The 95,845-nt window shown below is 61.4% G+C and carries 87 protein-coding genes, 3 tRNA genes, 3 CRISPR repeat arrays and 1 riboswitch; of the genes, 39 read left to right on the top strand and 51 right to left on the bottom strand.

The features are described 5' to 3' along the window. The first annotated feature begins 264 nt into the window (after window positions 1-264). On the top strand, window positions 265-720 hold the full coding sequence (locus Mhypo_RS02485) for a methyltransferase family protein (RefSeq protein WP_119339776.1): 456 nt from the start codon (window positions 265-267) through the stop codon (window positions 718-720). On the opposite strand, the gene Mhypo_RS02480 is transcribed toward Mhypo_RS02485, so the two are convergent. From Mhypo_RS02480 to Mhypo_RS02465, 4 genes are all read right to left on the bottom strand, one after another. Then, the gene (locus Mhypo_RS02480) at window positions 717-1,379 is read right to left on the bottom strand and encodes an HAD family hydrolase (protein WP_119339775.1); all 663 of its coding nucleotides are present in this window, start codon (window positions 1,377-1,379) and stop codon (window positions 717-719) included. The two genes, Mhypo_RS02485 and Mhypo_RS02480, sit on opposite strands and share 4 nt — an antisense overlap. Beyond that, on the bottom strand, window positions 1,354-2,454 hold the full coding sequence (locus Mhypo_RS02475; RefSeq protein ID WP_119339774.1) for an MFS transporter: 1,101 nt from the start codon (window positions 2,452-2,454) through the stop codon (window positions 1,354-1,356). The genes Mhypo_RS02480 and Mhypo_RS02475 overlap by 26 nt, the downstream gene beginning before the upstream one ends. 77 nt (window positions 2,455-2,531) lie before the next feature. Beyond that, window positions 2,532-2,606 (bottom strand) — tRNA-Glu (locus Mhypo_RS02470). 74 nt (window positions 2,607-2,680) lie between these two features. Then, window positions 2,681-2,754, bottom strand: a tRNA-Gln gene (locus tag Mhypo_RS02465). 127 nt (window positions 2,755-2,881) lie between these two features. Here Mhypo_RS02465 and Mhypo_RS02460 point away from each other — a divergent pair. Together Mhypo_RS02460 and Mhypo_RS02455 are read left to right on the top strand one after the other, a co-directional pair. Then, on the top strand, window positions 2,882-3,517 hold the full coding sequence (locus tag Mhypo_RS02460; RefSeq protein ID WP_119339773.1) for a roadblock/LC7 domain-containing protein: 636 nt from the start codon (window positions 2,882-2,884) through the stop codon (window positions 3,515-3,517). A 15-nt stretch (window positions 3,518-3,532) separates the two neighbouring features. Then, complete coding sequence (locus tag Mhypo_RS02455; RefSeq protein WP_119339772.1) at window positions 3,533-5,416, top strand: hypothetical protein; 1,884 nt, start codon at window positions 3,533-3,535, stop codon at window positions 5,414-5,416. Window positions 5,417-5,471: 55 nt separating this feature from the next. Then, a CRISPR array of direct repeats spans window positions 5,472-6,029; the repeat unit is 35 nt; unit sequence GTTGCAATCCCCTTTCGGGGCTAAGGTTTTGCGAC. Window positions 6,030-6,407: 378 nt separating this feature from the next. Here the strand turns inward: Mhypo_RS02455 and cas2 are convergent. The 11 genes from cas2 to cas10 all read right to left on the bottom strand — a co-directional run bounded on the left by cas2 (window position 6,408) and on the right by cas10 (window position 16,115). Next, on the bottom strand, window positions 6,408-6,686 hold the full coding sequence (gene cas2 / locus Mhypo_RS02450) for a CRISPR-associated endonuclease Cas2 (RefSeq protein WP_119339771.1): 279 nt from the start codon (window positions 6,684-6,686) through the stop codon (window positions 6,408-6,410). Between the two features lie 129 nt (window positions 6,687-6,815). Then, on the bottom strand, window positions 6,816-7,787 hold the full coding sequence (cas1, locus tag Mhypo_RS02445; RefSeq protein ID WP_119339770.1) for a CRISPR-associated endonuclease Cas1: 972 nt from the start codon (window positions 7,785-7,787) through the stop codon (window positions 6,816-6,818). Beyond that, on the bottom strand, window positions 7,784-9,247 hold the full coding sequence (locus Mhypo_RS02440; protein WP_119339769.1) for a TIGR02710 family CRISPR-associated CARF protein: 1,464 nt from the start codon (window positions 9,245-9,247) through the stop codon (window positions 7,784-7,786). The genes cas1 and Mhypo_RS02440 overlap by 4 nt, the downstream gene beginning before the upstream one ends. After that, window positions 9,201-9,989: a CRISPR-associated endoribonuclease Cas6 gene (cas6, locus tag Mhypo_RS02435; RefSeq protein ID WP_119339768.1), complete on the bottom strand. Its 789-nt coding sequence runs from the start codon at window positions 9,987-9,989 to the stop codon at window positions 9,201-9,203. The genes Mhypo_RS02440 and cas6 overlap by 47 nt, the downstream gene beginning before the upstream one ends. Next, window positions 9,986-10,357 (bottom strand): type II toxin-antitoxin system VapC family toxin, encoded by a 372-nt coding sequence (locus Mhypo_RS02430; RefSeq protein WP_119339767.1) that lies wholly within the window; start codon window positions 10,355-10,357, stop codon window positions 9,986-9,988. Before Mhypo_RS02430 ends, cas6 begins: the two co-directional genes overlap by 4 nt. Before the next feature lie 2 nt (window positions 10,358-10,359). Next, window positions 10,360-10,485, bottom strand: coding sequence for a hypothetical protein (locus tag Mhypo_RS18715; protein WP_276309734.1), 126 nt, complete (start codon window positions 10,483-10,485; stop codon window positions 10,360-10,362). Between the two features lie 31 nt (window positions 10,486-10,516). Continuing rightward, window positions 10,517-11,662, bottom strand: coding sequence for a type III-A CRISPR-associated RAMP protein Csm5 (gene csm5, locus Mhypo_RS02425; protein ID WP_119339766.1), 1,146 nt, complete (start codon window positions 11,660-11,662; stop codon window positions 10,517-10,519). Next, window positions 11,659-12,534: a type III-A CRISPR-associated RAMP protein Csm4 gene (gene csm4, locus Mhypo_RS02420; protein WP_119339765.1), complete on the bottom strand. Its 876-nt coding sequence runs from the start codon at window positions 12,532-12,534 to the stop codon at window positions 11,659-11,661. Before csm4 ends, csm5 begins: the two co-directional genes overlap by 4 nt. Beyond that, on the bottom strand, window positions 12,531-13,208 hold the full coding sequence (gene csm3 / locus Mhypo_RS02415; protein ID WP_119339764.1) for a type III-A CRISPR-associated RAMP protein Csm3: 678 nt from the start codon (window positions 13,206-13,208) through the stop codon (window positions 12,531-12,533). The genes csm4 and csm3 overlap by 4 nt, the downstream gene beginning before the upstream one ends. Further along, complete coding sequence (gene csm2, locus Mhypo_RS02410; protein WP_119339763.1) at window positions 13,209-13,691, bottom strand: type III-A CRISPR-associated protein Csm2; 483 nt, start codon at window positions 13,689-13,691, stop codon at window positions 13,209-13,211. Between the two features lie 9 nt (window positions 13,692-13,700). After that, window positions 13,701-16,115, bottom strand: coding sequence for a type III-A CRISPR-associated protein Cas10/Csm1 (gene cas10, locus Mhypo_RS02405; RefSeq protein ID WP_119339762.1), 2,415 nt, complete (start codon window positions 16,113-16,115; stop codon window positions 13,701-13,703). Between the two features lie 275 nt (window positions 16,116-16,390). Continuing rightward, window positions 16,391-18,923: direct repeats of the CRISPR family, unit length 35 nt; unit sequence GTTGCAATCCCCTTTCGGGGCTAAGGTTTTGCGAC. 539 nt (window positions 18,924-19,462) lie between these two features. Between cas10 and Mhypo_RS02400 the strand changes: the two genes are divergently transcribed. The 8 genes from Mhypo_RS02400 (at window position 19,463) to Mhypo_RS02365 (ending at window position 26,188) form a co-directional block, all read left to right on the top strand. Then, window positions 19,463-20,230: a sugar phosphate isomerase/epimerase family protein gene (locus tag Mhypo_RS02400; RefSeq protein ID WP_119339761.1), complete on the top strand. Its 768-nt coding sequence runs from the start codon at window positions 19,463-19,465 to the stop codon at window positions 20,228-20,230. A gap of 199 nt (window positions 20,231-20,429) precedes the next feature. Then, window positions 20,430-21,182 carry a c-type cytochrome gene (locus tag Mhypo_RS02395; protein WP_119339760.1) on the top strand — a complete coding sequence of 251 codons (753 nt, stop codon included), beginning with the start codon at window positions 20,430-20,432 and terminating at the stop codon, window positions 21,180-21,182. Window positions 21,183-21,196: 14 nt separating this feature from the next. Continuing rightward, complete coding sequence (locus Mhypo_RS02390; protein WP_119339759.1) at window positions 21,197-21,688, top strand: cytochrome C; 492 nt, start codon at window positions 21,197-21,199, stop codon at window positions 21,686-21,688. 49 nt (window positions 21,689-21,737) lie between these two features. Then, the gene (locus Mhypo_RS02385; RefSeq protein WP_119339758.1) at window positions 21,738-22,382 is read left to right on the top strand and encodes a Rieske (2Fe-2S) protein; all 645 of its coding nucleotides are present in this window, start codon (window positions 21,738-21,740) and stop codon (window positions 22,380-22,382) included. 9 nt (window positions 22,383-22,391) lie between these two features. Continuing rightward, window positions 22,392-23,681, top strand: a complete 1,290-nt coding sequence (locus tag Mhypo_RS02380) for a cytochrome b (RefSeq protein ID WP_119339757.1) — start codon at window positions 22,392-22,394, stop codon at window positions 23,679-23,681. Between the two features lie 182 nt (window positions 23,682-23,863). Further along, window positions 23,864-24,367, top strand: a complete 504-nt coding sequence (locus Mhypo_RS02375; protein WP_119339756.1) for a hypothetical protein — start codon at window positions 23,864-23,866, stop codon at window positions 24,365-24,367. A gap of 507 nt (window positions 24,368-24,874) precedes the next feature. After that, entirely contained in the window at window positions 24,875-25,417 is a 543-nt protein-coding gene (locus Mhypo_RS02370) for an FAD-dependent oxidoreductase (protein ID WP_119339755.1), read from the top strand. Continuing rightward, entirely contained in the window at window positions 25,418-26,188 is a 771-nt protein-coding gene (locus Mhypo_RS02365) for an FAD-dependent oxidoreductase (protein ID WP_119339754.1), read from the top strand. Window positions 26,189-26,266: 78 nt separating this feature from the next. Here Mhypo_RS02365 and Mhypo_RS02360 read toward each other — a convergent pair whose 3' ends face one another. The 11 genes from Mhypo_RS02360 to Mhypo_RS02310 form a co-directional block, all read right to left on the bottom strand. Next, on the bottom strand, window positions 26,267-26,965 hold the full coding sequence (locus Mhypo_RS02360) for an adenosylcobinamide-GDP ribazoletransferase (RefSeq protein ID WP_119339753.1): 699 nt from the start codon (window positions 26,963-26,965) through the stop codon (window positions 26,267-26,269). Window position 26,966: 1 nt separating this feature from the next. Beyond that, window positions 26,967-27,200 carry a C1orf53 family protein gene (locus Mhypo_RS02355; RefSeq protein WP_119339752.1) on the bottom strand — a complete coding sequence of 78 codons (234 nt, stop codon included), beginning with the start codon at window positions 27,198-27,200 and terminating at the stop codon, window positions 26,967-26,969. A gap of 183 nt (window positions 27,201-27,383) precedes the next feature. Then, window positions 27,384-28,439, bottom strand: coding sequence for a nicotinate-nucleotide--dimethylbenzimidazole phosphoribosyltransferase (gene cobT, locus Mhypo_RS02350; RefSeq protein WP_119339751.1), 1,056 nt, complete (start codon window positions 28,437-28,439; stop codon window positions 27,384-27,386). Window positions 28,440-28,454: 15 nt separating this feature from the next. Continuing rightward, a complete protein-coding gene (cobU, locus tag Mhypo_RS02345) occupies window positions 28,455-28,967 on the bottom strand; it encodes a bifunctional adenosylcobinamide kinase/adenosylcobinamide-phosphate guanylyltransferase (protein ID WP_119339750.1) in 513 nt (170 codons plus the stop codon). Next, a complete protein-coding gene (locus tag Mhypo_RS02340; RefSeq protein ID WP_119339749.1) occupies window positions 28,957-29,505 on the bottom strand; it encodes a histidine phosphatase family protein in 549 nt (182 codons plus the stop codon). The genes cobU and Mhypo_RS02340 overlap by 11 nt, the downstream gene beginning before the upstream one ends. Further along, on the bottom strand, window positions 29,502-29,834 hold the full coding sequence (locus tag Mhypo_RS02335) for a hypothetical protein (protein ID WP_119339748.1): 333 nt from the start codon (window positions 29,832-29,834) through the stop codon (window positions 29,502-29,504). The genes Mhypo_RS02340 and Mhypo_RS02335 overlap by 4 nt, the downstream gene beginning before the upstream one ends. Continuing rightward, window positions 29,835-30,650, bottom strand: a complete 816-nt coding sequence (locus Mhypo_RS02330; protein ID WP_119339747.1) for an ABC transporter ATP-binding protein — start codon at window positions 30,648-30,650, stop codon at window positions 29,835-29,837. It lies immediately after the preceding gene. Then, complete coding sequence (locus tag Mhypo_RS02325; RefSeq protein ID WP_119339746.1) at window positions 30,647-31,696, bottom strand: FecCD family ABC transporter permease; 1,050 nt, start codon at window positions 31,694-31,696, stop codon at window positions 30,647-30,649. Before Mhypo_RS02325 ends, Mhypo_RS02330 begins: the two co-directional genes overlap by 4 nt. A 6-nt stretch (window positions 31,697-31,702) precedes the next feature. Next, complete coding sequence (locus tag Mhypo_RS02320; RefSeq protein WP_119339745.1) at window positions 31,703-32,347, bottom strand: hypothetical protein; 645 nt, start codon at window positions 32,345-32,347, stop codon at window positions 31,703-31,705. A 35-nt stretch (window positions 32,348-32,382) separates the two neighbouring features. Beyond that, window positions 32,383-33,255: an ABC transporter substrate-binding protein gene (locus Mhypo_RS02315; protein ID WP_119339744.1), complete on the bottom strand. Its 873-nt coding sequence runs from the start codon at window positions 33,253-33,255 to the stop codon at window positions 32,383-32,385. A gap of 146 nt (window positions 33,256-33,401) precedes the next feature. Then, window positions 33,402-33,560, bottom strand: a riboswitch (cobalamin riboswitch). Between the two features lie 60 nt (window positions 33,561-33,620). Further along, on the bottom strand, window positions 33,621-34,847 hold the full coding sequence (locus tag Mhypo_RS02310) for a TIGR02710 family CRISPR-associated CARF protein (protein ID WP_119339743.1): 1,227 nt from the start codon (window positions 34,845-34,847) through the stop codon (window positions 33,621-33,623). Between the two features lie 94 nt (window positions 34,848-34,941). Then, a CRISPR array of direct repeats spans window positions 34,942-35,774; the repeat unit is 35 nt; unit sequence GTTGCAATCCCCTTTCGGGGCTAAGGTTTTGCGAC. 487 nt (window positions 35,775-36,261) lie between these two features. Between Mhypo_RS02310 and Mhypo_RS02305 the strand changes: the two genes are divergently transcribed. Beyond that, window positions 36,262-36,348: transfer RNA gene (locus tag Mhypo_RS02305), tRNA-Leu, on the top strand. A gap of 8 nt (window positions 36,349-36,356) precedes the next feature. On the opposite strand, the gene Mhypo_RS02300 is transcribed toward Mhypo_RS02305, so the two are convergent. The 3 genes from Mhypo_RS02300 to Mhypo_RS02290 are packed head-to-tail and all read right to left on the bottom strand — an operon-like array spanning window position 36,357 to window position 38,793. After that, a complete protein-coding gene (locus tag Mhypo_RS02300; RefSeq protein WP_119339785.1) occupies window positions 36,357-36,899 on the bottom strand; it encodes a DUF4256 domain-containing protein in 543 nt (180 codons plus the stop codon). 44 nt (window positions 36,900-36,943) lie between these two features. Then, on the bottom strand, window positions 36,944-37,654 hold the full coding sequence (locus Mhypo_RS02295) for an ABC transporter ATP-binding protein (protein ID WP_119339742.1): 711 nt from the start codon (window positions 37,652-37,654) through the stop codon (window positions 36,944-36,946). Further along, window positions 37,654-38,793, bottom strand: a complete 1,140-nt coding sequence (locus Mhypo_RS02290; RefSeq protein WP_170148189.1) for an ABC transporter permease — start codon at window positions 38,791-38,793, stop codon at window positions 37,654-37,656. Before Mhypo_RS02290 ends, Mhypo_RS02295 begins: the two co-directional genes overlap by 1 nt. A gap of 103 nt (window positions 38,794-38,896) precedes the next feature. Here Mhypo_RS02290 and Mhypo_RS02285 point away from each other — a divergent pair, with 103 nt between their 5' ends. Next, window positions 38,897-39,370, top strand: coding sequence for a DinB family protein (locus tag Mhypo_RS02285; protein ID WP_119339740.1), 474 nt, complete (start codon window positions 38,897-38,899; stop codon window positions 39,368-39,370). Continuing rightward, window positions 39,367-39,645 (top strand): YkgJ family cysteine cluster protein, encoded by a 279-nt coding sequence (locus Mhypo_RS02280; RefSeq protein WP_119339739.1) that lies wholly within the window; start codon window positions 39,367-39,369, stop codon window positions 39,643-39,645. Before Mhypo_RS02285 ends, Mhypo_RS02280 begins: the two co-directional genes overlap by 4 nt. On the opposite strand, the gene Mhypo_RS02275 is transcribed toward Mhypo_RS02280, so the two are convergent. Next, window positions 39,646-40,758 (bottom strand): IMP dehydrogenase, encoded by a 1,113-nt coding sequence (locus Mhypo_RS02275; RefSeq protein WP_119339784.1) that lies wholly within the window; start codon window positions 40,756-40,758, stop codon window positions 39,646-39,648. It lies immediately after the preceding gene. A gap of 265 nt (window positions 40,759-41,023) precedes the next feature. Between Mhypo_RS02275 and alaS the strand changes: the two genes are divergently transcribed. Continuing rightward, window positions 41,024-43,675, top strand: coding sequence for an alanine--tRNA ligase (gene alaS / locus Mhypo_RS02270; protein WP_119339738.1), 2,652 nt, complete (start codon window positions 41,024-41,026; stop codon window positions 43,673-43,675). Window positions 43,676-43,689: 14 nt separating this feature from the next. Here the strand turns inward: alaS and Mhypo_RS02265 are convergent, their stop codons facing one another. Next, window positions 43,690-44,343 (bottom strand): DUF4388 domain-containing protein, encoded by a 654-nt coding sequence (locus Mhypo_RS02265; protein WP_119339737.1) that lies wholly within the window; start codon window positions 44,341-44,343, stop codon window positions 43,690-43,692. A 353-nt stretch (window positions 44,344-44,696) separates the two neighbouring features. Between Mhypo_RS02265 and ruvX the strand changes: the two genes are divergently transcribed. Together ruvX and mltG are read left to right on the top strand one after the other, a co-directional pair. Next, window positions 44,697-45,101, top strand: a complete 405-nt coding sequence (gene ruvX, locus Mhypo_RS02260; protein WP_119339736.1) for a Holliday junction resolvase RuvX — start codon at window positions 44,697-44,699, stop codon at window positions 45,099-45,101. Window positions 45,102-45,125: 24 nt separating this feature from the next. After that, on the top strand, window positions 45,126-46,202 hold the full coding sequence (gene mltG, locus Mhypo_RS02255; protein WP_119339735.1) for an endolytic transglycosylase MltG: 1,077 nt from the start codon (window positions 45,126-45,128) through the stop codon (window positions 46,200-46,202). A gap of 141 nt (window positions 46,203-46,343) precedes the next feature. Here mltG and rlmB read toward each other — a convergent pair whose 3' ends face one another. From rlmB to Mhypo_RS02240, 3 genes are all read right to left on the bottom strand, one after another. Next, complete coding sequence (gene rlmB / locus Mhypo_RS02250; protein ID WP_119339734.1) at window positions 46,344-47,054, bottom strand: 23S rRNA (guanosine(2251)-2'-O)-methyltransferase RlmB; 711 nt, start codon at window positions 47,052-47,054, stop codon at window positions 46,344-46,346. A gap of 24 nt (window positions 47,055-47,078) precedes the next feature. Next, window positions 47,079-49,163, bottom strand: a complete 2,085-nt coding sequence (locus Mhypo_RS02245) for a hypothetical protein (protein ID WP_119339733.1) — start codon at window positions 49,161-49,163, stop codon at window positions 47,079-47,081. A 424-nt stretch (window positions 49,164-49,587) separates the two neighbouring features. Beyond that, window positions 49,588-50,700, bottom strand: coding sequence for a type IV pilus twitching motility protein PilT (locus tag Mhypo_RS02240; RefSeq protein WP_119339732.1), 1,113 nt, complete (start codon window positions 50,698-50,700; stop codon window positions 49,588-49,590). A 249-nt stretch (window positions 50,701-50,949) separates the two neighbouring features. Here Mhypo_RS02240 and Mhypo_RS02235 point away from each other — a divergent pair, with 249 nt between their 5' ends. From Mhypo_RS02235 to Mhypo_RS02180, 13 genes are all read left to right on the top strand, one after another. Then, window positions 50,950-51,384 carry a universal stress protein gene (locus Mhypo_RS02235; protein WP_119339731.1) on the top strand — a complete coding sequence of 145 codons (435 nt, stop codon included), beginning with the start codon at window positions 50,950-50,952 and terminating at the stop codon, window positions 51,382-51,384. Between the two features lie 28 nt (window positions 51,385-51,412). Continuing rightward, entirely contained in the window at window positions 51,413-52,198 is a 786-nt protein-coding gene (locus Mhypo_RS02230; RefSeq protein WP_119339730.1) for an ABC transporter permease, read from the top strand. A 71-nt stretch (window positions 52,199-52,269) separates the two neighbouring features. Continuing rightward, window positions 52,270-55,773, top strand: a complete 3,504-nt coding sequence (locus tag Mhypo_RS02225; protein ID WP_119339729.1) for an ATP-binding protein — start codon at window positions 52,270-52,272, stop codon at window positions 55,771-55,773. A 649-nt stretch (window positions 55,774-56,422) separates the two neighbouring features. Further along, window positions 56,423-56,593 (top strand): hypothetical protein, encoded by a 171-nt coding sequence (locus Mhypo_RS18010; RefSeq protein WP_170148188.1) that lies wholly within the window; start codon window positions 56,423-56,425, stop codon window positions 56,591-56,593. A gap of 14 nt (window positions 56,594-56,607) precedes the next feature. Next, on the top strand, window positions 56,608-59,016 hold the full coding sequence (locus tag Mhypo_RS02220; protein ID WP_119339728.1) for a C1 family peptidase: 2,409 nt from the start codon (window positions 56,608-56,610) through the stop codon (window positions 59,014-59,016). Window positions 59,017-59,032: 16 nt separating this feature from the next. After that, window positions 59,033-59,569, top strand: a complete 537-nt coding sequence (locus Mhypo_RS18305) for a hypothetical protein (RefSeq protein ID WP_186814636.1) — start codon at window positions 59,033-59,035, stop codon at window positions 59,567-59,569. Between the two features lie 9 nt (window positions 59,570-59,578). Next, window positions 59,579-60,262, top strand: a complete 684-nt coding sequence (locus Mhypo_RS02210) for a hypothetical protein (RefSeq protein ID WP_119339727.1) — start codon at window positions 59,579-59,581, stop codon at window positions 60,260-60,262. A 466-nt stretch (window positions 60,263-60,728) separates the two neighbouring features. After that, entirely contained in the window at window positions 60,729-63,803 is a 3,075-nt protein-coding gene (locus tag Mhypo_RS02205) for an ATP-binding protein (RefSeq protein ID WP_170148187.1), read from the top strand. Between the two features lie 367 nt (window positions 63,804-64,170). Next, a complete protein-coding gene (locus Mhypo_RS02200) occupies window positions 64,171-64,887 on the top strand; it encodes a hypothetical protein (RefSeq protein ID WP_206074885.1) in 717 nt (238 codons plus the stop codon). A 7-nt stretch (window positions 64,888-64,894) separates the two neighbouring features. Continuing rightward, window positions 64,895-65,137, top strand: coding sequence for a double zinc ribbon domain-containing protein (locus Mhypo_RS18830; protein ID WP_119339725.1), 243 nt, complete (start codon window positions 64,895-64,897; stop codon window positions 65,135-65,137). Next, on the top strand, window positions 65,138-67,768 hold the full coding sequence (locus tag Mhypo_RS02190) for a C1 family peptidase (protein ID WP_119339724.1): 2,631 nt from the start codon (window positions 65,138-65,140) through the stop codon (window positions 67,766-67,768). 219 nt (window positions 67,769-67,987) lie between these two features. After that, window positions 67,988-69,316 (top strand): TolC family protein, encoded by a 1,329-nt coding sequence (locus tag Mhypo_RS02185; RefSeq protein WP_240637081.1) that lies wholly within the window; start codon window positions 67,988-67,990, stop codon window positions 69,314-69,316. Continuing rightward, entirely contained in the window at window positions 69,313-70,386 is a 1,074-nt protein-coding gene (locus Mhypo_RS02180; RefSeq protein ID WP_119339722.1) for a TolC family protein, read from the top strand. Before Mhypo_RS02185 ends, Mhypo_RS02180 begins: the two co-directional genes overlap by 4 nt. Window positions 70,387-70,742: 356 nt before the next feature. Here Mhypo_RS02180 and Mhypo_RS02175 read toward each other — a convergent pair whose 3' ends face one another. From Mhypo_RS02175 to Mhypo_RS02165, 3 genes are read right to left on the bottom strand one after another with little or no spacing between them, the layout of a single operon-like run. After that, window positions 70,743-72,083 carry a hypothetical protein gene (locus Mhypo_RS02175; protein WP_119339721.1) on the bottom strand — a complete coding sequence of 447 codons (1,341 nt, stop codon included), beginning with the start codon at window positions 72,081-72,083 and terminating at the stop codon, window positions 70,743-70,745. Between the two features lie 9 nt (window positions 72,084-72,092). Then, the gene (locus Mhypo_RS02170; RefSeq protein ID WP_119339720.1) at window positions 72,093-74,099 is read right to left on the bottom strand and encodes an ATP-binding protein; all 2,007 of its coding nucleotides are present in this window, start codon (window positions 74,097-74,099) and stop codon (window positions 72,093-72,095) included. Then, window positions 74,096-74,929, bottom strand: coding sequence for a DNA adenine methylase (locus Mhypo_RS02165; protein WP_119339719.1), 834 nt, complete (start codon window positions 74,927-74,929; stop codon window positions 74,096-74,098). Before Mhypo_RS02165 ends, Mhypo_RS02170 begins: the two co-directional genes overlap by 4 nt. Before the next feature lie 336 nt (window positions 74,930-75,265). On the opposite strand from Mhypo_RS02165, the gene Mhypo_RS02160 reads away from it, so the two are divergent. The 5 genes from Mhypo_RS02160 to Mhypo_RS02140 all read left to right on the top strand — a co-directional run bounded on the left by Mhypo_RS02160 (window position 75,266) and on the right by Mhypo_RS02140 (window position 79,850). After that, window positions 75,266-76,615 (top strand): efflux RND transporter periplasmic adaptor subunit, encoded by a 1,350-nt coding sequence (locus Mhypo_RS02160; RefSeq protein ID WP_119339718.1) that lies wholly within the window; start codon window positions 75,266-75,268, stop codon window positions 76,613-76,615. Beyond that, window positions 76,612-77,325: an ABC transporter ATP-binding protein gene (locus tag Mhypo_RS02155; RefSeq protein ID WP_119339717.1), complete on the top strand. Its 714-nt coding sequence runs from the start codon at window positions 76,612-76,614 to the stop codon at window positions 77,323-77,325. The genes Mhypo_RS02160 and Mhypo_RS02155 overlap by 4 nt, the downstream gene beginning before the upstream one ends. Then, the gene (locus tag Mhypo_RS02150; protein WP_240637080.1) at window positions 77,322-78,614 is read left to right on the top strand and encodes an ABC transporter permease; all 1,293 of its coding nucleotides are present in this window, start codon (window positions 77,322-77,324) and stop codon (window positions 78,612-78,614) included. Before Mhypo_RS02155 ends, Mhypo_RS02150 begins: the two co-directional genes overlap by 4 nt. 100 nt (window positions 78,615-78,714) lie before the next feature. Continuing rightward, complete coding sequence (locus tag Mhypo_RS02145; protein ID WP_119339716.1) at window positions 78,715-79,254, top strand: hypothetical protein; 540 nt, start codon at window positions 78,715-78,717, stop codon at window positions 79,252-79,254. Between the two features lie 8 nt (window positions 79,255-79,262). Further along, entirely contained in the window at window positions 79,263-79,850 is a 588-nt protein-coding gene (locus Mhypo_RS02140; RefSeq protein ID WP_119339715.1) for a YceI family protein, read from the top strand. Here Mhypo_RS02140 and Mhypo_RS02135 read toward each other — a convergent pair. From Mhypo_RS02135 to Mhypo_RS02115, 5 genes are all read right to left on the bottom strand, one after another. Beyond that, window positions 79,825-80,370 carry an LOG family protein gene (locus tag Mhypo_RS02135; RefSeq protein ID WP_119339714.1) on the bottom strand — a complete coding sequence of 182 codons (546 nt, stop codon included), beginning with the start codon at window positions 80,368-80,370 and terminating at the stop codon, window positions 79,825-79,827. The genes Mhypo_RS02140 and Mhypo_RS02135 overlap by 26 nt on opposite strands. A gap of 207 nt (window positions 80,371-80,577) precedes the next feature. Further along, on the bottom strand, window positions 80,578-80,796 hold the full coding sequence (locus Mhypo_RS02130; protein ID WP_119339713.1) for a hypothetical protein: 219 nt from the start codon (window positions 80,794-80,796) through the stop codon (window positions 80,578-80,580). A 375-nt stretch (window positions 80,797-81,171) separates the two neighbouring features. Next, on the bottom strand, window positions 81,172-81,669 hold the full coding sequence (locus tag Mhypo_RS02125) for a DUF402 domain-containing protein (protein ID WP_119339712.1): 498 nt from the start codon (window positions 81,667-81,669) through the stop codon (window positions 81,172-81,174). Window positions 81,670-81,745: 76 nt separating this feature from the next. Next, window positions 81,746-82,705 (bottom strand): branched-chain amino acid transaminase, encoded by a 960-nt coding sequence (locus Mhypo_RS02120; protein ID WP_119339711.1) that lies wholly within the window; start codon window positions 82,703-82,705, stop codon window positions 81,746-81,748. An 88-nt stretch (window positions 82,706-82,793) separates the two neighbouring features. Then, window positions 82,794-83,594: a DciA family protein gene (locus Mhypo_RS02115; RefSeq protein WP_119339710.1), complete on the bottom strand. Its 801-nt coding sequence runs from the start codon at window positions 83,592-83,594 to the stop codon at window positions 82,794-82,796. Window positions 83,595-83,662: 68 nt separating this feature from the next. Between Mhypo_RS02115 and Mhypo_RS02110 the strand changes: the two genes are divergently transcribed. Further along, on the top strand, window positions 83,663-84,415 hold the full coding sequence (locus Mhypo_RS02110; protein ID WP_240637079.1) for a sulfite exporter TauE/SafE family protein: 753 nt from the start codon (window positions 83,663-83,665) through the stop codon (window positions 84,413-84,415). Window positions 84,416-84,777: 362 nt separating this feature from the next. Here the strand turns inward: Mhypo_RS02110 and Mhypo_RS02105 are convergent, their stop codons facing one another. Genes Mhypo_RS02105 through Mhypo_RS02095 form a run of 3 tightly spaced genes read right to left on the bottom strand, consistent with a single transcriptional unit; the run spans window position 84,778 to window position 86,570 of the window. Further along, window positions 84,778-85,167, bottom strand: a complete 390-nt coding sequence (locus tag Mhypo_RS02105; RefSeq protein ID WP_240637078.1) for a hypothetical protein — start codon at window positions 85,165-85,167, stop codon at window positions 84,778-84,780. Then, window positions 85,158-86,228 carry a DNA replication/repair protein RecF gene (recF, locus tag Mhypo_RS02100; protein ID WP_119339778.1) on the bottom strand — a complete coding sequence of 357 codons (1,071 nt, stop codon included), beginning with the start codon at window positions 86,226-86,228 and terminating at the stop codon, window positions 85,158-85,160. The genes Mhypo_RS02105 and recF overlap by 10 nt, the downstream gene beginning before the upstream one ends. A gap of 48 nt (window positions 86,229-86,276) precedes the next feature. Then, window positions 86,277-86,570 carry a hypothetical protein gene (locus tag Mhypo_RS02095; protein WP_119339709.1) on the bottom strand — a complete coding sequence of 98 codons (294 nt, stop codon included), beginning with the start codon at window positions 86,568-86,570 and terminating at the stop codon, window positions 86,277-86,279. A 48-nt stretch (window positions 86,571-86,618) separates the two neighbouring features. On the opposite strand from Mhypo_RS02095, the gene Mhypo_RS02090 reads away from it, so the two are divergent. Further along, the gene (locus Mhypo_RS02090; protein ID WP_119339708.1) at window positions 86,619-88,610 is read left to right on the top strand and encodes a tetratricopeptide repeat protein; all 1,992 of its coding nucleotides are present in this window, start codon (window positions 86,619-86,621) and stop codon (window positions 88,608-88,610) included. A 17-nt stretch (window positions 88,611-88,627) separates the two neighbouring features. Then, on the top strand, window positions 88,628-89,467 hold the full coding sequence (locus Mhypo_RS02085; protein WP_119339707.1) for a DMT family transporter: 840 nt from the start codon (window positions 88,628-88,630) through the stop codon (window positions 89,465-89,467). 50 nt (window positions 89,468-89,517) lie between these two features. Here the strand turns inward: Mhypo_RS02085 and Mhypo_RS02080 are convergent, their stop codons facing one another. The 6 genes from Mhypo_RS02080 to Mhypo_RS02055 form a co-directional block, all read right to left on the bottom strand. Then, window positions 89,518-90,114 (bottom strand): GNAT family N-acetyltransferase, encoded by a 597-nt coding sequence (locus Mhypo_RS02080; protein ID WP_119339706.1) that lies wholly within the window; start codon window positions 90,112-90,114, stop codon window positions 89,518-89,520. Window positions 90,115-90,131: 17 nt separating this feature from the next. Next, complete coding sequence (locus tag Mhypo_RS02075; RefSeq protein WP_119339705.1) at window positions 90,132-90,458, bottom strand: hypothetical protein; 327 nt, start codon at window positions 90,456-90,458, stop codon at window positions 90,132-90,134. A 118-nt stretch (window positions 90,459-90,576) separates the two neighbouring features. Continuing rightward, a complete protein-coding gene (locus tag Mhypo_RS02070; protein WP_119339704.1) occupies window positions 90,577-90,909 on the bottom strand; it encodes a hypothetical protein in 333 nt (110 codons plus the stop codon). Between the two features lie 21 nt (window positions 90,910-90,930). Beyond that, entirely contained in the window at window positions 90,931-91,824 is an 894-nt protein-coding gene (locus Mhypo_RS17880; protein WP_147075418.1) for a hypothetical protein, read from the bottom strand. A gap of 32 nt (window positions 91,825-91,856) precedes the next feature. After that, window positions 91,857-94,025 carry a primosomal protein N' family DNA-binding protein gene (locus Mhypo_RS02060; protein ID WP_119339702.1) on the bottom strand — a complete coding sequence of 723 codons (2,169 nt, stop codon included), beginning with the start codon at window positions 94,023-94,025 and terminating at the stop codon, window positions 91,857-91,859. Window positions 94,026-94,366: 341 nt separating this feature from the next. Beyond that, the gene (locus Mhypo_RS02055; RefSeq protein ID WP_119339701.1) at window positions 94,367-95,302 is read right to left on the bottom strand and encodes a GGDEF domain-containing protein; all 936 of its coding nucleotides are present in this window, start codon (window positions 95,300-95,302) and stop codon (window positions 94,367-94,369) included. A gap of 74 nt (window positions 95,303-95,376) precedes the next feature. Between Mhypo_RS02055 and Mhypo_RS02050 the strand changes: the two genes are divergently transcribed. Next, window positions 95,377-95,845: MFS transporter (locus Mhypo_RS02050; protein WP_420845991.1), on the top strand; the 469-nt coding region annotated here is incomplete at its 3' end.

The following is a 95,845-nucleotide window of genomic DNA, read 5'->3' as shown; positions in this document are numbered from 1 at the left end:
AAGGGAGACGCTTTCTTCGCCGACCGACAGTGAAGGGCCATCGGCCCCCGGCTAGCGCCGGTACTCAAGGGAGGGGTGTGCTCTAGGATTCAAAAAGACAACCTATGGGTTTTTTGGTTTTGTGAACTGTCTTTTTGAATCCGGTATCGGGTAGCGCTGGCGCTCGAGGGGGTTGGTCAGCAGGTTGGGCGCTACTACCAGCGTGTCCAGGTCAATCTCCAGGCTGAAGTCGCCCCAGCAAGGTAATCCCGGTATCCTATCCCCATGCGCTTCGGCGAGCGGGGTGAATGGTACGTGGTGGGACAGTTTGGCCTGCTGGGCCTGCTGGGGCTGGCTTTGTGGTTCACACCTTCTTTTAGCCCGCCCTGGCTTACCGGGTTGGGGCAGGGGCTGGCCTGGGGGGGGCTCCTGGTGCTGCTCCTGGCGGCGTGGCAACTCGGGCGCAACCTGACCGCCCTGCCCAAGCCCAGGCCCGAGGGCTACCTGGTACAAACAGGGCTCTACCGGGTGGTGCGGCACCCCATCTACTGCGGGGTGCTGCTGTGGGCCATTGGGAGCAGCCTGACGCACCTTAACCCCTGGACGCTGCTGTTGAGCGGGCTTTTGTTCGGTTTGCTCGACCGCAAGGCAGGCCTCGAGGAGCGCTTTCTGGAAGAGCGCTACCCCGACTACCAAAGCTACCGGGGCCGGGTCAAAAAGCTAATCCCCTGGATTTACTAGGGCGCGGTTGGGTGGTGGTTTTGCAGCCAGCCCCAAAGGCGCGGGTCGGTGAAATTGGCGATGCTGAGGAAGGCCCCGGCCTGCTCCAGGGCCTCGGGCCGGTGTCCGGTAGTCAGGGCCACGGCGCGGATACCGGCCCCCACGGCAGACCGCACGCCCGAGGGGGAGTCCTCGAAGGCCAGGGCCTCGTCCGGGCTTAGCCCGAGTAGCTCGAGCGCCCTGCGGTACGGCAGCGGGTCGGGCTTACCGGCGGGCAGCTCTTCCGACAGCACCACGCAGTCGAAACTGAGCTCGAGCCGCTCGAGCATAAACAGGGCATTCACCCTGGGCGCGTTGCTCACCAGCGCCCGCCGTAAACCCCGGTTCTGGGCCCAGTTCCATAGCTCACGCAACCCCGGCAGCGGCCTAACCCCCGCGGCCAGCTCGCGGAAGCGGGCCTCCTTTTGCGTCAAAAAGGTCTCGCCCTCGGCCTCGGAGAGCTGGGGCAGTATGCGCCGCACAATCTCGGGGTTCAGGCCCCCGCTGATCTGGGTCTGGTAGTAGTGGTGGTCGGCCTGGATGCCGTAGCGGGCCAGGCCCTCGAGCCAGGCCTGCTCGTGCAGGCGGTCGGTGTCGGCCAGGGTGCCGTCCAGGTCAAATAACAGGGCTTTGAGTTTCACTCTTTCTCCAGAGCAGGTAGGTCATGGCGGCCATCCAGCCCACCACCAGCAGCATACCCGGGGCCAGGGCCTCCCGGGGCAGCAGGGCAAAAGCCGCCGGAACCAGGTTGCTTCCCACTGCCGCGGCGTAGAACAAAAAAGCCAGCCCCCCGTAGCCAATGGTGCGCTCGGTAAAGGCATACAGGGTGGGAAAGGTGGGGGCTACCCAGAACCCCACCAGCGGAAAGAGCCAGGCCAAAGGAGGCACCAGGTAGCACAGCGCCACCAGCACCGCCCCCAGCTGCAGCCCAACCAGCCGGGCCAGGGGTCTGGCCGCTACAAAATCGGCCAGCAACCAGCGCCCCAGGGTGAGGGCCACCCAGTACAACGAGAGCAGCACCCCCAGCCAGCGGGGGTCGTAGCCCAGGTGGCGCAGGTAGACCCCGGAGAAGCTCGAGACCACCAGCTCCACCGCCACATACGACACCGCCGCCAGCAGCACGAAGGGCAGCAAACCCCACGACTGCCGGGCCTCGGGGGCCTCGGTGCGCGCTCGAGCCGCCGGCGTTTTCCACAGCAATCCCGCTGCCACCAGGGCCACCAGGGCCAGCACCCCATAGCCCCAGCGCCAGGGCAACCCCACCATCAGCAAAGGGGCCAGCACCGCCCCCACCCCAAACGCGGTGTTGACCCGGTAAAGCACAACCAGTTGGCCTTTGGGGTAGAGCTCGAGCGGAAGCGCATTGCAATGAAAGTTGGCCACCGCCACCCCCAGGCCCATCACCAAGGCAGCCCCAAACACCCCGCCCATCTGGGGGGTCAGGGCAATGAGCAGCAGTCCCAGCCCCTCGGCCAGCAGGGCCAGGGGAAGCCAGGGGTGGCGGCGGCGCATCCGGCTGCCCAAAAAGATACCCAGCAAAGCCCCCACAAAAAAAAGGTTGAAGTACCAGGCCAGCTCCGGGCCCACACCAAACTCGGCCTGCCACTGCGGAATGACCGCCCCCACCGACGCCCCAATGGCCCCGGTCATGAACAGGCCCAGGGCACTGCCCCAGGTAAGGCGCGTGCGGGCCAAAGGATGAATGGGCGGACTCATAAACAGGCAAAAACCCAGGCCGACAACAGCCTGTAGACCCTCAAAACTAAAACCCCCGGCACAGACCGAGGGTTTTCTGGTGACCCCAAGGGGATTCGAACCCCTGCCGCCGCCTTGAAAGGGCGGTGACCTAACCGCTAGTCGATGGGGCCAGTTGGGTTTATCTCGAGGTGCTGCTTGGCGCTTAGGTCAGGGCGCATTGGGTAGCAGCTCTTCAAGATAAATCTGGCTGGGGCACGTGGATTCGAACCACGATTGACGGAGCCAGAATCCGTAGTCCTGCCGTTAGACGATGCCCCAAAACGCGGAGCCTGTTCAAGCAGGCAACGGGTATGGTACTAGATGACCCTGGTTTTGACAAGGGCTTCACTATAATCTTCCACAGGCCTTGTGTGTTTCGGCCCATAAACACCCCTGGAGGGCATAGTTGAACGATACCGAGCAGAAAATTATCGAGGCCCTGTCGCGGGTAATCTCCCCAGTGGCCGCCCACAACCTGCTTAAGCGGGCCCTGCGGGGGCAGTCGCCGGATTTGCTGGGGCCCCGCAGTTGGGCAGAGCTGCTTGAGGGGCCCTTGCAGCGCGAGCTGACCGGCGTGCTCCCGGTAAGCGGCCTGATACCCGACCTGCAAAAGCTGGTGCGGCAACTCAAAGCCCAGACCGCCAGCGTCGAGGTGGTGCGCAACTCCACCCGGCCCACCCTCGAGACCACCGACCTGACCGAGTACGTTGACCTAGAACGCGAGCAAGACCGCCAGGCCCTGGTGCTGGATCTGGCCCGGGGGGAGGGGGTACTGGCGGTGGTGCTGGATTCAGTTCACGGGCAGGAATGTCGGCTGGGAGTGCATAACGATAGCCTGGTGGCCTTGTTGAGTACCGTGCATCGGTTACTTGACCGTAAAGGGAGTTACAAGGTGTTTTACACTGTGTTCGCAGAGGCTCAGCTGGTACTACGCCCGCTTGACCGTGGCTACCTGGCTGTGCTCACACGCAAAGATACCAATCTGGGGCAATTGCTATACCGAATGAGCAAAATCGAAGCCATCCAGGTGGGAGAGCGTTAGTAGGAGGTTATGACGATGAAGCGTTGGTTTGCCATACTCGCTCTGTGGAGCGTGGCCTGGGCCGCCCCGGCTATCACCTTGTACGACCAGCTCGCGCCCACGCTGGATCAGGTGCGTTCGCTGCAAAACAGCAACCCTGCGCGGGCCTTAGAGCTTTTGTCCAAAGCCGAGGACGACTTCCGCAAAGGGGCAGGCGACCTCGCCCCGGTCCTGCGCGACGGGATTTTGCAGTCGCTGTCCGATGCCCGCCAGGCCCTGGCCCGCCGCAGCAACACCGACCTCGAGGCCCGCATCCAGATCATCAAGGCCATTATGGGCAAGGCCCTCTACGACAACTACTTCAGCGCCCTCACAGCCGGCAACAGCGCCGATGCCAGCCGCCTGCTGCCCAAGGTGCTCTCGGCCAGCGGGCTGCCCAATAGCCTGCAAGCCCAGGCCCAGACCCTGGCCGCCGCCAACAACCTCGACGGCCTGCGTCGCCTGTTCGAGCGCACCTACGCCCAGGGCATTACCAACGCCCTCCAGCGGGCCCAGGCCCAGACCAGCGCCGTGCAGGCCTACCTCGAGGCCACCCGGGCCTATGCCCTTTACCTGATTGTGCAGGACTCCCCCCGCGCCCGCGGCCTCACGGCCAAGGGGTTCGTGGATGCCCTGGGCAAGCTCTCCAGCGGCAACCTGAACCTCTTCAAAACCGATGTACAAGGGCTCATCAGCCAGGCCCAGAACTTTCTGAAAGCTGCCTCGGCCCCACAAAGCCAGCGGCGAAGTAACCCCACCACCACTGCCCAAAACCCCCCCGCTGCTGGGGGGGTTCGCCTAGAAGCCCCCCGCACTCCCCCGGCGCCCAGGGAGGTAACCCCGGCCAGGGCCGCAGCAGCCCAACCCCCAGCCAAGCCTGCCGCCCGCCCTGTGGCCCCCGTTACGCCCAAACCTGCCCCTGCGCCACGCCCGGTTCAAGCGGCGGCCCCCATACCCACCGACGCCTACCAGCAGTTGCTGGCCGACCTGCGCTTCCTGATCAGGGATAGCCGCAAAGTGGAGCGGATCGCGGATAGCCTCTCGGGAGCGGGCATCTACAGCATCGACGACTGGAAGCGGGCCTTGCTCGAGGTGCGCGGTCGCCTGCTGGAGGCCCAGGCCCAGGCCGAGACCGGCCAGAGCGACACCGCCCGCCGTACCCTGGCCCAGGTGAATGCCCGTTACAAAACCGCCATTGAACCCTTGGTCGAGGCCCTGCGACCCGAGCTGGCCCAGCGCACCAGCCGGGTCTTTGCCCTGGCCGAAAATGCGGTGGGCCTGCGTACCAGCGACTTTACGGTGCTCTCGGGGGAGTTGCTCGAGAACGGCCTGGCCCTGGAGGGCCAAAGCCTGGGTACCTTCCACGACGTGCAGGTCTGGCTGCTGCAAACCATCCTGGGCATCCCCAGGGCTTTTCTGTTCATCCTGGCGGGGATGCTGGCCTTCTTTCCGCTGTATCTGCTAACCCTCACCTTTGGGGGGCGCAATATGTACTGGCGTTTCCTGGGGCTGGCCTTCTTCTTCCTGCTGCTCCCGGCCATGATGGAAGGTCTTTCTTACATCGGTTCTATTCTTTCCGACTCTCGCTACGGGCGGTTGCCTTTCCTGGGTGTCCTCACCAACCTTTCCATCCAGCAAAACCTGGTAGCGCAGTTGTTCTGGGGACTTACGGTGTTTTTGGTGATTATTTTTGCCACCATTGGCCTGCGGGGCATCGCCGCCCAGTTTGGCCTGCTACAAAACCAGCGCACACCTCTGCGGCGCTCACGCAACCCCACCGTTCCTCAAACCGCAGCCGCCGCTACCGCAGCAAGCACCGCCGCCAAACCCAACCCCGGCCTGACCAGCGAGACCATCGTGGAGTGGGACGAAGAGTTTTAGAGTAAGCCGATAGTCCCAGCACAACAAAACCCCCGGCCCACACCGGGGGTTTGTGCTACCTATCCCCTTTCGGGGCTAAGGTTTTGCGACTGGCGGGTGCGCGTCGCTCGCAGTTGGATGTGTTGTTGTTGCAATCCCCTTTCGGGGCTAAGGTTTTGCGACGCGGTTTTCCCCAGATTGGCGAGCGTGGTACGGGCAGCGCAGTTGCAATCCCCTTTCGGGGCTAAGGTTTTGCGACGAACCCAGCTACCGATGGTCGTGTCCTTAGCCGTTTGGCTAAGTTGCAATCCCCTTTCGGGGCTAAGGTTTTGCGACTCGACGACCACAAGGCAAGGCTCTTTACCACCGCAATCCAGGGTTGCAATCCCCTTTCGGGGCTAAGGTTTTGCGACAAAAGTGCCATTTTACCGCCGAGGAATTGCGCGAAATCCCGTTGCAATCCCCTTTCGGGGCTAAGGTTTTGCGACTCGGCAGAACTGGCCCGTCGCAAAGCCATTTCCTACTCCAGTTGCAATCCCCTTTCGGGGCTAAGGTTTTGCGACAGTAATCCGCCTGCTGGGGCACCAGCCAGCGCCCCTGTTGCAATCCCCTTTCGGGGCTAAGGTTTTGCGACAGCATACCCCGTTAAACCTTGTCCTGTACAGGGGTCTGGAGGGGGGTATTTATGAGAAAAGCGAGTTATCCACAGGTGCCTGTGGATAACTGAGTAGAAAATGGCCGTTTTTGCGATGAATGCTTACAAATCCGCACTTTTGGATTTTTTATAGCGCGGGTTTGCCTTTTTCATCGCACGTTCTGGTTTTCAAGAAGCACCGTCGAAAAGCTCGACATGTGCATTATAGCATTTTGCGCAAAACATAATGGGTCATTTTTGGAAGTTGCTTCCATTGTGTGGCAATGGGCGCTTTTGTGCGCTTTGGGCAACAAGGGGGTGCGGTTGCGACGGGTTTTTTGGGGGTTGGGGGCTGCGTAACGGTTTGCTTAACGCAGGTTAGAGAATCAGGAAGTCGGGGTCTTCGATGATTCGGCCCGTACCCAGTACCTCTACCGTACCCCCAATGGGGTAGATGCGGATGCTGTCCTGGGAGAGCTCCGCTTTCTTTTGCAGTAGCTTCTTTAGTTCGCCAAGTTGGGCCGGGCTCAGCCAGCACTCGAATACCGAAAGCTGCACCCGCTCGCCAAAACTTTTGAGGGTGTTGGCCACCTTAACCCGGCGGCCATCGTCGGGGATGTCGTAGGCAATGGTGAAGAAGCGCGAGTCGGTGGGCATATTATACCGGATTCAAAAAGACAGTTTACAAAACCAAAAACCCCATAGGCTGTCTTTTTGAATCCTAGAGCACTCCCTTCGGTCGGGTTGATTCGTTACCGTTCGGTAACGAATCAACCGAATCTGGTATTATCTCCACAGGTAGAAGGGCGTGTAGGTAGCGCGATCCAGGATGGCCGCCTTGAGCCGGGCAGCCTGGGTCTCGATAAGTTGCTGGTAGGGTTTGCGAAAACCCTTGGGGTGCTGGGCCTCCTGGGCAAAGCGGGTCTCCAGCAGGCGCAGCAAGGTTTTGCGACCAGCATCGTTGAGGTATACCCCGCCATTGCGGGCTTCGCTGTGTTTTTCGGGGGTTAGCTCGGCGCGCAAAAAGGCCCCTACCACCACAGCATCCACCACCGGCACCCGAAACTCCTCCATCAGATCGAAGGCCAGGGCAGGGGCGCGGCGGCCCTCGGCATGCAAAAGGCCCAGCTCGGGGTGCAGGCCCGCCAGGTGCAAGGCCAGCAGGACGCGACCCAAAAGCACCATGTAGCCATACGAAAGTGAAGCGTTCACGGCATCGGTGGGGGGGCGGCGGTTGCGTCCAGAAAAACCATAGGGAGAGAGCACCGCCTGCAAACCGGCAAAGTAGGCCCTAGCAGCGTTGCCCTCCACGCCCCGCAGGGCCTCGAGGTGAGGCGCCTGGGGCAAGGCCATCAAGGCTGCGTGTAGCTCCTGAAGGTACGGCTCGACAGGCACCTGACGGGCCAGGCGCTCCAGCACCGAAAGCCCCGAGCGCAGCTTACCCTCCACAAACCCCCTGGCCAGGGGAAGGTGGGCTTGCTGAGCCTGCATCTGCGCCCGCAGCACTTCGGGGGAATGGCCCAGCGGAGCTATGGCCTGGCCGTAGAGCTGACCGTCCAGGGTAGCGTAGAGCACCGGCACGCCCTGGCGCAGCAAAAAGGCCAGCGCCGGGGTGGTCAGCCGCACGTTGCCCCAGACCACCACCCCCCGCACCTTGCGGGCGGGGAGTTCGGCCAGGATTTGCTCGTCCAGTTCCACCAGCAAGCGGCCCTGGCGTAGGCGCAAGGTGGAGGACTGCTCGGTGAGGTGGAGGGTCATGCAAGAGGGATTGGTTCAAACACCACCTTCGGTAGTTCTCCTTCCCGCTCCAAATCTTCCAGGGCTTGGGCTAAGTTTTTCGCTAGGTTTTCGTTGGGTGGTTCAAAGCCGTGGGCAAAAACCGAGCTATTGCGAGCTTTGGCTAAACCTACAATTTTGTTGGCATTTACAGCCAATGCTGCCTTGTCTCCAAGGGCTCGGAGTAAAAAGAAAGCGGTGGTGAAGTCTACAGCGCTTTTTTGCTCCAACCCCTCATCTGGCTTTGCCCCTGCAGCTTTACGTTCATCTTGGTACCTCTCATCGAGAGCCTCGAGGGTCGTATTGAGCTCAGTGCATAACTTCTCAAAGTCTGGCTTTGCAGTATCGAAGTTCCTGTGCGCAAGTCGGTGTTGAAAAAACAGTTCGAGGGCCCGGTAACGCAGCAGCACAGCTTCGGCGATACGGCCCGCCTTTAGCCTTCGTCCAGCCATAAACTCGAGGGCTGCTAACGTCCAGGCTACCATGATCGGTTCCGCAAGTAGAGCTATACTTCGTTCTTTTCCAGACAGCGTAGCTGTAAGCTGAATAATAGCCTCGAGCCCCTCCTTTTGAGCGCCCATAGCATCGGTGTACTTGGCGAGGGGGCTTTGTTTATATGGATGCCTTTGTAAAAGATTGAGCAGCTCTTCTAGCTTTGTTTTTGCTGGCACAAACTGTGCAGTGTCTATGGATTCATAAGCTTCCGACAAAACCGCCTCGAGGCTGTGTGCCCTACCTTCTCGCTCTGCCGCATGGTTAAAATTCTGTTTTGCTCGCGAGAAATCGCCTTGTGAATACGCTTCTCTAGCACGGTAGTAGAGCCAATCGGGTATTACCTCGCGGGGGTTCTCGAGGCGTTTCAAGAACTCTGTTCCTGCTACCGGGCGGCGAAGCTGATCGTCGTACTCTTCGTTATCTACGTAGTACACATGCGAGGTTCGACCTTCCTCCGCCAGCGAAAAGGCAAACATGGCCAACCCTGCAACCATCGCTTTGGTACCCCCTGTGGGATCAAAAGCGAGAGCTGCACCGGGTGATAGACCATCCACTACTTGACGTACTTGCCTGTAGATGTCCTCTGGGTCACTACGGCTGACCAACACAGTTTTGATTCGATCAACACTCCATCCAAGCTCGGTTTCGATTGTTTTGCACTGCCTCTCTGTGTCTGCAGTATGCAACAGATATACTTTCTCGGCGTTTAAGGCTTTCGCTGATAAGATAACTGGCTCCGGAGTAGTTCCCACAGTATGAAAGGAAGCTGCGTAATCCTGTATACCCTTATCTGTAAAGCCCTCTTTTGTCAGGGGCCAAATCTGGTTTTTATAGAGTTCCTGGGCTTCTTTTGCCTGGGGAGTTAGCTCAACTCGAGGGTTGCTCTGACCCAAAAGGCTCTTATACTTCTCCCAAAGCTCCCGTAAGCGCTCCTTGTTCCGGTTCATCAGACCTCCTTTTTTCTCGTAGTGGGTCAAACCCCCGCACCCGCCCAAACCCCAGGCTGGTCTTGGCCCCCACCCCGGCATAAAAAGCGAACCGCCCCAAAGCCTGCATCCACTGGGCCTCGGTGGGCTTGGCAGCGGGCAGGTGATACACCACCCGGCCCACAAAGCCCACCCCCCGTTCGTCTGAGTTGGGCCGGATAGCCTGGGTGTGGCCCTGGAGGTGGGTAATGGTCGCCCGCTCCCAGGTTTCGGCCAGTTCGGGGGGTACTTTGACCGGGGCAAAGGCGTTCCAGCGCTGGGTGAGCGATTCAAAAACCAGCCTGGGCTCGGGCAGGGGGTAGCTGTTTCCCTTGCGGCGGAAGAAGGTGGGGCTGGCAAAGTGCAGGCCCAGGCTGGCCGAAGCCTGCCCCTGGAAAAGCCGGGAATAGGTGCTCACGCCGGCCCAGGGGTGCTCTTCCTGCAACACAGCCTTAACCCTGAAGGACGCCTTCAACTTGACGCTCTGGCCCACCAGGCCAAACAAGCGGGGCGAGAGCCGGGCATACAGCCCCTCATCCAGAAGGCCAATCCGAACCCACCACTGCCCCTCGGCCCCACCTAGCCCCAGGCTGAAAGGGTTGGACTGAGCCGCGTGCAGTTCGGGGTCTATTTCCTTGAGCATGCCGTACACCAGGCCGCGCCAGCCGTCGGGGTCGGGGCGGGCGGGGCCTTCTAAGGGGAGGACGAGGGCCGCGAGAATCATGACAGGTCGGTCTGGGCGAAGTCGCCCACGCAGGCCAGGGGCAGGCCGCTTACCTTGGCCACCGCGCAGCTCAGGCAGTCGCCAGAGTTGCGGGCCGCGGGGCGGCCCGTGCCAGAGCGCCGGAAGGCCGCGTGGGCTTCGTGGTAATGTTCCTTAGCAAAAGGCACTGCTTCTTGCCGGCGGCGACGCAATAAGTCTTTCAACAGGAGTAGCTCTGTGTCACCCTCCCAACGAATCGGAACTATAGCTGTTTCTGGCAGGGTCGGAGCCCCTACCAAAAGCCGATAAGCGCCGTTGAGCTTGCGCGAAACCTCCTGATAGCCTGACCCGCGGAAGAGAGGGTGCAGCAGCACCAAGCTATCCAGCACCGTCAAACCCCCTCTTCTCTAGCAGGACGGCGGCCCTTGGGCAGTAGGTCTTGCATATCACGCAGAAACTCCTCGATGGCCTCGCCGGGAAGGCGCTCGACCTCGAGGTTTTGGACGGTCAGGGCCATGGGTTTAGTATAGGTTGGCGCAAGCAAGGTTTTAGTAAGGCTCGAGGCGGGCAATGGCCCAGCCCAGAGGGAAGCCGTCTTTGGGGTTGGTGTGGCCAGCGGTCTTACGGGTTTTGGGCTCTTGACCCTCCTCCCCATCGAGCAGGAGCGCCAGCCGGATGGACATGCGCCCGCTGCCAAAGCCAATGCGCAGGGGGAAGGCTTGGGGGTCGGCCTGAAGGCGTTGCTCGAGTTCCTTGTAGGTCTGCAAAGTGGTATTCAAACCGTGTTTCTTTGCAAATTCCTCCTCCCTAGCCGCTACTTCCTGGTAATACTCCCAGCAGGCCTCGGCCAGCGCTTGGGCAGAAATGGCGTGGGAAACCGTGTCCTTGTGCCTTTGCTGGGCCAAACCCGCGTGTAGGCGCAGGGTGGCTCGTAGCTGGGTCTTGCTGCGGAAGGTCTCGGCCAGCAGCACCGTGCCGTCCATGCTGCCTCTGGGGTGGAACACCCCGATGCGGTTGAGCAGCAGGTTGTCGCTGGGTTCACCGTCCCCCACGCGCACCTGCCGGAAGGGGTCGCGGTGGAGGTTTAGCTGTTGGCGGCCTTGGTTGTTGGTATAGGCATAATCCAACACCAACGCCTCAAAACCCTGGGCAACACTGGGGCTTATGTTCTTTGGTGGGTGTATCAGGGGCCACTCCCCACTCGGGGCTTTGGCTCCCCAGCTCCAGGCCTCCTTGTGTTCTACGTCTTGTTTCTGTGTCAGCAGTCGCTTGAACAGCCATGCCGTGCGCAGCGCGCCTTTGATGGACGAACCCGGAAGGTAGGGCCCCCGAGGGCTTCTGGGAAGGGGGCGGAACTCCAGGCCTGCGGCATCCGTAGCGTTCTTGACGGTGTTGATGAACGCCTGGCTGGCCGCTACCCGGCGGAGGGTGGCCGGCGTGGGGTCCAGATGGCCGCTGGCCCACAAAGAGCGCAGGGTCTGTTGGGCCTGCTTGGGGCCTTGGGAAACGGCCTCGAGGTAGTTCTTTTGCTGGGTTTCGCTCAGAAGCTCCAAGAGCCGCCCCGCGTCCAGGATCAGGGCTTCCTTCTTGGTCTCGTCTACCAGGTAACTGTAGGCCGGAAAAGCCTCCCCGGTGCCTACGTGAATGGGGCCCAAGGTCTCGAGTTCTAAGCGGTAGCTCTCCAGAAAGCTCATATCCGCACCCCCAGCGGAAAGGCATACAGGTACTCCCAAATCTTTACCCCGCCCTCCGGAGCGGGCTCAGGGGTCACGTCCAGAAGGCCCGCGGTGGGTTGCTCCCGAAAGACACTGCCCTCTTTGGCCCGCAAATAGGGGCGCTTGAAGGGGGTCTCGGCCTGGGCATAGTGCCCCCCCAGGCGGCCCCAGTAGGTTTCCAGGGCCCAGTACCCCTCACCTTTAGGCAAGGTGGGGGAAAGGGTGACGTAGTGGGTGGGGCTGGGGGCCTCGGGTAAGTCCATCTCCTGGGTATCCACCACCTCAAAGCGCCCCAGGCCCACACTGGCCTTACCACCGTAACCAAAGGTACCAATGTGCGCCAGGGCTTCCGCCAAATAGTCGGCCTCTCGCCGAAGCTGCACGTACACCGTCCATTCCCGCTCGCCCAGCCAGTGCACCCGGTCGGTAAACAGGATGCCCTCCTGGGCGGTGCCGGTAGTACGGTTGATGCCCACTCGGGTCTGGGTGGCGAGGGTCACCATGGGAGCCTTCTTCTCTTTGAGTTCCGGCGATTCCAGCAAGGCTTGCTCGCCTTTCTGAATCACCTGCCCGAAGGTCTCGAGGCTCAGGTAGCGGATACCCTTGAGTGTTTTGCGCCGTTCTGTATCGCTCTCTTGGAGCTGGGGCAGCAGGGGACGGGGCAGATAGCCCCTGGGAAAGGCCGAGGAGATGAGAAAGGGCGGGTCGTGACGGAAGGCCTCGAGCCACTCTATTAGCGCCGCTTCCCCCTGCGTGTAGCGCACCCACCAGGCCAGGTGGCCCCACAGAGTAGGGGCACTGGGCGGGGCGCTGATGCTCCCCAGCGCCAGGTGAAAAGCTTTGACCCTCATTTTTCCTCAACCCGGTAGTCGAGTTCTACCTGCCCATAGCCCCGGCTGATGTAGCCCCCCAGCCCATCGAGTTGCAGAAGCTCGAGGGCCTTTTGTACGTGCTTGAAGTTCTCTCGGTCGGTCTGGCCGCCGTCGCCGGTGTCCATCACCCGGTAGACGATCTCGAAAGCAAACTCGGCCCCAGCAGGCACGCGCTCGGCGGTACGGGGGTTGGCGTTACCCCCGATGCGGGGAATAAAGACTTCCTGCTTGACCTCGGTCAGGTAGCCGCCCCTGGCGGTCATGGACTCCAGGGCTTTCTTGGAGTCTGGGGTCAGGTAGGCGTCGCGCACCAGCAGGCGTGTGGGGCCGCGCTCTTGGGCAATTCGGCGCTGGGACTCGTTACTAGGCGCACTACCAAAGATACGCCCAACCGGATCTTTCGGGTCGTCAGGCACGTAGACATGTTTCTCGGTCGAACGGGAGATGTAGTCCCCCCCCAGATGCCACTCTAGCAAATACCGCATCTTCCCCTTGAGCGAAGAACCGGGAATGTAGGGCTCGTCGGTGAGGGGGTTGCGAATTACCGGGTTGTCCACGTCCCCAATTGCCATCTGGTCTTTGCTCATGCCAATCCGCAGCCCGCTTTTGAGCCGGATGATGCCGTAGATACGCTTATAGCCGAGTAATTTCATTTAGTACCTCCTCCCCTGAGCAGGCCGCTCTGGACTACGGGATGCAGCTTCGCCCCCACGCTCTCCTTCCAGACCGTAGAAATAGGCCAATACTGCCTCCAAAAACAACATGACCACGGCGAAGTGCTTGGAGCTTCTCTTAGCATCTGATAAGAGTTCGTCCATCTTCTCCCGGAACTTGGGAAGCTTTTGCAGAGGACCGCCGTTTGAGCGCCCCCCATAGGCCAACTTTGCCCTCAGCAGCTCGATTTGGGAGGTGAGCCGACTCCAGGCCAGCGCCTCATCGCCCCCAACCTCGCGCTTGTAACGCTCGAAGGTGTCCTCGAGCCTGCGGAACTCGTGGAAATAGTTACGGAACTGGCTCGACTTAAGTTTGTCTTGACCCTGGCCCTCGTTCCTCAGTTCCTGCGCCCAACGTTTGGCCTCCTCGTCAAAAAGCCCCTTCCTGTAAACACCTTTCTCCAGGTTTTCAAAGAACTCCATATCTCCTCCTTATCGCTCCAAATAAAGCCCCCACTGCACCCACACCGGCAGGTGCGCCCAGGCCGTATGGGTATGGTCGGCTAGTTGTAGGTAGTGCTGGCGTATTTCCTCGCTACGCTCGCGCAAGGTATAAGCCAAAAGCGGCTTGTAGCGCATTTGCTGGGCCGGGTCGCCTTGCTGGTGCTGCCGCCACAGCCGAAGCAGCCGGTAAGCCAGGGCACTGCTCAAGCCCGCCTTGCTCTCGGCGTTCAGGTGGCGCTGGAAGTCGCGCACCCAGGGCACCAGACTGCGCATTTCGGCCCAGGGAACGCTCTGGCCGAACAGGTGGAGCCGGTCGCGCCCGGCGGCTTTTGCAGCCTTTTCGGCCTCCTGCACCGCTTCGGCCAACAGGGGAATGGGCAGCGAGGGATTTACCAGCACAAAGCCGCCCGAGAGGGTGAGAAGGGGGTGCTGGGTAAACTGGCGATAGAGGGCTTCCAGATCCAGGGCAAACTCCAAGAGCACATCCCACGGCCCCAGCAAGAAGAGGTCGTCGCCCCCGGCATAGACCGAGTAGATGAGGGGATAACGCTCAGCCTTTTCTTTAGCTTTTAGCCCATCCCAGCCCAGGCGATGTTGGTAGGTTTTGGGGTTCTTGATCAGCTCCAGCACCTCGCCCGCGAAGAAAAGCTCGAGCATCCGCGACAGGCTGGCCATGCGGCTGGGGCTGCTGTGGTCTTGGCCCTTTTCATCCACAAAGCCGGTGGCAAAGGCCTCGCCCATGCGGTCGGCATCGAGCATCAGGGCCCCCAGGTACTTGGCCCCGGTAGAGAACTCGGCCAGCTCGGCCAGGGTGAGGGGGTCGCTGGCTTCGCGCCCGCCTTCCTCCTCCTCCCAGAGCTTCTGTTCCTTAGCCCAGGCCTGGTACTCGTTCAGGTCGCGCCATCGCCCCGTGCCCAGGGCGTCTTTTAGGGTGGGGATATGCCCGGCCAGAAGCCGCACCTCCCAGGGATGAGGCGCAGGCGTGAAGTCGAGGCGGGTGCGCAGGGTGTGATCGCTAGAACCCTCCAGCGCTACCTGCAGGCCGGGAAAGCGGTAGTGGGGCTTGGGTGCATCCTGAGGGAAAAACCCGACTGCCGATCGCTTGGGGAGGAGGCGGCCAATATGCCCGTCGCGCTCGCACTCACGGCAAAGCGATTCGGTAGCTGACCGCGCCGAGCGCGCCCCACAGGCCTGGCAGGGGCGCAGGCTGACGCCCCCCGCGCTCAGATAGGGCGTATCCAAACGGCTGGAGAGCGGGTTGAGCTTGGCTTCGGCCAGCTTGCGGTGGGCTTCCAGAAGCACCTGGCTAAAGGCCTTAAAGCCTGCCGGGGCAAAAGCATGCGCAGCCAGGAAAGGTAGCAAAGTAGCTCCTTGCCGCAAGGCCCATTCTTCCCAGTCCCGGCGCACCTCGGTTAGGGCCTGCTGAACTTCTGGGGTATTGGGCAAAAGCAGGTAGAACTTGCCCCCTGCGCTCATGATGCGCTGTAAAGGGGTCAAGCCGGTGCGCCGCAGGAGTTCCAGGCCCATAGCCTCGGCAGCCAGGGAGACCTCGAGGCTGCGCGCCCGAAGCCGTTTGGCAAGGCCGCCCACCCCGGTCTGGGCCCCTTGGATGCGGTAAATGTGGCTCTGGATGCCCCCCAGATCACCCAGCACCAGCAAGAACTTTTCGGGGCTCTCGTCCCGAAGGTCTTCGATGCTCGGCGACCCTCCGTGATAAGCCCAAAGCGCCGCCGCAATGGCCCCGGTGAGGCGCAGGTGGTCGTAAAGGGAAACGTCCGGTTCACCTTGGGTGTCCGAGGGCACGTTCCACAAAAGCTCTTGAAAAATGCCCTGCAGGTTAGATACTAAAGCCCCAAGGTTCAGGTTGAGCTTGTCCAGCTCCGCCAGACGCGCCTCGAGCCGCTCGGCCACACGCCAGTAGGTGTCGCCCGAAATGTTGGGCTTTGCCTCTGGGTAGGCTTCGCCCGGTTTCTGGCCCACTTCCTGGCTGGCCCGCACCATGCTGTAGCCCCAACCCCGCTGGCCATACGCCTCTTGCACCCGCAAGCCTGCCAGTACCGGCTCGAGAGGGGTTGCTGTAGGATGCCCACCCTTCTCGTCCACTTCCCTACGCTCTTTTGAGGCATAGGTATCGGCCAGGGCCACGCACCACTGCTCCGGAGTCTGGGGCTGCCACTGAGGCTTTTCCCGCCAGCCCTCGTGGTGGCGGGCTGCTGTCAGGGCCAGCCATTCGTTGTCGGAAAAAAGCCGTTTCCATTTGCGAATGGCCCACTCGGTATAGGCCGGGTGGCTCCAGTCCGAAACGCCCTCAGGCGGCTGCCCCCAATAAGCCCGCTGGTAAACCTTGCCCAGGTCGTGCAGAAGCCCTGCCAGCGCAAGTTTATTTGGAGTGTTTGAGTCCATTCTGGAACATTTATAGCACTTACCTTTCAACTAGCTGGGTATTTTGTCACAGCAGTTTACTTTTATATTTGCTAGTTGACACTCTGAGAACAGGGCAGGGCTTGCCGCTGGGCGAGAGCGGTAAGGTTGCTCATGCTCGAGACCCCAGAAGACCCCGGCTTTTGGCCTTGGGGTAAGCCACACCAACAAAAGCACAAACACATGAGCCACTCAATGCCGCCCAAGCGCTCCTATTGTTGAATTTTTCAACACGCACAAGACCCTGTGCACCTCAAGTTGCAATCCCCTTTCGGGGCTAAGGTTTTGCGACTTCGGAAAATTCGACAGGAGCGATAGGGTATCGCTGGTGTTGCAATCCCCTTTCGGGGCTAAGGTTTTGCGACAGGGCTTTGGGCCTACCGCGCGCGTAGCGCGTAGGTAGAGTTGCAATCCCCTTTCGGGGCTAAGGTTTTGCGACGGTAGGGAAGATTCAAGCAAACGGCAAGCTCCACCCTGTGTTGCAATCCCCTTTCGGGGCTAAGGTTTTGCGACAAAGGAAAAGGAAACCCCGACCCATTTCAGCCTCTTCACGTTGCAATCCCCTTTCGGGGCTAAGGTTTTGCGACGCATCGCCGGTGTGGTCGAAATAGTTTTTGCTGCTCGAGGTTGCAATCCCCTTTCGGGGCTAAGGTTTTGCGACCGGAAAATACAAGCGAGAAAGCGTCAAATGGTACTCGTTGCAATCCCCTTTCGGGGCTAAGGTTTTGCGACGAGGGCGGTGCGCAGGATGGGGTCGCTGTCAATGGTGTTGCAATCCCCTTTCGGGGCTAAGGTTTTGCGACGTGCAGGGGGATATGAGTATCCCCCATGACGATTTTCGGCGTTGCAATCCCCTTTCGGGGCTAAGGTTTTGCGACCTTCTGCACTTCGATTCTATCCATCATCTTCCTCCTTGTTGCAATCCCCTTTCGGGGCTAAGGTTTTGCGACTCAAGTCCTTGGTGTCCTCGAGGCCGCTAGGGGTAAAGTTGAGTTGCAATCCCCTTTCGGGGCTAAGGTTTTGCGACATGTGGTTCTCGTTCAGGTTCTCGTTCAGAACGAGTTGCAATCCCCTTTCGGGGCTAAGGTTTTGCGACCCACCCCTCTTTCTCGGTCTGGCCTCGAAACGGCATGTGGTTCTGTTGCAATCCCCTTTCGGGGCTAAGGTTTTGCGACCTCAAAGTAAGGGAGGTGACAGCAGTCCTATCGGTGACTAGTTGCAATCCCCTTTCGGGGCTAAGGTTTTGCGACCGTGTACGTGGAAAACGACGCGGTGGGGTCCTGGCTGGCGTTGCAATCCCCTTTCGGGGCTAAGGTTTTGCGACTTGTTACGAACAAAAAGGTCTCCTGCCCAGCTCTCGGCGTTGCAATCCCCTTTCGGGGCTAAGGTTTTGCGACAGATGATTTATCAGGCCCTCAAGGTTGCGTGTGGCGGGTTGCAATCCCCTTTCGGGGCTAAGGTTTTGCGACTTGACGATAAGGAAGGCTTGGTGAACCGCCTATTGGAGTTGCAATCCCCTTTCGGGGCTAAGGTTTTGCGACAAGTGCTGTCAAGCCCTCAAGGTCGCTGTCCCATATCGCCCAGTTGCAATCCCCTTTCGGGGCTAAGGTTTTGCGACGATGAATTCGTGACCTGTGATGAGTGCGAGTACACCGTTGCAATCCCCTTTCGGGGCTAAGGTTTTGCGACTGCTGGGCTACCCGCCTCAAGACAAGCCGGAAAATCTCGTGTTGCAATCCCCTTTCGGGGCTAAGGTTTTGCGACTCTTTGGCCCAGATGGGCAACTGCTTTACAAGGACTGGTTGCAATCCCCTTTCGGGGCTAAGGTTTTGCGACCTCGGCTGTGGGCTAAGCGTGCGCACCCCCACATCCAGGCCATGTTGCAATCCCCTTTCGGGGCTAAGGTTTTGCGACGCTCAGGCTCAGGCTCAGGCTCCGGCTCCGGTTGCTCCGGGTTGCAATCCCCTTTCGGGGCTAAGGTTTTGCGACAGGTGAGCGCATGGAATGAATAGGCAATAGGCAATAGTTGCAATCCCCTTTCGGGGCTAAGGTTTTGCGACACAAGCCCCGACACGCGTGCGCAGGGACCCCCCCCGTGACGTTGCAATCCCCTTTCGGGGCTAAGGTTTTGCGACATTAAGGCTTACACAGAAACCCTTCTTTCCAGAGTGTTGCAATCCCCTTTCGGGGCTAAGGTTTTGCGACTCCCGACCACGGCCAACCCGAACTGGCCGTGGAGGTGGTTGCAATCCCCTTTCGGGGCTAAGGTTTTGCGACATGTGCAAGGGGTAGTGCAAAAAATATCGCGGCACTCAAGGTTGCAATCCCCTTTCGGGGCTAAGGTTTTGCGACATGTGCAAGGGGTAGTGCAAAAAATATCGCGGCACTCAAGGTTGCAATCCCCTTTCGGGGCTAAGGTTTTGCGACTCGGAGCGTGCGTTTAGGCACCGTGCCGTTTTCCTGTTGCAATCCCCTTTCGGGGCTAAGGTTTTGCGACCAAGGCATCCTGCCCCGCGAGGGGTGGGTATGGGGAGAGTTGCAATCCCCTTTCGGGGCTAAGGTTTTGCGACCCTTGATCGTATTTATGCCCGAAACCTGACCCCTACCCAGGTTGCAATCCCCTTTCGGGGCTAAGGTTTTGCGACACGGGGTTGTGGCCAAGGGGTCCATCCGTCGAGTGTTGTTGCAATCCCCTTTCGGGGCTAAGGTTTTGCGACATAGTATTCTGGCGCTTGCAGGCAAAAACGATAACCCGGTTGCAATCCCCTTTCGGGGCTAAGGTTTTGCGACAGCATACCCCGTTAAACCTCGTCCTGTACAGGGGTCTGGAGGGGGGTATTTATGAGAAAAGCGAGTTATCCACAGGTGCCTGTGGATAACTGAGTAGAAAATGGCCGTTTTTGCGATGAATGCTTACAAATCCGCACTTTTGGATTTTTTATAGCGCGGGTTTGCCTTTTTCATCGCACATTCTGGTTTTCAAGAAGCACCGTCGAAAAACTCGACATGTGCATTATAGCATTTTGTGCAAAACATAATGGGTCATTTTTGGAAGTTGCTTCCATTGTGTGGCGATGGGCGTTTTTGTGCGCTTTGGGCAACAAGGGGGTGCGGTTGCGACAGCATTTGTGGGGGCTAAAGGGTGGATAACGCCTGTTGTAACGGGGGGGTAGGTCATGGCGTGGGCCTCGAGGAGATTCGGGTGGTCTTGCGAGGTGTTGCTGCTAGGAGGGCCGGCACCAGCCATTCACACAATAGAAGCCCAGTACCCCTACTGCGTAACGCTATGCGCTCCAGGTCAAAGGGGTATAATCCGCACCGCACCTTGTATGAAGCTAGGTTTTAGCCCCCTTACCGCTGGCCTCAGCTACCCCAAATCTTTCGATCTGGCAGCCCAGCTTGGGCTTTTTCTGGAGATTACCTATGACCAGCACGAGATGGACCCCCGGCTTCCGGGGGCCCGCGAGCTGGCCGAGATGGGCCGGGCAGCCGGGGTGGGCTTTACGCTGCACCTGCCGTTTGTGGACTGGAACATCGCCTCGCTGGTGCCGCCAATGCAGCGGCTCTCCCTCGAGCGCACCCAGCGGGCCATTCTGTTTGGGGCCGAAATCGGGGCGGAATGTGGCGTGCTGCACACCGGCCTGGTTCCCTTGCGGTTGCCCGAGGCGGTAGCCCAGGCCCACCGGCTGCTAAACAGCACACTGGAGAAACTGGAACTGGCCATTCCCGTAGCGCTGGAAAACCTGGGCCTGTTCCAAACCGATTTGCTCGAAACACCCGCCGAACTGCTGGCCCTGCTGGAGGCCCACCCACGCTATGGCTTCTGTCTGGACGTGGGGCACGCCCAGATTCAGCAGGGCCCCAGCGGCCCGCAAACATACCAGCGCTTGCTGGGCCACCGCTTGATTCATCTCCACCTGCACGACAACCACGGCCACCAGGACGAGCATCTGCCCTGCGGTATGGGGACGGTAGACTGGGCCTGGGTGCGGGAAGCGCTGGGAGGGTTTGCAGGAACGGCGACCCTCGAGGTCACCGGCGGCGAAGCGGGTGTGCGCCAGAGCGTAGCTTTATTGCTCGGCAAAAATTTGGACTAATTTCGAATATTTATAAAAATCATTCCAAACAAAGTAGTAAGGACATCAATCTTTCATCGTTACAGTTTGCTTTAGGGACATTTGCCCCAACAATAAGTTTTTATGATTGACCAACAGGGGCATAAGCCCCTAATTTTCTGGTAGTCTTGGGAACAGTGCCCAGGCCCCCAAAGCAGGTCTGGCCAGGAGGAACCGAGCAATGCCAATTGAGCGTATCGAAGTCTATCTGGATGGTGGCACCGAGCCCGTGCAGGTGCTCACCCAACCCCCCTTCAAAGTAACCTACGACACCCGCTCGCTAAGCGATGGGGAGCACCTGCTTCGAGTAGTCACCCACTACACCAATGGGGCCAAAGAAGTAAAGGAAGTGCCCTTCAAGGTGGCCAACACCCCGGGGGTGCTGCTGCAGGGCCTCGAGGAAGGCAAGGAGGTTTCGGGCACCCTGGACGTAACCCTGCGGGTTGCCGACCCGGATGTCAAGCCCACCCGCGAACGCTTCCCGGGGCTGGGGGCCGCCATTGCCACCGCGGTCATCCTGGGTGGGGTGTGGCTCTTCTTTGCCGCCACCGGCGTCACCAATAAGACCCTCGAGGAAGTGGCCAAGCCGCCCGCCGCCGAGGCCGCAGCGCATGGGGGCGACGACGGGGGCGCCGCCGCCGCGGTAGACGAAGCCCTCAAAACCAAGGGCGAGGCGGTTTACAGCGCCAACTGCGCCGGCTGCCACCAGGCCACCGGCAAGGGGCTGCCGGGGGTCTTCCCTGCCCTGGATGGCAGCAAAAACGTGGCCGACAAGGCCTACACCATCAACATCCTGCTCAAGGGTAAGGGCGGGATGCCCGCTTTTGCCCAGCTTTCCGACGAGGAGCTGGCCGGGGTGGCTACTTACATCAGGAACAGCTGGAGCAACAAGTTCGGCGGGGTGACGCCCGATGAGTTCAAGGCGGCCCGCTAAGCCCTGGAGGGGACATGTATCGGAATGACACCGTAGTGCCCTACTTTGCCCTGGTTTTTTCGGCGGCCCTGTTTCTGATGGCCTACCTGAACAACCAGATGCGGGTCGTCCACGAGGCCGGGGTCGTGCCTCACCTCACCGTGGGTAACATTGGGCTGATTGCCTTCGCCATCGTGCTCTTCACCTATGGCTTCATCGGGCTCTTGAGCAACTGGCTCGAGGGCTCCGAACTGCGCCCCGGCATGCACGACCCCGAACCCAGCAGCCTGCCCATGGTGGCGGGGGTAGTACTCTCTATCCTGCTGGTGGTGCTTTCGGGCTTCTTTGTGCGCACCCTGGTCTTTGCCAATAACCCCGAGACGGGCTACTACAACGCCACCACCTTACAAGCAGGGGTTTTTGGCGCAATGATGCTCATCCTCGCGGTCTTGATTGCCATCTACAAAAAATTCTTTATGCAAGAGGAAGTCCTGGCCGAGGACGAAAAAGGCGACTTCCCCTGGTGACCACAGCAAACCTGAAGCTTGAAACAACTGCGAATTGGAGGAGTTAAGAATGGCTGATCACGAAGCCACAGCCCATCACCACGAGCACCACCCCGAAGACCCGCAGGCCCAAGCCACCCGTCGGGCCATTCTGCAGGCAGCCATCGGGGTAAGCGCGGGTGCTGCGGTACTTTCCACCCTGTGGGTGGGGGCGGGCCTGGTACCGCGCGAGGAAAAGATTCCCAGTAAAGAACCCGTGGCCGCAGGCGACATTCTGGTATTTGCCACCGGCCCCAAGGCCGAACAGGAGATCACCCTGGACGACCTGCGGGCTGCGCAAGGCGAAAAAATACCGTTCATTATCGCTTTCCCCAAAAGCCCCGAGAATGTAGTCAAAAAAGACCTGATCACCAACACCATAATGGTGATTCTGGCCGACCCGGCCAAAATGAGCCCCGAAACCAAGCAGTATGCCTCGCCCGAGGGGGTGCTGGCCTACTCGGCGGTATGCAAACACCTCGGCTGCACCGTCAGCCAGTGGCAAAACGACACCTGGCTTTGCCCCTGCCACGGTGGTAAGTACGACATCTATAACCAGGCCAAGGTGGTAGGTGGACCTGTACCCGCCCCCGTTCCCCAACTGCCCATCAAGGTCGAAGGGGGCAAGGTAGTGGTGGCGGGCGAGTTTTTGGGTAAGCCAGGGGTCGATGTCTAGGGAGGAAGTATGTATCAGTGGCTAGACGATCGCTTGAGCATTGGAAAGCTTTATGCCAAGGCTTTCCGCAAGGCCTTCCCGGTGCACCACTCGTTCTTTCTGGGCGAGATTACCCTCTTTTCCTTTATCACCCTGGTGCTCACCGGCATTTTCCTGACCCTCAACTACGAGCCTTCCATCCGCCCGGTCTCGGGCTCGCTCTCCGGGGGGCAAGAAGTACCGGCCGCCTACTATTCGATTCTCTACATCGACTCGCTGCCGTTTGGGGCGGTGCTGCGCTCGCTGCACCACTGGGCCGCCCACATCATGATTGCTGCGGCCTTTTTGCACATGCTGCGCATCCATCTGACCGGGGCCTACAAGAACCCCCGCGAGCTGAACTGGATTGTGGGGGTGTTTTTGCTGGTGCTTTCCATCATCACCGCTTTTACCGGCTACGCCCTGCCCTTTGACAACTACGCCCTCACCGCCACCAAGATTGGCTACGAGATTGGAGCCGCGGCCCCCTGGGTAGGCAAGCTTCTTTCGGACATTCTCTTTGCGGGCGAACTTTCGCCCACCAACGCCCAGACCATCCCCCGGCTCTTCCCCATCCACGTGCTGTGGCTACCGCTGGCCCTGATCGGGCTGATCGGTGCCCACCTGACCATCATGATCAAGCAGAAGCACACCCAGCCCAAGTACGCCGAGAAGGTCGCCCCGGGCAAGATTGTGGGGGTGCCGCTCTTCCCGCAGCAGGCGGCCATGATGGGCATTCTGTTCCTGGTTTACATAGCAGTCACTACCTTCATCGCCGGGGCTTTCCTGGCCCACCCGGTGCAGGCCTTTGGCCCCCCTACCGCCAACACCCCGCCGGTGAAGCCCGACTGGTACTTCATGTGGATTTATGGGATTTTGCAGATTATTCCCGCCAACTGGCGCTTTGAGTTTCTGGGGGCTACCTTTGGCCCGCAGTTCTGGGGGGGCATTCTGGTGCCCACCATCATCATCCTGGGGGCGCTGGCGATTCCCTTCCTGGACTACGCCAAGGACAAGCAGCGCTACCTCGAGCTCCCCAGCCAGCACCCCTTCCGCACCAGCTTTGTGATCGGGATGCTGATGTTTTACATCATGAGCACCCTGGCCGGGTACAAGGTAGACCTAAGCCTCTCCAACGGCCTGCTGTGGGTACTGGTCTTCATCGTGCCCGTCATCACCGGGGTAGTCTCGTACATCATCATGAAGGCGGTCTACGGCAAGGACTGGAACCAGGAGGTCGAGGTTAAGCTCATCGGCAAAGGCTCCGCCGCCGACGATTGAACACCCCTGCCAGAAAGCGCCCCAAAGGGGCGCTTTCTGGCTCTATAATCATACCGGATTCAAAAAGACAGTTTACAAAGCCAAAAACACCAGAGGCTGTCTTTTTGAATCCTAGAGCACACCCTTCGGTCGGGTTAGTTCGTCACCAAACGGTGACGAACTAACCAAATCTGGTATCAGGCGTGTTGCAGAGCATCATTTTGTGCCACGTGCGCCTCGAGGCGGCCCTACCGGTACTGGGGGAACTCGAGGCCAGCGCACTTGGTGCTCACCTGGGGGTGTACCCCAAGATCGAGATGCCCCTGGAAAACCTTTCTTCCCAGCAAGACCGCTTCGCTGCTCTAACCGCCCAGCTCTCCCAGCACCTGGGATGCACGGCCCTGGGGGTGGTGAATCTGGAGGACGACGCACTCCTGGTTTGGGCCTACGACCAGGGGCGGTTGGTTTTTCGCTATGACGCCAACCCCATGTACCTGGGCTGCCGGGTGTGTTCGTACAGCAGCGAGACCGTTGGGGCTCAAATACACGGTTTGGACGAGCTTTGCCGCTTGCTGGGCGTACCTCAGCACACCCAGGCCCTGCGCTCGTGGCTGGTACGCCGAAAGGGCCTAGGCTTCTTGTACGAGCAAGAACGGCTCGAGAAGATTTTCGGACTGCTGGGCCTGCCCCTGCCCAAAAGGCTTTAGTGCATATAAACGGCAAACCACCGGCGCTTTTGTGCATGCCCTGTCAGTCTGCATGCGATTTTGTCGGGGCTGAGCGCCCCATAACTATTCGTCCTGGACGGTTCGCTTGCCTCCCGTTCAGAACGCCAGCCCGATTGCATAAATATTTATTTGTGAAATAAAGCAATATGCTGTTCTGGATTCATTTATTCCTTCACAGCCCTATCGCTAAAAATACGGTTTCTGGCATCAATTGTGGGTAATCCTTCATCGAGCTTACCCGGCCCGCGCTAGACTGTATCTACCCCTACGGGGGTAATCGGGTTCAAAAGGAGGTGATTGACAGGTCAGCAAGAACGTTGATCGAACCTTGTTGGGAGATTACACCAGTACGTAAGCAACACGACGAACTGCCACCACACGGTATGCCACCGTGCGATGGAGCGACTAAGTCGGCAGGGTGATGCCCGAGCATCCAGAACAATTCTCGGGAGAAAGGTTACCAGAAGTGTAAAAAGGTAGATTTGCATGAAAACGCTCGTCATAGGCGCCGGAGCCGCCGGTCTGGCCGCGGCCCAAGACCTACAGAAAGCGAATCATCAGGTTGTAGTTCTAGAAGCCCAACACCGCGTCGGAGGACGCATCCGCACCGATAGAAGCTTTGCCGCTGTACCCATCGAACTTGGCGCAGAGTTCATCCATAGCAGCCAGGTTCCCACCTATCCCCTCCCCGCACAATTCGGCCTGCGTACCCACTATTTCAACCAGCAGGAGGACACCCTGGTGCGCCTGCCGGACGGAAGCCTGCGCACCATTGCCCAGGTCGGCTGCCAGGAGCGAGGCTACAACAATATTCGGATGGTGGACTGGCCCGCGGCTTCAGGCGAGGAGTCGCTGGCAGAATACTTGCAGCGCAATCAGCTATCGGGCCAGAAAATCCCCTACAAGCTGCAAGAATATATCTCCGACTTCGACAACCCCAGGCGCTTGAGTGCCCAGGCGGCGCTCGAGTTCCTGTACGACAAATCGGCCGAGGAGGGCGATTTTCGCATCCTCGACGGCTACGATTGACTGGCGATAAAGCTAGCCACCGGGCTTGATATACGGCTCGGGGCCGTGGTGGAGACGCTCGAGTGGGGCCCCTTCGGCGTGAAGGCCAGCACCACCGACGGGCGGGTCTTCCGGGCCGACCAGGCCGTTGTTACCTTACCTTTGGGCATTTTGAAAGCCGGACGGGTGCGTTTTATCCCCGAACTGCCCGAGGAGAAGCAGCTGGCCATTGCCCAGCTCGGCCTCGCCGATGCGGTCAAGCTCTTCTTCCACTTCGAAGAGCGCATCTTTCCCGAGGGCATCGTGGAGCTTTACGTGCCCGGGGCCAACCCCGACGAGTGGTGGAGCAGCACCGCCGGTCATGGGGTAGGGGTGGAAATCCTGACCGCCCTGGCCACCGGCGATAAGGCCCGCGAGCTGCTGGCCCTGCCGGAGGAAGCCGCCCTCAAAAACGCCCTGCAAACCTTGCGCCAGGCCCTGGGCCGCCCCGACCTGACCCCCAACAAGGCCCGGCTGGCCCACTGGCAGGACGAACCCCACATCCTGGGGGCCTACAGCAAGGCTAGCGTGGGGGCCTCCAAAGCCCGCAGCGTGCTGGCACGTCCGGTGGGCTACCGGCTCTTCTTCGCCGGGGAACACACCGCCTCCAACGCCTGGGCCGCCACCGTGCACGGGGCTTATGCCAGCGGGCGGCGGGCCGCCCAGGAGATCCTGGCCCTAAAGCCCCAGACCCCACGCCAGGCCTTTCGGGGTCGGGAAGTGCGGGCCTTGGTGCCCAGTGCGCAGTCTTGAGGGCTATAGCCCATCACCCCCCTGTGGAACTTGCAGGGGGGTCTTTGGCTATGGCTTTCTCGAGCCTCCGCCGGGTTTCTAGCCCAACAGCACAAACACCAGCAACCCCGTCAGCTCGCCCATCTCAACCAGCATTCCGTATACATCGCCCGAAAGCCCCCCGCCCAGCCTTCTGGCGGCCCAGTAAGCCAGCCCAAGCATGACGGCCACGACCGCCAGACCCACCCAGGGGAAGGCCACCAGGGCCGGCAAGGCCAAAAGAAAGGCCGGCACCACAAGGCCTTCGCGGCTTCGGGCCCCTAAGCCCTCTGGACGGGCCGCAGGAAACAGATTCATGGGCAAGAGCAAAGCGAACCGCACCAGCGCGGGCAGGGCCAAAAGCAGCCACGGCGCAGGCGCAGCCGATAGCAACTGCCACTTCAATAGCAGCACCACAAACCCCACCCCAAAGGCAAAGCTGCCCATATGCACATCGCCCAGAATCCGCAGGCGCTCGGCGGGGGGTTTCATGGCCAGCAGTGCATCGGCAGAGTCCAGCAGGCCGTCCAAATGCAGCATGCCCGTAGAGGCCAGCCAGACCGCCAGCAGAATGCCCCCTTGCAGGCCGTCGGGCAGGCCCGCGGTGAGCCAGGCTGCCAGGGCCAGCACCGCCCCGATCAGGTAGCCTGCGACCGGGTAAAAGGCCGAAGCCGCCTTCATCTCCCCGACTTTGACCTCGCCCAAATGGGGAATGGGAAAGACGGTCAGAAAGCCAACGGCTAACCAGAAAGGGCGCACACTATGGTTCTACCAGAAGCGGCCCAAAACGGACCACGAAGGCCTCGCGGCTCTGGATGGGACGGCCCTCGAGCCTGAGTTGCACGGTCTGGGCCTGAATCTCTTTGGGGTATGGGCAGTGCCGGCACCTGGAGCCACAGCAGTAGCCGCGCTTGAGATGATAGGCCTCGGTGAAGACATACAGGCCGTTCTCGAGGTAATAATCCACGTTTTCCTTGAGCTGCACTTTGGGCATTTTCGCTTCCTTGGATTGATTCTACAGATTTTTTTTGCACTGAATATCCATCCAGCCTATGTTTATCCGCCTGCCGAAGCGCTGAACCCTCGAGGGTCTTTAGTCAAAAGAATATCCAGAGATTGTTTTCTGCCTTGAGCTTCAGACTCCCTACGGATGTTCATCTCGCCCAGAACGAGATTTCTATGGCTTTCCAGTCTGCGACACCCCCGCCTGGGAAAATGTAGCCATACCTGCCATCACTGCCGCCGCGGCCCGCAAAACCGGAAAGCTGAGCACCGCCCCGGTACCCTCGCCTAAGCGCAAATCCAGCTCCAGGATGGGCCTGAGCCCCAGGGCCTCTAGTTGTCGGGTGTGCCCCGGCTCCACCGAGCGATGCCCGGCAAACAGATACCCCTGTACCCGGGGCTCGATGCGGGTGGCCAGCAAGGCCCCGGCGGTCACCGGGAAGCCGTCGGTCACCAGGGGCAAGCCCGCCTCGGCCCCGGCCAAAAACACCCCGGCAATGGCCGCGATTTCCAGGCCCCCCAGCTCCGCCAGCACCGCCAATGGGTCAGCTTTGGACAGCTCGCCCAGCCTGGCCTGGGCTCGCGCTAAAGCGGCCCGAACGACCTCGAGCTTGTGCCCGTACCGCGCGTCGTCTACCCCGGTGCCGCGCCCCGTGACCGCCTCCGCGTTCAAGCCCAACAAAGCCGCCGTGAGGGCCGCTGCGGCGGTGGTGTTGCCGATGCCCATATCGCCCGCTGCTAGCATGGTTGCCCCCTTTGCAATGGCGGCCCTGGCGGCTTCGGCACCCACCTGGATAGCCTCCAGGGCCTCGGCCTGGCGCATGGCGGGCTCCCTTTGAATATTGCCGCTTCCCTGGCGAACCCGGTGGCCTGGGCCTCCTGGGCTCAGGGGCTGAGGGGCCTTCACGCCCACATCCACCACCCAGACCTCGGCTTCGGCGGCTCGGGCAATCTGATTAATCGCCGCTCCACCGGCCTGAAAGTTGAGCACCATTTGCGCCGTGACCTCTGGCGGGTAGGCCGAGACCCCCTCGGCGGCCACGCCGTGGTCGGCGGCGCAGACCACCACCGCGCCCTTGCCCAGGCGGGGGTGCAGGGTTTGCTGGATGGCCGCCAGCCGACAGCCCAGCACCTCCAAATAGCCCAGGGAGCCGGGTGGCTTGGTCAGGGTGTGGTGGTACTCGAGGGCTCTTTGCAGCCAGTCTTGCGCAATGGGTTGGATGTTGAACATGGTCTTCCGCTTTGTTTACAACGACTTGAGCTTCAGGGGAATCCCCGCAACCAGCAGGTACACCACATCGGCCTCCTCGGCTATGCGGCGGTTGGCCGCGCCCAGCAGGTCGCGATAGCGGCGGGCCAGGGCGTTGTCGGGCACGATGCCCATGCCCACCTCGTTGCTGACCACCAGCAGGGTTTTGCCGGTCTCGGCCCAGAGTGCCAGAAGGTTCTCCAGCTCCGGCAAGACCTCGCGCCCGGCCAGCATCAGGTTGGAAACCCACAAGGTCAGGCAGTCCAGCAGCACCACCCGGCCCAAGGCGCGTGCGAGGGCCTGGGGCACCTCGAGGGGCTCTTCCAGGGTCTCCCAGCTGGGTGGGCGCTCGGCCTGGTGGCGCGCAATGCGCTGGCGCATCTCTTCGTCGAGGGCTTGGGCGGTAGCGATAAAACTGACCGGCTCGCCCAGGGCCTGGGCCCATTCCTGGGCAAAAGCACTCTTGCCCGCACGGGCGCCCCCCGTTACCAGGATGAGCCTAGCTTCCATCGGCCCCCTCCCCGCGCACAAACAGCACCCGCTTGTGGGCCCAGTCCAGCCCCAGCACCGCGCAGGGCGGCAGGAAGCGGTCCTGGTCGAAATCGCGCAACAGCATCCGCAAGACCCCGCCGTGGGTAAAGACCAGATAGCGGCCTGGAGCAAGGCCCTCCAGCACCCCGTACACCCGCGCCCGCAACGCTGCGGTGGACTCCCCCCCCGGGGCCTGAAAGCCCTCGAAGGCCAGCAAGGCGTTTTTGTACACCTCGGGCAGCTCGGCCCAGCGCAGGCCCTCGAGTGCACCAAACTCGAGCTCGCGCAGCTCGGGCAGCCGGGCCTGGGGCTCGCCATAGGCCAGCCGTGCGGTGTGCACCGCACGCTGTAGATCCGAGGCCAGCACCCCATCGAAGCGCTCCTGGCCAAGCCACCCGGCCAAAGACCGGGCCTGCTGCTCCCCCAGGGGGGTAAGGGGCACATCGGTCCAGCCGGTCAGCCGGCCCTCCAGATTCCAGATCGTCTGTCCATGGCGCACCAGCCAGAGTTCGCTCATGGCTCCACCCAGGCATAGAAAGGGGTTTCGACAAACGCCGGAGGGCCGCCCAGGTACAGCCGAAGCCCCGGCAAGCGCAGGTTGGGGCCTTCCTGCTCGAAGTCCAGCGGGTCGTCCGGCAGGGTGTAGAGCAGGGTCTCGCCTGGCGGAATGCCCTTTCGCATCAGGGCCGAAACCCCCACCCCCCGCAAGCGCACGCAGCGGGCTTGCGGCTCGCGCAGCACCGCAATAAAGCGGGCCAGTCGGGGGCCATCCTGGGTGATCAGGCGGCGCACCTCGCCCAGGTCCAATAGCAAGAGGGTGGGGGTCACTTTGAGGCTGGCCTGCATCTATCCTCCCAGAAGCACCACCGGCTGACCGTCGACCTCGTGCACCCGTACCCAGTCCCCGTACACCGACTGCAAAAGGGGCTCCTGGAGCACCTCGAGGGGCGTGCCCAAAGCCATCAGCCGACCCTCCTGCATAAAGGCCACCCGATCCGCAAGGCGGGCCAGGTTGGGGTCGTGCAGCACCGTCAGGATGCCCATGCCCTGGGCCCGCAGGCCCGCCAGCAAACAGATGAACTCGGCCTGGTGGTGCAGGTCGAGGTGGTTGGTGGGCTCGTCTAAAAGCAGAAACCGCGGACGGGCCGCCAGCGCCCGGGCCAGCAGCACCCGCTGGCGCTCCCCGCCGGAAAGGGTGGGCAGCAGGCGGTGACGAAACTCGGTTACCTGGGTTTGCGTCATGGCCCAGTCGGCGGCCTCGGCATCGGCCTTCCCGGCCCGGCCCAGCAACCCCAGGTGAGGGGTGCGCCCCAGCAACACCACCTCCTCTACGGTGAGGTCTTCGGGGTAGCCCCCGTTTTGGGGCAGAAAGGCAATCTGCTGTCCCCGTGTCCAGCTCGACAGCCGCTCCAGGCGCTCTCCCCCCAGCCGCACCTCGCCCGCGGTCGGCCTGAGCAACCCTGCCATCAGCCGCAGCAGGGTGCTCTTCCCCACCCCGTTGGGGCCCAAAAGGGCCAGCCACTCGCCGGGGCGAAGCTCGAGGCTCACCTCCCGCAGCACCGCCTGGTTGCGGTAGGAAAAAGACAGGCCACGGGCCCAGAGCCCTGGATGAAGGGCCCCGTCCGCCGGGCCTGGGCTGGGTAGTTGCGCTTCGCCGGTCATGCCTTGCGCCTCCCCTGCCACAGCAGGTACAAGAAGAAGGGCCCCCCCAACAGCGTGGTCAGGATGCCCACCGGCAGTTCGGCGGGGGCGGTCAGGGTACGGGCCAGCAGATCGGCCAGCGCCAGCAAAACCGCCCCCCCCAGGGCCGAGGCCGGCAGCAGGTAGCGGTAGTCGCCGCCCCCTAACCGGCGCAGGATGTGCGGGGCCACCAGCCCCACAAAGCCGATAATGCCCGCCTGGGCCACCGCCGCCGCCGTGAGCAGGGTGACGGCCCCGATAATCAAGAGCTTGAGCCAGCCCAGCGGCAGACCCAGGCTGCGCGCAGTTTCCTCACCCAGCGAGAGGGCGTTGAGGGTGCGCCCCAGCAGCCAAAGAACCGGGAAAGCCGCCAGCAAGTAAAACGCCAGCGACCCCACCCCGCTCCAGCCCACGAAGGCCAGGTTGCCCAGGGTGTATGCAAACACCGCCCGCACCCGGTCGGCGTCCTGCAACATCAGGTAGCTGGTCAGGCTTACCAGCACACTTCCCACCACCACCCCGGCCAGAATCAGGTCGCTGGTGCGGCTGGCACCCCCCGATAAGAGCAGCGTCAGGGCCACCGCCCCCACCGCCCCCAAAAACCCGAAGAGCGTAGCGGAAGCTGGCAAGAAAGCAAACACCGCGTGCTGGGCAAAGGCCCCCGAAAGCCCGCCCAAAGCGCTCACCGCCAGCGTGACCCCAAAGGCCGCTCCCGCCGCCGATCCCATCAGGTAGGGGTCGGCCAGGGGGTTGCGAAACAGGCCCTGGAAAGCCGCTCCCGAGAGGCCCAACGCCGCCCCCACCAACATGGCCGCCAGCACGCGGGGCAGGCGCAGTTCGGTGATGATGGGGTTCTCACGCAAGCCCAGCAGGGCTTCCAACACCTCGGTGGGGGGAATCCCGACAGTTCCTACCGCCAAGCCCAGCACCCCTGCCACCCCCAATAACCCCAGCAACCCGGCAAACACCAGCGCCCGCCGATTCTGGGGTCGGGCCTCGAGCTTTTGGGCAGGGGCGAAGGGCGTCATAACACCTTAGAAGAAATAGTTGAGCTTGAGGTAGCCATACCACCCACCACCATAGCCCACCTCGGCGGTGAGGTTGGCGTTGCTGACAAAGCTATAAATCGCCCTGGCGTACACGTCCCAGCTAAAACTTGGCAGATAGTACTGGTCGGTACCCAGCTTTAAGCTCAGGTTATCCAGGGTATAGGTGGCTTCCACAAAGCTGTTGAGGTAAAAACTTACGCTGGGCAGCAGGTACAGATCGCCATATACCGAGGCATAGAGCTTGAGGTCGGGCGCCAGGGTATAGGTCACGCCCAGCCCCGGCTCGAGGAACGGATTGAAGTTGAAGCTCGGCAAAAGGCCCAGGGTGGCCTCGAGGTACACATAGGTGGTCACCGCCAGGGGGGCTTCTCGATAGAGGGTGGTGAAGTAGTTGACCCACGGTTTGAGCTTCAGACCAAAACCCTGCCCGAGGGGGTTGCTGGTTGCGTTCAGGGTTGCGCCAAAGCTGAAGTCGGGCAGCTCGGCAAAACTGGCGCTGTAACCTAGGTCCACCACTGCATCGGCAGCCTGGAAGAGCGGGGTGCTTCCCAGTTTCAGCCCCAGCGAAAAGTTTTGGGCCAGTCCGGTAGCCATAAGCAAAAATAGCAGAGAAATCAGGAGTCGTTGCATAGCATCTCCTCAAGAAAGCATGGCGTTTAGAAGGTTTACTTCAAGCCGTGAAAGCACTCCACCAACAGTTGCAAGCCCTGGGCCACCCGGGGGCCGGGGCGCGAGAGTAGGTTGTCCTGCTCGCCGGTGTAGGCACAGATGCGCTTGTTGCGGATGGCCGCCAGGTTGCTCCAGCCCGCCCGCCTGGGCAGGTCGGCAGCCCCCGGATGGGTCAGCACGATGATGGCGGGGTTCTTTTGCACCACCAGCTCGGGGCTGATCTGGGGAAAGGGCCCCAGCTCCCTGGGTACGATGTTCTGCCCCCGGGCCTTGGCGATAAGCACCCCGATAAAGGAGTCGGGGCCCACCGTGTAGGGGGTGGGGTCTATCTCGTAGTAGACGGTGGGGCGGGCGGAGGCTTTGGCGGCCTTGCTCTCGACTGCATATACCTCTTGCTGGATGCGGGCCACCAGCCGCTCGGCCTGCGACTCCAGGCCCAGCACCCGGCCCAAAAGCCGCGTGGTGCGGAAAATGTCGTCGTAGGTTTCGGCCCGGACGGCAAAGCTGGCCACCCCGGCTTTCTCCAGCGACTCATACAGCTTGCCGTAAGTCGAAACAATCACCAGGTCGGGCTTGAGGGCCACCATGGCCTCGAGGTTCGGATTAAAGTACCCCCCCACCTTGGGCAGCCGCTTGACTGCCTCGGGAAAGTCGGAGAAGTCGTCCACACCCACCAGCCGCCCACAAGCGTTCATGGCGCAAAGGGTCTCGGTGACCGAGGGCAGCAGGGTCACGATGCGCTGGGGTGCGGCCTTGAGGGTAACGCTGCGGCCCAGGTCGTCGGTGAGGGTGCGGGGGTACTGGGCCAAGCCCAAAGCTGAAAGCTGAAGGCCCAAAACCAAAAAACACCACAAAAACCATCTCTTCACATTGCGTCCTTTCCCAACCCGGCTTCGCGTGAGGGGCGTTTTTTTCGGTGGCACAGGGCGAAAAAAAACGCCCTCGGGAGTGAGGACGCTACCAATGTAGTAATTCCCCGAAACTCCCCCTTCTTGCGAGAGGTGCCCTCCGTATCGGGTGGGAGGGCGTTTTGGCAGGTATTCGGACTTCGGGCGGTGGTGGTCGGGCCACCCCAATGCGCCGTTACCGCTGCGCGACAGTGCCGGATTTTCACCGGACTTCCCCACTTTAAGCCTGGGCTACGCGCCCAAGCACCAAAACTTGGCCGGGTTGTGTGAGCCCTAGCGGGCCTCAGATACACCCTACACCCAAGGCCTGGCCCCTTCAAGCCCTGTTACCAGTTGGGCCAGGCCGGGGCGGGCTCGAGGCCAAAACCACGCAGATAATCCCGCAGGTTGGTGTAGTGGGCCTCGCTCACCGGCTGATGGCCGTGGGCCAGGATGCTCTGGTTGCGCGCTGCCAGGAGACTGCCGAGCTGGCCTTTGCCGGTGTACTCGGCGTAGAGCCGCTGGGCCAGGGTGTTGGTCGCTCCCAGGGCCCCATCGAAACCCGCCGCAACACTGAGCGCTTCGCGCAGCCCCGACGCTTCTTGGTAGCGCTTGGCAAAGGAAAGGTGCTCTTTGTAGGCCTCGGTGAAGGTCTTCTCGTCATCCAGCAGCACCCCGGTGCGCTCGAAGATATCGGCCTCTATGGCCATCTCGATGGCCCGGTACAGCCTGGCCAGGGCATCGTCAAAGCGCCCCCGGGCCGCCCGCCGCTCGGCGTTGGCCAGCAAGTCCGACAGCAGGGCCGTGTTGGGCTTACCTTCCTTTTCCTGAATTTGGCTCAGGCGGGCTTCGGCCTCCTTCAAAGCCTGCAACACCCGCACCTTGGCCCCATGTCCCCAGGCCTCGGCAGCGGCCAGGGCGGGCTCGAGGTGTTCCTTCAGCTTCTCCCCGGCCGCCTTGTGGCGGAAGAGATCCCAGTCCAGCATGGCCTCGGTCACCCCTTTGAGATGGCCATAAAAGCGCAGCTCAGAAGGGGTGAGGGGCCGGGCCAGCAGCTCGCTCAAAAACTCCTGCGCGGCGCGGTAGTCGCACTGGTTCCAGGCCCGCCGGAAGCCCTCCCACTCGCGCAGGCCGTAGCGCTGGGTGGGGTCTTCCAGCAGGCGCATTTGCTCGGAGCCGCTCACCACCCGCCCCTTGTCGTCGCGCTTGGCACCGCCCACGTAGCTGAAGGTGACCCCCTGCCCACTAAGCGCCAGCACCGCACCCGCCGCCATGGTCTTGGTGCCACCGGTAATGTCGGCAACAATCACCCGGGCCTCCCATTCCAGGGCCTTACGCAGGGCCTCCCGTGCCTTGCGGAAAATTTCGCCCATGTCCTCGGGGTCGTCCAGAAGCAGGGTATGAAAGCGCAGTGCATCGCCATAGCGCCGCACCAGCTCCCCCGCTACCGGCTGGCTCCCCTGGCTGGCCACAAAAATTACCCCCTCCGGGGTGTGTTCGCTGAGGGAGAACTCCAGGGGCTCGAGGGTCTGGCCCACGGTCAGGATGAGCACTTTGTGGGTCTGGGTTTCCATACCACAGATATACCAAAAAACCCGCCTCAAAGGTCAGAAAACAACCCTATCCTTCGAGCTTGATAAGCAAACCCAGACATCGTAAGGAAGCCTAGTTGCAATCCCCTTTCGGGGCTAAGGTTTTGCGACATATTTTCCAGGCAATCGGCATAGGCAATCTGGCCCGAGTTGCAATCCCCTTTCGGGGCTAAGGTTTTGCGACTCTGGTTGTTCGCGGTAAAAGGGCCTTCGCTTTCCAGTTGCAATCCCCTTTCGGGGCTAAGGTTTTGCGACCTGGTAGTTGCGCAATATCGCGGGCCGAGGCTACCCGAGTTGCAATCCCCTTTCGGGGCTAAGGTTTTGCGACACAGTGCTCAGGCCAAGGCAAGGGTTCGCGAGTTCAAGTTGCAATCCCCTTTCGGGGCTAAGGTTTTGCGACTCCACCCTGTGCACATCGTGCTCTCGCGCGGCGACCGCGTTGCAATCCCCTTTCGGGGCTAAGGTTTTGCGACAGTACTACTTGGTAAGGCAGGTGACGCCGGTAGTTCTCGGTTGCAATCCCCTTTCGGGGCTAAGGTTTTGCGACGTGAGATACTGAATCAGCAATAGGCAATCGGGAATAAGCAATGTTGCAATCCCCTTTCGGGGCTAAGGTTTTGCGACTTCATCCTCAGCTCCGGCTTTTATGGCCGCTATCCGCTGTTGCAATCCCCTTTCGGGGCTAAGGTTTTGCGACAAGTGCAAGTTCACCCCCGAGGAACTCAGAGAGTTGTTGCAATCCCCTTTCGGGGCTAAGGTTTTGCGACGTTTGTGCGGGCCTTTGGGCTGCCTGGGGAAACCCAGTTGCAATCCCCTTTCGGGGCTAAGGTTTTGCGACAAAATGCGTCCGCTTCATCTGGCACGTAAAGCTGGCGTTGCAATCCCCTTTCGGGGCTAAGGTTTTGCGACAGCATACCCCGTTAAACCTCGTCCTGTACAGGGGTCTGGAGGGGGGTATTTATGAGAAAAGCGAGTTATCCACAGGTGCCTGTGGATAACTGCGTAGAAAATGGCAGTTTTTGCGATGAATGCTTACAAATCCGCACTTTTGGATTTTTTATAGCGCAGGTTTGCCTTTTTCATCGCACGTTCTGGTTTTCAAGAAGCACCGTCGAAAAGCTCGACATGTGCATTATAGCATTTTGCGCAAAACATAATGGGTCATTTTTGGAAGTTGCTTCCATTGTGTGGCAATGGGCGTTTTTGTGCGCTTTGGGCAACAAGGGGGTGCGGTTGCGACAGCATTTGTGGGGGCTAAAGGGTGGATAACGCCTATTGTAACGGGGGCTGGCCGGGTGCGGCTTGGGGTGGGGCGAGGGGTTTTGTCGGGGCTGCACCGGCACTGGGAAGGTCTCCTTGACAAGCGTCCCAAGCCCGACTAACCTAATGTTTGCCTGCCGGGATGGTGGAACTGGTAGACACACTATCTTGAGGGGGTAGCGGGCGCAAGCCTGTGCGGGTTCAAGTCCCGCTCCCGGCACCAGCAAACAGTTACACACGCAAACAGCCGCGAAAGCCCCTCGCGGCGTAGTAGGACTCGGCCCCGTTGTGGTACACGAACACGCGGTTGTAGCGGCGGTCGCCAAAGAGGGCCCCGCCAAGTTTTCGGATGGGGTCGGGGGTTTGTAGCCAGCTCGAGGTCTTGGTATCGAAGGAGCCCAGTTGCTGCAGGGCCCGGTACTGCTCTTCGGTCAGCAGCTCGAGGCCCATGGCGGCAGCCATCTCCAGGGCCGAGCCCGCCGGTTTGTTGTGTTTGCGGGCCTCGAGGGCGGCGCGGTCGTAGCAGAGGCTGCGGCGACCTTTGGGGCTTTCGGGCGAGCAGTCGAAGAACAAAAACGCATCGCTCGTTGCGTCGTAGCCCACCACATCCGGCTCCCCGCCAGTGTTTTCCATTTGCAGCAGCGAGGCCAGCTTGTGGGGCTGGGCCTGGAGCCGTTCTGCTATGGCGGCCCACTTTAGCCCAGGGTGGCGGTGGGGGTGTTGCTCGAAGCGGGTTTTCAGGAGCAGAAGGAGCTTTTTTGTTTCTGGGGACATGATTACCTCGTGGGTGGCGGTTCCCCCACCTGGGGCAACCACGCCTAGACAGGTTCTCTGGCGGTCGGCGGTGTGGCTTCCCGGGCCATCTCTTCCACCCGCAAGAGCCTGCCGTCCTTGAGGTGCAGGATGCGCTCGGCCTTGCGGGCAAGCTCGAGGTCGTGCGTGACCAGAACCACCGTGCGGCCTTCCTGGGCCTGCTGCAAAAGCAAATCCACCACCAGGGCCCCCGAAACCGAGTCGAGGTTGCCGGTGGGCTCGTCGGCAAACAGGATGGGTGGGTTCAGGGCCAGGGCACGGGCAATGGCTACCCGCTGTTGCTCGCCGCCCGAGAGCTTGCTGGGCAGGTGCTTACCCCGCTGGCCCAGCCCCACGGCTTGCAGCAGATGGGCGGCCCTGGCGGTGCGCTCCTTGAGGCCAACACCTGCCAGCATCATGGGGAAGGCCACGTTTTCCAGGGCGGTCAGGGTGGGAATCAGGTTCCACTGCTGAAACACAAAGCCCATATGCTTCAGGCGCACTTCCGAGCGGCCATCCTCGGAGAGGGTCGAAAGCGGGGTGGTATCGAGCCGTACCTCGCCTTCGCTGGGCACGTCGAAGCCCGCCAGCAGGTTCAGGAGGGTGGTCTTGCCCGAACCCGAGGGCCCCACAATGGCGGTCAAGCCCGCAGGAAAACGGTAGCTGAAGTGATCCACCGCCACCACGTCAATCTCGCCCTGGTGGTAGCGCTTGTGCAGATTAATGGCCTCGAGCATCACACCCTCCCCAACGCCTCGACCACCTTCAGGCGGCTGGCGGTGCGGGCCGGCAAAAACCCGGCCAGAAGCCCCAGCACCACCGCCACCAGCAGGGAAAAACTGGCCAGGCGGAAGGTGACGGCCGAGAGGGCAATACCCACCTCACGCCCGGTGTACCAGTTGACCAGCCCCGAGGCCGCCTGCCCCAGCACCAGGCCCAGCATCCCCCCCACCACGCCCAGCAGCAAGGCTTCCAGCAGCACCAGGCCAAAAATGAAGTCCCGCTTGGCCCCCAAAGCCCGCATCAGGCCGAACTCGCGGATGCGCTCGTAGACCGACATCATGACCGTGTTGGCCACCAGCAGACCGCCCACCACCAGCGCCACCAGGCTGATGCCAAAGCGCACCAGGTCGGAAATCCGCACCGCCCGCTCGGCAAAGCGCAAGACATCGCCTGCGGTTTGTGCTTCCACGCCAGCGATTTTTTCCTTAAGCCCGCGGGCCACCTCTTCCGCCCGACGACCCGGGTCTATGGAGACCAGAATCGAGGTGTAGTTTTCGGTATTGAGCACGGCCTGCACCGACTTTATAGGAACAAAGACGAAGCTGTCGGTAATGCCACCGGTCTTCTGTAGCACCCCCACCACCTTGAGCGAAACGTGTGGACTGAGCCGCAAGGTCTTCCCCAGCGAAAGGTTGTTGCGCTGGGCAATGCCCCCACCCACCACCGCGCCGGCCACGCCGGGGGTGGGGCTGCCGGACTCGAGCTGAATGTTGGGATAGAGGTCTTTGGGCCCGAACCCCTGGGGCAGGCCCTGAAAGATGAAACTGCTCGAGGGGTCAAAGCCCCCCCGGGCAAAAGTGGCTGTGGGAATCACCTGGGTGATGCCCAGTTCTGCCGCCACAGATTGAATCTGCCTTAAGGTGTCGGGGCGCAACTCCGGGTAGCCGGGACTGATGGCCTCCACGCCTTCGGGAAGCACCAGAATGGCCGGCCCCACATTGGACAACTCCGCCCCCAGGGCCTTGCGCAGCCCCTCTCCGAACGACAAGAAAAGCACCATCGAGGCTGTCGAGACCACAATTCCCAGCAGGGTCAGAATGCTGCGAATGGGCCGCGCCCGCAGGTTGCGATAGACCAGTGCCAGAACTTCCACGCCCATCAGGATAACCGCAAATGCTGAAAAAAGTGGGGTATGTGCCCCGGTGTGTTTGCGACAAAGTGTCCTGCAAGGCTACCATTTGCCATAAGCTAGAGACATGCAAAACACCCTGCTCAACCGTTTTGAGGTCTCGTTGGCCGGACTACCGCAAATTTTGGGCAAAGCGACCCCCGAGCAACTGCGCCAGCGCAGCCAGCCCGAGAAGTGGTCGGCCCACGAGAACTTCGCTCACCTGGCCCACTTTACCCTGGTCACCCAGGATCGCATGGCCCGCATCCTGCAGGAAGAGGCCCCCCTGATCGAGCGGCTCAAACCCGACACCGAACCGGCCTTTTTGTTGCTGGTAGAACGCTCGCCCCAAGAGGTACTGGCCGAACTCAAAGAGCTGCGGGCCCAGCTCAATCAGCAAGTCGCTGCCCTGAGCGAAGCCCAGCTGGAGCGGGTGGGCATCCACAGCGCAGCGGGCCCGATGCCCCTGCGGGAGTGGCTCGAGCTCTTCCTGGTGCACGAGGCCCACCACCTTTACCTGGCTTTCTGGCGCATTCGCGAGGTATTGCAGCAGGCCCGATGAACCCGGTTTATCCTTCTAGCTTCTGGCGCCAGGAATGCACCCTGTGCGGGGCCTGCTGTGCCGCTCCCGACATCAGCGCCTTGCAAAAGCCCCTGGGCGTGCCCTGCAAACACCTGAACGCCGGGTGCGCGTGCACCATCTACCCTTCGCGCCCGCAAGTCTGCCGCAACTACACCCCAGACTGGGTTTGCGGCGAGGTTGCGCCATTGCCGACGCTGGAGGCAAGAATCCAGCGGTACCTGGGGATTTATGGCCTGGAGCAGACCGACGGCTGATTAGTGCACCCCGGCCTCGGCGATGGCCGCCGCCGAGTTCCTGGCAAAACGCACGTTGCCCCTGAACTCGGTCAGGTTGGTGGCGTTGACGTAGGTCATGGCGCTTTGCAAGCCCTCGCGCAGGCGGGCAATGGCTTCCTGAGCGGTGTGGTGGAAGGCCCGCAGGGTCTGCGAGGAGCCCTCGATGAAGTTGCGCTTTTCGGTCACCAGGGAGGAGGCCATGCCATAGAGCAGCACACCCTCGAGGTGCCCGTCTTTTTTGATCAGAACCTCGTCCTCGAAGCTGCCGGAAGCAAAGAACTTGCCCATCATCACCCCGTCGCTGTAGGCCAGGGCCTTCACGAAGTCGCCCGAGCTGTTCACCCCACCATCGGCAATAATCTGCGCGTCGGTATAGCCCACCACCGACTGGAACCGACGTATTTCTTCCAGCAACGAAAGCTGCCCCACCCCCACGCCGGTGTTGATGCGTGTGGTGCAGACCGAACCCGGCCCCACCCCCACCTTGAGGATGAAGTGCCGGAAGCCCGAGAGCTTCATCAGCCAGTAGGCATAGGCAAAGCCCTCGATGGAGCCCACATTGCCCAGGATGATACCGCTGTCGAGGCCCAACCCGCGAATCTTGTGCAGCACCGGCAGCACTGCTGCATTGGCCCCGTGGGCAATGTCAATCGAAGCGAAAATCAGGTTGGGTTCCGCGAAGAGTTCGGCCAGGAATTCTTCTTTCTCGTTAATGCCGAGCGCCGCCCCCACCAAGGCGGGAGCGCTGGCCCGTACATCTGCAAGGCGTTCGTCGTCGGATAGCCCTACTCTGGGCAAAATATGTACCCCCCCATTGCCCTCGTCCCACACGTCGCGGGCGAAGCGGCTGCGCATCATGCTCATGGAGGCCCCAAAGGCGGGGAAGAGCTCCAGGGTGCCGCGGGTGGTGTAGAACAACTGCCGGGTACTGACCTGGGTGCGCGAGACTGGCTGGGTCAGGAAGGTGGGGATGATGGTTTTGTCGGCGAAGGTGTAATAGGTTTCGAAGCGTTCATAGGGATACCGGGCCAGATCGGCCTGGGTTTTTTCCAGGGCGGCCTGGGCGATATCGTCGAAAATGCCGTAGTTCACGAAAGGGTATTCTACCAAAGAGCCCGGCTTCCAACGAGGACATGCCGCCCTTGCCCTACCCTTCGCTTTGAAGGGGGCGGCGGGGGTTTGCCTGGCGGGGTATCATTTTTTATGCTGAATGGGTTTGATACCGGATTCAAAAAGACAGTTTACAAAACCAAAAAAACCAGAGGCTGTCTTTTTGAATCCTAGAGCACTCCCTTCGGTCGGGTTAGTTCGTCACCCTTTGGTGACGAACTAACCGAATCTGGTATGAGAGGCCATGATGAAAACCGCCGAAATCCGCGAGAAATTTCTTCAGTTCTTCGAGTCCAAGGGGCATTTGCGCCTGCCAAGCTTTAGCGTAATCCCCCAGGACGACCCCACCCTGCTCTTCATCAACGCCGGTATGACCCCCCTCAAGCCCTACTTTTTGGGCAAAAAACCGGTTTTTCCCGGCCACGAGGGCGAGTGGTATCGGGTGACCACCTGCCAGAAGTCGGTGCGCACCGGCGACATCGAGAACGTGGGGCGCACCAACCGCCACCAGACGGTCTTTGAGATGCTGGGCAACTTCAGCTTTGGCGACTACTTCAAAAAAGAGGCCATCGAGTGGGCCTGGGAGTTCCTGACCGACCCAAAGTGGCTGGGGCTCGAGCCCGAACGCATCTACGTGACCATCTACAAAGACGACGACGAGGCCTTCGAACACTGGACGCGGGTGGGCGTGCCCCCGGAAAAAATCCACCGCTTCGATGCCGACGAAAACTTCTGGCCGCAAAACGCCCCCACAAAAGGCCCCAACGGGCCCTGCGGGCCCTGCAGCGAAATCTACTACGACCGGGGGCCCGCATTTGGCAGCGATACCTGGGCCGACTACTACGAGACCCGCGAGTCCAACCGCTTTGTGGAGATCTGGAACCTGGTTTTCCCCCAGTACGACCGCAAAGATGGGGGCATCCTGGAACCTTTGCCCAAGCCCAACATCGACACCGGCATGGGCCTGGCCCGGGTGGCCATGGTCTTGCAGGGCGTGACCGACTTTTACGAGACCGACGAGTTCCAGCCCCTGATTGCCAAAATTGTGGAGCTGACCGGCGTCAGTTATGAAGGCCCCGGTTCGGTGGCGCACCGGGTGATTTCCGAGCACGCCCGCGCGGTGGCCTTCATCTTGGCCGATGGGGCCCACTTCTCCAACACCGGGCGCGGCTATGTGGTGCGGCGGTTGTTGCGCCGGGCGGTGCGCTTTGGCTACCTGCTGGGCCTGCGCGAGCCCTTCATGTACAAGCTGGCCGAGGTGGTGGCGGAGGTGATGGGCGGGGTCTACCCCGAGCTCAAAGAGAGCCTCGAGAGCGTGCAAAAGCAGATCCGAATCGAAGAGGAGCAGTTTTTGCGCACCCTGGAAAGCGGCATCAAGCGCCTGGACAGCATGCTGGCCGGCCTGCAGCCGGGCGACACCCTTGCGGGCCGGGATGCCTTCACCCTTTACGACACCTACGGCTTCCCGCTCGACCTCACCTTGGAGATTGCCGATGAGCGCGGCATCAAGGTGGACACCGAGGGCTACGAGAAAGCCCTGGAAGAGGCCCAGGAGCTGGCCCGCCAGCGCATGGCCTTCGACAAGGAACTCTTCAAAAAATCCAACGAGGCCCTAGCCGCCCTGGCCGCCGACTACGGGGGCACCAACTTTGTGGGCTACGAGAACCTGGAAGCCCAGGCCCAGGTCAAGCTCTTGCTGGTAGGCGAGCAGACCCTGCAAGAAGCCCCTGCCGGATCCGAGGTGCAGGTGGTGCTGGACAAGACCCCCTTCTATGCCGAGGGGGGCGGGCAGGTGGGGGATGCGGGCATTCTGGAGTGGGAAGGGGGCTGGGCCAAGGTTTCCACCACCCAGAAAAACCCCGATGGCATCTTTTTGCACCTAGCCCGGGTAGAAGAGGGCACCCTGAAGGCCGGCACGGTGGTGCGGGCTCTGGTGGACCCGCACCGGCACGACACCGAGAAAAACCACACCGCCACCCACCTGCTGCACGCCGCACTGCGGGCCGTGCTGGGCACGCACGTCCAGCAAAAGGGGAGCTACGTGGGGCCCGACCGCCTGCGCTTCGACTTCAGCCAGTTTGAACCCATTGCCCCCAAAGACCTGGCCCGGGTCGAGCTGCTGGTCAACCGCTGGATTCAGGCCGACTTCCCGGTTAGCTACACCTACAAGCCCCTGGAAGAAGCCCGCAAGGAAGGGGCCATGGCCCTGTTCGGTGAAAAGTACGGCGATGTGGTGCGGGTGGTGAGCGTGGAGGGCGCGGTGGACAATGTGACCTCCAAGGAGCTGTGCGGCGGCTGCCATGTGCGGCGCACCGGCGAGATTGGGGCCTTTGTGATTGTGGCCGAGGAGTCGGTGGCAGCGGGGGTGCGGCGGGTCGAGGCCCTCACCGGCAGCGGGGCGGTGCGGTACGTGCGCGAGATGCTGGATCGGGTAAACGGCTTGTCCCGCGAGCTGGGCGCGGCCCCCGAAAGCCTGCCGGAGCGGGTGCGCAAGCTGCAAGACGAACTCAAGACGCGGGAAAAGGAAGTTGAGAAGCTCAAGCGGGAGCTGGCTCGAGCCCAGCTTGGGGGCGGCTCGGCGGGGGCCCGGCTGCAGGAGGCGAACGGCTACACCTACCTGGCGGTGAAGCTCGAGGGCATCGAGGCCGGTGCCCTGCGCGGCGCCGCGGACGAGCTGCTGGACAAGCACAAGGCCGACCTGGTGGCGGTGGGGTCGGGGCAGAACCTGGTCATCAAGGTGGGTAAGGCCGCCCAGAGCAAGGGCCTGGATGCCGGCGCGGTGATGAAAAAGCTCTCGGAGGCCGCCGGGGGGCGCGGCGGCGGTAAAGGAGCGCTGGCCCAGGGCGGGGGCTTCGACCTGGACAAGGCCTTTGCGGCGCTCGAGGCAGCGCTGGGGTAAGGCGTACTACACCCTCAAGACCGCTCCAGGCCCCCCCGCAGACCCCGGGCCAGGCGGCCCCACAGGCCCTGGTGGGGCTTGCCCTGGGGCTGGCTGGGCAACTGCTGCAATCGAAAGGCATCCAGCGCTTGCACGTAGCCCGACTGGCGCAAGCTGTAGAGGTTGTACAGCACCGTTTGCAGGGAGACCCGCAGGTGGCTCGAGAGTTCGTGGGAGGAGGCCCCTTTGGGGGACTCGAGCCAGTAGCTGGCCTCGATCAAAAAGCGCCCGGGAATGCCCTCTGGGTAGCCGTTTTTGTCGGTGCGGCAGAAGCGGGTGGTGGGGTCAATGAACTGATCGGCGTAGGTGGGGCGGGCGTTGGTGAAGGCCACCAGATCCACCAGCATGTTGGGCAGGAAATAATTGAGGTCGCCTGTCCGAGCCTGGATGGGCCGACCCGTAAACTCGAAAGCAGCCTCGGGCACCATGACCAGATCCAGGAGAATTTCCTTGGCCTGCTCGAGGCTCAAGAGCTCCTGGTTGCGATAAGCCCGAACCAGAGCGCCCTGGTTAACCTCCAGGGCAATTGCCGCTGAAGGCATTTGCACCACCAGACCCCCGGTGCGCTTGACCAGAGCGGGCATCAAGTCGGCAAAAGGGATGTATTTGAAATTACCAAACAGTGGCATGGGGCGGCTCGCAAAGGAGAATTTAGCAAATCCTGGCAGCGTTTTGTTACCAGGGAATGCAGCACCGCTTAATCAAGCTTGCTTCCATAGTGGCTCGGTGCTGGATTACCGAGAAATTGCATTTATGTCATACCGGATTCAAAAGGACAGTTTACAAAACCAAAAACCCCATAAGCTGTCTTTTTGAATCCTCGAGCACTCCATAAGGCACCCTCCCCCCTACCCTTGTGGGAGAGGGCGCTTAGGGCAACTTTGCGGTTGCCCTAGCTATTCTCAGACGACAAAAGCACAAATTCGAAACTTGGCAGTGTATCCTCATTTTCTCTAGCCTGCCAGGCGAAATAATAGACAGGATGAAAGTGGTGGCACTGGACGTAGGGGAAGCCCGGATTGGCCTGGCGGTTGGCGAGACGGGCTCACCCTGGGCTTTTGGCCGGGGCTACCTGGTTCGTAAGGGCCTCGAGGCCGACCTTGCAGCCCTGGCGGCCCTGGCCGAACAGGAGCGGGCCGAGCGCTTTGTGGTGGGGCTCCCCCTGCGCACCGACGGCAGCCTGAGTGCCCAGGCCGAATCGGTACTGGCCTTGGTCGAGGCCATGCGCGAGCAGGGCTTACACGTCGAGCTTGTGGACGAGCGCTACACCACCAAGCTGGGTCAGCACCGCCTGAGGAACGCCCCCAAACGCATCCGGCAGGAGAAGGGTAAGCTAGACGAAGCCGCAGCCATTGCGCTGCTCGAGTCCTATTTGGCAGGTGCATAAGCCGCGTATTCCGGAGTATGTAGCATGGATGAACCCAACAAGACCTCCCTTTCAGAGACACCCCCGACGGCCCCCGACGACCCCCAGGAACGGGGCAAGTCGCCCACCCGCTGGATTCTGCGGGGGGTGCTGTTCATGTTTGCGCTGGTGGCGGTGGTGTTGGGCTACGCCCTGTACCTGATGGGCCCTACCGGCACCACCGCCGAGATTCGCATTCCCAAAGGCAGTGGGGCCACCGCCGTGGGGCGTTTGCTCGAGCAGGCCGGGCTGGTGCGCTCGGGCTACCTGTTTGCCCTGTACCTGCGCTTTTCGGGGCAGGACAAAGAACTCAAACCCGGCTACTACAAGCTCGAGGGCAAGGGTCTGCGGGCCATCGCCCTGGCCATCACCGACGAGTCGCGCCCCCTCACGGTACGCATCACCTTTCCCGAAGGCTGGCGGGCGGTGGACATGGCCCAGCGCCTGAGTGACAACAACCTGGACGGCCCCCGCTTCCTCGAGCTGGTTAATAACCCCACCGCCGAGCTGCGTCCCATAGAAGCCAGGGGGCCCAGCCTCGAGGGCTACCTCTTCCCCGCTACCTACGATTTCCCCCTCGACTACACCGCCGAAGACGTAATCCGCGCCATGACCCGCCGCATGCAACAGGAGTTCACGCCCCAGGCCCTGAGCCGCCTGAAGCAGCTTGGGCTAAAAAGCATCCACGACTGGGTCACGCTGGCCTCCATCGTGCAGGCCGAGGCCGCCAACAACAGCGAAAAGCCCGTTATCGCCGGCATCTTCCTCAACCGCCTGGAAGTTGGCATGCCCCTCCAGGCCGACCCCACGGTGGCCTACGGCCTGGGCAAGCGCCTGCCCGAACTCAACCGTAGCGCAGGCGACTTTGAAAAGGACACCCCCTACAACAGCTACACCCGGCGCGGCCTGCCCCCCGGTGCCATTGGCAACCCCGGCGCCGAAGCCCTGCAGGCCGTTCTTAACCCCGTGCGCACCAACGACAAGGGTCAGAAATACCTGTACTTCCTGCATGCCCAGGGTCGCCTGTTCCTGAACGTGGACTTTCAGGGGCATCTGCGCGATACGGCCAGGTATTATCGTTAGTTTGCTGCAGATGGCCGATGGCTCATAGCCTACAACCCGTGCTTGATGCCTGTAGTCCATAGCCGGTTTGCAAAAACCTTTGGCTTCGCAGGCCCTCGAGCCTGAACTGTGGACACAATTCGTGGCGTGTTTGCTTAAGCCCTACCCACGTCCCAACCGCACCTGATACAGCACCACCCCCAAGGCCACCGCCGCATTCAGGCTTTCGGCCCCTTGGGCCAGGGGAATTTTGGCCAGCTCGTCGCAGTGCTCGGTCACCAGGCGGCGCATACCCTCGCCTTCTGAGCCAATTACAATCGCCAGGGGGCGCCGGTAGTCCAGTTCGGCGATGGTCTTGCTGGCTTTGCCGCTGGTGCCATACACCCAGACCCCCTGCTGCTTGATTTGTTCCAGATGCCGCGCAATGTTCTTGACCTGCACCAGGGGAATCTTGCGGGCCGTACCTGCCGAAGCCTTGAGCACCAGGGCCGATAAGGGCGCACTGCGGCGCTCTTCGGTGATGACCCCATGCGCCCCCAGCGCAAAGGCGCTGCGGATCAGGGCTCCGTAGTTGCGTGGGTCGGTCACGCCGTCCAGCACCACCAGCAAGACCTGCTCGCCGCGCTGTTGGGCCAGCCGAAAGGGGGCCTCCGGGTCGGCATAGGTGGCTTCTTCAATCTCGGCCACCAGCCCCTGGTGCTGGGTGGTCCGCACCATCTGGTCGAGCTCGATGCGGGGCACCAGTTTGTAAGAAGCCCCCAGCTTGTCCAGCTCCTTCAAGAGCCAGTTTTCCACACCTTTGGCGACCCAGACCTGCCCCGCCTGGCCTTCGCGCAGGGCCTCCAAGACTGGGTTGCGTCCGTAGATCAGCATGGGAACAGTCTAAGCCTCTACCACTTATGGGCAACCTAGTTGTTTGAGGCCCTGTTGTTTTATTTCAACGGACTTCTGGTAAGCTTCTATCTCGTTCTTGCTCAGGTTTTCGGGGAACCCACCCGGATACTTCCAGCGATTTCGCTGATGCACTTTTTCATGCTCTACATGTGCGTTGAACAATGTATTACCAGCTTGCTTCCCGTAGTTCTCCTCGTATGCTTTAGAGGCTTTGGCATAGTTCTCCGTGGGCCTCCCATCCATATCAAGTATCTGAATCCAATCCGGCTCACCCTCTTTGCTCTGATTGAAGTAGACACTACCCGTATGAGGATCGAATGCCATTGCAGGGCCAAAAAACCTCTCGGTTCGCTGTGTAGTGAACATCGCAGCTACATCCTCTGGAGTTAGGGAAGAAGGCGTTCTACCAGAATCCCAAACTCTGGCCACGTAATTCTTTACTGCAACATCGTAATCGGTGTCATCAAGGTTTCTATCTGTTGCGTACTTCAGCAAATCGGGATTTCTATAGGCATTCAAAGCTAATTGCTCCAATAAAAGTTCATCTTTGATCGTTTGGCAAGCGTCTTTCTTATCATTGCCTGTGTTGGACTGAGCCAAGCGTTGGTTGGACGTATTACCCGGAGCGGCAACACCCCCATCCAGTTCCTTATTTCTGGTAGGCAATAGGGCCAGCAAACGGGACGAAACCCACTGCACCAACGGGATGTGACCAGAGGTCACCCCAAGGGTACCCTGGCAGCCCCCTTCCCGCTGGCACAGGGCAGCCTGCCAGGCCCTATAAGCCAATCCAAGGTGTTCTTCGGCCCAGGATGGAGCGTTGGGCTGGCTTTGCTGGAGGACTTGCTTTAGGGCTCGAGTGTACAGACCCAAATCTACCAGCACTCGAGGCTCCCCCTGCACTCTGAAGACCTGGTCGATCCGCTTAATCTGACGCAGATGCTCTATCGCCCAGCGATAGCGCTCCGCTGCATCTTTATAGCTGTCTAAGGGTGAATCCGGTAAGCCCGCCCCTGCGGGCAGGCCCAGCAACGTCCAACCTCGGTTCTCCCAGGTGAACTCCAACGCCATAGCCATTTCAGGAGGGATTTCTAAACTTTGCACAAAACGTATCGAGCGAAATGCATACCCTTGGATACCCGCATCGCCTGCAATAGTCAGCGGAGGAATGGCGTCGTCGTAGGTGGTTTCGATGCGGTTGCCGTATGCATCGGCAATCGAGATAATCCGGCCCAGGGCATCCTGGCGCACCTCGAGGGCTTCGGGTACGTATAGCTCCACACGCGTGTGGGAGTAGCCGCTGGGGAAGTAGCGGATAAAGTAGCCGTCGGGGTGATACGACCAGCGCCCCTCTGGTATCTCCCGGCTGCCCTCGCCCCGAGGGGCCACCCCAAAGCGCACGGCGGCCCGCTCGAGCTGCTCGAAGGTGGTGTTGGCTTGGGTCAAAAGCGAACGCAGCCGGGCCTCGGCTTCCAGCAGTTGCTGGATGGGCTGGGGCAGCCGGGCCATCATCTGCCGCAGCAAGCTTTCGGGAATCAGGCCCAGAGCACCCCCATTCACCTCGAACATCTCCTGGGGGGTGAGTAACTGGGTCGCCACCGCCAGCATGCGCGGGGACATGTCGCTCAGGCGGGTGCGCGAGAGAATGGCCCAGATAAGCGCCTGAATGTCGCGCTGGGCAATCTCGGGCCGCTCCACCGAGCGGCGCAGCAAGCTGGCAATGACCCCGGCCCGGGCACCCTTGAGCGGGGCATAGACATAGCCATCCCCCTTGCTAGGGGCATAGGCCCCTGCGTTCAAACAATAGCTCTGGGCCTCGAAAGCAAAGAGTCCTGGCCGCAGTACAAACCCTTGCTGGGGGCCTCTAGGCAAGGCCGAGATACCCACAAAGCCCGTGGGGTTGAAATCGTCCAAAAAAGGAACATCGGTCACGGCGTCGTTCAGGCTGGTGGTAATGGGCGGCTCTCCTTGCAGGAGCTGCTCGAGGCTGGGCCAAAGTGGCAGTTGTGCCAGGGCAGGAAGCTGCACCCAGCCGGCCAAAAACCACAAGGCCACCAGCAGCCTGGTTATGACACGCATGGTTTTCACGGGACACCTCCCGAATAGCTGAGCGCAAGAGAAACAGCCTGGGATTCTGCTGAAATTATGCCTCAAAACACTGGGGCAAGATGTCCTGCCAAGATTCGGTTGATTCGTTACCGTTCGGTAACGAATCAACCGGGCCGAAGTTATCCGCGTAGCGGAGGGCGATACCGCCCCTTGGAAGTTATCCGCGTAGCGGAGGGCGATACCGCCCCTTGGAAAGGGAGACGCTTTCTTCGCCGACCGTCAGTGAAGGGCCATCGGCCCCCGGCTAACGCCGGTACTCAAGGGAGGGGTGTGCTCGAGGATTCAAAAAGACAGCTTATGGGGTTTTTTGGCTTTGTAGACTGTCCTTTTGAATCCGGTATAACCCACCCCAAGATATAACCCACCCCGAAACCGGGGTGGGCACCTGGTAGGGTTGCAGTTTTCAGTTACCGTGCTGCACAACCGATTCGTCAATCAAGGTCTGGCGGGCCGCATTGATTTGCAGGGCTTTCACCTTGACGTACTGGGCGCTGGTGGCATGGGCCAGGGCAGTTTCCAGGTCAATCTGGTCGCGGGCGTAAAGCTCGGCGAGGTGGTCGTCGAAGGTCTGCATCCCATCGAGCGACGAATCCTTGAGGGCCTCGTAGATTTCGTTGGTGCGGTCGGGGTCTTTGATCAGGTCGCGGATGCGCAGGTTGCCCTTGAGGATTTCCATTGCACAAACCCGCCCACCCTGCTTGCTGGGCAGCAAGCGCTGGGAGACAATGCCCACCAGCGACTCGGCAAAGAGGATGCGGGCTACCTCGCGCTCGTGGGGGGGGAAGAGGTCGAGCACGCGGTTGACGGTGCGCACGGTATCGAGGGTGTGCAGCGTGGAGAAGACCAGGTGGCCGGTCTGGGCCGCTTCCAGGGCTGCTGCCGCCGTGGCGTGGTCGCGAATCTCGCCGATCATGATCACGTCGGGGTCCTGGCGCATGGCCGCTACCAGCCCATCCTTGAAGCTGGGAGCATCCTGACCGATCTCGCGCTGCACCACGATGGAATTTTTGCCCCGGTGCAGGTATTCGATGGGGTCTTCCAGGGTCACGATCATTTTGGCGTGGTGCTGGTTAATCTCATCGAGGATACGGGCCAGGGTGGTGGACTTGCCCGAGCCGGTGGGGCCGGTTACCAACACCAGGCCCTTTTCCTTGTCACGGAAGTAGTTGATGGTTTCCTGGGGCAGCGAGACAATCTTGAGCTTGCTCTCGTCGGAGTTGACCACCCGCATCACGCAGCTTACCGAGCCACGCTGGCGGAACAGGTTGACGCGGAAGCGGGCCACCCCCTGCACCGAGTAGGCCAGGTCTACCTGGTTGCGTTCGGCAAAAATGGCTTTTTGCCGCTCGTTGCACATCATATCAACCAGCGCGGCAGTGTACTGGGGCGTGAGGGGGCTTTGGGTGATGGGGCCAAGTTTGCCGTGCAGGCGGGCCATCAGGGGCAACCCCACGTGCATGTGGATGTCGGAAACCCCCCGGGCAACTAGATTGGCAAGCAGTTCTGGAAAGGTCATAGGCAAATGCGATTGTAGGAGGTCTTGAGCGGGCTGATCGGGCTTCTCAACCAGCGGACTGTTACGTTAATTTTGGTTATTTGCGCTTGACAGACAGAAAGAGTAATTCTCTTGTGTTTATCGGGTTTTTGGCCCAAAATAGAGGGCGTTACGCGGTGGTACAGGAGCGTTACTTATGGAATCTTCCGCAGGGGCTTTCGTCCTGACAGACGAAGGCTAGATTAGAGTCAGAAGGACAAGGAGGGCGTAATGTACAAAAAAATCCTGATGCCCACCGATGGTAGTGCTTGCAGCCAGAAGGCCATTACGGAAGGCCTGGAGGTCGCCAAGAGCATGGGGGCCAGTGTGACGTTCTTGTATGCGGTGGAGAACATCAGTTCGACCCTGTGGATTAGCCCCGAGAGCGTGCCCTATGGCCTCGAGCTGATCGAAGACCTCAAGCGGGTAGGGAGCGAAGCCCTCAGCAAGGCCGCCGAGCTGGCCCAGACCGCCGGGGTCGAGGCCGAGACCAAGCTGGTTGAGGCCAAGCCGGTAGACGCCATCCTGGCCGAAGCCAAGAACCACGACCTGATCGTGATGGGCACCCACGGGCGCAGTGGGCTGGATCGCTTCATGCTGGGCTCGGTGACGGAGGCGGTGTTGCATCGCTCGGACAAGCCGGTGCTGGTGCTGCGGAGCAAGTGACCCAGAAATACCGTCGTAAACTAGAGGGGTGCTTCGCAAGCTGCGTGCCCTCCTGACGGTATGGTATGCCTACTTTCTGGAATACCGCGCCGAGGTGCTGCTCTGGTCGCTCTCGGCCATGCTGCCCCTGATCCTGATGGGGGTCTGGACCCAGGCCGCCGAAGGGGGCCGTTTCGCGCTTTCGGCGCAGGAATTCGCCCGCTATTTTCTATGCGTGTTCCTGGTGCGCCAGCTCACCATCGTGTGGGTGATCTGGGAGTTTCAGGACGACGTGGTGCAGGGGCGGCTCTCCTTCAAGCTGCTAAAGCCCATTGACCCTGGCTGGGATCACCTGATGCAGCATGTGGCCGAGCGTCTGACCCGGCTGCCCTTTGGGCTCATCATTGTGGCGGTTTTTCTGGTGGTCTATCCGCAGGCCCGCTTCGTGCCCGAGGTGGAAGGGGCGGTGTTGGGGCTGTTGGCCTCGGTGGCCGCTTTTCTATTGCGCTTCCTGATGCAGTACACATTCGCCATGCTTTGCTTCTGGACCGAGCGCGGGGCCGCCGTGGAGGAGCTGTGGTTTATGGCCTATCTCTTTCTTTCGGGTCTGATTGCGCCCCTGTCGGTTTTCCCCGAAGCCGTCCGCAGTATTGCACTCCTCACACCGTTTCCCTACCTGGTCTACTTCCCGGCGGCGCTGTTTGCGGGGCTGCCGGTAACGGGCAGTGTGGCCCAGGGGTTTTTGGTGCTGGGGGTCTGGTTCGCGGTGTTCTGGATAATCAACCGCTGGCTGTGGCGCAAGGGGCTCAGGCAGTTCTCTGGCATGGGGGCTTGAGTAGCCCAGATATGGTGGAGACAGGTCATAACAGCTTCATGACGTCGTGTGGGTTACCCTGAAAACAAACTATGTCCGGGGTTCGTCTGCGTTTGCTGGGAGCGCCTGTGGTGGAGCAGGCGGGAAGGCCGCTGGCGCTGCCCACGCGTAAGCTGTTGGGGCTGCTGGCCTATCTGGCCCTGGAAGGCCCCACCCCCCGGAGCAAGCTGGCCGGGCTGTTCTGGAGCGAGCAGGATGAGGCCACCGCCCGGAGCAACCTGCGGCGCGAGCTCAACCGGCTGCGGCATACGCCTATTGCAACCCTGCTGCAAACAGACCGCGACCTGCTGCAACTGGGGCCTATCCAGACCGATGTGGCCGCGTTCCGGGCGCATCTGAAGGAAGGGGAACTCGAGCCCGCCCTGGCCCTCTACCGGGGGCCGTTGCTGGATGGGCTGGAGCTTTCGGGCGCGGAGGGCTTTGCCGAATGGCTCGAGGCCCGGCGCGAAGAACTGGCCCACCTGTGGCGCGAGGCCCTGCAAAGGCAAGCTGAACGCCTCGAGGCCGCTCACGACCTGCGGGGGGCCCTCTCGGCGCGGCTGGGGCTCCTGCGCGAAGACGAACTGCAAGAACTGCACCACCGCGAGGCCATGCGGCTGCACGCCCTGCTGGGCGAGCGGGAGGCTGCGCTGGCCCGCTTTGCCCGGCTGAAAGATCTGCTCCGGCACGAATTACACCTAGAACCACTGCCCGAGACCCTGGAACTGGCCCGCCAGATCGAGCAGGGAACCCTTGCCGCTCCCCCACCCCCGCCTGCACCGACCGGTATGGGCCTCGCGCTTGACCCTCCCCTGATCGGGCGCGAGGCCGAGTGGGCCCGTATGGAAGCCGCCTGGGCGGCCGGGCAAGCCATCTACCTCTGCGGGCCAGCGGGGGTGGGCAAGACCCGGCTGATGCAGGAGTTTGCCCGGCACAAGGGCCCCTTGTTTCTCCTGCAAGCCCAGCCCGGCGATAGCGGCATCCCCTACGCCTTCTACACCCGGGCCATTCGCCAGTCCTTGGCCCAGTTTCCCGGCCTGGAGCTTCCCCCCTGGGCACGGCGGGAGCTTGCCCGGCTTGTGCCCGAGCTGGAAGATGCGCCACCTCCCATCACCACCCCGGAGGGCAAGCTGCGTCTGTTGGAGGCCATCACCGAGGTGATCCGGGCCCTGGGGCGGCGAGGCGTGCGGAGCATCGTGACCGACGACTTGCAGTTCGTGCAGGATGCCGCCAGCAACGAGGTGGCCGCCTACGCCCTGGGGCGGCTGCTGCCCGAGGGGGTGCTGCACCCTCTGGTGGCCTTCCGGCGGGAAGAGCTGAACCCCCTCATCCTACAGACCATCCAGCAACAGGTCCTTCAGGGTCAGGCCATCCTGATTGAGCTGAAGCCGCTCTCTGAGACCGACCTCCTGCGGCTGGTGCGGGCCTTATCGGGCTCGAGCGGCGCGATTCGCTTCACCCAGCGCCTGCACCAGGCCACCGGGGGCAACCCGCTGTTCGTACTGGAAACCCTCAAAGCTTTGTTCGATTCGGGGGCGCTGCAGGTGGGCCCCGAGGGCTGGCGCACCCCCTACGACCAGGAGACCAGGGACTACCGCGAGCTGCCTTTGCCCGCCTCGGTGCAGGAGGCGGTGGCCCGCCGCCTGCAGGGGCTGGGGGCTGCACCCCAGCGGCTTCTGGAGGCGGCCAGCCTGGCGGGCGATGGTTTTGGCCTGGAAGAGTTGGAAGGGGCCACCGCCCTTTCGGAGTGGGAGAGCCTGGAGGCCCTGGAGCAAGCCCTGGCTGCGAATCTGCTCCAGCCGCAGGGGCCCGGCTACGCCTTTAGCCACGATCTGGTGCGGCGCTCGATCCGGGAGGGTTTGGGTGCCCAGCGCAGGCAGTTGTTGCATCGCAAGCTGGCCCAGGGCTTAGAAAGGCAAAGCGGCAACCCCGCCCGCATTGCCGAGCACTGGGAGGAAGGTGGAAAACCTCAAGCGGCCATCCCCTGGCGCATCCGGGCCGCCGAGGCCGCGGTGCGGATCTATGCCCACCGGGAGGCCCTCGAGCAGTACCAGAAAGCCCTGGCAGACGGCGCAGAGGGCCGGGTGGCCTTCGAAATTCGGCGCGAACAGGCCCGGCTCTGGAAAACCCTGGACGAACGCGTCCCCTGGGCCGAGGCGCTAAGCCACATGCAACAACTGGCCTCACAACTGGGAGATACCGCCTTGCAAGCCGAAACCCGGCTGGGCTGGGCCGAGCTCCACCTGCTTTCCGCACGGTACGCCGAAGCCTTGCAGCAGGCGAACTTGGCGCTGCAGGACCAGCCTCTGCCTCCTGCGCTATCGGGCCAGGCGCATTATCTGGGGGGCCGGGCCCTGGCGGCGATGGGCGATCTCAGGGCCGCCGAATCCCGTTTACAACAGGCCCTTACCCACCTGCCGCAGGATCTTCTTACCCTGGACATTTACGACTGGCTGAGCATTTTCGCCTACCGCCAGGGCCACCTGGAAGCCGCCCTGCGCTACACCGAAGCCGAGCGAAGCCTGGCCCAGGCCCTGGGCAGCCGCACCGGGCAGAACAACGCCCTGCAAAACGCCGCCACCTTCACCGCGGCCCAGGGACACTACGAGCAGGCGGTGCAGCTGGCCGAACAGGCCATTGCCGAGGCCAGGGAGGTAGGGGACGTGACCCTGCTGCGCTATGCCCTTTTGAACCTGTTTGCCATCCACTACCAGCGCAGCAACTTCGAGGCCGCCCTGGGCCCCCTCGAGGAGGGCCTGCAAAGCGCCCGCGAGCCGCAAAACCCCGAGATGGAGGCCAAGTTTCTCAACAACCTGAGCCTGGTGCACTGGTACCGAGGGGCGCTGGGGGCCGCTTACCGGGCGGTATCCCAGGCCCTGGAACTCAGCCAGCAAAGCGGGCACCAGGCCGACGCCCTCTTCTACCAGGTGGTGCTGGCCGACGACCTGCACTGGCTGGGCCGGCCCGCCGAGGCGGCGGCCATGCTGGCCTCCGCGGCCGAGTCCACACGGGAACTGGGGCTGTGGGGCCGAGTGCCCTGGGTCGAGACCCACCTGGCCCGCTGCGAGGTCTCGCTGGGGCAGCCCGAACAGGCCCTAAAGCGGCTCGAGCGGCTCTCCCAGGAGCCCCGCCTATCCGACTTTCTGAACCCCCCGCGCATGTCCTGGGTGGAAGGGCTGGCCCGGCTGAAGCTGAACCAACCGGCATTGGCTTTGCAGGCCGTGCAGGATGCACACTCCGACGACCCCACCACCACCTCGCAACTCTGGAGCGTTCGGCTTTGGGCCCAGGCCCGGCTGGGGCGGGTTTCCCCCGAAGACCTGCAAAAAGGCCTCGAGCTGCTGGAGGTCCAAGGGATACCCCCGCTGGAAAAGCTCTCGCTGCGCCAGGCAGTGATGGTGGCCTTGCGTGCCCGGGGGGATTTGAGCCAGGCCCTGGACCAGCAACGCTTGGCAGAGCAGGGCTTGCAGGCCCTATCCGGGAGCCTGAAGGAGTATCCGGAGCTGAAAGATGGATTCTGGCAATGGTACGCATTTCATCCAAACGTTACTCCCTGAATCAAGCCGCCCTATAACTTCAGAGCGAAAATAAAAGCGCTCCAGAGCATTTTTAGTTACGTAATACCAGATTCAAAAAGACAGTTTACAAAACCAAAAACACTAGAGGCTGTCTTTTTGAATCCTCGAGCACACCCCTCCCTTGAGTACCGGCGCTAGCCGGGGGCCGATGGCCCTTCACTGTCGGTCGGCGAAGAAAGCGTCTCCCTTCCAAGGGGCGGTATCGCCCTCCGCTACGCGGATAACTTCCAAGGGGCGGTATCGCCCTCCGCTACGCGGATAACTTCGGTCGGGTTAGTTCGTCACCAAAGGGTGACGAACTAACCGAATCTGGTATAACACTTCCAACGCGAACCTGAAAGATGTGCTATCCAAGGTGTTCGAGCGTGCCCTGAATAGGTGAGGTCTCCTGAAGCAGTTCTCCATCGCGTTTCCCACCAATACGACGCACCGTGTGCGTCGTATTGTAGTCGGTGCGGCAAAAACCGCCGTACCGACTATTCGTGGGAACCGCTCCAGAAGACCCGGAAGGCTTTTGTTTAGTGCTTGAACCCTGATAAGCGCTTGTGCGCTTTTGTGGCAAGGTTGAGTCTTGCCACGCCCTTGCCACGCCCCCCCTGCTAAGGTGGCCCACACAAGGAGGTGAGGCGTGGATGAAGACGAAAGCAAACGCGAGTACCGGCTCATCGTGCAGCCGCCGGACGAAACCCACCCCTGGCAGGCCCGCCTCGAGCGGGCGGGGGAGGTGCTCGAGTTCGAGAGCCCCCTGGAACTGGTGGCCTGGCTCGAGGCCGATTTCGAGGGCGAGGGATTGAGATAAGGAGGTCAATCAAGATGCAACGAGGATGGATTCTAAGCTTGCTTTTGGGCGTGATGGCCGCCTGCGGCGGCCCGCCCCAGCAGGGAGATTTTGTGGGCCCGGATATCCGGGAGTTCCTGACCGTGAATGGGTACCCGGCAGTGCGCTTGGGCAACGGCGAGGTCAAACTGCTGGACAAACCCGAAGAAACCAAGTGGTACCTGGATCGCTTTCCCCCGCCAGCCACAAGCGAGCCGACGGCCTTGCGTCCGCAGAGCCTACCCGCTGCGGTAGACCTCACCCCCTTTCAAACCCCAGTGAAAAACCAGAGGGATCGGGGCACCTGCACGGCCTTTGCGGTGGTGGCTGCCCTCGAGGCGGCCTACAAGCGCACCTACGGCCTCACCCTGGATCTTTCCGAGCAGTTCCTGAACTGGCAGGACAAGGTGAACGTGCTGGACCCTAAGAGCCCCCCCGTACCCCCCAACCAGTCCGAGAACTTCCTGGCCACTTGGGGCGGCGGCAGCGTGAACTACAAGCTCCAGAACATCATGAAGGGGCAGCGGGGCATCCCTCTGGAAAACCAGGCCCCATACACCGCATCCGGGGCGTTTCAGGACTCGAGCATGTGGCAACCCCCCATCCTCCGCACCAGCCCCCAGCGCCAGATGAGCGATGTCAACCTGAGTCAGAAACTCCAGACCTACAAGATTCCTGACCCCTTTGACTGGCTGATGCTGCCCCAGGTGGCCCTCGAGCAGGGGCGTTACCGAGCTAACCAGGTTCTTTTTGCCAACCAAAACAGCCTAAATGACCCCCTCTGGTTCAAGACCCAGTTGGCTGCCGGGCGCGAAGTGGCCTTTGGGGTCCATCTCTCGGGCACAGCTCAGAAGGGGACCGTCTGGAAACCAGGCGAGGACTACCACGGCGACCACGCCATGCTCATGGTGGGCTACGACGACAGCAAACAGGCCTTTCGCGTGAAGAACTCCTGGGGCTCCGATTGGAACGAAGGAGGCTACGTCTGGATGAGCTACGACTTCGTCAGCAAGGGCAAGGTCAACGAAGCGGCCAGCATCCTGAGTGTGACGCCGCCCGACTTTGTGGTATATACGCCGCAGCTTTTCCTGGGCCGCTACCTGCTTGACCACGACGGCTGGCGTGGGGTGCTGGACATCTACCACATCCCCGACCCCAACCTGTTCCACTTCCAGAACGATACCGACCGCCGCCTGGGCACCTACTATGGCCCCGATGGCCAGGCCCGGCGGGTCAACGGGGTCATCGATGGGCGCAGGATTGACTTTTACATTGACTGGGACAACCGTGGAGCCCGCAGCTATGGTGAGCTCAGCGGGATGCACTTCACCGGCTTCCTAGCGGACAACAACCTCACGCTGGCAGGCACCGTACTGGATAACCGCGATGGGAAGACCTATGGGTTTTATGGGGTCAAGCTACGGGAGTACCTGAGCAGCACCCCTCGGGGGAGCCTGGTGGAGCTGAACTCTTATGTGGGCAACTGGCAGATTGACGGGCTGGACGCGATGGCGGGCAGTTTCGCCATCACGGCGGTCAACGCCAGCACCGGGCAGGTCAGCGGTACGGTCTTTGGCGGCAGCCCGCTGGTGGGAACGGTGAGCACCAGCGATCCCCGGCGCTTCAGCTTCCAGCTAAACGGCCAGAACTACGAGGGCTACCTGTTTAGCTGGGAAACCGGGGTCATGGCCGGGAGGGTGGGCGACAAGGGTTTCATCGCCACCCGCCACGACTTCAGCGCCCCACAGGTGAGCATCCAAAGCCCCCAGGCAGGTGCGACCCTCTACCGCACCCAGACCTACACCCTGAGCGGACAGGCAAGGGGCGATAACGGCAGCGGGTTTATCGTGGACCTGCCCTGCCGCTGGACCAGCAGCGACAGCGAGGATACCCAGTTCCCCATCCAGGGCAACTGCAATCCCACCATCACCCTTCGGCCCGGAAGCCCCGCCAGCGTTACCTTCACGCTATCGGCCACAGCCCAGGGTGGGGCCAGCGCCCAGACCAGCGTGACGGTGAACGTGCAGAACCCACCCAACAGCGGCCCGCCCAGCGTCAGCATCCTCGCGCCGGCCAACGGGAGTTCGGCCAGTGTGGGGAACACGGTACTGCTTGGGGGAAAGGCCGTGGGTGGTACCCCGCCCTACCGCAACTACCGCTGGACCTGGCAGGCCGGCAAGACGGGATGTGCCGAGATCGATCTCTCGGTGAAAATCGTGCCCTCCATGCCTCCTGGCGGTGGTCAGTACTGGGATTGGAACACCACCGGAGCGCAAAACATACCCGGCGGATGTGGTTTTGACAATGACGGCGGCACCCTCCGGCTCTACGTGACCGACGACCTCAATCTCACCGGTTCGGCCTCCATCGCCTTCCGGCTGTACTACGTGCCGCCCCCTCGCTGAAAAAGGAGCGAGACCCATGAACCGGCTACTCCCATTTGTTTTGGTGCTCTTTTCGCTGGGCCTGGCCCAGAAAGACCCCCACCCCTGCTACCTGATGGGCATCTTCAACTCAAACAACACCCCCAATGCGCTGGGCTCGTTGGGCTTTGTGATGAGCAACGAAGGCCTTTTGCAGGATGGCAAGCCCCTGAGCGGCAGCGGCGGCCAGGCCGTGGCCCAGGCCATGGCGCAGGCCATCGGCTCGGTACAGCCCATGTCCTACTGCATTCAGAACCTGTCCTCCGGTGGGGTCACCCAACTGCAATACTTCCGCAGCAGCCCCCAGGGGGCCCAGCACTGGCTGGGGGAAATCCGCAAGGGAGCCCCCAGCTGGGTGGGCCTGAACGTGGGGGACGAAGCCGGGCTCTTTCGCAGCGACCAGAGCCAGCCAGTCTTCAGCCTGGCCTTTCGTTACCGCGAGTATGCTTTTTTGCTCACCTCCAGCAGCATGGATCCCGAGAGCTACCGCAAGTGGGCCCTGGCCGTCATTGAACGGGTAAAGAAGTTCAAGTAGGAGGAAAACATGCATCGGCTTTGGAAAATAGTCCTGGTATTGGCGCTGGGCCTCTCGCTGCTGGCCCTGGCCCAGAGCGCCCAGCGGCTCATTCTGAACGGGCAGGTGGCCTCCACGCGGGTGATCGTGGTGCAGGGCACCGCCTACGTGCCGCTGGCCGACGTGGCCAAGGCCCTGGGCCAGACCGTGGTCAAGGTGCAGGGCGGCTACGAGATTCGCGCTGCGGGCGGGGCCAACCAACTGGCTGGGCAGTTCCAGGGCAAGGTGGGGGACCAGATCCTGACCGGGCTCTTCCGGGTGCAAATTCAAAAGGTGGAGCGAATGGAGAGCTACACCACCCGCTTCGACAAGAACAACCTGACCATTCAGCCCCGCAGCGCCGAGGAAGAGCTGGTGGTGGTCACCGCCAGCCTGCGCAACGCCAAGCAGTCGGGCACGGTGGCCCCCTCGCTGAGCGTGAACAACCCCGGCAACACCGCCCTGGCCGGTGTTGATGGGCGCTCGTTTCCGCCCATCGCCTACGATAGCCCCGCTGGGACTAACACGGGTGGGGGCTTTAGCCTGCTGCCAGGGGCGGCCCTGAACTTTGCGGTGGTGTTTTCTGTGCCCAAGGGCACCGAGGTCAAGGCGTTGGTGCTGCGGGTGGGCGAGTATGGCGATACAGGCAGCAAGGACGTGCGGGTAAGCCTGTAGCCGACACCTTCAATCCAACCGGCCCTTTGCGCTTGCAAAGGGCTTCTTATCGCGCCCTTCACAGACGTTGCCGCCCGCGAAAACGAGAATGCGTCTGCGCCCAGACGCATGTTACGCACCCAAGCGTGGGCCGGGCTCGGCCCACGAGTGCTGGGGTCTCGAGTTTCCGGGCAGCAACTATTCTGTCCAGTACAAAGCTTTCTTGAAGTCGGATGGCTCGAAATATGTGAAGAGCGCTCTAAGTTGCTGAAATACGCTCCCCTTACTGATTCAGGGCCTTGCTCAATACCCTCCCTCACCCTCCCTACGCTGTAGGGAGGGAGCTGGTGTCTGCTGCGAATATTTGACCAGCTTACCGTAGGAGTGGCGTGCAGCACTCCCAGACCTGCGCGTAACGCCGATATAACGTGGGCTCAACTAGGCTGTGGTTCGCATCATGGTTAGACTGGAAGGTGCGGAAACCAGAGTGGAGCCAACTGCCTTACTGCGGCCACGCCTCAAAGGGGTGGTGCTCAAACGAGTTGGGCTGGCCCTGGCCCTGTGGGGCGAGCCGGGGGTCGGCAAGAGCCACACTGCCCGGCAGCTCCTGCGCGAGACCTCCTGTCGCAGTTTTAGCTTTCCTGCTATGGTGCCGCCGGGTGCTTTGGTACGGGGCATTCCTCGGCCCGACCGGCTCCCGGCCTGGGCCGAACACCTGCTGCTCAAGCTGCAAAAAGGCGAAGCCCTGGGTAGCAAACGAACGGCGGAGGCATTGGGAGCGCTGCTCTCCGCGCTGGCCCCGGTGGTGCTGCACCTGGAAGACATCCACGAGGTGAGCCCGGAGGGCCTCGAGTGGATCCAGGCCCTGGCCGCCCTTGCTTTGCGAACCAGGGGCGTGGCTCTGCTGGTCACCAGCCGCAGCATTCCCCCCGAACCTTTCGAGGCCTATCGTGTAACGCCCCTCTCCCCCGAAGCCTCGCAAGCCATGCTCGAGGCCGAGATGGGAAGCCCCCTGCCCGAAGGCGCCCTGGCCTGGATTTATGGCCGCGCCCAGGGCAACCCACTGTTCAGCCTGGAGTATCTGCGCCACCTGGCCCGACAAGGCTTTTTGTGGAGCGATGGGCGGCGGTGGTACTGGCGGCCTCCGCAGGTAGGCACCTTGCCCCTGACGGTAGAGGCACTCCTGGAACACTGGCTGCGCGAGGCAACCGACTCCCCCACCCTGCGCCAGGCCCTGGAAAGCAAAGCCCTGCTGGGGCTGGGAGCCAGCCCTGTGGTGTGGGCCAAAGTAGCCGGGCTTTCATCTCAGGAATTGAACACAGCCCAGCTAGCTTTGCAGCGAAAAGGCCTTTTTTGGGCTGGGGAGTTTGCCCACCCACTCTATCAGGAAGTCACCCTGCACAGCCTGCCAGCGCAAGTGCGCCGTGGCTATGCCCAAAGGGCCCTCGAGGCCCTGGCCGATCAGCCATTGGCCGCCGCACGCTTCCTCGAGGAAGCCGGGCTGCAAGCCGACCAGATTCTGGCCCGCCTGCAAGGCGCTGCCGAGACCGCCCAGCAGCAAGGAGATGAGGTGCAAGCCGCACGGCTTTGGGCCAGGGCCGCGACCCATGCACCTGCCCCTCAGCGCTGTGAACTTGCCTTTGCGGCGGCAAGGGTTCTGGAAAAAGCCGACCGCCCTGAGGCCATGCGGCTGCTGCGGTTGGTGCTGGAAGACCAGCCCAATCACCCCGAAGCCCTCTATCTGCTGGCGGGCTGCTACGCCGACCTGGGCGATTCGCGCGAGGTCGAGCGGCTGATGGAGCGCTTCCCCGACCACGAGAAAGCCCGGCCAGACTGGGTTAAGCACCGGATTGCCCTGCAATTTGCCCTGGGGGACTACAAAAGTGTATTGCAGCACTGGGAAGCTCACCCGGCGCTGCACCACGAACCCACTCCCACGCTGGCCTACAACATCGGCTTTGCCCGTACCCTCCAGGGCGACCACGCCGGCGCCGAAGCCATTGCCAAAGCTGCCTTGAATCAACCTTGCTCACTGCTGGATCGGGCGCGGTTGCTGACGGTTTGTGGCCTGGCGCGTTTTTATCAGGATGACCTCGAGGCCGCCCTTTCCCTTTTCAACCAGGCCGTAGAGGCTGCTCGTAGCGCAGGCCAGCCAGCCTATACCGCCTCCACCCTGCACAACCGGGCCATGGTGCTGGAGGAGCTCAGCCGCGAAGCCGAGATGCTAGCCGACACCGAGGAAGCCCTGCGCCTGTACGCCGAGGCCGGCATCAGCCGCCACTACGCCAGCACCCTGACCAAGAAAGCCCGCATTCTGCACGAGATGGGCCAGTACGAGCGGGCCGAGGAAGCCTTCCGCGAAAGCCGGGAGATTTTGCAGCAAAGCGACGCCTCGAGTTTCCTGATCACCTGTGAAGCCCAGCTCAGCAACCTCTATCTGGACTGGCAGCCCACCTATGGCCACGCCCTGGCCCGCAAACATGCCGAAAGCGCGGTAGAGCTGGCAAAGCCTTTCGGTGGCAGCAAACTGTTCATGGCCCTCTGTCAGCTATCCAGGGTAGAAACCAGTTCGGGACGGGCCACACGGGGCCTGGAAATAGCCCAGGAGTGCCTGGCGATGGCCCAGGGGTTTGGACTCAAACAACCGCAATACCAGGCCCTGACGGCCCAAGGGCTGGCCCTGGCCGATCTGGGCCAGGCCGAGGCAGCCCGCACGTGCTTAGAGAAAGCCTATCAACTGGCCTCGGGTTCCGACTGGCAGGTGTACCCCGAGCGCATCGGCCTCGAGCTCGATCGCATTACGGCCAACCTCGAGAGCGCCCGCAGGCGTTTGCGTTGGTTCGAGGAGCGCGGCCTGCTGAACGGAGCCCAACTGGCCCGCCGCTACTTCCCCGCGCTGAACCCGCAGCCCGTCTCCGTTAATTCCTCTCCTCAGGCCCCCCTCCGCCTGGAAGTGCTGGGCCCCATGCAACTGGGGGGTCAGGCGGTGCGTGGGCAAAAGCGCAAGGAGTTGTTGGCGGCCTTGCTCGAGGCCCGAGTGGCCGGGCGAGGCGAGGCGGGCAAGCTCGAGCTTCTGGATCACCTCTACCCCGGCGAGGACGAGGAAAAAGCAGCTTCCTCGCTCAAGGAGCTGATCCACACGGTGAGAACGAACCTGGGCGCTTCCGCCGTGGTCACCACCCCCGCCGGTTATGCGCTAGGAGTGGCGGTAAGCTCAGACCTGGAAGAGTTTTTGCGCACCGGCGACCCCAGCCTGTGGCGGGGGGCCTACCTGGAGGGCCTCTCCTCCTTCCACGAGACCGTGCGCGAGTCGGTGCACCTGGCCCTGGGCTCGAGGGCCGAGGCCTTGCTCGAGGCCGACCCCAAGGAGGCCGCCCGGCTGGGAAGAATCCTGCTGGAGGCTGACCCCTACGACCTCGAGGCTTTGCGCCTGACCCTGGGGGCCCTGCGCCGCGCAGGGAACCACAAGAGCCTGGGCCGGCTCTACGAAGAAGCCAGGGCCAGGATGCTCGAGGTGGGCGAGACCTTGCCGGAGCGCTGGCAGGGCTTCCTCACAGCCTGAGCGTCCCCATTGACTGATTCTGCTTCTATGGGCTCATAGCCAAGCAAAACTTGCAGTGGCTCGAGCCAGCGCCGCTACATAGAGCGCTCTTCCCGTATTTTGAGCCATCCAAACTTCAAAAAAGCTTTGTCCTGACAAAACAGTGGCCGCCGGGAAACTCGAGACCCCAGCACCCGTGGGCCGGGCCCGGCCCACGCTTGGGTGCGTAACATGGGTTCGGGCCCAGACCCATTTTCGTTTTCACGGGCGGCCACGTCCATGAGGTGCGCGATAAAGAACTGGCCCAACCCTTTTCGGCAAAACCCCCCCTAATTCTGACCCGCTTCTGACCGGCCCTGCAGCACCCTGGGGGTCGAAAGGAGCAACCATGTTCGACCCTAGATTGCGCACCCTGGCCGTACTGTTGGCCGCCGGTATGGCGCTGGCGGCGGGCAGCACCTACAGCATCGTGGTGGGCGGCCAGGTGGCGCCGGACAAAGCCATCGTGGTGAACGGCAAGACCTACCTGCCCCTCTCGGTGCTGAAGGCGCTGGGAATCCCTTACAGCCTCAGGGGAACCACCTTGACCCTGGGCGGCTCGGCCCCCGCCAACCAGACCCCCGGCGGGGCCAACCAGCGGGCCTCGCTGGAAGGCTGCCTGGGTGAGACCCTCTTCAACGGCATCTGGCGCTTCCGGGCCATCAAACTCGAGCCCATCGTGAAGGACGCCGGAACCCCCCTACAAACCCAGGGCTGGGGCGTGACGGTAGAGCTGCGCAGCGGCGCTAAGGCCATGGTGCAGCCGGTTTTTACCGGGTTGCGCGACCAGGGCATCCAGGTCGCCTTCGACGACGCACAAACCCTAACCGCCGATGCGCTAGACGTGCAGAAGCTGACCTACGCCAACCTCCCGCCGGGCGGAGTGGTAACCCATCAACTCAAGTTCTGGTACCGCTACGACACCCCCAAAGAGCAGATCAAAACCCCCACCAAGCTGCTCTTGGAGATCAATCCCAACGGCTTCGAGAACGCCATTCGGGCCAGTGGGGCCAGCTACACCACCCCCACCCCCAGCCTGCGGGTACGCCTCGACTGCCAGAATTAACCCTCAAATGAATAGTTGGGTTCGAGCCTTAAGGGGTAAGTGTGTGGAAGAGGAGACAGGGATTTTTTATCGCATCTGTCCGCGTTGTGGCCGGGCTGTACCGGCCAACACAGACGAGCATTATTGCACCAACGACGGGGAAAGGCTGCTCGAGGCCTGCCCCCGCTGCAAGGCCAAATTTACCTCGCCCTACGCGCGGTTTTGTGGGGTGTGCGGGCTCGAGCTCGCCATACCAGTAAGGAGGAATTAGATGAAGGTATCCCAGTGGTTAGGCATCACCGGCATTCTGCTTATCGCATTGGCAGCGTGCTCGGTCGGCGGGAGCAAAACCGATCCCAATCTGTTCACCGAGGCCAACGCCTGGAAAGAGGGTATCCCGGCTGACGCCCAGATGGTCAGCCCCGAGGAGTTCCAAAGAGGCATTGCCTCGGGCGAGCTGGTGCTATCCAGCACAGCCTCGGTCACCGCAGCCAAGCAGGCCCGAGAAGCCCAATACCAAAGCGATAAGAGCTTTCTGAACGGCATCGCGGACAAAGACCCCAACACCCAAGCCCTACTCGCCGAGGCTGCGGGCAGCCCCAGCTTCGAGGGTGACCGCCCGGTGAAGGGGCCAGAGGGGCAGACCGTGGTGCTGTTTGGCCTGGGCACCCAGCTACGCAACGCCGTCGAGACCTACCAGCGCGCACAGAGCGTGGACAACGCCCTGGACGATTATGCCCTGAGCTACTCGCTCTTGCCCGAGGATCTCAAATCCCAGGCCCCCAGCCCCGATAGCCTCAAAGGAAAGCCGCTGGCCGAGGTCAAGGCCGCCCTCGAGCAGCTCGATGGCCTGCTGGGGAGCAAGCCTGCGAGTTTGCGCACCGCCCGGCTCGAGCCTGGCGGCGGTATCCGGCCCCAAGCCATCAACCCTGGCAACGGCACCGACAACAACGGCCCCTGCACCCCTACCAACCTGGTCAAGCGCTTCTGGTTCCCCCTCAAGAACTTCATCAGCCCGGTAAAAAACCAGGCCAAACGCGGCACCTGCTGGGCTTTCACCGCAATTGGGGCGGTGGAAAGCCGCGAGCGGGTACAAAACAACAACCCCGTAGACCTCTCCGAGCAGTTCCTGGTCAACAAGGTCAAACAGGACTGGGACCCCAGCGACTACTCCGACGGTTACTGGTCGGAGAAGGCCCTCGAGACCGCGGTCAATAAAGGCCAGAGCTTCCCCAGCGAAGGGGGTTGGACCTACAACGGGGCCACCTCACGCCCCAGCGTCAAAGACGGCGACAGCGGTTCTTATGCCAACAGTTGCAACGGCTACAGCGGCACCTGCTCGGATACCGCCCACCAGAGCCGCCGGGTCTGCACCACCTTTATCTTCACCTTTTGCAGCTACGCCAAGGTAAGCTTTGGCGGGCCCGGCGTGGCCTCCTCGAAGACCATCCAGGTCTGGAAAAACGGCGAGGCCTTCAAGCTCAACCTCTTGCGCAACTATCTCTCGCAAGGCTATGTGCTTCTGGCTTCGTTCCCGGTCTACAAAGGTTTCATGGACGATGTGAAAAACGACGGTGTGGTGAGCAACTACGCCAAGACCATACTCGACGACAAGGGCAAAGAAGTAGCCGGCTCCTACGGCGGCCACGCCGTGCAGATCGTGGGGTTTCTCTCCAACGAAGACATGAGCCAGTTTGGCCAGACCCCCAACATCGGCGGGGGCGGGTATTTCATCGTTAAGAACTCCTGGGGCTGCGGCGCGGGCGACGGCGGCTTTTACTACGTCCCCGCCGACTACGTCAGCAGCATCTTCAACTCCCTAAGCGTGCTGAACTTCGATGGCCGCCGCAGCGAGGCCTGGAAGCAGGAGCAGGCCGCGCCGGGCGGCTCGGAAGCGCCCAAGATCGTCATCAAAACCAACCCCGCTACCGTACAGCTCCGGGTCGAGACCAACCTGGCCCAGTTCTTCCAGATCACCCACCCCGTGGCCAAGAGCGTCAACCTGAGCGTGACCTCAAATCTGGACGGCACCCTCTACAATGGCGGCTGGAGCACCGATTCCAACAGCCTGTTCGGCCCCGAACTCAAGCGCACCCTGAACTCGGTGGGTTCCCGGACCATAACCTTGCTGGCCAAATATGGCAGCAGCCAGGCCAGCAGCAGCTTCGTGGTCAACGTAATCAACACCCCGCCCACCCTGAACCTGCAATACGGGGGAGACCCCCACCAGGGCGAGGCCTACCCCATCACCGCGCTAATCACCGACCCCAACGAGCCCGACACCAACAAGCTATGCGGTGCTACCACCTGGTCGGTCGATGCGCCCGATGTGCTTTCGGCAGGTACGGGCTGCTCGGTCTCGGTCACGTTTGGGTCTACCGGACTCCGCCAGGTGCGCGTGAGCACCCAGGATAGCGATGGGGCCACCGCTGCCCAGACCCTCAACCTGAACGTGCTGCCCCCACCCCCCAACCCCTACCCCAAGATCACCGATTATGGGGTGTACTCGAGGGAGTTTACCGGTGGGCAGTTCCGCTTCTGCGGGAGCGTGAGGGTGGCGGGTGGCAGTACCATCGTCTTGAGCGAAAAGGGTTGCACCCTTGTCATCGGGCCTACCCCCACCCGCTACTACGGGGGGATCAGCGTAGAGAACCCCAGCAACGAAGCCCTCACCTACGACTGGAAGCTCTATGTAAGCGGCCCGGGGTTTGATAAAGTCCTCCTCGCCGATACCGGCTCCACCAGCAACGTCTTCGACCTCTACAATGTCCATAACGCCGGGCTAGGCACCGACAACTGCCGTGTAACCGTAAAGGTCAATGCCCCCGACCCTAGCCGCAGCAAGGGGCCCATCACGGTGTGGGCTGGCAGGTGCACCTACTACTCCTTCAGGCTCAACTAGGGCCCTGGCCCACGCCCGGGTCGTGGCCAAGGTTCGAACCCAGTCGCCAGTTAAGCAGGCGTGCTACCCATGGGCGGCACGCCTGCCTGGTTTTTACAGACAAAAAGCACGATCACAGCGATAAACTGGGGATGCCCAGCGCCTGCCTTCACCAAACCTACATATCTCGTACTGCACCTTTACACAAGCTTGCCAGAACATGACTGCCGCGGAGGGAACGTGAAGAACCTAGTACCCACCATCGCCACCCTGCTCGCCTTAGCACCTCCTGTCCTGGCCCAGGGCGCCCTCGAGCTCCCCCAGGCCCTGCAAGCCCTGCCGGGTACCCTGGACTGGAGAAGCGCCGACCTGAACTACGAGAGCGCGGTGCGGCAGCTGGAAGCCGCCCAGGCCGCCCTGGGCTTCAAGCTGTCGGGTGGGGCCGACTACACCCTGCGCGAGAGCGGCAGCAACCTGAGCCTTTCCGGCACGGCCAGCCTGGGGGTGCTGCCCTGGTCTACGAGCGCCGACGCCGCGCGCAGCGCCGAGCGGGCGCTGGAGCGGGCCGCCCTGACCCGCCGCGATGCCCGCAACACCCTTTACCTGGCCCTGCACACGCAGTACTTCAACCTGCGCCAGGCCCAGACCGACCTGAGCATCGCCCAGGCCACCCTGGCCCTGCGCGAACGCCAGTTGCAGATTGTCACCGCGCAGAACCAGGCCGGCACCGCCACCCTGAGCGACCTGCTCACCACCCAGCAGAACCTGGACACCGCCCGATCGGGGCTGGTGAGCGCCCAGGGCGCCCTCGAGCTGGCCCGCCTAACCCTGGCCAGCACCCTGGGCCTGAGCCCCCAACAGCTCGGCAACCCCGTCACCCCACCCGAGGAACCCAGCCTGCCCGGCGAGAGCCTGGAGGCCTTGCTGCAAAGGGCTCTGGCGAGCCGCTCTGATGTTCTGAGAGCCCTGTCCCAGCTGCGCGATGCCGAAGAAAACCTGGCCAGCGCCGAGCGCGACCGGCTGATTCCCAATGCTTCGGTGAGCGCGGTTTACAGCGATAGCGGCATTTCGCTCTCGAGCGGGCTGAACTTCAAGAGCGGCACTGCCTCACTTTCTGGAGCGGTGCCGCTGGTGCAGGGGAGCGGCGGGGCCTTGCAGCAGGGTTGGAGTGTGGGGTTCTCCCTTAGCATGCCCATTTTCGACCCCGTGGCCGACAGCCGCATCCGCACGGCCCAGACCGCGCTGCAAGTGGCGCAGCAAGCCCTGGAAAGCACCCGCAAGGCCGCCGAGCTGGACGTGCGGCAAAAGTACCAGAACCTTCAGACTGCCCGGGCCGCCATTTCTGCCGCCCGGGCCGGCCTGAATGCGGCCAACCAGAACCTGCGCACCGCCCAGGCCCGGCTGCAGGCCGGCACCGGTACCAGCGTGGACGTACAGGCCACCCAGCTCAACCTGCTCCAGGCCCAGCGTAACCTCGAGGCCGCCCTGACCCAGGCCCAACTGGCCGCCCTGGCCCTGCAAAATGCTCTTGGTCAGGACCTTACCACCACTCTCGGAGGGAGTAAATGACGCACCGTGTCCCGAACCTTCTATCGAAGCCCTTGCTTTTGCTGGCGCTGCTGTCGGCTTGCTCCCTGGGGTTAGCCCAGAACACCCTCACCCTGCCCCAGGCCCTATCGCAGGCCTATAGCCGGGGCCCCTCGCTGCAAAGCGCCCAGGCCACCCTGCAAAACGCCACCCTGCAGCTCAATGCGCTCAAGGCCGACCCCAGCACCCTGGTAGTGGCCCGCACCCAGGCCGAGCAGAACGCCCGGCTGGCCGAGGTGAACCTCGAGGCCACCCGGCTTTCGGTCATGCAGAGCGTGGTAAACGCCTACGTAAGCCTCTACGAAGCCCAGCAAAACGTGGCCTTGTTCCAGGCCCAGGTGGCCCTGAACCAGCGCAACCTGGAGGTGGCCAGGGCCCGGCAGGCCGCCGGCAACGCCACCGCCCTGGACGTAGCCCGGGCCCAGACCACCCTGGATAGCTCGAGGCAGTCCCTCACCAACGCCCAGTCCCAGCTCCCGGTGCTGGCCGCCCAGCTTGCCGCGCTGCTGGGCCTGAGCGACCTGGGCAACGTCGCGGTGGCCGCCCCTCCGGCTCCTCCGGTGCTGCAAGCCGACCTCCAGGCCCTGAGCCGCGACCTCTTTAGTCGGCTGCCCAGCGTGCTGCAAGCCCAGCAGGCCGTAGAACTTGCCGAACTGAACGTCAAGCTGGCCGATAACGACTACACCCCCGCCGTCCAGCTCAACACAGCCAAAACCAGCCTGGAGAACAACCAGCGCACCCTGCAAACCGCCCAACAGAATGCCCAGACCAACCTGACCAACACCTACCAGGCCGCCCAGAACGCCTACCGCAGCATCGCTTTAGCCCAGGCCAACGTTGCCAACGCCCAGCGGGTGGTGGAGCAGAGCCAGGCCGCCCTGCGGGCCGGCACCATCTCGGCCTTGCAACTGCAAACCGACCAGGTCTCGCTGCGCAGCGCCGAGTATGCCCTGATTCAGGCACAAAACACCTACTGGAAAGCCCTGGCGGCTTTCTCGGTGGCAGCAGGCCAGGACTTTACCGGCCTGGTGCGGGCGGCCAGTGGGCCATAGTCAACCATGCGATTTGGACTGTATTTACCCCTGGCGCCATCTATTCCAGGGCCGGGGCTAAAGTGAGGGTAGAACCCGCGGCACTGGCAGGGAGGGAGCTTTTCTGTGTGCACGGATGATTGTGCTGGTACTGGCTGGGGTTCGGCTGGCTAGTTCTTGCGGGCTAACTCGACTGCACCCTCCCTCGGCCAGCCCAACCTCCACTACCTTCTACTTTTTCGAGCGATGCCGCCCGGCGCCCGCACAGGCCATGTCCGCAGCGAGTGGGGTAGCGCCTTAACGGCCTGCGTTTCAGCCGCCCGCGTAGCGGAGCGAAGCGCAGCGGAGCGGGTCGGCTGGAAACGCTTGTTGGGCGGCTATCGGTGCTTGATGGTAGCTTCAGCAAAGAGCTTCAAGACTTGAGCCGAAGGATATGTTGATAAAGACGCTATTGAGTTTGCCATCTCTATCGGAATCAACGCATTTTCGTGCCTGCTGCTTATCATTCCTGGAAGTGTGGCTAGTATTCTGTCGAGATTAATAAGCTTAGACGAATCAGGGCGGTAAATGAACTCGCTCATCCTAACAGAAATAGGTATGTTCAATACTAAGCGACAGCGTTCGTTCACCACTGTAAAGACTTTTGCTCCATAGTTTGTATCTCTTCCGTAGGGAGCACCACTAGAAGGGCGGCTTTGAATCTGCTCGCATATATAAACATGGTTAGGAATAAAAAAGTGATTGGATGGCGTATTTTTACCTAACAGTAAATTCAAGTGGTCAGCAAAGATTCCTGTTTTTTCTTGGCCTACTATACTGATTGGATATCCTTCTGAATACGCATGCGACAAAAAGTTTCTGATAGGGTTAACCAGTTTTGAGTATTGCGCACGAATTTGTAAAGGACCATCTTTCAGAAACAAACAGCGTTTAAGTGTCTCGCGACTAGATTCCCAGAAATAGCGAACACCTGTGAACAACAGTAAAGTCTCGTGAATATTCATGTAAGCTGTAGCAACACTCTCTGATGCGGCATTTTCGCTCATTTCCAAATGAAAACCGAGCATGTCAGTGATGAAAATCTTCTTACCGCAAGTCGCACACTCTCCTTCTTCAGTGTCAAAACTCAGGGTTGCATCATGTGCCACACCATCAATTTCACTGTGTGGACATTGGAAAGGGGGCAATGAGGAACGGGGTGTGCTAGACCACTTTTCGTAAGCCAGCCATTTGAACGTTTCCATCACTTCGCCGTTGAGAGATGCATCCTTAAGCGACTCGAAAATAATCTGGCGAATTGCATCGTAAACACTGAGTCCTTTAGAATAGACGTGTCTTAACGGAAAAGCGGTTGCATGATATAAGGCGGCTTCAGCCATCAAGTCTCGTAACGCCAAAGGATGTGGCTCATCTTTATCAATTCGTCCTAAGGCAATTTGGTCTACCTTCATCAAGGCTGTCTTGATAAACGCGATACTTTTGTATGGTGGACGTTCATCTGTCACAGGCTGCCACGAACCGTCAACAGCAAAGACTAAATCAAGGGGTTCGCCAAGAGAGGGAAAGGGTTCCCATTTGATATTAGCCGAGGTCTCTACTGCTTCAGGTTGTTCAAAATTCTCAACAATTTGTTGGACCAGAGGACTCTTGAGCACTTCTAAATGCCCAAGTTTGCTGGCGTGCTCGCCTGGTAGATTCCTTCCTGCTTGATATGGCATAGTATTGACTCACAATAGTGAAGGTTGGCTGGTATTGGGCTCAAATTTCAGCGCTTGTATCGGCACAACAAATCTGTGTGAACGGGTGAGCATTCGAATGTATCCTGGTGTTTTTGCACGCAATATGTCATCCTTCATGCTTTCATAAGCCACGTTCATTTTTGCCAATACATTCACTTCGTCTTGCGACGACATATGAGCAACAAAGAAATTCTCAGTCTGAGCTAAAAGATCGCCACTTATCGTGGAGGGGGACTGTGTTGAATAAACGATACCTATGTGGTACTTTGCTCCTTCCTTCGCGAAGCGGCTATAAATGTCCTTTGGCTCTTTCTGGCGCGGAAAGAGGTTATGGGCTTCTTCAAAGTATAGTTGAATGTATTTATCTCCCAACTTGTCGTTGCTAAACTTATCAACTTGGTGACTGAAAACGGCTTTGGATAACAAATCTGAGAAGTACTCCAAAAGCACAGGATGGGCATTACCCAGGTCGAGTATGACAGTCCTGCCATCATCCAGAAGCTTTAGAATGTCTTTGACGAAATCACTTGCTTGAGGGTGATGGTAAATGCGGTATGGTTGAATTATGGCTGGTCCGCTTCGGCCAGGAGACGGCTCAAGAAACTCCAGTAGCGCAATATCATCTGGATCAAAAAGCGCATTGCCACTCTGAGTAGTCAAGTTTGGATTGCTTGGATGGTCTCGTCGAAACCTAGCCATAATCTCCATCTCACGCATAAGCTCGTCTAATGAGCGAGGTGGCTGTGGCACAGTCTGAATCCCAGCGGCTGAGTATGCTGCACTTCGCAGCTGTTGGCTGAAACCAGGATTAAACCCGCTTGGGGGTTGTCCTGATGGCGCAATAGCTATTAGCCGTTTTTCATCCGCCTGGAAGCCAGCCTTTTGAAGTATCGCCCAAAACACTTGTACTTTGCGATATGTTCGCGTTTTCTCGCTACCTGCATTCATTTTTTTGATTTCTTCCAAGGGCAAGAGCTCAACACTCATAAAGCGGCGAATATAATCCGATGTGGCACGGTTATCTTGATTAATTAGGCTTGCCAAGATATTCTGTGCCGTATCAGGTTGTTCGTAAAAATTCAGTTTCAAAGGCTTGGACGGAGTAGCGGCTTTAGGGGTCAGCGCATAAACAACACAACGGTCAGGATTGGCACTTCTCAGAGATTTGCTGCCGTCCTGCGGGTTATCGTTTGCATATTCGCCATTAATGTCAAAAATTAGTTGCCCTACGTTGCTGTGTTGCGCAGTAGCATCAAGAATACTCTGGGCAATAAGTTTCACGACGTTGGATTTACCAAGACGAGTTTTCCCAAACATCGCCGTTCGAGACGCAAGAAAATCTCTTGGGGACACATAAACTGGAACTTGTAGGATTGGTTTGTCTGGCAAAGGCAGTCGACATTCTGTCAGTCGCAAAGTGCCTATCTTGAATCTCTTGTCTTGCGAGACAAGTGAATTTATGACCAGATCCAAAATAGCAGCGTCAGGCGCATAGACGCGATATTTGTGAGCGCTGACGAAATTGTTCATGTCTCCTGAAAACTCTACTGCATCTTGTTTCTCTGGGTGGGGATAGAACATTCCGAGCACTTCCGTATTTAATGCTCCCCACTGTAGTTCGGACTGTGTGAAAATGTCGAGTTCTGGCATTGACTTTTTTTGTAACTCAAAATATGTCTGCTGTGTCTCTTTACTCAATGGCGTAGGAGCCGCATCCAGAACACGCAGGAGCGTGAAGTGGGGAGTGGCTATTCTCTCTTGTTTTGCGGGTGTCATTATTAGCAACGAATTGCGCGGTATACCGCCAACTGCAACTTTATAAGGGTCGGACGTAATTATCGTGACAGTGTTATAGTTTATATCAAGGACATAGCCCACAAATCGCATCTCATCGTATTTCTTGGCAACCTCATTAGCCTGTTCTCTGTCAAGAAAGTCTTTGAGAACTCGTAAAGGATGATGCTGTTGAGCCGCGCTGTTGAAAAAGTCTTTCATAGTCTCATTCCACCTTCGACTGGGTAGGATGTGACAAGCACTTCTCCAGAATCGGACGTAAGAATGCCAGGCATCTTGCCTGTTCCACGAGGAATTCTTAGCACGTGGTTTCCTTTAAGTAGTCGCAATATGTCTTCATGAGACGAAATAGTCATTGCCCATCTCACACCACGTGATTTTGCGTATTGAACGGAATCTGCTAGTCTTTCGTAATCATTATATCTGAATTGATGCCAAACGTAATGGCTATTTGAGCATTCTTTGTGGCCAGGGCGATAAGGAGGATCAAGGAAAATGAAATCGCCTTTTTGCGTTTGATCAATAATGGGCTGAAAGTCTGCACATTTCAGAGATACTCCGCGTAATACAGTAGCACAAAATACAAGATCTTCTTCAGTAATCACCCATCGGCGCTCCTGTCCACCGTATCCGACATTGAAACACCCATCCCGATTATGCCGCCACATTCCTTTGAAGCATGTACGATTGAGGTAGAGTGTTCTAGCAGCTCGCTGAATAAGTGTCTTGGGCTCATATTCATCTCGGATATGATGATAATCCGATTTTGTACTCCCAAAGCTACAATAAGTAGCCCAAACTTTTCTCGGAGCATACTTTATAGCTCGATACAGGTCAATTAACTCTGGATTTACATCTGAAAGGATTGCCCGTTTAGGTTGCAGATAGAAGAAGACAGCCGCACTTCCAACAAATGGCTCTATGTATCTCCCTTCAATATCACTGAGGTTAGGAAGAAAATCCTGTAAAAAAACGAGCAAGCGGCGCTTTCCGCCAGGGTAACGTATCAGGAGTTTCTGATTCACCGTCATTTCCCGAATTCTTTCAGCAAGACTCCAATGTGGTGAATATGCCGCCCAACTAGTGATTAAATAACACTCTGTCGTCTAACACCCCATACCAGGGTTTTATATAACCCGCCTGCCCCAAAAAATAGCCAACCATCACCACCCAAAACCGCCTCCTTTCTGGAGCTATGTCTGTTGCCTTTCATCTAAACATTCCTGGATGTTGCACAGAACATGCTTTATTTTCTCAATACTAGCCATCAATTCCCTGCCAATCAAGCGCCAGGGCTCGTCTTCATCAAACCTTCGCATTCCATACACCGAACATTGGCTATGCTAGAGGAACATCTAGGGGTGAACATGACTGGCTCCCGTACACGTACCCGCGTACCCTGGCTTTGGTTGGTTGTGGCCCTGGTCTTGGCCGGGCTGGGGGGCGCAGCCTATTGGTTCTTGCGGCCCAAGCCCACCGCCAGCAACACCCCCGCGGTGGAGACTGCTCCCGTGCAGCGGGGGGTGTTTCGGGTCTCGGTCTCGGGGCCGGGCACCCTCGAGGCCGTCCAGACCCTTGCGGTCAAACCGGCAGTCAACGGCACCGTGCTCAGGCTGCCCACCGTGGGTGACCGGGTGCAGCGGGGGCAGCTTATTGTGCAGCTCGACCCCACCAACTACACCCGCGCCCTGGAAAACGCCCGCCTGACCCTGCAAAAGGCCCAGGCCAACCTGGACAAGCTGCGGGCCGACCAGGCCAGCACCCAGGCCGCCAACCGGCAAAACATCGCCAGCGCCGAGGTGGCCTATGCCAACGCCCGGCGCGACCTCGAGGCCGCCCGCACCAACCTGCAGGCCACCCAGAAGCTATATGAGCTGGGGGGGGCCAGCGCCCAAAGCCTGCAAAGCGCCCGCGACGCCTACGCCAAAGCCCAGGCAGCCCTCGAGGTAGCCCAGGTCAACCTGAACACCGCCCGCCAGGCCCTCTCGCTGCGGAATAGCGCCAACGCCCAGGACCTGCGCAACGCCCAGATTGCCGTAGAGCAGGCCCGGCTCGAGGTCAAAAACGCCGAGGAAAACCTGGCCAACACCAAAATCTACGCCCCCTTCGACGGCGTGGTAGCCGAAGTCAACGCCCAGGTGGGCAGCATTGGGGTGGGGGCTACAGTCAGCAACAGCACTGCCCTGCTCACCCTGATCGACGATTCCAGCGTGAACCTGCCGGTGCAGATTGACGAGAGCGAGATTGCCAAGGTGCGGGTGGGCCAGCGGGTCGAGGTAACGCTGGACGCCTTCAGTGGGGAAACCTTCGAAGGCAAAGTTACCGCCATTGCCCCCAAGGCCCAGATTCAGCAGAACATCGCCTTTTTCTACGTAACCGTGAACATCCCCAACCCCCAGCGCAAGCTGCGGCCCGGCATGAGCGCCGAGGGCGAGATTATCATCGAGGAAATCCAGGACGCCCTGACCATCCCCAAGCGGGCCGTGCAGACCGTGCGCAACCGGGCCTATGTAGATGTGCTCATGCCCGACGGCAACAAGGAGACCGTGCGGGTGGTGCTGGGGCCGGACGACGGGGTCAACCAGGTGGTGCTGGAAGGCTTGCAGCCCCGCCAGACCGTGGTGCTGCCCAGCCGGGTACAGCCGACCTCGAACAACCAGGGCGGGCAGGGCGGCCTGCGCCTGCCCCTGGGCGCCCCGCCAGGAGGTGGCCGGTGACGGTGGTAGCGCTAGACCAGGTGCGCAAGGTGTACAAGAGTGGGGCGCTCGAGTTCGAGGCGCTCAAGGGGGTTTCGCTGGAGATTCGCTCGGGCGAGATGGTGGCCCTGATGGGGCCTTCGGGCTCGGGCAAAACCACCCTGATGCAGATTATCGGCCTGCTCGACCGGCCCACCAGCGGGCAGTACTACCTGGCCGGACAGGACGTGACCACCCTGAGCGAAAACCAGCGGGCCGAGGTGCGCAACCAGGAGATTGGCTTTGTGTTCCAGGCTTTTCACCTGCTGCCGCGCCTGAACGTACTGGAAAACGTGGAGGTGCCGCTCATCTACGCGGGCTACAGCCCCGAAGAACGGCGCGAACGGGCCCTCGAGGTGCTGCAAAAGGTGGGGCTGGGGGACAAGCTAAAAAACCTGCCCTCGCAGCTTTCGGGGGGCCAGAAGCAGCGGGTGGCGGTGGCCCGGGCCCTGACCATGCGCCCCTCCATCCTGCTGGCCGACGAACCGACCGGCAACCTCGACTCCAAAACCGCCGCCGAGGTGATGCGGCTTTTTCAGGAGCTTAACGACGAGGGCACCTGTGTGATTGTGGTGACCCACGAGGCCGATATTGCCGAGTACACCGGTCGCATCGTGCGCATCCGCGACGGGCAGATCGAGTCCGATGGCCCCAACCTCCATCGCAAGCGGGCTGTAGGAGGTGTGGCATGAGCGCATCTATGGTAACCCCGGCCCCCAAAAAAGTGCGCTCGCGCATGGCCGGAATGAACCCCTGGCAGGTGTTTCGCATCGCCTGGCGTGCCATTCTGGGAAACCCCCTGCGCTCCATCCTGACTACCCTGGGGGTGATTATCGGGGTGGCGGCGGTGGTGGCCCTGACCATGGTGGGCCAGGGCTCTACGGCCAACATCACCCGCACCCTGCAAAGCCTGGGCACCAACCTGCTCACCATCGGGAGTGCCACCGGGGGGCGCGGGGGGGGCTTTGGTCTGGTGCGCTTTGGCGGCCCCCAGACCATCACCCTGGCCGATGCCGAGGCGGTCAAGGCGGCCTTTGCCGGTCGCCTGGCCGGGGTAGCGCCCGCCCTGCAAAGCAACCAGCAGGTGAAGGTGGGGGCCAACAACCTGAACGCCACCGTGATTGGCACCTGGCCCGACTATGCCAGCGTGCGCAACGCCCAGCCTGCTGAAGGCAGCTTCTTCGGCGAGGCCGACGTGCAAAGCCGAAGGCGAGTGGCGGTGATTGGCTACGGCATCGCCCAGGACTTGTTCGGTGGGCAAGACCCCATCGGCCAGCGCCTGCGCATCGCGGGTATCTCCTTCACGGTGGTGGGGGTGCTGCCCGACAAGGGCGACTCGGGCTTTGCCAGCCCCAACTATCAGGTGATGGTGCCTCTTTCGACCTACCTTCAGCGCCTCGCCCGCAGCAGCAGCGGCGAGCCCCGGGTGAACGCCATCTACGTGCAGGCCCCGGACAAGGACTCGCTCTCCCGCCTCCAGCAAGAACTGACCGACTTCATGGCCCAGCGCCGCAAAGTGAGCGACCCCAGCGAGTACGACTTCAGCGTGCAGAACCAGGCCGACGCGCTGGCCTCGGTCAACCAGGTCACCCAGACCATGACCCTCTTTCTGGGCGGGGTGGCCGGGATAAGCCTCCTGGTGGGGGGTATCGGCATTATGAACATCATGCTGGTCTCGGTGACCGAGCGCACCCGCGAGATTGGCATTCGTAAGGCCCTGGGGGCCAAGCCCCGCGACATCCTGACCCAGTTCCTGGTGGAGTCGGTGGTGCTCTCGGTGGGGGGCGGCATTCTGGGCATTTTTTTGGGGCTGGCCATGGCGGGCAGCGTGGGGCAACTGCTGCGGGTGACCCCGGTCTTCGACCCCTTCAGCATGGTGCTGGCTTTCGTATTCTCGGTTGCGGTGGGGGTTTTCTTTGGCTTTTACCCCGCCTCGAGGGCCGCCCGGCTCGACCCGGTGGAGTCGTTGCGGTATGAGTAGGGTACGAATAGGGTCAGAAGCCATAGACTGCCGTTTAGCCGGCTTTCTTTACCACTTCTACACAAAGCAATTGCAAGCTATGGGCGTTTGAGGAGGATACATGAAGAGATTGCTGAGCCTGCTGGCTACCCTGGCTCTGGGTCTGTCCTTGGCCCAGGGAGGGCCACCCAACCTCACCCCGGAGATGCGCCAGCGGTTTGAGGCCTACCGCCCGGTCTTCGACCTGGTGGCCACGGTGGGCCTGATGGACGAGTTGGACAAGCAGCGTGGCTTGGCCTTTACCAAGGCCCAGGCCCAGAAGCTACTGCCCATTTTGCGCGACCTGCAAAACCGCGCCGACCTGAAGCCCGCCGACGCCAGTAAAATCCTCACAAATATCGAGGACAACATCCTGACCCCGGCCCAGCTCAAGTGGATGGATCAGACCATCCTGAAGCAACGCGAGGAGGCCCGCCAGCGCCGCGAGCAGGCCACCGGGCAGAACCCCCAGGCCGGGCAAGGCAACCCCCAGGGGCCGCCCGGAGGCCGGGGCGGGCTCTTCCAGGCCATCGCCCAGGGCAAGCCCTACAACCCCTTCAAGGAGCAGCCCCGCACCGCCGATAACCTCAAAAACCTGATTGCCCTGCTTGCCAAAAAGTAGGAGGGCAGATGGCCAGACTGCTGTTTGTCCTGCTTTTTTGTGGAGCGGCCCTGGCGCAAAGCCACCTCGAGCTCGTCCCGGCTCAGAGCGAGGCCCGCTACCGGGTGCGCGAGCAACTTGTGGGCCTCAACTTCCCCAACGACGCCGTAGGGGTGAGCAAGCAGGTGCAAGGGGGGGTGCGGCTCGACCGGAACGGGCGGGCCCTCGAGGGTTCCCGCTTTACGGTAGACCTTTCGGCCCTCACCAGCGACGAGGCCCGGCGCGACAACTTCATCCGCCGCAACACCCTCAACACCGCTCAGTACCCCCTGGCCGAATTTGTCCCCAAGGAGGTGCGCGGCCTGAGCTTTCCGCTGCCCACCAGTGGCAAGGCCCGGGTGCAAATACTGGGCGACCTGAAAATACGCCAGACCGTGCGCAGCGTAACCTGGGAGGGCGAGGTCGAGTTTAGGGGCGATACGGCCGTGCTACAGGCCAGTACGGCTTTTACCTTCAAGGACTTTGGCCTAACCCAGCCCCGGGTGGCCGTGGTGCTGAGTGTGGACGAAAATATCCGCCTCGAGGTGAGCTTTACCTTCCGGGTGCTGGAGCGCTAAGCCGGCCAAGAAACCCTTGCAGGCTTTGCAGCGAGTCTATGGGGGTGAGCATCCGCAGGGCTTCGGGGGTGACCTCGAGGCCCGCCCGGATGACCCCCAACCACCCCACATGCACCCCCAGGGGCTTCTGGGGTTTGCCCTGCATCTCGGCGATGTGGTTCAGGTTCCAGGCCGCCAGGATTTCGGCCAGGGTGCCCACCCCGCCCGGCAGGGCCAGGCAGGCCACACCCACATCAATCAGCCGCTCAATGCGGGTGAGTAGCGAGGAGGACGGCAGCTCCAGATCCACGTGCGCGTTGGGTCCATCGCGCTGGGGAAACAGGACGGGCGCGGTGATACCCACCACCAACCCGCCGGCCTCCTTGGCCCCTTGCGAGACGGCTTCCATGGCCCCGTTGTACCCGCCCGTAGCCACGCCAAACCCGGCCTCGGCAATGGCCTGCCCCCAGGCGCGGGCCTCAACAAAAGCCGGGGTGCCGGGCTGCACCCTGGACGAACCAAACACGGTTACCAGTCGCATGTGCACAGCCTACCCTGAAGTCCAGGCTTCGCCCTCGAAAAGACCTTGTGTCGAAACGATGTCCCATCTAATCTGCTTTGTCGAGCTTTGGCCTGCGCACAATAGGTTTTATTGTGATCGGCTTTCGACCCTTTCGACCATCGGCTCTTGACTGTCCGCTCTGTTCAAGCTTTCGGCTATCGGCATTCAAGCTTACCCCCTGATGGTCTACTTGCACTGACTTATTTCAAACAGCACCCGGTTCTTCACCGCATCGGCCATCAAGGCCACGCCCGAGTTCAGCACCACCAGCCCCAGGGTGCCCAGCCAGAACCAGGGCTCTCCCTGTGCTTTGAGGTAGCTGGCGTGATCGGTCAGGGAGATGCCGGCTCCAATCAGGGTAAGGCCCAGGGGTGCAAAGATCTGCCACTTACGAAAAGGGGTCATGGCCTAAATTGTAGGGGATCGGGAACCCGCCTAGGGGCACCAACGCCTTCTCATACCGGATTCAAAAAGACAGTTTACAAAACCAAAAACCCCATAGGCTGTCTTTTTGAATCCTAGAGCACACCCCTCCCTTGAGTACCGGCGCTAGCCGGGAGCCGATGGCCCTTCACTGTCGGTCGGCGAAGAAAGCGTCTCCCTTCCAAGGGGCGGTATCGCCCTCCGCTACGCGGATAACTTCCAAGGGGCGGTATCGCCCTCCGCTACGCGGATAACTTCCAAGGGGCGGTATCGCCCTCCGCTACGCGGATAACTTCGGTCGGGTTAGTTCGTCACCCTTTGGTGACGAACTAACCGAATCTGGTATCATGTGGAGGACTATTTCCAGTCCCATTGCAGCACAATGCCCTGGGCTTGCAAGGTGCGCTCCAGGTTGTTTTCGTGCTGCCCCAGGCGGTTGATCAGGTCGTGCAGGGTTCGGGTGGCCAGGAAGGCTTCTTCCAGGCCGATGAGGCCCGCACCGACCGCCTCGAACAGTTCTTGGGTGTCCATCAGGGTAAGGGTGCCACTATGGGCAATGCCCAGATCAAGGTACAGGTCCTTGACCATCAGGACATGCCCCTCCCGCTCGACCTGCACGATGTCTATGTAAAACTCAAAAGGATAGGGTTCTTGGTGGGTAAAGTACTGGCACACTTGCAGGTGCTGGGCAGGCAGAATATGGGCCTTCCAGTAACGGTAGCTGGGGTGCCCTACAAAGGCCCGCTCCACGTAAAGGCCATGTTCGTGCTCGTGGTATAACACCACCGGAAAGGTTCCCGCTTTAACCGTGTGGGCCTTGGCGACCAGATGGTGGAACTCCACCTTGAGGTACATGTTTCAGTTTACGGTGTAATAAGGACAACTACCCCAAAGCCCACTTTCCCGTAGGAAACGCGCCTCAACTCGCCTGCTACTTCACGTAGGTCAGCCAGGCCTCGTATTTGGGGTTTTTGCCCTGCACCACGTCCATGTAGGCGGCCCGGAGCTTCATGGTGTGCTCGCCGGCCTTGCCGGTGCCAATGGCCCGGTGGTCGAGGTAGGAGATGGGCGTAACTTCAGCGGCGGTGCCGACCATGAACATTTCGTCGGCCATGTAGAGCTGGTCGCGGGTGGCCCGCACCTCGCGTACCTCGTAGCCCAGGTCGCGGGCAATGGTGATGACGGAGTCGCGGGTGATGCCCATCAGGTTGACCGAGTGCTCGATCACGTAGAGGGTATTTCCCCGCAGGAAGAAAATGTTCTCGCCCGAACCCTCGGCCACAAAGCCTTCCTTGTCGAGGAGCAGGGCTTCGTCGGCCCCGGCCTGCTGGGCTTCCACACGAGCCAGGGCGCTGTTGACGTAGTTGCCCCCCACCTTGGCCTTGCCCGGCATCACGTTGGCGGGGAAACGGGCCCAGGAGGAGGTGATGAGCCGGGCCCCCTTGCGCACGGCCTCGTCGCCCAGGTAGGTGCCCCATTCCCAGGCGGCAATCATCACCTCGGCGGGGTTGTTGGGCAGGGGATTCACGCCCAGGGTGTTGGCTCCCATCCAGGCCAGGGGGCGGATGTAGCAGCTTTTGTAGCCGTTGGCCCGGATGACCTCCTGAATGGCCTGGTTAATCTGCTCGGGGGTGTAGGGCATCTCGAACATCATGACCTTGGCGCTATGGAAGAAGCGCTCGGTGTGTTCGTGCAGGCGGAAGATGGCGGGGCCTTTGGGGGTCTCGTAGGCCCGGATGCCCTCGAAAATGCTGGTGCCGTAGTGCAGCGCGTGGGTGAGCACCGAAACCCTGGCCTCTTCCTGGGGCACCAGCTGCCCATTGAACCAGATCAGGCCCGCCTTCATTTTGCTATCGCCGCCAACGCTTTTGGGTTTGGTTTCGGTTGACATAAATCCTCCAGAGTGGGTACCGCGTCTGGGTTTACACGCTTATAGGGGCCCCGGATGCTACAGCAGAAAGGGGCCGCGGGTGCTACAATCATACCTCTTTGAGCAGAGAGCGCAGGGTCTCGGGCAGCAGATGGCGGTGGCCCCGAACCTCTTTTTCGCCGGCACAAAGCTGCAAGTAGCGCCTTGCGGTGTCTTGCAGGATGGGCATCAGCTCAGGCTGCTGGATGACCTGGGGCAAAAGCTCCCGGAGCTGGGCCTCGAGCTTCTGCCGGGCCAGGTAGCGGGCAGCCTCGAGCGGATCGCCCTCGAGGCGGGTCTTGAACGGAAAGCGGGTTAGCCGCCCCGCCTCGCGCTGTACGGCCGGTTCGCTCAGGAGCTTCTGGCAGGGTTTGCAGGGATGCTCCGGGCTGGGTGCGCCGCAGATGGGGCAGGGTGGGTGGGGGTTCTCTTTTTGCTTCTGCAAGACCGCCCTGCCGGCCCGGAGGATTACCCCCTGAAGGTCTTGGGGGGAGTGCTCGGTTAGCTTTCGCAGGCGAGCTTCTTCCTCGGGGCTCAGTTTTGGCAGGGCCACCGGTTTGCTCTTGGGTTTACTCTTTTTCTCTGCGCCTACCAAGAACCGCAGCTCCTGCACCAATCCGGGAAGCTTTTCCTGGTAGCGCTTGAGGAACTCCTCACGCAGGTAGGTCAGTTGGTGCGCCACCACCGAGTCGGCCACCCGCACAAACAGCACCCCGTCTTCCAGGCGGTCGGCCTCGGTTAGCTCGCTCAGGGCAGGCCCGGCAATCTCGGGCCAGAGCGCCAGTACCTGGCCCCGCTGAACCCCCGCGCTCAGCCCTTTCTGGCGCAGAATTTTGGCCACAATCTCGGCAGAGGGTCTGGCCCTGGACATCCCCTACAGGCTAGACAAAAAACCCGGACTTGGCTACAGCCTGGCGCACCCATGGGCTGGATTAGGGTATGGTAGCGGCCATGGAGCTAAGCCCCCCCTCCTGGGCCGTGGCCTTTTTGGCAGCCTGGCTGGTGGGCGCTTCCAAAACCGGGCTGTCGGGCGCTGTAACGATTGCGGTGGTCTTATTCGCCAGCATCATTCCGGCCCGCGAGGCCACGGGTGCTCTGTTGCCGGTGCTGATTTGCGCCGACTTCATTGCGGTGCGCATGCTCCGCCAGAACGTGCGCTGGCAAGAGCTTCTGCACATTTTTCCCTGGACTGCCGTGGGGATTGGCCTGGGCGCGCTCATGCTCTACTTCAGCAACGACGCACAGGTGCAGCGGGTGATCGGCGCGATTATCGTGGGCATGACCCTGTATCAGCTTTACCGCAAGGCCCGGCATCTGAGTGATGTGAACATCTCCAGGCATCCGGCTTTTGCCCCCAGCATGGGCATGGCCGCCGGTTTTACTACTATGGTGGCCAATGCGGCAGGCCCTTTTGTGCTCATCTACATGCTGGCCATGCGCATGGGGAAGCTCGAGGTGGTGGGCAGCATTGCCTGGTACTTCCTGGTGGTCAACCTGTTCAAGGTGCCCTTTGCGGTGGGGCTGGGCCTCATCACCTGGGAGTCGCTGGCGTTCAACCTGTGGCTGGTGCCCGCCGTGGGGCTGGGGGCCTGGGCAGGCCGACGCCTCCTAGACTACCTCCCGCAGAGCACTTTCGAGTCGATGGCCCTCACGCTGGCCTTGCTGGGCGGGCTTCGATTGCTGCTGGTCTGAGACCTGATTCGCTTGATTCGTTACCGAACCGTAACGAATCAAAAGGGCCGAAGTTATCCGCGTAGCGGAGGGCGATGCCGCCCCTTGGAAGGGAGACGCTTTTTTTCGCCGACCGACAGTGAAGGGCCATCGGCCCCCGGCTAGCGCCGGTACTCAAGGGAGGGGAGTGCTCTAGGATTCAAAAAAACAACCTATGGGGTTTTTGCTTTTATGAACTGTCTTTTTGAATCCGGTATGAGGGTGCTTCGGAATTCGCGAAGGAAATCCGTGCCGGGCAAAGCCCCTCGAGGCTGCTTGCTTTTTTCCTTCGACCCTGGGCTTTGGGCTCTCGGCCATCCTTGCGCAAGCAACCCGCACCACCTTCAACGTTTGCGCTTCTTTTTGGACGGTTTTCTTTGCGCCCGCTTCGGATGGGGCTGGGCTTCGGCCAGCGGAACCCTGGCCCACCGCCGCAGCCAGAGCAAACCCCACAGCGAGGCCACAAAAAGCCCGAGCGAAACAGCAAAAGCCATGATGTTTATCCGAAACCAGGAGGGATGTATTTGCTCCCCTGAGGGCAGGGTGACGAGTTCGCTCGAGGTCGCCAGCAGGCCCGCGTAGGGCAGCAAACGCACCAGGGTAAAGCCCGCCAGCAGGGCCACAATCCCGGCCAGAATAACCAGCGAGAGCAAGAACGCCCAGGCCAGCCCGCGCTGGGCCTCGCGGATGGCATCGGGGTTCACCGGCTTCTCCCTGGACATTTTCAGCGCCACACCCCCGCTTCAATCTCCATCACGGCCCCCTCACCCGGGGTTTCCAGGCCTGCCAGAATGGCCTGGGGCAGGCTCTGTGCATAGGCCAGCAAGGCCCCCCGGCGGCGGGCGTCCAGCTCGGTGTTCCATTCATCTACCAGCAAAAGTGGGGCCTCTTCGTAGTGAGACCAGAGCAGGCGGTGTTCGGCCAGGCGCAGGGCCAGGGCAATGCTGCGGCACTCCCCCCGGCTGCCAAACCGGGCGGCCTCGCGGCCCGAGAGCAGCAGGGTCAGGTCGTCGCGGTGGGGCCCCACACTGGTGGCACCGCGCTGCAGGTCGTCGGGTAGGTTGTCTTCCAGGGCCTGAAGGAAGCGCTCGGGGTCGGTGGTCTCGCACAGCTCCAGGCCCAGTTCGCCCGGGGCCAGCTCGCGGTAGGCTTCGCGGGCCAGGGGGGTCAGCTTGGCGAGCATCCGGCGGCGCAGGCTCAGGATTTCGCTGCCGTACTTGACCAGCTCCTGGTTCCAGATGCCAATGGAAGATTGGATGGAGCCAGGCCTCTCCCTCTCACCCCCCCTGGAAGCAGGGCGAAAGCTGCTTTTCAGAACCGCGTTGCGCTGCTGCAAAGCCCGGCTGTACTGACCCAGCATGGCGCGGTAGCGGGCCGAGAAACGCGAGAGCAGCACATCCAGAAACCGGCGGCGTTCTTCTGGAGGCCCCAGCACCAGCTCCAGGTCGTCGGGGCCCAGGAGCACCGCGCCCGGCAGTTGCGAAAGCTCGCGCAGCGAGGCCGGGGCTTCGTTGAGCTTGTGTTCGCGGCCCTCGCGGCTGAGCTTTACTTCCAGGCGGCTGTTGCCAAACTGGGTCTCGACCTCGGCATAGAGCCAGGCTTCGCTCTGGCCGAAGGCAATGCGCTCAGTTGTGCCGTTGCGCAGTTCCCCGCCCAGCACCAGCTCGATGGCCTCGAGCAGGTTAGTCTTGCCCTGGGCGTTGCCGCCCACAATGGTGGTCAGACCCGCCCCCGGCGCAAAGAGCGGGGTGGAGAGGTTGCGAAAGTTTTTTTGTCGTAAGCGCAACAGACGCACCAAACACAAGGCTAAAGGCAGAAGGCTCAAGGCTCAAGGCCCGGCGGCTCATTTGCGGGTTCCGTTCGAGGCTCGGCGGAACAATACCACCAGCAGATACACGCCTCCAGCCCCCATCCCCAGGGGCATGGTTACGAGCGACATCCAACCCAGCACAACCATGGTGTAAAGGGTTTCGCCGTAATCCCGCCCCCCTACCACGCAGGGGTGGACATTCCCTTCGTGCAGGGTACAGCCATTGGCATTTGCAAAGGCTCCGGCCAGCAGCGCTAGCAGCAGGGGGCTGAGGCTCAGGAGGGCAATGATAAACAACACCAGTCCATGTCGCAGCCAAGGCTTCATTGCCGCAGTGTAGCTCGAGCCGGTACTCCATCCCGGTAAGATGACGGCATGACACGCGGGTTCTGGGTGTTGCTGCTTTGGTTGGCCCTGGCCTGGGGCCAGGGATCAGGTCAGGCCGCGCCGGTACAACAGGGCTTGGTGCTGCCCTTCGCGGGGCCAAGCGGCCATGCCCTGGCGCAGGCGGTGGCCGGAGGGCTGGGGGTGGCCCCGCCTTCGCTGGCCGCCATCCTGCTGCCGGACATGCCCTGGCAGGGCAGCTACGACCTGGCAGCGGGTTCGCTTTTCACTGCTGGCGGGGCGCGGCTGGCCTGGGAGATTAGCGGGGCGAGCTGGGTTCTGGTGGGGCAGGTAGACCCTCAGGGCTGGCTACGGGTCTTTCTGGCCGATGCAGGGGGCATTCGCAGCGCCCGCTTCAGCCGGCCGGAGCTGGTGCTGTACTGGGCAGCGCGCCAGACCGGGGTCAGTCCGGGAGCCTGGCGGCTCGAGACCGCCCGCAACGACGAACTGGCCCGGCTGGCCCAGGGCGACCTGACGGTACAGAACACCCCCCTCCCCCTCCCCTACTACCGGGCCGCCGTGGCCCTGCGCGACAACGGGGTGGCCTCACTTTTGATCACCGAACAACTACCCAGGGAGCTGCAAGATTTTTGGAGCCAGGTGCGGCAGAACAGGCGGCCGCTGGCCTACCAGGCTCTGGTGGATTTCTCCGAGCGCCGCCGCACCGAGGCGCTGAATGCGGCCCGCAAGCTGGCCGAAGGAAAAGTGTATGAGCGGCTCACGGCCCTGCTGCTGTTTCGGGGCCTGGAGGATAAGCAGTGGGGCGCGGTGGCCCGCCAACTGACCGTGCTGGCCCCCGAGATGCCGCTGGCCTGGGAAGAGCTGAGTTTTGTGGCTTTCGACGAAAATAACCCCGCGCTGGCTAAAGAGGCCCTCGAGCGCGCCGCCGCACTCCTGCCAGAGAAAAACCTCTACTGGACCAACCTGGGCTGGGCCTACTACCTGCTGGGCGACTATGCCCGCTCCATCCGAGCTTCGCAACGCTCGCTGAAGCTCGAGGCCCGAGCCCGCGAGGAGTACGCCGTGCCGGCCTACAACCTGGGGCTGGTGCGGGCTTTGTATGGCGACTTCCTGGGCGCCCGCGAGGCCTACAACCTGGCCCTGCGGGTAGACGAAGGGGAGGAGTTCAAGGCTGCCCTGAAGGACTTGCAGGAGGCCAGCGCGCCCCAGCTGGCCTTCTGGCAGGGCTACCTGGCCGAGCGGGCTGGCCTCTGGGAGCAGGCCCTGGAGCACTACCAGAGCTTCTTGCAAAACCACCCCAGAAGCCCCCTGGCTGCTTGGGCCCACCGCGCCATCCGGCAGATGGTCGGGGCTAAAACCAGCGTATCGCTGCAACGCCTGATGCTGCGGGCGGATGACCTCGAGGCCCGTCCCTTCACGGCGGGCGAGGCCGTCTTTCCTCAGGTCAACATCGAGGGGGTTCCCTACCTGGCCTCGGGCACCCTGGTCACCCGCTTACTGGATGCCCAGGGCCAGGTGCTGCAAAGCGCCAGTAAAGCCGTTGCGGTGCAACCCCTGACCACCGGCCTGGTTTTGACCGGGGCGGCAGTGCGGCTGCCTGCCGAGGGCACCTACACCCTCGAGGTGCTCTACGGTGCGGCCAGCACCCGCCTTTCGCTTACCGCCCTTAAGCCCAGCCTGGCCCGCCAGCTCTACACGGCGGGGGTGGAGCTGCGCAACCTGGACAACGCCCCTTTGCTAAGTAGTGCCCAGATGCTCTCCCCCCAGGGCGAGGCCCTGGCCATTCAGCAGGTGCAGGTAGCCTTGCAGGCGGCGGCCCCCCGGGCCCGGCAAATCCCCAGCCTGAGCCGCAAACTGACCGGCGGCCCCTACAACGGCCAGAGCATTGCCGAACTTCTGGAAAAAGCCGACGAAGCCCTGGTGCGGGCTTTCCTGGAGGCGGTGGTGCGCCAGCCCGAGCTGATCGGCGATAACGACGTGGTAAACAGCTTTGTTGGCTGGCTCCAGGGCACCGAGCGTTAGAAATCCATCCAGCGGATATGAGCGCAGAACTGACGGCGGTTTTCTTTGCCTTACTCTCGGCCATCTCCTGGGGGGCGGGCGATTTTGGCGGCGGGGTGGCCTCCCGCAGGCTCAACCCCTACCTGATTGCCCTGCTGGTACACACCACCGGGCTCTTGCTGTTCGCTCTGCTGGCCCTCTTGCGCGGTGAAGCCTTTCAGCCCCAGGATCTCCCCTGGAGCGTGGCCGCCGGGTTGGCGGGCTGTGTGGGGCTGGTATTTTTGTACCGGGCCTTCGAGGCCGGGCAGATGGGGTTGGCGGCGCCCATTGCCGGGGTGGTGGGGGCCGGGCTAGCCGCCCTGGTGGGGTTTGTGCTCGAGGGCCTCCCCACCCCGTTGCAACTGTTGGGCTTTGGAGTAGGGCTTCTGGGCGTTTGGCTGGCCGCCCGCCCGGAAGGCGGCGCGGGCCCTGCGCAGGGCCTGGTTTATGCGTTTCTGGCCGGGCTGGGCTTTGGGGGCTATTTCGCCCTGATTCACCAGGTGGAGGGCCTGTTCTGGCCCTCGGCCCTGGCCAAGCTCACCGCCACCCTCCTGATGCTTGGTCTGGTGGCGTGGCTGGGCTTGCTGCGCCGGGAAGCCAGGCTCTTCGCCAGCCTGGGTTTGGTGGGCCTGGCCGGGCTGCTGGATGCCGGGGGCAACGTGCTCTTTTTGGTGGCGGCCCAGACGGGCCGGCTGGACGTGGCCGCCGTCATTTCCTCGCTCTACCCGGCTTTTACCGCCCTGCTGGCCTGGGGCTTGCTGCGCGAGCACCTGAGCCGGGGCCAGACCGTGGGGGTGCTGCTTTCGCTGGTGGCCATTACCCTGATTGCCTCGGGCTGAAGACGGGGGTCTTTACAGACCGTCTCCCCGCATAGCCCCTGGCCCCCCCATTACAGCTTCAGACCGTACTCGTAGCCCCAGGGAAAGGTCTGCAAGCGCACAAACCCCATGCGCTCGTAAAAGGCCACCGCGCCCACGTTGCGCTGTCCCACCCCCAGGTGCACGCCCGGCACACCCAGCTCGCGCAGGCGGCTGAGGAACACCTCCATCAGCCTGCGGCCCTGGCCCTGGCCCTGGGCCCTGGGCAACAGGTCAATGTGCAGGTGGGCGGGGTATTCAGGCGTGAGGCTCGAGGGAATGTAACCTTTGTGAATCAGTCGAATCATGGCGGCATCTTTGGAGGTATCCCCTTCGGGCGGCAGGGGGTATCTGCGCCGCAGTGGCGGCAGCCATTCGGCTTCCATCCAGGCGGCAAACTGAAGCGAATCGCGGCAGCCCAGCACATAGCCGCACACCCCTTCCTCGTCGGTGAGCACAAAGGTCAGGTCGGGTTCGTGCACCGCATAGGGCGCGGCGTAAAAATGACCCAGCAGGTCGGGGTCACGGTATAGCCCGCTGGCATCGGCCCCGCTATCGCCGGTGAGCAGGCAGACGCGGTAGAGGTGGGGCAGGTCGGGGGGCGCATAGGGGCGAATGGTAAACGCCATGCGCCCATCCTACCCGGCTAGGTAATTGCCAAGAAAAAGGCAACCACCAAGAACCCCGCTCCTGTCACAACCATGCTCCACAAAGTATAGGAGACCAGCACAGGCCGCACCCGCATGAGGGTATGAAGCCATTTATGGGTCAAGCCAAAAAACGCCTGGAGCATGAGAATTAGGCCCAGCACGGCAAACCAGGCCGAAGGTTCTGGCCAGGAATAGCCTTTTGTTCTCCATTGGAGAAACTCGGCAACAAACATCAGGTTGCCCGCAGTGAAGTATAGCCCTCGGGCAATCATGAGCAGCACCTGGAGGTGTGGTGGAATCACTTTTTGAGATTCTTGGGTCATAGGCTCCTCCGAGAAAAAAGTCTGTTTTCTAAGCCGGCTGCATCATTATCAGTAACTCGAGCGTGTTTTCATCCCACCACAAAGGGATTTGCGCCACCCAAGATGGACAGGTTTCACGCTAAGGCAAAAATGTGTAGGAGGGTTTTAGGAAAAAAGCGAAGAAGACCGCGAGCAGTAAAAAAAACAGACCTGACCCAAAGTAACTCCAGTAGACGAAATTTGTAAGCTCGGGCCGAGCGGCAATCAATTTACGATTGACCCCAAAGATCGCCTGAAGGCCCATGACTAGCGCAAACAAGAACCAAATAAACTCAGGGGTCGAAAGCCACCGGCTCAGCGCAAGTACCCCGGCAGTCACGCCAGCAATGGCCTTGCCCGCTATTAACGATGCGCCAAGCAAGTAGGCCCACCTACCGAATATCTCCAGGAAGTGTTGGTGCACTGCATTCACAAAGACCCCCTGCAAACTACACTAGCACCCGTATCTGATTGCCTGGTTAGCCCAGTAGTTGTAATTACTCAGCGCTAAAGCATATCCAGCCAGGGCAGCAAGGCACCATGGTGTCCAGAAGGTGAAAGGGTTGCAAGCAGACAAACCATAAGTTGCCAAAGCAAGTGCTGCTCCGGCAGCAATGAGTTGAGCAACAATCTCGGCGCAATTGGCTTGCTGAAAAGAAGGCATTTCAGTTCTATCCACCTGAACCGCTAAAAGGCTGTTTATGGAAAGGGCGTTTTTACTGGCGCCCCATTTGACCATTTGAAAGGCGGGACGCCCAAATTCACTCGAGACCAAACCTACTACCGCGAGACCGGTGGTGAGTTCTGTAAAGGCTATTTGAACAGGTTCCCCCTGTGCCTGGAATGTAACACGTGACAACACAAGGCTGATCGCTTGCTGATGGTTGAGTGTCACCGCCAACAGCTCGAGCGTGTTTTCATCCCACCACAAAGGGATTTGCGCCACCCATCTGCCGCTTGGATCGGTGCTCTGGGTAGCCTTCGACCAGTCCACCCTCTTGCCCTCCTTTTCGGCCAGCGTCGCCACCATTTGAAAGTCCGGGTGGGCCTCGATCAAGGCGCGGTAGGCGGCGGGAATGGGCTCTGGCGCTTGACCTGTTTCAACAACCCTGGGTGTACTTGAGCAGGCGGCGGAATCAGCAACAAAACCATTGGCCCAACCGATGCAGTACGAGCAATTCTTGTCATCACACACCTCCTTGGAAGAGAACGCATGATGCAAAAAGCAAGCGTTTTTATGTAGTTGATATAAGTTTAGGGGTAGCCCCCCCACTTTTTGCAGTCCAACACACATTACCTTCTTAATGCATTTCGGAAATCCCAGTTCTCTGACACTGGAATTTTGCATGCAACCGAGCGTTTGCAGGGGATCAGATAAAACTAATCCTCGAGCAACCCCACAAAGCGCTGGGGGTCGGGGTCTATGCGAAGCCGCGCCCCGCGCAGGTGAGGCAGGTTCTCCATCAGGGCCTGGATGCGGGCTTCCGAGCTTTTAAGCAGCAAGTGAAACACGTACTGGCCCCGCAGGCGGGCCACGGGGGCCGGGGCCGGGCCCAGGAGTTCGCCCGGCTCGGCTTTAGGTTTGAGCGCTGCGGCAAGTTGGAGGATGGCGTCGCGGGCCACAGGCTCCTTGGGGTGGGCCACCTCGAGCTTCACCATCCGGCTGGCCGGGGGGTAGCCCAAGGCGTGGCGCAGGGCCAGCTCCAGGTTCATAAAGCCCTGGGGGTCGGCGTCCTTTAGGGCCCGGTGGGCGGGGTGCGCGGGCTCGAAGGTTTGCAAGGCCAGCAAAGGGCGGCGGTGGGGGTGCAGGTCGGCGAGCTGCCACAAGAGCCGGTGGTAGCGCTCGGCAGCCCGGAAGTCGGACTCGAGAATGAACCCGTCGGCATAGGGTAAGAGCACCAGGGCCAGCTCGGGCAGCACCGGCCCCCGCAGAATGGCGGTCGTACCTACCAGCACGCCAGGTTCACCCGCCAGCAGGGGGCGCAGATCGTCTTTGGCCTCGGCGGTGTAGCGGTAGCGGGGCAGGGCCGGGAGGTGCTGGGCCAGGGCCTCCAGAAGCCACTCCACCCCCGGCCCCTTGGGGTCGAAGATATCCGACTGGCAACTCGGGCACAGGTCGGGCGCTTTTTCCTCGTGGCCGCACTGGTGGCACTGCAAAAGGCCCAGCCGCCCGCTTTTGTGGTAGCGCAGCGGCAGCGCGCAATTGGGGCACATGGCCTTCCAGTCGCACTGTTTGCAACGCAGCACCGCGCTGTAGCCCCGCCGGGCCGAGAGCACAACGGCCTGGCGGTTTTTCTCCTGCACCTGCTGCAAGAGGGCAATGGCCGCCCCCGAGAGGGGCCAGCCCCGCTCCCGGCGCAGATCCAGCAGGTAAAGCCGCGGCTGGGGCGGGGGCAACAGATGGGCCGGTTCATCCCAGACTTCGGCGCTGTTGACACTGGAGCAGTAGTGGATGGGCACCCCCAGCCCCTGGGCCCGCAGCCGGGCCAGGCGGGGCACAAAAGCCCTCGAGCCCCCCGGTAGTTTGTAGGCTTCGGCGGCCTCCTCGATAACCACCATGCGCTCCCAGGAAAGCGGCAGCAGCAAGCCCTGGTAGGTTGCCAGCACCCATCTTGCCCCCTGGCTGGCCTGCCCCCAGACCCGACGGCGCTCCTCGGCTTTCATCTCGCCGTGCAAAACCAGCGCTTCGGGGAAATAGGGCTGGAATCTTCTGAGCAGGGCCACCTCGGGAAAAAGCAGCAAAACCGGGCCGGACTGCACCCAGGCGAGCAGCGCGCGGATGCGCTCCAGGAGCCGCCCCCCCTGCAACCGCACCGGAATGGCAGGTAACTCGAGGGGCTCGGGGCTGCGCGTCACCACCGCTTCAGCGGCTGGTTCTACCTCCACAAAGCCGATGTAGCCCTTGTCCACCAGGCCCTTCACCACCCCCACCCCCACCCCTGCCGCCCGGGCCAGGGCAGCCATGCTCTCCACCTGCCGCAGGTCGCGCAGGGCATACCAGGCCGCTTTGGCCTTCTCGCTCAGTTTTTCCGAGGGCTCCTGCAACACCACCAGGGCCTGCTGTCGGCTGTGCCACTCCGAGACTTCTTCCTGCAAAACCCCGGCCTCGCGCAGATAATCCAACAGCTTGGGGTCAAAGCCCTGGGCTCCCTGCCAGCCTTGGGCCAGGGCCTCCAGGCCCCGGGGCAGCACCGCCGGGTCGGCTTCCGGCAACAGCCTCACGCGGTGCAACAGGGGGGGCTCGAGAAACGGCAACAGGTCGTTGAGCAGTGTGCCCACCATACAAAAGCTGTCGCGGGCTGCCTGGGCCAGGTATTCGATTTCGGCAGGTCGTAGCCAGGGTCGCTCGTCCAGGTAGGCAATGGCTTCGCGCAACGCAAAGCTCTTGTGCTGCCCTTCCTCGAGCTCCACCACCACCCCCACCCGCAGTTCGCCGCGCCAGGGCACCACCACCCGGCAGCCCAGCACCTCAGTGCGTCCGTCGGCATGGGGTGGTAGGTACGACATCGGCTCTAAGGGCAGGGGCAGGGCAACCTTCAAAAGCCACATCCCGCTCAGATTACCTGAAGCGGCGGAACAGGTTGCACCGATGGGGGCCTCTTCAATCTGGGTGCTTGTTGACTACCGCCTGGGGTTCATAGCTAGTTTAGAGCGCTCTTCACACAGAATGAGCCTCCCAAGAATCAAGAATCCTCTATCCCAGACAGAACAGTTGCCGCCCGGAAACTCGAAACCCAAGCACCCGTGGGCCGGGCCCGGCCCACGCTTGGGTGCGTAACATGCTTCTGGGCGCAGACGCATTCTCGTTTTCGCGGGCGGCAACGTCTGTGAAGGGCGCAATATGGACTTCAGACCACAGACCATCGGTTATAGACGATTGGCCTTGGCTCTTACGCTTTGGGCATGGCCGATATGTGCCGGGCTGGCTGCCGGGGGCTGCGGTAGAGCAGGTCCTGGGCCTGGGCCAGCGCTTCTTCCTGGGTCAGGCCGTTGCACACCACCCAGACCACCCGGGCCTGGGGCAGCCTTTTGCTGAGCCGCTCGGTCAGCTCGTGCCCACTGACCAAGCCAATGTGCAGGCCGCAGAATTGGTCGTCGCCCACCCGGTACAAGCCATCCCCCTGGCGCATGGCCTCCCGCATCACCTGGGCCAGCTCCTGCAATAGCCGAGGGTTTTGCCCCGAGATCCCCAAAAGCCAGCAGGAAAAAAGCAGGGGCTGGTCACTGCGGCTGGCCAGGGCCTGGTAGCGCTCGTAGTCGGCCTCGAGGGCCAGGCGGTTGCTCAGTCCGGTCTGGCGGTCTCGTAAGATTACCCTGGACAAATCTTGCTGGGCGGCCTCGAGTTTGTGTATCGCCTTAAAAACCGCCAACCCCACCAGTCCGGCCAAAGTCCACAGCGGCCAGACCGCCCAGTACAGCCCCACCTCTGGATAAGGCAGCAATGTCGCCAGGAAGACCAGGCCCGCAACCATCGCCCATAGCCCACCAAACATGGCCAGCACTGTCAGGCCCAGGGTGGCCAGGGTTGCACTGACATAGAGCGTCATCTGCTGGTTCCACCCCGGGAGAATGGCGTCCCAGGGCTGTTGGCCCACCCATACCAGCATCCCCAGGGCCGCCACCAGGTGCAAAACCGGAGCGGTTTTGGGGTAGCGGCGGGCCAGCAGAAAGGCCGCCAGGGTAGCCAGCAAATAGACCACCGAAACGACCTGGAGGGCCCATTGCCCCCGCCACAGTTGCAGCAGGGCCAGGGCCACCCCCACAAAAGCGGTATTCCAATACAATCGGTAAAACCAGGGCCAGATCGACTCGGACGAATGCGACATGGGCTCATTTTAGGTAGACCTTTGAATCCGGCTCGGGCAAAATACCCATAACCCCCGCCTCACAGCGTTACATTATGGGCCAGGCACGAGACCACCTTCTGGGGGCCAAAGCCACAACCCACCGGTATGCTTTGAGCATGGCCTGGGCCTTAATTCCATCGGGCATTTTGATCTACGTGGCGCTGTACTCAGTAGTGCCCATGCTGCCCGGATTGGAGCGCCTCTTCGGCACCGCCCCTGGTAGCACCCACCTGGGCATCAGCCTGCCCTTTCTGGTGCTGGTGCTGCTCTCGCCGGTGGTGCCGCGCATCCGCCTGCCAGCAGGGACGGTGATAGGGGGTGGGCTATTCGGGGTGGGCTTGTTCGGGGTGCTGGCCGGGCTCGCGCCCAGCCTGGAAATCTGGACGCTGTGCCGCACGCTCCAGGGGGCCTTTGCGGCGGCAGTTCCCGGGCTCTCACTGGCCCTCCTGCCCAGGCTGTACCCCCGCAAACGCGCCCAGATGGCCGGTTTATGGGTGGCCGGGAATGTGCTGGGTGGGGGCC

It is taken from the genome of Meiothermus hypogaeus, from assembly GCF_003574035.1.
Classification (GTDB): Bacteria; Deinococcota; Deinococci; order Deinococcales; family Thermaceae; genus Meiothermus; species Meiothermus hypogaeus.
The sequence above is the reverse complement of the archived record's forward strand: the minus strand, read 5'-3'. Positions and strand labels throughout refer to the sequence as shown.

Bases quoted from the DNA above. Each gene is read 5' to 3' on its own strand.
- Mhypo_RS02485 (WP_119339776.1), top strand. From the start codon at position 265: ATGCGCTTCGGCGAGCGGGGTGAATGGTACGTGGTGGGACAGTTTGGC.
- Mhypo_RS02475 (WP_119339774.1), bottom strand. From the start codon at position 2,454: ATGAGTCCGCCCATTCATCCTTTGGCCCGCACGCGCCTTACCTGGGGC.
- Mhypo_RS02455 (WP_119339772.1), top strand. From the start codon at position 3,533: ATGAAGCGTTGGTTTGCCATACTCGCTCTGTGGAGCGTGGCCTGGGCC.
- cas2 (WP_119339771.1), bottom strand. From the start codon at position 6,686: ATGCCCACCGACTCGCGCTTCTTCACCATTGCCTACGACATCCCCGAC.
- cas1 (WP_119339770.1), bottom strand. From the start codon at position 7,787: ATGACCCTCCACCTCACCGAGCAGTCCTCCACCTTGCGCCTACGCCAG.
- Mhypo_RS02440 (WP_119339769.1), bottom strand. From the start codon at position 9,247: ATGAACCGGAACAAGGAGCGCTTACGGGAGCTTTGGGAGAAGTATAAG.
- cas6 (WP_119339768.1), bottom strand. From the start codon at position 9,989: ATGATTCTCGCGGCCCTCGTCCTCCCCTTAGAAGGCCCCGCCCGCCCC.
- Mhypo_RS18715 (WP_276309734.1), bottom strand. From the start codon at position 10,485: ATGGCCCTGACCGTCCAAAACCTCGAGGTCGAGCGCCTTCCCGGCGAG.
- csm5 (WP_119339766.1), bottom strand. From the start codon at position 11,662: ATGAGCTTTCTGGAGAGCTACCGCTTAGAACTCGAGACCTTGGGCCCC.
- csm4 (WP_119339765.1), bottom strand. From the start codon at position 12,534: ATGAGGGTCAAAGCTTTTCACCTGGCGCTGGGGAGCATCAGCGCCCCG.
- csm3 (WP_119339764.1), bottom strand. From the start codon at position 13,208: ATGAAATTACTCGGCTATAAGCGTATCTACGGCATCATCCGGCTCAAA.
- csm2 (WP_119339763.1), bottom strand. From the start codon at position 13,691: ATGGAGTTCTTTGAAAACCTGGAGAAAGGTGTTTACAGGAAGGGGCTT.
- cas10 (WP_119339762.1), bottom strand. From the start codon at position 16,115: ATGGACTCAAACACTCCAAATAAACTTGCGCTGGCAGGGCTTCTGCAC.
- Mhypo_RS02400 (WP_119339761.1), top strand. From the start codon at position 19,463: ATGAAGCTAGGTTTTAGCCCCCTTACCGCTGGCCTCAGCTACCCCAAA.
- Mhypo_RS02395 (WP_119339760.1), top strand. From the start codon at position 20,430: ATGCCAATTGAGCGTATCGAAGTCTATCTGGATGGTGGCACCGAGCCC.
- Mhypo_RS02390 (WP_119339759.1), top strand. From the start codon at position 21,197: ATGTATCGGAATGACACCGTAGTGCCCTACTTTGCCCTGGTTTTTTCG.
- Mhypo_RS02385 (WP_119339758.1), top strand. From the start codon at position 21,738: ATGGCTGATCACGAAGCCACAGCCCATCACCACGAGCACCACCCCGAA.
- Mhypo_RS02380 (WP_119339757.1), top strand. From the start codon at position 22,392: ATGTATCAGTGGCTAGACGATCGCTTGAGCATTGGAAAGCTTTATGCC.
- Mhypo_RS02370 (WP_119339755.1), top strand. From the start codon at position 24,875: ATGAAAACGCTCGTCATAGGCGCCGGAGCCGCCGGTCTGGCCGCGGCC.
- Mhypo_RS02355 (WP_119339752.1), bottom strand. From the start codon at position 27,200: ATGCCCAAAGTGCAGCTCAAGGAAAACGTGGATTATTACCTCGAGAAC.
- cobT (WP_119339751.1), bottom strand. From the start codon at position 28,439: ATGTTCAACATCCAACCCATTGCGCAAGACTGGCTGCAAAGAGCCCTC.
- cobU (WP_119339750.1), bottom strand. From the start codon at position 28,967: ATGGAAGCTAGGCTCATCCTGGTAACGGGGGGCGCCCGTGCGGGCAAG.
- Mhypo_RS02340 (WP_119339749.1), bottom strand. From the start codon at position 29,505: ATGAGCGAACTCTGGCTGGTGCGCCATGGACAGACGATCTGGAATCTG.
- Mhypo_RS02335 (WP_119339748.1), bottom strand. From the start codon at position 29,834: ATGCAGGCCAGCCTCAAAGTGACCCCCACCCTCTTGCTATTGGACCTG.
- Mhypo_RS02330 (WP_119339747.1), bottom strand. From the start codon at position 30,650: ATGACCGGCGAAGCGCAACTACCCAGCCCAGGCCCGGCGGACGGGGCC.
- Mhypo_RS02325 (WP_119339746.1), bottom strand. From the start codon at position 31,696: ATGACGCCCTTCGCCCCTGCCCAAAAGCTCGAGGCCCGACCCCAGAAT.
- Mhypo_RS02320 (WP_119339745.1), bottom strand. From the start codon at position 32,347: ATGCAACGACTCCTGATTTCTCTGCTATTTTTGCTTATGGCTACCGGA.
- Mhypo_RS02310 (WP_119339743.1), bottom strand. From the start codon at position 34,847: ATGGAAACCCAGACCCACAAAGTGCTCATCCTGACCGTGGGCCAGACC.
- Mhypo_RS02300 (WP_119339785.1), bottom strand. From the start codon at position 36,899: ATGTCCCCAGAAACAAAAAAGCTCCTTCTGCTCCTGAAAACCCGCTTC.
- Mhypo_RS02295 (WP_119339742.1), bottom strand. From the start codon at position 37,654: ATGCTCGAGGCCATTAATCTGCACAAGCGCTACCACCAGGGCGAGATT.
- Mhypo_RS02285 (WP_119339740.1), top strand. From the start codon at position 38,897: ATGCAAAACACCCTGCTCAACCGTTTTGAGGTCTCGTTGGCCGGACTA.
- Mhypo_RS02280 (WP_119339739.1), top strand. From the start codon at position 39,367: ATGAACCCGGTTTATCCTTCTAGCTTCTGGCGCCAGGAATGCACCCTG.
- alaS (WP_119339738.1), top strand. From the start codon at position 41,024: ATGAAAACCGCCGAAATCCGCGAGAAATTTCTTCAGTTCTTCGAGTCC.
- Mhypo_RS02265 (WP_119339737.1), bottom strand. From the start codon at position 44,343: ATGCCACTGTTTGGTAATTTCAAATACATCCCTTTTGCCGACTTGATG.
- ruvX (WP_119339736.1), top strand. From the start codon at position 44,697: ATGAAAGTGGTGGCACTGGACGTAGGGGAAGCCCGGATTGGCCTGGCG.
- mltG (WP_119339735.1), top strand. From the start codon at position 45,126: ATGGATGAACCCAACAAGACCTCCCTTTCAGAGACACCCCCGACGGCC.
- rlmB (WP_119339734.1), bottom strand. From the start codon at position 47,054: ATGCTGATCTACGGACGCAACCCAGTCTTGGAGGCCCTGCGCGAAGGC.
- Mhypo_RS02240 (WP_119339732.1), bottom strand. From the start codon at position 50,700: ATGACCTTTCCAGAACTGCTTGCCAATCTAGTTGCCCGGGGGGTTTCC.
- Mhypo_RS02235 (WP_119339731.1), top strand. From the start codon at position 50,950: ATGTACAAAAAAATCCTGATGCCCACCGATGGTAGTGCTTGCAGCCAG.
- Mhypo_RS02225 (WP_119339729.1), top strand. From the start codon at position 52,270: ATGTCCGGGGTTCGTCTGCGTTTGCTGGGAGCGCCTGTGGTGGAGCAG.
- Mhypo_RS02220 (WP_119339728.1), top strand. From the start codon at position 56,608: ATGCAACGAGGATGGATTCTAAGCTTGCTTTTGGGCGTGATGGCCGCC.
- Mhypo_RS18305 (WP_186814636.1), top strand. From the start codon at position 59,033: ATGAACCGGCTACTCCCATTTGTTTTGGTGCTCTTTTCGCTGGGCCTG.
- Mhypo_RS02210 (WP_119339727.1), top strand. From the start codon at position 59,579: ATGCATCGGCTTTGGAAAATAGTCCTGGTATTGGCGCTGGGCCTCTCG.
- Mhypo_RS02200 (WP_206074885.1), top strand. From the start codon at position 64,171: ATGTTCGACCCTAGATTGCGCACCCTGGCCGTACTGTTGGCCGCCGGT.
- Mhypo_RS18830 (WP_119339725.1), top strand. From the start codon at position 64,895: ATGAATAGTTGGGTTCGAGCCTTAAGGGGTAAGTGTGTGGAAGAGGAG.
- Mhypo_RS02190 (WP_119339724.1), top strand. From the start codon at position 65,138: ATGAAGGTATCCCAGTGGTTAGGCATCACCGGCATTCTGCTTATCGCA.
- Mhypo_RS02180 (WP_119339722.1), top strand. From the start codon at position 69,313: ATGACGCACCGTGTCCCGAACCTTCTATCGAAGCCCTTGCTTTTGCTG.
- Mhypo_RS02175 (WP_119339721.1), bottom strand. From the start codon at position 72,083: ATGCCATATCAAGCAGGAAGGAATCTACCAGGCGAGCACGCCAGCAAA.
- Mhypo_RS02170 (WP_119339720.1), bottom strand. From the start codon at position 74,099: ATGAAAGACTTTTTCAACAGCGCGGCTCAACAGCATCATCCTTTACGA.
- Mhypo_RS02165 (WP_119339719.1), bottom strand. From the start codon at position 74,929: ATGACGGTGAATCAGAAACTCCTGATACGTTACCCTGGCGGAAAGCGC.
- Mhypo_RS02160 (WP_119339718.1), top strand. From the start codon at position 75,266: ATGACTGGCTCCCGTACACGTACCCGCGTACCCTGGCTTTGGTTGGTT.
- Mhypo_RS02150 (WP_240637080.1), top strand. From the start codon at position 77,322: ATGAGCGCATCTATGGTAACCCCGGCCCCCAAAAAAGTGCGCTCGCGC.
- Mhypo_RS02145 (WP_119339716.1), top strand. From the start codon at position 78,715: ATGAAGAGATTGCTGAGCCTGCTGGCTACCCTGGCTCTGGGTCTGTCC.
- Mhypo_RS02140 (WP_119339715.1), top strand. From the start codon at position 79,263: ATGGCCAGACTGCTGTTTGTCCTGCTTTTTTGTGGAGCGGCCCTGGCG.
- Mhypo_RS02135 (WP_119339714.1), bottom strand. From the start codon at position 80,370: ATGCGACTGGTAACCGTGTTTGGTTCGTCCAGGGTGCAGCCCGGCACC.
- Mhypo_RS02130 (WP_119339713.1), bottom strand. From the start codon at position 80,796: ATGACCCCTTTTCGTAAGTGGCAGATCTTTGCACCCCTGGGCCTTACC.
- Mhypo_RS02125 (WP_119339712.1), bottom strand. From the start codon at position 81,669: ATGTACCTCAAGGTGGAGTTCCACCATCTGGTCGCCAAGGCCCACACG.
- Mhypo_RS02120 (WP_119339711.1), bottom strand. From the start codon at position 82,705: ATGTCAACCGAAACCAAACCCAAAAGCGTTGGCGGCGATAGCAAAATG.
- Mhypo_RS02115 (WP_119339710.1), bottom strand. From the start codon at position 83,594: ATGTCCAGGGCCAGACCCTCTGCCGAGATTGTGGCCAAAATTCTGCGC.
- Mhypo_RS02110 (WP_240637079.1), top strand. From the start codon at position 83,663: ATGGTAGCGGCCATGGAGCTAAGCCCCCCCTCCTGGGCCGTGGCCTTT.
- Mhypo_RS02095 (WP_119339709.1), bottom strand. From the start codon at position 86,570: ATGAAGCCTTGGCTGCGACATGGACTGGTGTTGTTTATCATTGCCCTC.
- Mhypo_RS02090 (WP_119339708.1), top strand. From the start codon at position 86,619: ATGACACGCGGGTTCTGGGTGTTGCTGCTTTGGTTGGCCCTGGCCTGG.
- Mhypo_RS02085 (WP_119339707.1), top strand. From the start codon at position 88,628: ATGAGCGCAGAACTGACGGCGGTTTTCTTTGCCTTACTCTCGGCCATC.
- Mhypo_RS02080 (WP_119339706.1), bottom strand. From the start codon at position 90,114: ATGGCGTTTACCATTCGCCCCTATGCGCCCCCCGACCTGCCCCACCTC.
- Mhypo_RS02075 (WP_119339705.1), bottom strand. From the start codon at position 90,458: ATGACCCAAGAATCTCAAAAAGTGATTCCACCACACCTCCAGGTGCTG.
- Mhypo_RS17880 (WP_147075418.1), bottom strand. From the start codon at position 91,824: ATGCAAAATTCCAGTGTCAGAGAACTGGGATTTCCGAAATGCATTAAG.
- Mhypo_RS02060 (WP_119339702.1), bottom strand. From the start codon at position 94,025: ATGTGGCTTTTGAAGGTTGCCCTGCCCCTGCCCTTAGAGCCGATGTCG.
- Mhypo_RS02055 (WP_119339701.1), bottom strand. From the start codon at position 95,302: ATGTCGCATTCGTCCGAGTCGATCTGGCCCTGGTTTTACCGATTGTAT.